Genomic DNA, 115343 nt, shown 5'->3' with positions numbered 1-115343 from the left:
TAATCTTAGAACTGACCATATGTTTTTGATGGATTACCGCGATGGGGAGTGGCGGGATCCGAGAATCGTTCCTTACGGACCATTCGAGATGGCACCGGGTGCCATGGCACTCCACTATGGTCAATCCATCTTCGAGGGGGCTAAGGCCTTCATGCATGACGATGGCGAGATCTATACCTTCCGTTTAAATAAGAATGCCGAGCGTCTCAACCTGAGCGGCGAGGTGATCTGTATTCCGCCTATACCCGAGGCGATGCAGCTGGCGGGTATCAATGCCTTGATCGATGTCGATAGGCTATGGTTTCCGATGCAGGAAGGGGCCTGCCTCTATATTCGTCCCTTCGTATTTGCGACCGAAGATAGACTGTCGGTGAGTCCGAGCCAGCAGTACACCTTTTGTGTCATGCTGAGCCCAAGCGGCGCCTACTATGCCGATGGTTTCGATAAGGCGATTCGTCTGTTGATCACCGAACGTTTCCACCGCGCGGTATCGGGCGGCACAGGTGCCTCTAAGGCGGCGGGCAACTATGCGGCCTCGTTGAGAGCGGGCAAGGCGGCGGCAGAATATGGCGCGGCCCAGGTGTTGTATCTCGACGCCAACAACAAGCAGATCGAAGAGGTGGGCGCGATGAACCACTTCCATGTGCTAAAAGATGGCACCATCATCATACCTAAATTTACCGATACCATTTTGAAGTCTATTACCTCGCAATCTATCATGGAGCTGGGGGAAGCCCTCGGCTGCGAGGTGCGTCAAGAGACGGTGATGCTGGATAAGTTTATCGCCGATATCGAGTCCGGTGAGATCGTCGAGGCCGGTGGTTTTGGTACTGCTGCCGTGGTGTCGCCTGTAGGCTCCTATATCTTCGAAGACCATAGGGTTGTGACGGTCGGTACTGGTGAGGTGGGCGAGCATACCCGCCGCATCTATCAGGTGTTGACGGATATTCAGAAGGGCAAGCGTCAGGGCCCCGAAGGTTGGATGCAGAAGGTTGAGCGCGTCGCGCCTTAACCCCTAGCTATACCCGTGATGGCTACACCAATGATAGCTATACCCATGATAGCTATACCCATGAAAAGAAAAGGCGCCCAGGAGGCGCCTTTTTAATTAAACATTACGGTTGCTGAGACCCGAACCGGCTGGGCCGTCTTGTTGTAGACCGTGGCGTTAAATCTCTGCTGGCTAAATCTGGTGAGCAGTGCTTGTTTCTGTTCGGGGGAGAGGGTCAAGTCGTCGAGTTCAAGATCCACCAACTGCCCCGACCCATTGATGCCAAAGCTGATGTTGAGCCTCTGTTTTTGTTCTACCAAACCTTTCCAATTCAGGGTGCTGTCCTGTATGACCCAATACTTGCTTAGCTGAGTCGGGGTGACTTCCAGATAGTCTCTTGGTGTCTGTGTAACGGCATTGCTCTGACAGGCGGAGACAAGTAGCGGCAATGCGAGCAAAGCTGCCAAGCGAAATAATGATGTTGGTTTTTGTCTAGCGATAACATGAAGTGGATTCACAGCGACTACTCTCTGCCAGTGCATATCTATGCATTTAGTTTGGCCATTCAGTCAGGCAAGTATATTAACATTTAATTAAAATTTGTAGTCAATTTTATGACATTTACAATAATTTGGCGTTAAAGATGAGTGACACTTGCTTAATATAAAGAAAAGGCCTTGCCGGAAGGGAGGGGCAAGGCCTTTTCGAGTCGATGCCAACGAGTGTTCGCAGGCATGAACCTGGTTGCTGCTACTCTGCCTGTAGCGCCTTAAGTCGTTTCTCTGTGTTGATTCGGCCCTGCTCTATGTGACGGCGCATCAGCAGGCTAGCCAGTTCGCCATCACCAGCGGCAATGGCTTCGACAATGCGTCTGTGTTCGGCAATCGCCTTGATCGGTCGCGTCTCGCTGGTGCATTGATAGCGATACATGCGCAGCAGATGATAGAGGTTGCCGATGAGGGTTTCCTGCAGATGTTTGCTACCGCTCGCGCGTATGATGCGGTAGTGAAAATCCACATCGCCATCTTGCTGAAAATAGGTATCGCCCTTGGCTAGTGATTCTTCCTGACTATCCATCAGACGCTGCAACTGTATCAGCGCTGTGGGAGTTATATGCTTCGCGGCCAGTTCGCAGGCCATGCCTTCTAACACGCTGCGCAGACGATAGAGATCGCCCAGCTCATCTATCGACAGCTGAGCGACGCGGGCGCCGACGTGGGGAATTCTGACGATGAGGCGGCGACGCTCCAGGGTCAACAGGGCTTCCCGTGTGGGGCCGCGACTGATGCCGTATCGCTGGGCGAGCATCTGCTCGTTGATCTTACTGCCGGGGGCGAGCTTTCCCTTAATGATACTGGTTTGGATTGCCTGCAATGCCTTATCCGCCAGGGTGAGTGCGGGCGTCTCAGTGTCTATGGTGTTTAATGCGTCTAACGCCATCGGCTTGCTCATTAAGGGATAAGAGGAGTAATGAAGTTAGTGCGGACGGCATGGATTGTCAACAATCTGTCAGTAAAACTTAAGTCTAACCCAGGGTTTTAGCCTTTAATTAGTCATTTTATGGATGGCTCAGGGCTTTGTTGGATTGGCATTGTAGACAACCTTGGGTTCGCCGCCCGAAAAGGCGACGAACCCAATAAGATTAGCGACTCTCAATCAGAGATGGGGTCTCTTCGATGATCAGCTGATCTGAGTTATAGCGGGTCAAGATCTGATGAATCTGCTCATCTTTCTGTTGCCAGACGCCATTGAGCCAACGCTGGAACTGAGCGCGACACTCGGCGTCGTTGAAGTATCTCTGGTCGTCGACCTCGGGTACCGGCATAGATTCGATGCGCACCACGATACGCTTCACCTTGCCGTGCATCACTTGTGATAGTGTGTTGTCGGCCGAATCTGGGTAGACCAGGGTGACGTTGAGTAGGCTGGTAAATTGCTCGCCTATGGCCGAGATGGTAAAGGCGATGCCGCCTGCCTTGGGACGCAGCAGGTAGCGGTAAGGAGAGCGTTGACGCGCCTTCTTCTCCGGGGTGAAACGACTGCCTTCCACATAGTTGATGATAGAGGTGGGAATGCTCTTAAACTTCTCGCAGGAGCGGCGAGTGGTTTCCAGGTCTTTGCCCTTGAGCTTAGGGTTCTTACGCAGCTGCTTGGCACTGGTACGGTTCATGAAGGGCATGTCCAATGCCCAGCAGCCCAGGCCGAGAAATGGCACATAGAGCAGCTCTTTCTTGAGGAAGAACTTGAGCATAGGGATGTTGTTACGCAGCACATAGGTGAGGGCGGCAATGTCGAACCCGCTGAGATGATTGCTGATCAGCAGGTACCAGCCATCTTTCTTCAGTCCTTCAAGCCCTTCGATATCCCACTCTATCTTGGCGATCAAAAACAGAATGCCGCCATTGAGGCTGGCCCAGCCCCACATGCAGCGATTCATCAAGTAAGTGATCCCGGTGCGCAGCAGTGCGATCGGTAGCAGGAGTTTAATTATGCCGCCAACGCAGATCAAAGTACTCCACAACACAGTGTTGATGATCAACAAGGTCAGGCTAAGCGCAAACAGTAGGGGTCCGGGTAAAAAATTTAGCATCTTTCTAAAGCACCTTATCTGCGGTTATTGCTGCGCCATTTTCGTTAACATGGCGTCCTTTTCTTGCCAGATACGATTGAGTTGTTCCTGAAAACTGATCTTGTAGGCGCGATCGTTGAGGTAGTCGCCGCGCATCTCGGGGGCGATTTCACTGACCTTGATGTGTACCCGGATCTGTTTGACCTGTCCCGAGATTAAGTCCCAGTAGCTGGGGGTTTTATCTGGGTAGTAGATGGTGACATCGACCAATTTATGGATCTGCTCACCCATAGCCGACAGGGCGAAGGCCATGCCGCCCGCCTTAGGCTTGAGCAGGTGGTTAAATTCCGAGTTTTGCTTCTGATGCTTCTCGGGTCTAAAGCGCGTGCCCTCGACAAAATTCATCACGCTGACCGGCTTAGTCTTAAACTTGGCACAGGCCTTACGGGTGATCTCAATATCTTTGCCCCTGAGCTTGGGGTTCTTGCGTAGCTGAGCGCTGCTGTAGCGGCGCATGAAGGGGAAATCCAGCGCCCACCAGGCGAGGCCAAGCACAGGCACGTAGAGCAGTTCCTGCTTCAGGAAGAACTTCAAGAAGGGGATCTTATGGTTGAAGATGCGCTGTAAGACTAAGATGTCGACCCAGGATTGGTGGTTGGCGATCACCATGTACCACTCTTTGAGGGAGAGATCCTTGTCGCCTTCAACCTGAATATCCACCCGGTGAAACAGGCGCTCGATAAAGGTGTTGACGCTGATCCAGGCGGTCGCGCAGTGATCCAACAGGTAGCTACACAGGGTACGTAGCGGCGTGATGGGGATAAGTTTTAATATACTTACCAATAAGATAGGTAATACCCAAAAAAGGGTGTTGATGACATAACAGCTAAATGCCAAGCTGCCTCTTATTAGTGATAACACCGCGCCCATTAAAGCCCCCATAAAAAATTCGGAGACCTATGTTACTCGCCTGAGCCCATTTGCTCAATCTTATCCTGTTCATCTTGCCCAGATAACCCTGATTTACCTATGGATATATCCAGGGGCTATTGGTCTTTCCAGTCAGTTTTACAGCCGGTTGCAGGCGTTTTATATAAGGCAGAACTTATTGTGGTGGTCGTTGTTGTACAACAACTGGCGATAGCCTCAGTAAGGCGCCTTTAGGCTATTGAGCAGTCGATCCATGGCGCGATAACCAAGAGCCTGAGCGATGTGGCGGCGGTCGACGGCTGTACTCTGTTCAAGATCCGCTATGGTGCGTGCGACGCGCTGGAGCCTGTGATAGCTGCGTACCGACAGGCCTAGCTGGTTAACGCTCTGCTCGAGAAACTCGAGATCTTGCAGGTTAAATCCTGCCGTTTGTGTGAGTTGTTTGCCGGTCAGCTCGGCGTTGAGTACCCCAGCGCGGCTCAGTTGGCGTTCCCTTGCCTGGTGTACCCGCTGGGCAACGTCGCGGCTGGATTCGCCGCGTTCACCTGTGGTCAGGGTGCCCTGGGGCAGACGCGGTACCTCTATGGTGAGATCGAAGCGATCGATGAAGGGGCCCGACAGTCTGGCGAGATAGCGCTGGATCTGATCCTGTGTGGCCCTGGCGTTAGCGCTGTCGCCGCAAGGGCTGGGATTCATGGCGGCGATGAGCTGAAAACGGCTGGCAAAGGTGAGTTTGGCGGCGGCGCGGGAGATCACCACCTCGCCGGTCTCCATCGGCTCGCGCAGGCAGTCGAGCACCTTGCGGGGAAACTCGGCAACCTCGTCGAGGAAGAGCACGCCGCGATGGGCCAGGGAGATCTCCCCTGGCTTGGGATGGCTGCCGCCGCCCACCAGTGAGATGGCAGAGCTGGTGTGGTGAGGGCTGCGAAAGGGGCGTTGATAGAAGGCCTGCATGGGAATGCCTATCCCCGCCACCGAGTGAATGGCGGCGACCTCTAACGCCTCATCATAGTCCAGTGGTGGCAGCAGCTGCATCATGCGGCTGGCTAACATGGTCTTGCCCGTGCCCGGAGGGCCGAGAAACAGCAGGTTGTGATTGCCGGCGGCGGCGATCTCCAGCGCGCGCTTCGCCTGATACTGGCCGATCACATCGCTGAGACACTTGTGGTCCGTGTCTGTCTGGGTATCGAGCCACTCTAGATCTTGTGTTAGCCCTGGTAGGGAGGCTTGTCCGTGCAGGTATTGGGCTAAAGCTTGTAGGTGGGCGGCGAAGAAACATTTACGGTAGCCCACCAGTTCGGCGTCGGCGCGATTGTCCAGGGGTAGGACTAAGGCCTTATCCTGTTTACGGGCATCTATGATCACCGGCAATATGCCGGTGCAGGGCCTTATCTGTCCGGAGAGAGCCAGCTCGCCGATGAACTCATGATCCCTTAAGTGGGTATCGGGTATCTGTTTGGAGGCCGCCAGTATGCCGATGGCGATGGGGAGGTCGTAGCGGCCACCCTGCTTGGGCAGATCGGCTGGCGCGAGATTGACCGTTATCCTGCGTTGTGGGAACTCGAATCCCGCGTTGATCAGGGAGCTGCGCACACGCTCTTTGGCTTCCTTGACCGAGGTTTCAGGTAGCCCCACCAGGTTGAAGGCGGGTAAGCCATTGCTGAGATGTACTTCGACTGTGACTTCGGGGGCTGCCACGCCTAGGCTGGCGCGCGTGGTGACGCAGGCAATGGCCATAAACAAATCCTTTTGTTATTAAACCTTTTTTAAATAAGTGTAGCAGCAATGAATTATTTGGACTGTCTGTACAAAATTTAGTTGCCTATTGGCCAATTTCTGATAAAAGGTGCTCCATGTTTTCAGCCGCATTCTGTCGCGGCGAATTTACCGCAAACTTGCATCCTGAGGTGGAATCTCAATCACGTCTTCTGAAGGCGTAGATCACTATAATTGTCGGCGTTTCACACGGCTTACATCATTTAGGGGTAATGTCACTTTATCCCCTGATACGGGGAGTTCCTGGCCGTCGCTGGTCTGTATGAGGTTTAGGTTAGGTTTAAAATGAGTCTACTAGATAACATCTTGATTATTTTGTTGTTAATCGGCACGAGTTGTTTCTTTTCCATGTCGGAGATCGCCTTGGCTGCGGCGCGTAAGATCCGCCTGCGTCAGCTGGCCGATGAGGGAGACCTGCGTGCGGAAAGGGTGTTGCATCTGCAGGCTCACCCCGGCAGCTTCTTTACCGTGGTACAGATAGGGCTGAACGCGGTCGCTATCATGGGCGGTATCGTCGGTGAGTCGGCCTTCACCCCCTACATTAAGGCGGGTCTGCACTCCTGGTTGGCCGATCCCTGGCTCAGCCAGCTGAGCTTCATCTTGTCTTTCATCATAGTCACCAGTCTGTTTATCCTGATCGCCGACTTGATGCCCAAGCGAGTGGCCATGGCGATGCCTGAGCGGGTGGCTCTGGTGCTGGTGGAGCCGATGATATTCTGTATCCGCCTGCTGACGCCGCTGGTATGGATTTTCAACGGCCTGGCTAATGCCATCTTTCGCCTGCTGCAGATCCCAACGGCGCGCAACGACCAGGTAACCTCGGACGATATCTATGCGGTGATGGATGCCGGCGCCGAAGCTGGTGTGCTGGACAAGGATGAGCAGCAGATGATCGAGAATGTGTTCGAGATGCAGACCGTGCCGGTAACGGCGGCCATGACGGCGCGCGAGAGCCTGGTCTATTTCCTGCTGCAGGATGATGAAGAGGTGATCAAACGTAAGATCGCCGAAGATCCCCATACCAAGTTTTTGGTGTGTGACGGACAACTAGACATCATTAAGGGGGTCGTGGATGCCAAAGAACTGCTGATTAGGGTGATAAATGGTCAGAGCATCACCCTCAAGGACAGTTCGTTGGTGCATAACTGCCTGATCATTCCTGACAGCCTTAGCCTGTCAGAATCGATGGAATATTTTAAGAATCACAGGGCCGATTTTGCCGTGGTGATGAACGAGTATGCCCTGGTGGTCGGTATCGTGACGACCAACGACTTGCAGAGCGCCGTGATGGGGGCCTGGTCACTCCATGAGAGCGAGGAGCAGATCATCGCCCGGGATAAAGATTCCTGGTTGGTGGATGGCGTGACACCCATTACCGATGTGATGCGCGCCTTCGGTATCGAGGCCTTTCCCCAGAGTCAGAATTACGAAACCATCGCCGGCTTCATGATGTTTATGCTGCGCAAGATCCCCAAGCGCACCGACTTTGTCAATTTTGGTGGGTATAAGTTTGAGGTGGTCGATATCGATGCCTATAAGGTGGATCAGCTGTTGGTGACGCGCATACCCGTCGAGGCTACGCTGCCATTGACCACGGGCGTAGAGCTTTAAATGCTCTTGCTTAAGGGCGAATTACTCTAGTTTAGGAGCGAATTACTCGAGCTTAAGGGCTGAATTGCCCCAGAGGCGGAGGCAGGCGTGTCGATCACCTGTGAGAAGGTCTCATAGTCGCTGTTATTTTGTTTGCTGCGATACATGGCGATATCGGCATGCTTCATCAGGGTTTTCCTGTCGTCACCATCTTGGGGATAGAGTGCCATGCCTATGCTGATGCCGACGGCCAGCAGGTGGCCCTCGCAGTGAATATCTTCAATCACCGCCTTCTGGATCTGTGCTGCCAGACGCTGCGCCTGGCCGAGTTCGCTCTTGGGGAGGAGTACGGCAAATTCATCTCCCCCTAATCGCGCGGGTAAGGCCTGAGGGGGCATGATACGCTCGATGCGATAGGCGATGACCTCTAGCACCTTGTCACCGGCATCATGACCCAGATTGTCGTTGATCATCTTGAAATCATTGAGATCCATCATGATAAAGGTAAAGGATGAGCCATTTTCTCTGATCAGGCGCTCCATGGTTTCATACAGCATGTGGCGATTGGGGAGATCGGTCAAAGAGTCGTGATAGGCCTGGTAATGTTTATCCTCCAGTGTGTCTTGCAGTTTGACTATGGTCTTCTTGCTCATCTTCACGACCAGCCAGACGAAGGCGCCGCCGGCGGAAAACACCAGGGAGACGACGGTTTCTAGGGTGCTGGTTTCGCGGTTGAGCAGCATCCACAGAAACCCCAGATAGCCAAAAATGAACAGGCCAATCATACATAGCAAAAGATGCCAACCCTGAGTCAGTGGTGGTCTAAGCTGACAGATCTGATAAGTAGGAATGAGTGATGCGAGCAGTCCCATCAAACCGATCAGTACGATGAAAATGGCAAAGGCGGTCATGTCTTCCCCTTGTACTGCACATTGGCGTTGAGTTTGTCATTCCATGGCATGGACGTGCCACCTTTTGGGGCTAAGGCTACGTCGGACTCGCCAACTGCTTGAGAGTCATATGGCTGATATGTCGGTATTAAGTATAAGTATAGGCTAAGTTGGCCGCAAGTAAACTGTGGGTTGTAGTTATCTCATCGAATGTCGATCAATGGACTTGTCTCAGTAGCTGTAGATGGTGTTCCAGCAGGGGGCGCAACTTGCCTTCCTTGTTTAGGCTATCAACCTTGGTATCGAACAACTGCTTGATGGTCTCTTTGTGAGGCGAGTTTTTAGAGATCAGCATGTAGAAGGGTTCTGGTTGGATGTCGGGGACAGATATGCCGGCGAGTCGAGCGTAAAAGTCATCCATCTTATTGATGGCTAAGGTGCCGCTGAGAGTTTCTTTACGGGCGAGGAAGAACTGACAGCGCTTCTTGATGAGCATCTCGGGAAGGTGAGCCAGGTTACGTATTTGAAACATGTGAAAGTCTGGTTTGAGACCAAAGTTTTCGTAGTTGAAGTTTCTAATGCCGCACACGCTGCCATAGTCTTTGAGCTGCTCAAGACGCTGTACTTGTACTCCGTTGGGGAAGTCCGTCTTTAGGTAGTAGTAGCTGGGTGTGAGGAAATAGTAAGGGCTGGAGATCAGATAGTCCCGGCGTCGCTCACCGTTGAGTGAGGCGCTCATCGCCGCATCTACCGTACCCAGTTTAACCTCCTTCAGGCAGCGATTCCAGGGGAGGGCGACCACCTTGTGGCTTAGCTCGCTCTGGTCGAAGGCCAGTTTGAGTAGGTCAATATCATAGCCTATGGTGCGGGGCTCTACGCTCTGGTTACGATCGAAATAGTTGAAGGGCGGGAATTCGGTATTTTCGACACATATGGTGACAGAGGCCGTGGCCATCGCGGGAAGTGCCAAGAATAACAAGAAGAAGCCACAGCAGAAGCGAGTGACCCTTGGGCACCATGACATCATAGCTAACCTCTTGATAATGAGTAGATGAAATCAGTATAGCAGAGGTCTGGACAGTGCAACCTTTTTGCTAAGTGACCTCGTTGAGCTCTTTTACGAAGGCGGCAATGACAGGCTCATCTTCGCGGCTCTTCTTACTGCAACAGCCGAGCTCGAAGGGGGGGATCGCCACAGGTGAGGCCAGCTGCTGGATTCTGTCCTTTACTGGACTGTTTTGAATCACCACCTCCGGGGTTATGCTTACCCCGCAGCCCAGCGCCACCATGGAGGCGATCGCCTCCTGCCCCGAGACCTGGGCATAGACATTGGCACTGAGCCCTAACTGCTTGAACCAATTCTCGACTCTTAGACGTCCCGGGCCATGCTCCGGCAGGATGAAGGGCAGGCGATCCCAGGGAATATAGGGCTCGGTCAGCAGCTCCTGCACCGCGCATTTGAAGGTGGGGGCGATGATCACCAGCGGCACATTATCTATCTTGATGAAGTGCAAGGATTCTGGCAGGGACTCGGGCTTGGCGGCGATACTGATGTCGGCGCGGTTCTGCCGCACCATCTCCACCGCGTTGGCGGCGTCCCCCGTGGTCAGCGCGATCTCCACCATGGGATGTTCGTTGCGAAAGCGATCCAGCAGTGCAGGTAGGTGACTGTAGGCGGCGGTGACCGAGCAGTAGATGTTGAGGCGGCCGCGCAGCAGATCTTGTTTGGGATCCAGCCTGTGTTTCAGCTTGCTCCAGTTATCTAGGGTCTGCTCGGCAAAGTGGCGATACTCGGTGCCGGCATTGGTGAGGGTGACGCTGCGATTATCGCGCTCGAACAACTTGGCGCCCACCTCTTCTTCCAGGCGCTGCATGGCGCGGCTTAGGGTGGAGGGGCTGACATGCATCTGCTGAGCGGTACGGGCGAAATGCAGGCTGTTGCTCAGGTGCAGATAGAGTTTGATGGTACGAATATCCAAGATCCCGCCTCGTCTTATTGTCTAGTTGTTGAGCTGAATATTGCATTTTATGCAACGTGATATTTCGAATATATCATTTTAAGCAATGAAATGCATGGGCTATAGTTGATTGCAATCACAGCTTGGCCAAGGCGGTTGAGCCCATATTCAACGGTTTCGTTTTAAAGGTAGGGAATCTGATGGCTAATTACTTTAACTCTCTGAATTTACGCCAACAATTAGAGCAACTTGGCCAGTGTCGTTTTATGGACCGCAGCGAATTTAGTCAAGGCTGTGACTATATCAAGGGCTGGAATATCGTCATCCTGGGCTGTGGCGCCCAAGGCCTTAACCAGGGCCTCAACATGCGCGATTCGGGCCTGAATATCTCCTTCGCTTTGCGTGAGCAGGCGATTGCCGAGAAACGTGCTTCCTACCAGAAAGCGACCGGCAACGGTTTCCGCGTGGGTACCTTCGAAGAGCTGATCCCGGAGGCGGATCTGGTGCTTAACCTGACCCCAGACAAGCAGCACACGGACGCCGTGAATGCGGTGATGCCGTTGATGAAGCAGGGCGCGGTACTCTCATATTCTCACGGCTTCAACATTGTGGAAGAGGGAATGCAGGTGCGTCCTGACATCACTGTCATCATGGTGGCGCCTAAGTGTCCGGGTACCGAGGTGCGCGAAGAATACAAGCGTGGTTTCGGTGTGCCCACCCTGATTGCCGTTCACCCTGAAAACGATCCTAAGGGCGATGGCCTAGAAGTGGCTAAGGCTTATGCCAGCGCTACCGGTGGCGATCGCGCCGGCGTACTGCACTCTTCTTTCATTGCCGAGGTGAAGTCAGACTTAATGGGTGAGCAGACCATCTTGTGTGGCATGCTGCAGACCGGTGCCATCCTGGGTTATGAGAAGATGGTGGCCGATGGTGTCGAGCCTGGCTATGCCGCCAAGCTTATCCAGCAAGGTTGGGAGACCACTACAGAGGCGCTCAAGCATGGTGGTATTACCCACATGATGGATCGCCTCTCTAATCCCGCCAAGATCGCCGCATTCGAGATGGCCGAAGAGCTCAAAGTGATTCTGCAACCACTGTTTGAGAAGCACATGGACGACATCATCAGCGGTGAGTTTTCCAAGACTATGATGGAAGATTGGGCCAACGACGATGCCAACTTGCTAAAATGGCGCGCCGAGACCAACGACACTGGTTTTGAGAATGCCCCTAGCTGTGATGAGGCGATCGACGAGCAGACCTACTTCGATAAGGGTATCTTCCTGGTCGCCATGATCAAGGCGGGTGTGGAACTGGCCTTCGATACCATGGTTTCAGCCGGTATCGTCGAAGAGTCGGCCTACTATGAGTCGCTGCACGAGACACCGCTGATCGCCAACACCATCGCTCGTAAGCGTCTGTACGAGATGAACGTGGTGATCTCAGATACCGCCGAATATGGCTGTTACCTATTTAACCACGCGGCTGTGCCATTGCTGCGTGACTATGTGAATCAGATGTCTTCCGAGTACCTGGGTGGCGGCCTGAAAGACGCTGGCAACGGTGTCGATAACCTACGTCTGATCGAGGTGAACGATGCTATCCGTCACACCGCGGTAGAGTACATAGGTGCCGAGCTTCGTGGTTACATGACAGAGATGAAGCGCATCGTAGAAGAATCTTAATTATCAATATATTAACCCACGATTTTTTTAGTGGTTGGGCCGAGTTTACTCAGTTTCGAAACAGAAGAGTTGATTCGGCCCAAGAGTCAAACCCAAGAGTCACATGAGTAGGGAAAAATCTGGTCTTGATTGGCTTGCTAGCGCGGCCCAAGACGCCTGTGAAAGGGCTTTTAACAGATAGTTGCAGGTTTTGGTTGTGTTATTCGTTGGCTTTGTGGTATTGATTAAAAGGTCGACTAAATTGAGTCGGCCGAGATACAGAATTTAAGCAAACAGAGATTAGGAAATACAGATACACCATGTTTAACCAAGCTGCCCTCCTCATTATTGAGATTATTACCGTAGTGATTATTCAATCACAGCGGGGGCATCGCATGGCGCGTCGACACACCTAATCAGGTCAAGATTGCAACAAGAACCCCCGCTCCGAAAGGACCGGGGGTTTTTTGTTTTTAGCACTCATGACTTGCTTAACCCAGAAAAACACTTAAATACGCAGGATAGGGCAGATGGAACAAGGGCAGAAGATCAGAGGCGCAGACGCCGTCATCAAGGCATTGGCCGCGCACGGCGTGACCACGGTATTTGGCTATCCGGGTGGGGCCATTATGCCCATCTACGATGCCCTGGTTGGCGCCCCGGTTGAACATCTGCTCAGCCGTCATGAACAAGGCGCCGCCTTCGCCGCAGTGGGCTATGCCAGAGCCAGCGGCAAGACGGGGGTCTGTTTCGCCACTTCGGGCCCAGGTGCCACAAACCTGGTGACCGCCCTGGCCGATGCCCTGCTCGATTCCGTGCCTTTGGTGGCCATCACGGGTCAGGTCTCTACCGCAGTTATCGGCACAGATGCGTTTCAGGAGATCGACGTGCTCGGCATGTCGCTTTCCTGTACCAAGCACAGCTTCATGGTGACAGATGTCGATGAGTTAGTGCCGACCCTGTACCGTGCCTTCGAAATTGCCGCCTCTGGCCGCCCCGGCCCTGTGTTGGTGGACATTCCCAAAGATATCCAGATCGCCCTGCTGGACTACAAGGCGCCGTTGCAAGCGATACAGCCAGAACCCGAAGTTGAATCCAGCCAACTTGATGCCGCCAGGGCGCTGATTGATCAGGCCCAGCGCCCCATGCTCTACGTGGGCGGCGGTGTCGGCATGGCGGGTGCGGTCGAGCAGCTGAGAGGCTTTATCGACAAGACAGGCATGCCTTCGGTGGCGACCCTCAAGGGGCTGGGCAGCATAGCCCACGACCATCCTGGCTATCTGGGCATGCTGGGCATGCACGGCGGTAAGGCGGCCAACCTGGCGGTGCAGGAGTGCGATCTACTGCTGGTGGTCGGCGCCCGTTTCGACGACAGAGTCACAGGCCGTTTAGCCAGTTTCGCCGAACATGCCAAGGTGGTGCACTTGGATATCGATATCGCCGAGCTGGGTAAGCTAAGGCGCCCGGATGTGGCCATGGCCGGAGACCTGCGTCAGATCCTTCCCGCACTGGCGCAGCCGCTCAATATCGCTCCCTGGCTGGCCGAGGTTGCCGCGCTGAAGGCGCAACATGCCTGGTGCTACGACAGGCCTGGCGAGCTTATCTTCGCGCCCAAGTTGCTTAATCGTCTGGCGGCCAAGCTGCCCGAGGATAGCGTAGTGGCCTGTGATGTCGGCCAGCATCAGATGTGGGTCGCCCAGCACATGTGGTTTAGACGCCCGGAAGATCATCTATCCAGTGCAGGCCTGGGCACCATGGGGTTTGGACTGCCGGCGGCCATAGGTGCCAAGGTCGCCAGACCCGACGCCTGTGTGGTGGCCGTCTCCGGCGACGGTTCCTTCATGATGAATGTGCAGGAGCTGACCACCATCAAGCGACGTCAGATCCCGCTCAAGATACTGCTGATCGACAACCAGAAGCTGGGGATGGTCAAGCAGTGGCAACAACTGTTTTTCGAAGAGCGTTTCAGCGAGACAGATCTTTCCGACAACCCGGACTTTGTCACCATGGCCTCGGCCTTCGACATCCCCGGACGCACCATCACCCAGGCGGGTGAGGTGGAGTCGGCGCTCGACGAGCTGTTAAATGCAAAGGGCCCCTTCTTACTGCACGTAAGAATCGATGAGGCCCACAACGTATGGCCTTTGGTGCCGCCCGGCGCCAGTAACCGTGACATGATGGATGAGATGGAGAAGCAGACATGATCTATAACCTAGCCTTAACCTTAGCCCAGCAACCCGAGGTGGTAGAACGTGTCCTGCGAGTCACACGTCACCGTGGATTTAGAGTCACCGAGATGGATATGCATCTGGGTGACAACGGTACTACCCGACTCGGTTTGGTGGTCGAGAGCGATCGCGCGCTCGAACTCCTGAGTCATCAGCTAAGCAAATTGATCGATGTCACCGCATGCGAGGTCTTACCGCCTCAACAAACGGCGACAAGATACCCCCAACACGCAAGCGCCTAAACGCGAAACAGACAGGTGAGATGAAGATGGCCGCAAAAACAGCAGAATGGATTTGGTTTAATGGAGAGATCATGTCTTGGGGAGATGCCAAGGTACACGTGATGTCGCATGCCTTGCATTACGGCACCTCGGTGTTCGAGGGGATCCGCGTCTACGACACGCCACAGGGACCGGCGGGATTTCGCCTAACCGATCATGTGCAGCGCCTGTATGACTCGGCTAAGATCTATCGCATGCCTGTGCCCTATAGTTTTGAGCAGACCATGCAGGCCTGCCGCGACATAGTAAAGCGCAACAAGCTAGATGCCGCCTACATTCGTCCCCTGGTGTTTTTTGGCGATGTGGGCATGGGGATCACCCCGCCTAAGGATGCCAAGTGCGATCTCATGGTGGCCGCCTTCCCTTGGGGCGCCTATCTGGGTGAGGGCAGCATGGAGCGTGGCGTCGATGTGGCCGTGACCTCCTGGAATCGTCTGGCGCCGAACACTATACCTACCGGTGCCAAGGCTGGAGGTAACTATCTATCCTCCTTACAAATCTCTACCGAGGCCAAGCGTAACGGCTTCGACGAGGGGATAGCCCTCGACGTCAACGGTCTGGTGAGCGAAGGCGCCGGTGCCAACCTGTTTGTGGTGAAGAAGAACAAGCTTTACACCCCGCCTGCCACGGCCGCCATCTTGCTGGGGATCACCCGAGATACCATCATCACCCTGGCGAGAGATAAAGGTTATGAGGTGGTCGAAGAGCCTATGTCGCGGGAATTTCTCTATCTGGCGGATGAGATCTTCATGACAGGTACCGCCGCCGAGATAGTGCCGGTGCGCAGCGTCGATCGTATCGAGGTGGGTGCAGGTGGTCGCGGCCCGGTGACGGCGGCGCTGCAGGCAAGCTTCTTCGGCCTGTTTAATGGTGAGACCCAGGATAAGTGGGGCTGGTTAGAGCCGCTTTAAGGCGCAAACCACAGCATATAAGATAAGATTAAAGCCCCGGCCGCCAATTGGCCGCTGGGGCAATATTACAGCTCAGGTGGCCAGGCCACCTAATGCAACAGAAGGAAAGTGACATGGCAAAACTACGTTCAGCTACCAGTACTCAAGGGCGCAACATGGCGGGAGCGCGTGCCCTCTGGCGTGCGACCGGCGTAAAAGATAGCGACTTTGGCAAGCCGATTGTCGCCATTGCCAACTCCTTTACCCAGTTTGTGCCAGGGCATGTTCATCTCAAGGATATGGGCTCACTGGTGGCCGGCGCCATCGAAGCGGCGGGCGGTATTGCCAAAGAGTTCAACACTATCGCCGTAGATGATGGTATCGCCATGGGTCATGGCGGCATGCTTTATTCTTTACCATCGCGTGAGCTGATCGCCGACAGCGTCGAGTATATGGTCAATGCCCACTGCGCCGATGCCCTGGTCTGTATCTCTAACTGTGACAAGATCACCCCCGGCATGTTGATGGCGGCGCTCAGGCTCAACATCCCAGTGGTGTTTGTTTCGGGTGGCCCCATGGAGGCCGGTAAGACCAAACTGTCGGATCAATTGATCAAGCTGGATCTGGTGGATGCCATGGTAGCGGCGGCCGACGATCGTATCTCAGATGAAGACAGCGAGAAGATAGAGCGCAGTGCCTGCCCCACCTGTGGCTCCTGCTCGGGGATGTTTACCGCCAACTCGATGAACTGTCTGACCGAGGCCCTTGGTCTGTCGTTACCGGGTAATGGTTCGATGTTAGCGACCCACGCCGATCGCCGTGAACTCTTCCTAGAGGCGGGGCGCCGGGTGATAGCGCTGGCCAACCGCTATTATCGCGATGACGATGAGTCGGCATTGCCGCGCAATATCGCCAGTTTTAAGGCCTTTGAGAATGCCATGGCGCTGGATATCGCCATGGGCGGTTCTTCCAATACCGTGTTGCACCTGCTGGCGGCGGCGCAGGAGGCCAAGGTGGATTTCACCATGGCCGATATAGACCGCCTGTCGCGTCAGGTGCCGCACCTGTGTAAGGTGGCGCCGTCGACCCCTAAGTATCATATGGAAGATGTGCATCGCGCCGGTGGCGTGATGGGCATCTTGGGTGAGCTGGACAGAGCTGGGCTGTTACACACAGATGTCAGCCATGTGGCCGGTGAGAACCTCAAGGCGGTGCTGGCTAAATATGATATCGCCCAGAGCCAGGATGAGGCGGTGCAGCAGTTTTTTGCCGCGGGTCCTGCGGGTATTCCGACCACAAAAGCCTTTAGCCAAAGTTGCCGCTGGCCGAGCCTGGATGTCGACCGTCAAGCGGGTTGTATCCGCACCCGAGAGTTTGCCTTCAGCCAGGAGGGCGGCCTGGCCGTGCTCTCTGGCAATATTGCCGTCGATGGTTGTATCGTCAAGACGGCGGGGGTCGATGAGGCCAACCACACCTTCGTCGGTCATGCCAGGGTGTATGAGAGTCAGGACGATGCCGTGGCCGGTATCTTAGGCGGTGAGGTGGTTGCCGGGGATGTGGTGGTGATTCGCTATGAAGGCCCTAAGGGCGGCCCAGGCATGCAGGAGATGCTTTACCCCACCAGTTACCTCAAATCTAAGGGGCTGGGCACCTCATGTGCTTTGATCACCGACGGCCGTTTCTCTGGTGGCACCTCTGGGCTCTCTATCGGTCATGTATCGCCCGAGGCGGCGGCTGGTGGCACCATAGCCCTGGTGGAGACTGGCGATCGCATCGAGATCGATATCCCTGCACGCTCTATCACCCTAGCGGTGAGCGACGAGGTGCTCGAGACGCGTCGCCAGGCCATGCTGGCCCGTGGCAAGCAGGCCTGGAAGCCGGTCAACCGTGAGCGCGCCGTCTCCATGGCCCTCAAGGCCTATGCGATGCTCGCCACCAGTGCCGACAAGGGCGCGGTGCGCGATACCAGTAAGCTGGAGGATTAATATGTTGGCCCTTGCCTCTCAGTCACAGCTGGATCTCGCGCACTATTATCTGCAGAAGATCTTGCTGTCATCCGTCTATGATGTCGCCAAGGTGACGCCGCTCTCCAGTCTCAATAAGCTGTCGGCGCGCCTCGGGTGTCAGGTATTTCTCAAGCGTGAAGATATGCAGCCGGTGCACTCCTTCAAACTGCGCGGCGCCTATAACCGTATCGCCGAGCTGAATCAGGAAGAGTGTCAGCGCGGTGTGGTGTGCGCCTCGGCGGGCAACCATGCCCAGGGGGTCGCCATGTCGGCCTCGGCGCGAGGGGTCAGCGCGGTGATCGTCATGCCTCAGACCACGCCGGATATCAAGGTAGATGCCGTGCGTCGTCTCGGCGGTACGGTAGTGCTGCATGGTCAGTCCTTCGACATGGCCAACGAGCATGCTCAGCAACTCGCCCGCGATGAGGGGCGCATCTATGTGGCACCGTTCGATGACGAGGCGGTGATCGCCGGGCAAGGCACGGTCGCCCAGGAGATGCTGCAACAGCAGCGGGATCTCGAGGTGGTGTTTGTGCCCGTGGGCGGTGGCGGCCTAATTGCCGGGATCGCGGCCTACTATAAGGCGGTGATGCCCCAGGTAAAGATTATCGGGGTAGAGCCGGAAGACTCGGCCTGCCTCAAGGCGGCGCTGGAGGCAGACGAGCGGGTTGTGCTGCCACAGGTGGGCCTGTTTGCCGATGGCGTGGCGGTGAAGCAGATTGGCGCCGAGCCCTTCAGGCTGGCTCGCGAGTATGTGGATCAGGTGGTGACAGTCTCTTCGGATGAGATCTGCGCCGCGGTGAAGGATATCTTCGAAGACACCCGTGCCATCGCCGAGCCTGCGGGGGCGCTTTCCCTGGCAGGACTAAAGAAATATATTGGCGATGAGGGCAAGGGGCAGAAGGTGGCGGCCATATTGAGTGGTGCCAACGTCAACTTCCACAGCCTGCGTTATGTGTCCGAGCGCTGTGAATTGGGCGAGCAGAAAGAGGCGATTCTGGCGGTGAAGGTGCCGGAGCGTCCGGGGATCTTCCTGCGCTTCTGTGAGCTGCTGGAAAAGCGCGCCATGACAGAGTTTAACTACCGCTTCTCCAGTCGTGAGAAGGCGGTGGTGTTTGCCGGCATTCGCCTGTCTTATGGCCAGGCTGAGCTCGACGAGATAGTGGCGCGGCTCGAGGGCGATGGCTTCGAGGTGCAGGACCTGTCTCACGACGAGACGGCCAAGCTGCACGTGCGCTACATGGTCGGCGGCCTGCCGCCAGAGCCGCTGCAGGAGCGTCTGTTTAGCTTCGAGTTTCCCGAGCATCCTGGCGCCCTGTTTAAGTTTCTCACCACCTTACGCAGCAAGTGGAACATCAGCCTGTTTCATTACCGTAACCACGGCGCCGCCTATGGCCGGGTGCTGGCCGGTTTCGAGGTGCCTGAGAGCGATAGCGTTGCCTTTCAGCAGTTTCTTACCGAGCTGGGTTTCGTCTATCAGGAAGAGACTCAGAGCCCGGCCTATAAGCTGTTTCTGGATAATCGCGAATAATCGTTTTTGCTTTCGCGAGCAGAGACAAACTTTAACGGTTAAAGGGCGCGATAGCGCCTTTTTTTATGTTATCTTGCAACAGATTCAGAGCAATAAGATGCCAGCCATGGCACGAAAATAACTGTTCATCCGTAGGGTGATGATGGGGCGTTTATCATCTCGTCATCAAAACAAAACGACAGTTAGCCTTAACCCTAACTTCTCAAGCTAAGGCTTGATAGAGGATATGAGATGTTAGCAGCACCCAAAGTTACCCCCTTTAATCCCCCGCGCCGAGTCTTGATGGGCCCTGGCCCGTCCGATGTTTATCCCGAGGTATTGGCGGCGCAGGCAAGACCGACCATAGGCCACCTTGACCCTTTGTTTGTCGGCATGATGGATGAGCTTAAATCACTGATCCAATATGCGTTTCAAACTGAAAATGCCATGACGCTGGCGGTCTCGGCTCCTGGCAGTGCCGGCATGGAAACCTGTTTCGTTAATCTGGTCGAGCCGGGCGAGAAGGTGATCGTCTGCCGTAACGGTGTATTTGGCGAGCGTATGCGCCAGAATGTCGAGCGCGTCGGTGCCACCGCCGTGGTGGTCGATAACGAGTGGGGCACGCCTGTGTCACTGAGCGATGTCGAGGCGGCGCTTAAGGCTCATCCCGATGCCAAGTTCTTAGCTTTTGTGCATGCCGAGACCTCGACCGGGGCGCTGTCGGATGCCAAGGGTTTGTGCCAGCTGGCTAAGGCTCACGGCTGTTTGTCTATCGTCGATGCGGTAACCTCCCTCGGCGGCGTGGAGCTAAGGGTAGACGAGTGGGGCATAGATGCCATCTATTCCGGTAGTCAGAAGTGTCTCTCCTGTGTGCCTGGCCTCTCGCCAGTTTCATTCTCCCCCGCGGCAGTAGAGAAGCTTAAGGCGCGTAAGACGCCGGTGCAGAGCTGGTTTTTAGATCAGAGCCTGGTCATGGGCTACTGGAGTGGCGATCAGGGCGCGGGCGGTAAGCGCAGCTATCACCATACGGCGCCGGTCAATGCCCTGTATGCGCTGCATGAGTCGCTACGCCTGCTCGCCGAAGAGGGGCTGGAAAATGCCTGGGCGCGTCATCAGTCTATGCATGGCTTGCTGCGTGATGGACTGGAAAATCTGGGGCTTAAGTTTGTGGTCGAGGAATCTTCGCGCCTGCCGCAGCTCAACGCCGTCTATATCCCAGAGGGCGTCGACGATGGCGAAGTGCGTAAGCAGCTGCTTGAAAACTATAATCTTGAGATAGGTGCCGGACTGGGTGCCCTCGCCGGTAAGGCCTGGCGTATCGGCCTGATGGGCTTCGGGGCGCGACGCGAAAATGTGGCCCTCTGCCTAAGAGCGTTAGAGGAAGTGCTGCGTTAAACCAACTGCAAATCTAAAAAAGGGGCTTAGGCCCCTTTTTTGTTGTTAGCGCCTCCCTGTTTAGAGGGAAATCCTTTGATTTAGTCTATCGTGGTGCCATAAGTGATGAGTGCCAGGGTCGCCATTATGGTCACCGAGGAGAATATGGTGCCCAGTATGGCAAAGATCTTCTTGCGTTGTTTCTGATTCAGGCCGCCAATCCCCAGTCCCAAGCCTACCAAGGCCAGGCCGATAAAGGCAAAGATCAGCATACCGACGATGATCGCCTCGGGAGAGGTTTCATCTATGCCACCGGGCGTGGTCGCCTCCAGGACGCCGGCAATGGTGACCAGCGCGAAGATGAGCAGAGTCGAGAGAATACTCAGAATGAAGGCGGCGATACCAAGGCCCGAGTGTTTTAACGCTGGTGCGGTTTGGTGTGCTCGGCGCCTGCATAGCGGGCTGAATGTTTGCTTGGCTATGTAGCTGAGAGTCTGGCTGAGATTTTGACTGAGAGCCTGATTGAGTGAGTGCTGAGGCGGTTGCTGGTGACGGCTCAGACGCCGCGCCCTTGTCGATGGATGCTGTGTCCATGAACGATTCTTTTCGTTGAAGAGTGTCACTCAAAGCATACCTAAGTCTCTCCCGGTTGTCTTTAAAAATTTTGTTGAGAAAGGTGAGGTAAAAACTTGTCTAACTTCATAATAATATTGCCTTTGTTTTGTCTGATTCAGGGGTTGTTTTCCCTTGGTGATGAGGGCATATTTTGTGCCCGAATATTGCCTTGAAATAGGCTTTTTCACCTTGTTTTGATCTGGATTAATTCGGCTGTAGATAGTGCCTTGCCAGCAGTCAAAATTGGGACTAAGGGGCTAAAATTAGATCAGGGAGCCCAGAGGGCTTGCGCTTTGGGCTGTTCGTAAATCCTCTGAATCTTGCCTTAGGGAGATTCAGCCAACAAAGGAGCTTGTTATGCGATCTTTCTTCCCCTCCATCTTTCATAAAGATGATCCGCGAACCGCTCTGCATTCGCGGTTAGACAATGTATTCGATGATTTTGCTAAAGACTGGTTAACCACATGGCCCAACGCCCGCGCCGAGATGGGGGTCATGCCTGCCATAGATGTCAAAGAATGTGCCGAATATGTCGAGATCAAGGCCGAATTACCCGATATGGAAGAGAAGGATATCGACGTCGACATCCGCGGTAATTACCTGATCATCAGCGGTGAGAAGCGTCATGAGCAGGAGAAAGATGAAAAGGGCTATCACCTCAGAGAGCGTTCATTTGGTTCATTCCAACGGCAGATCCCATTAGGTTTCAATATCGACGCTGACCAGATCACCGCTCAATACAAGAAGGGTGTGCTCGCCATTCATGTGCCAAAACCTGCCGAGTTGCAGCAAGATGCTAAGAAGGTGAAAGTCGACTTTCATGAGTAGCAAGTGAGGTGTGTTAACAGCTATAGCAAGTCAATCGAATGTGAATCGAAGGCGCCCAGTTGGGCGCCTTTTCACGGTTTTACGCAGGGTTAATAATATAAGCAGATTGCCGGTGGAAGTTGTGCGTCTTCCGGTGCGATTAATTGGGGGTATAGCTCGGTCATGTCAGCATATAATTTTGTGTATTTTAACCGTAAAAGTGCCATTAGCCTGATATGCGCTGGCTGAATTGGCGGCTCGAGTGACATGATAAGCGGTAAATAGGTCATGAGTTGATCCGGATTGAACCTATGATCACTCGTGTCTAACAAGAGATATAAAGGATCCCGTCCAACCATTCTTTCGGGGTAGAGAATGTGCTGCGAGATGAGATAATTAAGTAGTTGAAGATCTTCTTTTGTAATCGCTATGTCGAGCAGGCTCTTACCTGAATAATCGAGCTCGTCGATATCTATACCCTGCGCAATAACGTCGACCATTTTACTCTTGGTGGCGTCGTATAACAGCGAATAAGAGAGCCTTTCCTGATGCAGGCGACTGGTCTGTAAAGGAACAAAATAAGTGGGGTCGTAACCTAGCAGTTGATAGAAGAAATGGCGATATTCCGCTTCATTAAGCTGCGCCTCTTCTAACACGCTTATGGCCTCAGAGATCTTATTCTCGCGGGCGAACCCGTAGACCTTATCTTCCAGCTCTCTATCGTGAAGGTAACTTACCCCAAGTGCTTTAGGTGCAAACTTTGAAGAACAGTCTGCCAGGATAGGATCTATTTCATTGAGGGCTTCTCTGGTTACAGTTTTCCCCTCTTCAGTGAGCTTAGTGGTGAAAAAGTTGAGATCCCGAGGTTGCCACTCTTGATCGACTCGGGCCACAATTTTCTTACATTGGTTACGCTCGGACTCTGGTGCAATAGTTGTTAACTGCTCTGCGAGTTCTTTCTCGAGATCTTGCATTAAGGCGCTCTGTTTATCGAACTTCAGGCCCTGCTTGGGGAGGATTTGAGCCAAGGCTAAATCGTGAGTTTGCTGTAAGAAAGCGATTTGCTGGGCGTCGAAACTGTAAAAGTGCCTTGGGAAGAATCCTTTAACACTCTGTTCAGTGTTCGAAATGAAGTTTGCCGGGTTCCCCTGTGATTGCAGGAGTCTGATTATCTCTATCTGGCGTACAAAGGCTTCATCATCGCTGAGTTTGTTCATACGGAATCGATAATCGAGGCCTGCAAGGGCATATTCCATGGTCGTGCCCAGATAGGGATCATTCGTCAGTTGGCTACTTTTGTTTAGTATTGCCGAGACCACTTGATTGCGACCATGAAAGGCTGCGGTATCGATAAGATGTAAGGTTTCATTCTGTGTAATACCGTAGCCAAGTAAAGCGTTGATATCTTCGATTTGATTGAGTGCTTGTAGCAATAGGGTTTGAGGTAAGTCCTCTTGTTTCAGTAGCCAATTTAGATCATCGATTGAAATCTCTGTGGACCCAAGCAGGGCTAGTGCCTCTTCTTGGGTTAACTCAGCTATGTTTGCGAGTTGTGGCTGCGGAACAGCTTTTTCTACGCGAACGAAACTCGGCAAGTCGGGTATCAGCGCCTTTACCTGCTCGCCTAGGCTGCGATTAACCTGGCTTAGCTGAGAATTATGTTTGAGCTGTTTGGCTCGCCAGCTGCTTGCAAAGTTTGCATTGAGATAGTGAGCCATAGCCAGGGTAATGTCGTCTATGGAGTAGCCTTGCTCGAGTCGTTGATCCCAATCTTGCTCTCCGGCCCATTTTTGCTTGAGATCCTTGGCAGATTGAAGCGTATTACGGCAATCGGCGTAATTTAGCCCATCGAGTGCTTTCGAATGGCTCGCAGTGTTAGGCGTCACATTAGCAGGTGTATCGATAGGGGCATTGGGTGTATCGGCTGCTTGATTAGGGACGATGAGCGAACTGTCACGCGTCTGCCAATAGAGGATAAAGGCCACAAATAGAATGATGGAGACAAAAATTTCTTTCACTATGTTTCAATCCCTAAAACAATTTTGATGGTTAAATTTTTATTGTCGCCATTCTAGCATCTCGAATCGCAGAGGAAAAATCAGCCCTTGATGCCAAGCGAGTGACGAGCCTCAAAGGCAGAAGATTATTCGTTTCGTGCTAAGTTGAGCTGTTCATCCCGCCACCAGGCGACGCTTTCTGGCGTGTTGTGAATGTCGAGTATCTGTCCCGCGACTGGCGTGACGAGCGGCGTACCGGCATCGGCGGCCAGGGTGGCGATTCGCTCAAGGGGCTCATACCAGCTGTGAAAGGCCTGGTCGAAGGTGCCATTGTGGATCGGCATCATCTGACGCCCACCCAGATCCAGGTGCGCCTGCAGGCTCTGCTCTGGGGTCATATGAATGCTGGGCCAGTCTTTATCATAGGCTCCTGTCTCTATCATGGTGAGATCGAAGGGGCCGAACCGCTCGCCTATGGTCTTAAAGCCGTCGAAATAGCCCGAGTCGCCGCTGAAAAACAGCTTACTCCTGTCTGACTGAATGACATAGCTGGCCCAGAGTGCCTGGTTCTTGTCGAGCAGCCCCCGGCCGGAAAAGTGTTGGGTAGGGGTCGCCGTGATATTGATAGCATCGAGGGTTACGCTCTGCCACCAGTCTAGCGATTGCACCTTATCTCTGGTCACGCCCCAACGAAAGAGGTGTTGCTCGACGCCCAGGGGCACGATGAAACGCCTTACCTTGTGGTGGAGCTGCTTGATGCTGGCCTCGTCCAGATGATCGTAATGATTGTGGCTGATCAGCACGCCGTCGATCTCGGGCAAGTCAGTTAGGCTGATGGGCGGTTGATGAAAGCGTTTGGGGCCAATAAAGCTGAAGGGGGAGGCCCGGTTGCTAAAAACGGGATCGATCAGCCAGGTTTGACCCGATATCTTGAGTAAGATGCTCGAATGGCCCAGGCGGATCACGCTGTCCTGGGTGTCAGGGAGTGTGCTCAGACGCTCGCGGGTCAGTGGCATTAAGGGGATCGCCTTCGATGGACTGGCATCGCGGCGCTCTTCTATCAGGTAGCGCATCAGGATAGATGCCATGCCGCTGTTCTCGGTGAAGTTGGCGGCGGTATTTTGGTAGCCTCCATCTGGCTTATGGTGTGCGGCGGAGTCTCTGCTACTTTGCGCAGTCTTGGTGTCAGTGGCCAAACTTGCTGGCGCCGCAGAGGAGTTGATTAGGTTAGATGTCAGCATGCCTCCTCCGAGTATGATGCCAAGTAAAATGAGATATTTGCGTTTCATTGCAATCGCCATATGTAAACTAGCTAGTGTAGTTTACATAATATTAGTTTAAAAAGTAAACTAATAAGTGTAAAATAATTTAAGTTCGCCAAGGTAAACCTAATAAGTTATTTAAAATGAAAGAGAAAAAATTAACTCGCTCGGAGCTGAAACGTGCGGCCATCGTAGAGGCAGCCAGTGTAGAGTTTCAAAACAAGGGATTTAGCCTGGCGAGTATGGATGACATTGCCAAACGTGCCGATGTGTCCAAGCGTACCGTGTATAACCACTTCCCCAGTAAAGAGGCGTTGTTTAGTGCCATCATGCTAGAGATGATGGAGATGCTGTGCGCCTTCGAATCTTTGCCCTTCGACGAAAATAAGAGCCTGAGCTCGCAATTGACCCAGTTGGTACAACATGAGATTAAGCTTTTAAGCAATAAAGGTTTTATCGATACGGCCAGGGTGATCATTGCCGAGGCGATCCACAAGCCTGAGCTGATCCAAGATGCCATGTCTGAGTTCAGCAAGCAGGAGTCTCCCCTGGCAAACTGGTTTAATCAGGCGATCGATGCCGGCGTGTTAAAGGCCAAGGATAGCGAGACTCTAGTGGTTCAGTTTACGGCCGTGATCAAGGCTTACTGCTTCTGGCCTCAGCTGATCCAGGGGGAGCCACTGCCGAGCCAGGCCAAGCTCGATGAGATCACCCAAACCGTGGTCGAGATGATCATCAAGCAATATACCTAAAGCCACTTGGCTAGCCTCTATCCTAGGCGGTTAACAGCTGCAATATGATGGCAAGGATTAGCACTGGGCAGACATACTTAACGTACACAGGCCAGATGCGCCAGAAGAGGCCGTCGAGGTTGGCGCCCTCCTGGGCGGCGATTGAGTTTAGCAAACTATTTCTGTGCCATACCCAGCCGGTATACAGGGCGATACCCAGGGCGATAAAGGGCTGAGCACGCTCTGTAGTCAGGGTGATCACTAAGCCAAACAAGGCGTCGAAGTTAAATACCATAATGGTCGCCAGCAGGGCGATTGCACCGCCCACCAGATAGGTGGCGCTGTGGCGCGGAATCTTGGTCTTTTCCACCATATAGCTGGTGGGCACTTCGACGATGGAGATCGCCGATGTCAGCCCGGCTATGGTCATCAGGATAAAGAAGACGATGGCGATCGACTGCCCCGCGAGGCCGCCCAAACTATCAAACAGCGCCGGTAACACGGTGAAGACCAAGGTATCGGCGTTGAGCAGGCTGCCATCTTCGGCAAATATCGCGACGCCGTTATGCTGCGCCACATACATGGCGGGAATGATCATCAAGGCGGCCAGGAAGGCGACACTGGTGTCGGTGAGTGTCACGTAGGCGGTCAGCTTGGCGACATTTTCCTTCTGATTCAAATAGGCGCCATAGACCATCATGGCGCCGGTTCCCACGGTGAGCGAGAAGAAGGTCTGCCCCAAGGCACCTATGAGCACCTGAGGTTCCCAGATCCGGTCGAAATCCGGTATCAGCAGCGCGCTTAACCCCTGGTCAGCCCCGGGCTGAGTCAGAATATAGCCTACCCCCAATACCAAGATCCCCAGCAGTAGCGGCATGAGTCGTTTGGACCAGGCCTCGATCCCCTGCTGCACGCCTTGGCGGATCACTAAGATCACCATGAGGATAAAGATTAAGGTGAAGAGTAAATTGCGCTCCAGCGAGAAGCTCGTTAGCCAGTGGGCAATATCTTCTGCTCCCAACATCTCGGCCAATGGGGCCAGGGTGAAGCTGACAAACCAGCCCGATAATATGCTGTAGAAGGTGCAGATGAGGGTAGCGGTAAGGATAGAGGCGAAGCCAATCGTCTTACCCAGGTTGCGAGTCAGGGCGTTGCTGCCAAGTTTGGCCATGGCGTCTGCTGGGTTGGTTTGGCCATGGCGGCCAATCATGAGTTCGGCCACCAACATGGGGTAGCCCAGTAAGAAAATCAGCACCAGATACACTAAGAGGAAGGCGCCGCCACCATGGGTTGCCGCCTGGGTGGGGAACCCCCAGATATTACCGACGCCAACGGCCGATCCTGCTGCCGCCATGATAAAGCCTATACGTGAGCTGAAATGCCCTACATCTTTTGTGCTCATTTATTTCTTACCCAGGTGCTAAAGAGGGCGCATCATAGTGCTTTATTTTAGTCGGTCAAGGGTGAGAAATAGCGCCTTTACAGGTTGTTACTTTATTATTTTGTCTCGAAATTGCCTTTTTATGATGAAAAATTTCATCAAAAGGCTTTTTGGTGGGAAATTATTGCTTCACCTTTGCTGAGGAAGGCCTTGACGCAATCGAATTGCGTGGTCAAAAAAATGGAAATTTGTGCAATTTATCAAGCTTTATCGTCCTGAGCCTCGAGTTCGGGTAGCGGAATAGCGGTGCGGTTCTTGACCTGCTTGAGCACGAAGCTTGAGCGAATGCCGGCGATATGCGGATTACTGGTGAGCTTCTCCAGCAGGAAATGTTTGAAGGCATCCATGTCTCTGACCAAGACCTTGAGCTGGTAGTCGGCGTCGCTACCCGTGAGCAGGGCGCATTCGAGCACTTCATCATAGGCATCTATGGCCTGTTCGAATGCATCGAGTATGGCTTGGGTATGCTTCTCCAGGCGCACCTGCACATAGGCGGTCAGGGTCAGCTGAAAGTAGGGCGCATCGACCATGGCGGCATAGCCGGCGATAATACCGGCCTCCTCCATCGCCTTGACCCGGCGCGAGCAGGGGGAGGGCGACAGGCCGACACTGGCCGCCAGATCTTGGTTGGCCATGCGCCCCTGGGCCTGTAATAACTTGAGGATCTGAATGTCGGTCTTATCGAGTTGTAGTCTTGTCATCTTTGTCGGCAGATAAAAGTGAAATGTTAGGGTCTGTTGACCTTTTGAGAACAAATTTTGGCTCAAGATGAACCCTGCAAAAATGAACGCGAAAGATAAACAGGCCCTAGTCTTGCCTGATGGCGCGCCATCTCTCAATGCTCAGCAGGGAGAACAGGGCGATAGCGCCGCCAAGCAGGGTGGCGGCCAAGACATCCTGGGGCCAATGCATGCCGAGTAACATGCGGCTAAATCCCATGGCCAGCGCCCATAAGCATAACAGAGACGTGAATAAAAACTGCTGCGCGGACAACAAAAAATAGCTGACGACTAAGGCAAGCGTCACGGCAAACAGGGTGTGGCCGGAGGGAAACGAGAAGCCTACTTCATGTTGCCAGTGCTGGGCTATTTGGGGGGAGAGGGATAGCTCCGTCTGCTCCGTCAGTTTAGTCATCTCTTGCGCCATCAAGGTGCGCCGCGCCGATGCACTGGCCTGATAAAAATCACTTAGGGACAGCCCCTGAGTGTCTGCCAACAGCTGGACATTGGGTCTGGGATGGCCGAAGTAGGGCTTGAGAAAATGATTGAGCACCAGGCCGATCCCCATGGCCAGGCTAACGCTGAGCAGCAGTGGCACTAGCTGTTTTCGCGGCAGTAACAGATAACAGATGAGCAGCAGGGCAAGTACAGTGAGTATGCCATAGGGCGCAGTTCCCAGGCTGGTTAAGCCATAGAGTAGCTGCGCCTTGATGGAGTCTAGCTCGATCCAGGGAAATAGGCTGAGGCCACCCAGATAGAGCGCGGCGGGAATAAGTGCTAGGCCGCCCCAGAGGAGTAACAGATAAGCGTAGGGATTTAGCCGATCGTTTCGTGTCATAAATGCTCCCTAAAAAGCGCTAGACTAACCTGCCTCGGTGATGCTGGCTAGCCCGGCGTTGTATTTAGTCGTTCGCGGCCCGCGGCGGCTCGACCTGGTGGCGGGTCAGGTACATCAGAACCAGCAAGACTAGCATCAGCAGCCCTGAACCCATCAGCAGCGCATAGTCTTCCAGCTTCAATATGGAGTAGAGCACGCTGTAGAGCGCCAGCAACATGATGGCCATGAAGACGCCCCGCTGACGACAGGCGGTGACGCTGGCGATATAGGCCGAGACTGATAGCAGTGGGACGGAGGCGGCCATCAGGTAGGCGTAACCGAAGCTGATATGTTCCGACAGGGAGAGGAGCAGCAGATAGAAGAGGGCCATGGCGCTGGCGACCAGCAGATACTGAATCGAGCTTAGGGTCTGTTGTTGCCCCAGTTCGAAGATCAGCAGCATGATGCTGGTGAGCATGATAAACAGCAGACCATATTTGACCGCGCGTTCGATCTTACCGTAGTGGGTAACCGGTTCAAATAGGGTCGCCTGAGCCGCTATCTCCTGCAGGTTAACCTCCTGTATCTTGGCGAATACCTGCGGATAGTTACGGGTTAGGTGGCTCACGTCCCACTGGGCGCTAAAGCCCTCAGCGCTGATCTGCCGCTCGGTCGGCAGCAGGCCGTGGAAGCTCGGATGAGGCCAGTCTGCAGACAGTGTGACCTGGGTCTGTTGTCCTATGGGCAGCACAGAGATCCCTTGGGAGCCACGCAGGCTGATATCGAAGTTTACCCAGAGTTGCTGGTTGTCAGATTGCAAGGTGATTGGCTGATGAAACCCTCTGTCTAGGCCGCCGAGCTGCTCCAGCCCTGTGCCTGGCATGAGGCGTTGGGGAGCGGCCTCCTGTTGATCAATCTTAGCCGTGAAGCGGTTGATCTTGTCGATGGCCTGGTTGGCAGAGATGCCAAACACCAGCCTGGCTCGCTCGGGGTGCAGGCTGACTAAGTTGGCCGGAGTGTAAGGTTCGAGGCGAAAGTGTGCCGAGCCGGTGACCTGAGATTGATAGACGAGCGAGCGAAAGATACCGCGCGACAGAAAGCTATGGTCGAGCGAGACGGCGAGATTGAGCTGCTCGGGTAGCACGACCAGCTCGCTGTCGTAGGTGTGCCTTGCCTTGGTCATCTTGCCAGTGTCGCTGATACTCTCCTGCACCACCTCATAGGTGTAGGGGATCACCAGCGCCGGCCCCGCAATGGTCTGCCGCTCGCCCCAGGAGCGACCTATCTCATGGACCACGTCGTGGTACAGATGCTGCCTGTCTGAGGTGAGGCTCTCGATGAGTCCCAGGGGGATCATCGCCACCAGGGTGAGAATGGCGATGAAGATCAGTTTCTTGCTTAGGGGGCTGTTGGCTAGGGGCAACCGACTTAACATAAAATTCCCTCTCAATGACGGTCCGAGTGTATTGCGCCATTACACCATAACTCTTGCCAGACAGGCGGGCATTAGGATGGCAAATTGTGGCAAAACCGAGGCAATTGAAAATGAGCAATCGAAAGCCGGCCCAGCAGAGGAAACGGTACTGAGAGGTAATAAAAAAGAGCGTCGGGCGCTCTTTTTTTGTGGATGGGCGCTATAGGCTCCGCCTTACGCAGACAGGCTTATGCGTCGTCTTGCTGTCTGAGTCTGGCTTCCAGGGCATCGACCTGGGCCTGGAGCGACTCCAGCTTCTCGCGGGTCTTCAGGAGCACGTGCTGCTGCACATCAAACTCTTCGCGTGATACCAGATCGAGTTTCATCAGCTGGTTTTGCAGTATCTGCTTACTCTTCTCTTCAAACTCACCGGCAAACTGCTTAAGCCCGCTGGGGAGGTTATCGCTTAGCTGCTTAGCTACTTCTTCGATCTTTTTGGGGTTAATCATCTTTTCTGTCCGCCATTGGCCGTTTAATGCTATGCCCGAATTGTACCTAAGCCTACTGGGATGACAACTAAAAACCGGTGGCTTGGCCCCGTGTTGGGGGCGGGCTCACGTCTGAGGCAGGCCGGTTACCTGCGGTTAAGCTCGGGGAAAAGCCTGGATATTTTTGTCTGAGCTACGGCAAAGATTCTGGTATGATCCCTGGCCGATCTTAAGATTTCTCTAGTTGGTAGCCGTTAGTTAATGAAGCTCAATCCCGGTCAAAATGATGCTGTTCACTATGTCTCTGGTCCCTGTCTGGTGCTTGCCGGCGCGGGCAGTGGTAAGACACGTGTGATCATCAATAAAATTGCCTATCTGGTACAGAAGTGTGGTTATCAGGCGCGCAACATCGCCGCGGTGACCTTTACCAACAAGGCGGCGCGGGAGATGAAGGAGCGTGTGGCCCAGTCGATGGGGCGCAAAGAGGCCAGAGGGCTGTGGATCTCGACCTTTCACACCCTGGGGCTTGAGATCATCAAGCGGGAGTATAAGGTGGTGGGCCTCAAGCCCGGCTTCTCCCTGTTTGACGATCAGGACACCCTGGCGCTGCTGAAAGAGCTCACCGAGAAGGAGTTCGATGGCGATAAAGATCTGCTGCGTATGCTGATGACGGCGATCTCCAACTGGAAGGGCGATCTGATGACGCCGGATCGCGCCATCAAGAGTGCCCGAGATGAACAGTCACAGCTGTTCGCCTTGCTCTATCAGCGCTATGCCCAGCATATGAAGGCCTACAACGCGCTGGATTTCGACGATCTTATCCTGCTGCCTACCTTGCTGCTGAGACACAAGCAGGAGGTGCGCGAACGCTGGCAGAAACGCATTCAATACCTGCTGGTGGATGAATACCAGGATACCAACACCAGTCAGTATGAGCTGGTGAAATTGCTGGTGGGTGAGCGCGCCCGCTTTACCGTGGTAGGGGATGACGACCAGTCCATCTACTCCTGGCGTGGGGCCAAGCCGCAGAATCTGGTGTTGCTGGGACAAGACTTTCCCGCCCTTAAGCTGATTAAGCTGGAGCAGAACTATCGCTCGAGTCAGCGAATCTTGCGAGCGGCCAACATATTGATCGCCAATAACCCTCACGTCTACGACAAGTCGCTGTTCAGCGAGCTGGCCTATGGCGAACCACTGCGGGTGTTGATCGCCGCCAACGAGGAGCAGGAAGCCGAGCGTGTGGTGGCCGAGATGATTCGCCATAAGTTTGTGGGCAAGACTCAGTTTGGCGACTATGCCATCCTTTATCGGGGCAACCACCAGTCGCGCCTGCTGGAGCGGGCGCTGATGACCAACCGTATTCCCTATAAGCTCAGCGGCGGCACCTCCTTCTTCGGCCGCGCCGAGATCAAAGATATCATGGCCTACCTGCGTCTGGTGGTGAATCCCGACGACGACAACGCCTTCCTGCGAGTGGTGAACCTGCCTAAACGCGGCATTGGGCCTGCGACCCTGGAGCGGCTCGGTAACTTTGCCAACGAGCTGCACATCTCCATGTTCGAGGCGATATTTAAGCCCGAGCTAAATGATCATCTGCCGCCGGCGGCCATGTCGGCCCTGTACCAGTTTGGCAAGTTTATCGTCGACACGGGGGAGGCGGCGACCCGCGGCGAGCCGGTCGAGGCGGTGAAGCAGCTCATTCGCCATATCAACTACGAAGATTACCTATACGAGACCAGTACCAGCGCCAAGGCCGCCGAGATGCGGATGAAGAACATCTCCGAGCTATACCGCTGGGTGACCGAGATGCTCGAGGGCGATGAGCTGGACGAAGGCATGACGTTGCCGGAAGTGGTAACCCGTCTGACTTTGAGAGACATGATGGAGCGCAACAGCGAGGATGAGGCAGGAGATCAGGTACAGCTGATGACGCTGCACGCCTCTAAGGGACTGGAGTTTCCCTATGTCTTCATGGTGGGGGTGGAGGAGCGTATCTTGCCCCACCAGACCAGCATAGATGAAGACAATGTCGAGGAGGAAAGGCGCCTGGCCTATGTGGGGATCACGCGGGCCCAGCGGGAGCTGTGGTTCATGATCTGCCGCGAGCGACGACAGTTTGGTGAGGTGATGCGCTGTGAGCCTAGTCGCTTCTTGATGGAGCTGCCTCAGGACGACCTCATCTGGGAGAACCGCAAGCCCCCTCAGTCCGAGCAGCAAAGAGTGCAATCGGGCCGGGCCAATATAGCCAACATACGGGATATGCTGAAGAAGTAATACCAATCACAGTAAACATGTGATCAGAAATAGCGCAGGAAAAACGCTTGAGAACAAAGCAGGATTTTTAGATAAGTAGTTATTCTACAATTAAAAATTGCTAAGGAAGGTGCGAATAAGTCCCGTGCTTGCTCTGCGTGTGCTTAAAGTGGATAGATGCAAGGCACAGTTTGCAGCGAATGGCCCTAGTCCTTCGCAAGAACTGTAACGCAGCAAATACCGCTGTAAGCCTCGCCCTGCGGGGCTTTGATAGCAACACCATTTCGGCGTTATTCAACTTCAGCAGGCCTCGGCATGCTTGCTCTGCGTGTGCTTAAAGTGGATAGATGCAAGGCACAGTTTGCAGCGAATGGCCCTAGTCCTTCGCAAGAACTGTAACGCAGCAAATACCGCTGTAAGCCTCGCCCTGCGGGGCTTTGATAGCAACACCATTTCGGCGTTATTCAACTTCAGCAGGCCTCGGCATGCCCTCAGTTGAATGCCTTGAACTGTCGCTGCTATCAAAGCCAGAGCTGTGCGACGACTTGTTCGCACCTTCCCTAATACAGTTATCGAGCGTTTTAACAAGCTAGAATGATCAATTATTTATTACGATTGGTATAATTGGGCTAGCTTAAGTGGATGGATATCTCTGCCTAGGCAGAGATGCTGCCGCTGCGAGACCGGCTTGGCTCAGGCAGTTGACTGGGGTCGATAGACTCGCCCAGCGCCTGACCCTGACCTTGGTCGAAGCCCAGGCTGACCAGCTGCTGCCTGTGCAGATCCGTCTTAACCCCTTCCACAAACAGGGTCAGTTCGAGCGCCGATGTCGTTAGCTGATGCGCCTTGAGCAGCCTCTTCTGCTGCGGATTATTCAGATGACTGATATAGCTAGGGTCGAGCTTCAGGCCGCTCAAGGGCAGGAAGCTTAGGCTGCTCAGTGCGGTGTGGGCACTGCCGTAGGCGCAGAGGCCTATGTTTATTGACTGCTTGGCCAGGATGTCGAAGGCCTGAATGTGGCTGTCGCTGTCGGCGACAAAGGCCTTTTCGTTGAAGAAGACCCAGATATTGGCAGGCTTATAGTAGCTCTGCTTGATGCGATTCTTGAGCTTGCGCACCGCGTGCTTATGCTTGAGGTGCTGACTGGCGACTTTGATATGTAGCTGTACCTTGCCATCGACCTGCTGCATGACCTTGTCATAGTCGCTATTGAGCTGATCGAAGAGGTAGAGAGCCAGCTCCTTGGTCAGGTTGCAGTGTTCGGCAATGTTGCTTAGCTGGTCTTGCTTTATCTTCCCCAGTTGCTCGTGTTGCCAGTAGAGTCTGGGTTCCAGCGCGATAACCTCCTGAGTCGCCAATGCCATGACGGGGAAATATTGTAGTGCCAACGCCTTCTTGGCTATCGCCTCCCTCAGCTCTATCTCTAGGGTAATGTCGTGGCTCTGCTGGTGACTGGTATTGTGATCAAATATGACGAAGCAGCCCTTGCCGTTGGACTTGGCTTGATACATGGCGGCATCGGCGTCTTTTAAGAGCGATTCGCTGGTATCGCCACTGCTTTGGCCGCTGAAGGCGATGCCAATACTGGCGCCCGAGGTAAAGCTCTGATTCGATAGCTGGTAGGGCTCGCTCAGCTCGCCTAAGATGCGTTCGGCCACCTCGATGGCGTCGCTATTGGTATTGATGCTGTCCAGCAGTATGACAAACTCATCACCGCCGATCCGCCCTAAGGTGTCGTTGCTCCTGATGCAGAGGTTGAGGCGACGAGCGGTTTCGATTAGAAAGCGATCGCCCTGCAGGTGACCTAAGGTGTCGTTGATCAGCTTAAAGCGGTCGAGGTCGATAAACAGCAGGGCAAATCTGTCTCTGGCATGGCGCCTGACATGTTTGACCGCCTGTGCCAGGCGCTCCATAAACATGGCGCGATTGGGCAGGCCGGTTAAGGTGTCGTGGCTGGCATCATGTACCAGTTGTTGTTCGACCTTACGGCGCTGGGCGATCTCCTTCTCCAGGTCTTGGTTGAGCATCGCCAGGGCACGGGTACGCTGGGCGACTTTCTCTTCCAGCTGTTCGTAGCTCTGTTTCAGTGATTCCGCCGATAGCTTGCGCTCGATCGCCGCCGCGATATGTTGCGAGACGAAGGTGAGCAGATCCAGATCTTTCTCCTGATAGGTCTGCGAGGGCGTAAAGCTGTAGATGGTTAGCGCACCCTTGACTATGCCCTGAATAAATAACGGCACGCCGATCCACTGGTGTATGGTTTCGGCGTAGTTGAGCTGTGGTGCCTTGGCGTACAGTTGCTTGTTCTTGATCAGCGTCTTGATATCGCTGCCATCGAGCAGTAGGGGACGCTTATGCTTGAGGATAAATTCCGTCAGGCCATCGGCCAATGGGCGCCTCTGTGGCGCACCCACGTTGAGCTGAGAGACATAAAAGGGAAAATGTAGCTCGCGGCCATTGTCCTCGAGCAAGGCGATATAACAGTTGTTGGCCGGGAGCAGATGGCTGAGCACCCTGTGCAGCTCTCTGTAGAAGCTGTGGTGGTCTATGGTCGAGTTGGAGAGCTCGGCAATCTCAAACAGTGACTTTTGTAGGTTTTCCGCCCGTCGCCGCTCGGTCACCTCCTGCTTGAGCTTATCGTAGGCGACGCTCAGCTCCTTGGTCCTGTGCTCGATAGCGGCTTCCAGGTTGTGCTGGTACTGAACCCGCTCGATAACACCCGAGATATGCTGGCTGATGAAGGTCATCAGCTCAACTTCTATGTCGCCATAGGTGATGTTGGCATCATAGCTTTGTACCGCGATCACCCCTATGGTCTGATCGCTGCTGAAGATAGGTACGCCCAGCCACTGGTGGCAACTCGAGCCGCGACTGACGATTTCACCGCTGGCGAGCAGCTGTTCAAACTTATCATCATCACATAGCAGGGGCTTTTGGCTGCGCAGCACATAGCCAGTGAGTCCGCTGTTGAGGGTGGTAGAGAGTTCTTCGCTTGGGTAAAGCTGGCTTGGATGCTGATCTTTCTCATCGACAAAGAAAGGTACACCTAATTTGTTGGTTTCTCTGTCTGTGATGGCGATGAAGAAGTTGTCTGCGGGGAGGAGGCGATTGAGATTGGTCTGGATACCTGCGTAGAAGTCTTCGGCGCGCTCGACCCGAGCGGCAAGATTGGAGATATCCAATAGTGTATGTTGGACGATCTCAGAACGCTTGTACTTCCGAGCCAGGCTCTTTAAGCGAGATATCCTTTTGTATAAACGGCCAACTTCACGGGGTGAATGTTGGTCTGTTTTATCCCTAAACATGGTTCCGCCAATCACAAGTAATTATATTTTTTCGCTAGGATTTGGGGTAATGATTATAAATAGCATAAAAAAACACCAGCACCAAGTCATTATTTTGACGTCGTCAGCTTAATATCTCCTTAAATCTGCTAAAACTTGAGCAAACGCGTAAAAAAATATGTGTTTGCTATAGACGCGCAGTAAAATAATCCATACTATATGCGGCGCTAACAAGGCAGGCACCCATAGCTCAGCTGGATAGAGCGCACCCCTCCGGAGGGTGAGGCCGAGGGTTCGAATCCTTCTGGGTGCACCAGTTGGATGAGGGTCAAGTTAGCGTAAAGAAGTCAACATCAGTGGTGATTGTAGCTCAGTTGGTAGAGCCCCGGATTGTGATTCCGGTTGTCGTGGGTTCAAGTCCCATCAGTCACCCCACTTCTTCTTGCAACAGACTTCACGAGTCATTCCAATCGTTGATAAAGTGAAGTGAGGCGGCACCTCGTAAAATATCCATTGTTTCGGTGATTAGCGCAGTCCGGTAGCGCATCTGGTTTGGGACCAGAGGGTCAGAGGTTCGAATCCTCTATCACCGACCAGTTTCCAAGTGAGTGATGTTTTAAGATGTCATTTACTGATACAAAAAGATTTTCGGTGATTAGCGCAGTCCGGTAGCGCATCTGGTTTGGGACCAGAGGGTCAGAGGTTCGAATCCTCTATCACCGACCAATCATAGATAAGCCCCTCGAGCGATCGAGGGGCTTTTTCTTTGCCTGTCTTTTGTAAATAATACCAATCGTAATAAATAATTGATCATTCTAGCTTGTTAAAACGCTCGATAACTGTATTAGGGAAGGTGCGAACAAGTCGTCGCACAGCTCTGGCTTTGATAGCAGCGACAGTTCAAGGCATTCAAYTGAGGGCATGCCGAGGCCTGCTGAAGTTGAATAACGCCGAAATGGTGTTGCTATCAAAGCCCCGCAGGGCGAGGCTTACAGCGGTATTTGCTGCGTTACAGTTCTTGCGAAGGACTAGGGCCATTCGCTGCAAACTGTGCCTTGCATCTATCCACTTTAAGCACACGCAGAGCAAGCACGGGACTTATTCGCACCTTCCTTAGCAATTTTTAATTGTAGAATAACTACTTATCTAAAAATCCTGCTTTGTTCTCAACTCGCCGAGGCCTGCTGAAGTTGAATAACGCCGAAATGGTGTTGCTATCAAAGCCCCGCAGGGCGAGGCTTACAGCGGTATTTGCTGCGTTACAGTTCTTGCGAAGGACTAGGGCCATTCGCTGCAAACTGTGCCTTGCATCTATCCACTTTAAGCACACGCAGAGCAAGCACGGGACTTATTCGCACCTTCCTTAGCAATTTTTAATTGTAGAATAACTACTTATCTAAAAATCCTGCTTTGTTCTCAAACGTTTTTCCTGCGCTATTTCTGATCACATACTTACTGTGATTGGTATAAGGCCCTCTTTCTATTTATTAAGCCGATTATCGGGATAAAAAAAGCTGCCTTTTGGGCAGCTTTTTTCGTTACATCTCAACCCGAGTGGGCGGGTAGATATAGCCCATATAGGCGTTAGCCTTGAGCGGCTCGAAACGCGCCAATTGTGGCTGCTCCTGAATGCCTGTGACGATGATCTGGATATCCAGGCCTCTGGCGACGTTTACCAGGGCGCGGCACAGCTCGCTGTTGTGCTCGTTCTCGTCATAGTAGGCGAAGGACTGATCTAACTTGACGTAGCTAGGTCTGAGGTTCTGCAGGTAAGACATAGAGCCAAACTGACGACCGAAGTGATCGATGCCGAAGTGGGCGCCATTATCACGAATGATGTTACATAGGGCCTGACAGGCGTCGGGATCGCTATAGACGCCGGCCTCTGGAATATCAAACACGATACGCTGGGCCTGCTGCGTACTGCTCAGGAACTTGTTGAGCCATTTATGGAAACTGGTATCGCTCAGACTGTTGAAGGTCAGGTTGATGGCGATAGGCTCATCATTACGCTCCAGCAGACCATTTTCCACTATGGTTTCGATCAGGCATCTGTCCAGCATAGACCCCAGTGAGAGCAGCTCGACATAAGGCATAAACTGGCCCGCGTGGATCTCTTTATCGCCTATGGTGAGCTGACAATAGAGCTCACGCTGCACCACCTCATCCTTGTGGGTATGGTAGACCGGCTGCCATTTGAACTGGAACTGCTTGCTGCTGATGGCTGCGCTCAAATGCTCTCGCCACTGCTCACGGGTGTAAAGCTGTTTCTCGTTACTCTCGAACCAATGGAATACCTTGTTGTCGGCGATCGCCTTCTGCAATGCGTTATCTGTCTGCGCCAGAATGTCCGATACCGTCATGTTGTCGGTGCGCTGGGCGATACCTATGGCAAACTGCTCGTTAGGCTTACAGCCCGCCTTGGAGATCTCCTGATTCACGGTTCTGATCAGGGTATGCAGGTACTTACTGCTCTGCTCCTGTTCGGCACTGGTGATCAGGAAGGCAAACTCATAGGCGGCGATACGGGCGATGACGGAGGGGGCGATCTCGTCGAGTTGCTCCTGCATCTTCCCGGCCAGCAGGCGTATGGTTTCATCGCGAACCTGATAGCCATACTTGCTGTGCACCTCTTCGAGCCAGTCAAACTTGGCCATCATCAGCGAGCCATTATTAGGTTCATTCAACCAGCTGTTGAGGCGGCCCATCATATATTGTCGGTTTGGCAGCTTAGAGACTTGATCCACCAGGTTCTTCTTGCGCAGTTCTGTCACCTCTTCGTCCAGAGAGCTGAAGATCTGCTTGAGCTGGTGAGACATGCTGTTAAAGGCTTCGACCACGGATTTAAGCTCGGAGGTCTTGGGAATTGCCATGTCGGGGCCAAACTTGCGCTGGGCTATTTCGGTCGCATGCTCGGCAATCTCATGCAGTGGTCGCAGGATCCAGGTTAGTCCGAAGCGCGCCAGCATGATGGCGAGTAAAAACAGGATAGAGATGACTATGATGGCGTTGGTCAGGGTGCGCCATAGCTCGTTGTAACCAAAGCCAGGGTGGGCGGTGATCTCTAGCTTGGCCAGTTGGATCCAACCCGAGGTAATGGTGCTTTCGCGTTTAATGGTTTCGAAGAACCCCAGGTCGATAAACCATTGGGGGACACCCTCAATCTTAACGTCGTTTTCCCACACCTGTTGTTTGCCATCGACCAGCCAGGTGAGTTTCACCTGTTGGTAATAGCCGCCTTCGAAGATGACGTTGATCAGCGTCTCCGCGCCGACAATGTCACCCGCTTCCAGATCGGGAACCAGCATGATCCCCAGACTGTGGCTGGTGTTATTGAGATCGGACTCCATCTGCTTGGTCAGAAAGCTTTGTGTCTCTGTAAATTGTACATAAGCTAGGCTGATGACAACGACCAAGAACAGGCCAAAAAGCAGTGAGTATATCTGTCGAAACAGTGTCATTGTTTTCGCTACTCCAATCTTAACTTAGGCATTTTGAGTCGCTCAACACCTAATCTATTTTTGAGATCATTCCATTTTTCAAGGCGTCCCGATGAGCCTGCCAGCACACCGCGACCTTTTTCTTTGTTTAGCCACAACTGACGACCGTTAAAGCTGTATACGGGGATCAGATCTTGTCTCTGGGTGGCCGGTTTAATCTGTCTGTCCAGGTTATCCAACACCAAGGGGATGGAGCCGGGCGTTTCATAGTAGGCTAACACCATGTGGTACTGGTTGACCGAGGTGGCCTTGACCATGGTGATCCGCAGCTTGTCATCGGGAATGCCCAGCTGCAGTAGGGTGAAATATTTGGCGATGGAGAAATCTTCACAATCGCCACCATTCACCCCGATAAACTCCATCGGTGTGGCCCAGTAGTTACTGACGCCCCACAACTTGATGTCGTCCACAAACCTAAATAGATTGAAAAAGTTATTTACCTTGGTGATCTTCTCTTGTTCACTCAGCCCCTGCGATTCGTCCAGCACCTTAAACCAGGCGGCGACGCGCATGCCTGCGCGCTCACCGTATCGGGCTTCTAGGGTGGACTTAATGTAGTTGGCGTCGAGTGTTTGTGTCGGAGAAGCGTATAGGCAAGAAAACCCCAGGGCCGTTGCCACAACGCAAAGTTGGCAGACCCTTTGAAAGCGTTTTTGCCTGCCAATTTTGGCCTTCATCTTCTCCGACTATTTTTTATTTTACTTGTTCATCAACTGTGTAGATGTGCCACTTCATATCGGCTCTGGTGTCTTCACCCGTTACCTCTGCGATCACGCGGCGGTTACGTGTGTGTGCCATCTTGGTATGAGTAGGGTCTACCGGTCTGTCGTAGCTGTAGCCTATGGCGGTCAGACGGTCGTTGGCGATACCGAATCGCTCAGACAACAGCGAGGTTACGGCATCGGCGCGGTTTTGCGACAGCGTCAGGTTGTGCTCATAGCTACCCGTCTTACTGCAGTGGCCTTCGATGGTCACCTTAGTATTGGGGTACTGTCTCATGAAAGTCGCAACCATTTCTACCTGATCATAGTACTGGGGATCAATGTAGTAAGAGTCGTTGGCGAACAATATCTTAAGTTCTTGACGCTCATTGATCGGCTTAATCTTACCACAGCCGTAGTTATCAATGTTGGCACCGAGCACAGTATCGTTACAGCGTTCGCGAGCGACAATAACACCATCTTTATCTTTGTCGTTAAGATCGAATACCTGATTGGTTGGGGTATCCATGGTCACTATGTCGCGCGAGGCGCAGCCGCCCAGTAAGGCGACGCTAAGAATAATCAGTAAGGCTTTCATTATTTTACTCCCCCTTCGTATTCGCGCTCACCCTTCCAGACATCGGGGCGAGTCACACGAAGCGATTCCAGTAGTCTTCCTGTAGCGTTAAGGATGCGATATTCAGAGAGGATCTCGTCATATTCGGCATCGAGGTAATCCTTACGCGCTTCAAACAGTTCGTTTTCTGTATCCAGCAAATCCAATAAGGTGCGCTGTCCCAGGTTGAACTGTTGGCTATAGGCGACTTGAGTGTCTTTGGCTGCGATGACGTGATCGCGGATATAGAGCTTCTGTGGCTCTAGCATTTCATAGGCGTTCCAGGCCAGGTTGACCCCTTCGACCACCTGACGATAGGCACGCTGGCGAATCTCTTTCGCCTCACCTATCTTGTAGGCGGCTTCTTTCTCGCGGGCCAGATCTTTACCGCCGGCAAACAGGTTGTATTTTACCCTTACCATGGCGACAAGATCATTGTTGTGACCGCCGACATTCTGCTTAGCAACAATTGAGTAGCCGTCTTCACCGTCCAGGTTGTCATTCCAGTTGCCACCTAATTCCAGCGAGAGCTTAGGGTAGTAGTTGGACTGGGCCGATGAACGCTCGTTCTCTGCCGCCGAGATATCACTGGCGGCGGATTTCAGAATAGGATGGTTTTCCTGAGCAACCTTGAGGCCATCGGTGAGATTAGCAGGTAGCATGTCGTCATCGGGCACAGGCACAATCAGGTTTTCCGGCTCTTTCTCGACGATTCGAACAAACTGCGCCTTGGCATCAAAAAAGTTATTCTTTGCCGCGATCACGTTAGCGTTGGCGCGTGCGAGACGACCAGTGATTTGAGACAGGTCGGCAACTGAGCCCAAACCCGAATCGGTACGCTGCTTAATCTGATCATAAATGTCTTTGTGACTCTGCAAGTTTTTCTCTGCCAAAGTCAGTACTTGCTCACTGCGGATATAATTGACGTAGACTTTCGCCACATCCAGTGCGATATCTTCCGCCGCGGCAAACAGCGCCCATTGGTCGGCACTGGCTTCGAAGCTGAAACGATCTACTTCGCTTGAGGTGTAGAAACCATCGAATAGCATCTGCTTGATGCTAAAGCCGACTTCACCACGCATCAATTCGATGACGCCATCACTGTCGACATCCCCCTGGTTTTTACGGCGGCGCGTTGAAGGGCTGTTCGTCTGCTCCCAACCATAGCCACCACTGATATCTACGCTTGGCATGTAACCTGCGATTGCTTGATTGACTTGCTCTTCACGAGCCTTAAAGCGATTAAATGCGATGCGAATATCTGGATTGGTATCCAGCGTATGGGCTACAGCCTGTTCTAGCGTTTGGCTAGAGGCTGCCCCGGGTATCAACATCGCACTAATGGCGAGTGCCATGGCACTGCGCTTTAGTTGATGCGTGGTTTGCTTACTCATTTGGTAACCCCCCTGGTTATTGCTGTGAACTTAACGTTCACGTAGAGCAGTGTCTCTTGCTCTCAAAATTGGATTAAGTATGTACTCTAGAACGGATCTTTGCCCAGTGATGACATCTACCGTGGTTAGCATGCCAGGTATGATGGGCATCTGGGTGCCGTCGTCTTTCGTCAAACTTGATAGTTCAGTTCTAACCCTTACAAGATAGAAACTGTTTCCTTCTTCGTCCTGTGTTGTATCGGCACTGATGTGCTCCACAACGCCATTGAGGCCACCGTAACGCGTGAAATCGTAGGCGGTAACTTTAACAACGGCGGGTAAGCCAGGATGTAAAAATGCGATATCTTTCGGAATGATCTTGGTTTCGATAAGTAGCTGATCTTCCGATGGCACTATCTCTATGATGTCGATGCCAGGCTGTACAACACCACCTAAGGTGTTGATATGGACTGTTTTGATCGTGCCGTTTACCGGCGAGACGATCTCGGCCTTGCTCACCTTATCGCGCGCGCCCACCTGGGCTTCGTTGACGCGCGACAAACGTGTCTGCATCTCGTTGAGCTGGGTACGGGCCTCTGCGGCGTAGACGAACACGGCTTCGCGGCGTTTCAGTATCGCCTCATCCTGTGACGCCTTGACTTTGGGCCTGAGTAGCCTGAGGGAGCTGAGTTCGCCGCGAATGTCATTAACGTTGCGTTCCAGCTTGAGCAGCTCGACTTCTGGCACAATTCCCTTGTCGGCTAGCGGACGGGTAAGCTCAAGTTCCCTGGTCACCAGCTGGAAGCTGGTTGTCAGGGTATTGATCTTAGAGGCCAGCTCTTCGGTTTCCTGCTGCTTCTGTTGGATCTGGCGCGCCAGGATCTCCAGCTGGTTGCTCAGGTTGTCCAGCCTGCCCGAGTATTCGTCGCGCTGACGCTGTATCAGGTCGTGTTCGCTTTCGATTAACTCAGCTGGGAACTGTAGTGGCTGCTTGGCTATTTTCACCTGCTCGCGCCAGTCGGCGGCCACATCTGAAATGGTGATGCTGTTGAGCTCGGCGCGCAGACGAATAACGTTGGCCTGCAGGCTGTAGACCTCCTGCTCCTGCTGGGCGAAGTCTGAGCGAAAACGGGTATCGTCTATGTGCACCAGGGGCTGGCCCTTGGTGACCGTCATGCCCTCACGGACATACAGCTCTTTCATGATGCCGCCGTCAAGGCTCTGAATCACCTGTACCTGAGACGAGGGGATCACCTTGCCTGTGCCTGTCGTGACCCGATCCAGCTCGGCAAAATAGGCCCACACCAGGAAGCTAAAGGCGAGGGCGGTCAGGGCCCAGATGATCAGCCTGTGACTGGTGGGTGCATCTGTCATCATGGCGCCGTAGACGTCATCGACCATCTCGAGATCTTGGGTAGTTAAGTGCTTACTCACTCTTCGGCCCTCCCGATAGCAGTCCCTTGGCGAGCTGATTGAGTACCTGCTCTTTCGGGCCATCGGCCACCAGGTGGCCGCGATCTAAGACTATGATACGGTCAACCAGATTCAGCAGGTGCATCTTGTGGGTGATCAGCAGCAGGGTGCGCTCCTTGGAGACATTCTTCATGGCGCGAATAAATTGCTTTTCGGCGCGCGCATCTAGGCTAGCGGTCGGTTCATCCATTAAGAGTACTGGCGGATCGTTTAGGGTCGCTCGAGCTAACGCTATGGTTTGGCGTTGACCGCGAGAAAGAGACTGACCGCCTTCGCCGACCTGTTGATCTAAGCCTTCGGTCTCGATATCGGTAAACTGGTTGACGCCCGACAACTGCACCGCACGGATCAGCTGATGTTCGGTGACCTGTCGGGTACCGAAGAGTATGTTGTCGCGAATAGTGCCGTGGAATAGGGTGATGTCCTGAGGCAGGTAACCGAAGTTTCTACGTAGGTCGGTTGGGTGGATCTGCGCCGAATCCAGGCCGTCGTAGCGCAAACTGCCCTTGGTGGGTTGGTAGAGGCCGACTAATAACTTGGCCAGGGTACTCTTGCCCGAACCGTTGCGACCTATGATGGCGATGCGTTCACCCGGTGCAATCGACAGGGACATCGGGTGCAGTACGGGGCGCTCCGAGCCAGGGTAATTAAAGCTGACGTGGTCGGCGTTTATCTGGCCCTTGAGACGCTGTTTGCTGACCAGATGGCCCTTATTCTCAAATTCATCTTCCTGGGTCATGATCTGATCCAGCTGCCTAAGCGCGCTGGCGGTATGGTTGCCTCGGGTCATCAGGCCGGCCAGCTGCGCCATGGGTGAGATGGCCCGGCTCGACAGGATCACCGCGGCGATAATGCCGCCCATTGAGATATCGTTATCGGCGACGCGATATACCCCTAAAATCACCACGCAGACCACGGAGAGTTGTACGGTGAAGTTGGCAACGTTAGTGACCGAGGTGGAGATCTTCTTCACCTTCAGCTGCCAGTTAGCGGTGTGGCCAATCATCTGCTGCCAGCTTTTCTGCACTAGGCCTTCGGCGCCGCTGGATTTTATCGACTCGATAGAGGCCAGAGACTCGATCAGGTGGCCATGTTTCAGGCCAGAGAACTTGTTGCTCTCTTCGATAGCCGCCTTGAGGCGCGGCTGCATGATCAGGGTATAGGCAATGATAATGATGCCGCCTATCACAGGGATGATGGCCAGATCGCCGGCAACAATATAGATGATCAGCATGAAGAACAGTGCAAACGGCAGATCGACCAGGGTGGTGATGGTCGCCGAGGTTAAGATCTCGCGTATGCTGTCAAATTCGCCCAACTGGCGTGCCATGCCGCCGATACTGGGGGAGCGTTTCTCTAAGGGGATGCCGATGGCCTTAGCGAAAAGCCTCGATGACACTATGATGTCGACCTTCTTGCCCGCCACATCGATCAGGTAGGCCCTGAGCTGGCGCATGACCAGATCGAAGATGTAGGCGATGCCAGCACCTATGGCGAGTACCCATAGGGACTCGAAGGCGAGGTTAGGCACCACCTTGTCATAGACATTCATGATAAACAGTGGCGATACCAAGGCGAACAGGTTTACCAGCACAGAGGCGATTAAGGCGTCTCGGTAGATGGGCGCCGAATCTTTCAGGGTCTGGATAAGCCAGTGGGTACGACTGTCGTGCAGATGCACATCCAGTCCCATGTCGCCACGGTACTGTTGTTTAACGAGAAACAGATACCCGACGTACATGGCTTCGAGCGCTTCTATGCTGAGCACTTCTTCGCCGCCGGTTTCCGGCAACTGAATCACAGCCCTGTCTTTGTCTATGTCGATTTCTCGTAGCAGACAGGCATTCTTATCTTTTAGCAGCAAGATACAAGGCAGGAGGATCGGGGAGATCTGATCCAGCCCTTTACGAGTCAGCTTGGCCGCCAACCCGGCTCGGCTTGCTGCCTGAGGGACAAGTTCGGGTGTCAAAATACTCCCGGACAGCGGTAGTCCAGCGGCTAATGACTCGCTGGAACAGGGGCTGCCAAAGTATTCTGTCAATAACACTAAACTGTCTAACAAGGGATCGACAGTCACTCTTTGGGAGGCTGAAACTGTCCATTGTTCAGTTTTTGGAGACGCTGAAGCTTGCACCTTAAAAGCTTATCCTTAAGATTTTATTATAAAATTATCGTAGAACAATTATAGAAGTAATACTAAAACATCACCAAAGTAAAAATGACACCAATTAGCCGAAACTAGTTGGTGCCATTCATTACTGACCTTGATTAAGGTACTAGATGCTGGATCTGTCCATCATCGTCTTGGGTCGTCGGTACGGCAAAGCTCGAAGCAGCCTGGTTCACGTCGGCGTTGTCTACGATCAACGCCCCATTACCGTCTGATCCGAGTAGACCGTTGATGATTTGACCATCGGTTGTCCCCAGGTGGCTCAGGTCGACACCATCGAGCACTATGGTCTGATCCACATGACCATCGTTATTGGCATCAATTTCGATGGTAGTTGAACCGTTATCAACGGTGAAGTGCAGGTAGTCTTCCAAGTTACCGCCGTTTTCGCCCTGGAGCAGATCGCTTAGATCCAGCTTGTCCTGGTTGATATCGAAATCGGTAATGTGGTCGGTACCCGTATCACCTTGCTGCCACACGAAAGTATCGGCTTCGTTATCGGCCTTACCTGTGCCACCGGTTAGGGTGTCATCGCCCAGGCCACCGATGAGAATATCTTCGCCGGCACCGCCGATCAGCATGTCGCTGCCCTGGCCGCCTAGCAGCATATCATCGCCACTGCCGCCGTGAAGCTCGTCATCACCGCCTTGACCGAAGAGGATATCATCCCCTTGGTTGCCGGCAAGAATGTCGTCGCCGTCGTGGTTGCGTGAGGTGTCGAATAGGGCTGGATTGGCCTCTACGAACTCGTGAACATCTTGGATAGTAACAGTTGAAGCGTCTTCACCTAGCTGCAATGCCACATATTTTTGCAGTGCTGCATAGCCCTGACCCTCGATTCCATCAAACTGCACGAGATCGCCAAAGACGATGTCATTACCTTCACCAGCATTAACTGTGTCATCACCTTGAAGCAACATCTCCTTAGAACCTAAGATAATGCTCGCCAGGTCACTCACATTGATATTGGTGGCTACGTTACCATCAGAGTCATAAGGGGTAAGTTTATTCAGGCTAATACCGCTGCCTATGCCGATGGCTTCGACATTAGAGAGTGTGTTAAGCACTTGGAAGGCCGCCAATGCTTCAGACTCTGCATCGGGATAAACATACTTACCATTGACATAATCGTAATAGTAGTTTCCAGAAGTGATATTCGCGACATAGTAGTCGCCATTTTCATCGACTCTCATGCTACCGGTCTGATAATGCTTCCATGAACCATCGTCTCTGTACCAGTAGTTAATGTTACCGTATTCATCGACAATAACCTTGCCATTGTGTTTAAGCTCTTCGCCAGGAACATACTGATCCAATAGTTCTCCCAGTGTTCTGTCCCTGTCATTGCCGAAAGTATTATAAACCCACACATCTTCAGGATCGGCATCAACGTTGTAGTTGTTGGTTTCACCGTCTGTGATGAAGTAGGTGAGGTTTGTGCCTGTGTTCGATACGGCTGAGCCATTAGTAAACCAATCTATAACCGTCTCAAATGCCGCCTCGTAGTTGGTTCGGCCATCATCGTCGATGGTATTTAGTGCAGCAGTCAGTTTAGTAATGGCATCGGCGTCAGCAAGATCGACAGCAATATTGGCTTTGGTGCCGCTATCAAAATCTACTAATAAGATGTTGACGGTTCCCGATGTTGCGTTTCCAACACTTGCTTTAAGTGTATTAAACACTTCTAGTAACTGCTCTTTTGCTGTGTCAACTCTTGTCGAGCCCATGCTAGCTGACGAATCTAGGATGAAGGCGATATTGTAGTTTTCGCCCTGTACTACCTGTATGCCAGTTGTGTCACTGATAATGACATCATTATCTTCGCCACCATTGATCACGTTGTCGCCATCTGTACCGTTGTCATAGTGGTAGTTTCTCAGCGAAACATCCAGCATAGTCTGGCTAGAGGCGCTATCAAAGTTGCTTTGCTCAACTGAGCTTGCCTTAATGGTCAAGGTGAATTCCAGATCGCCATTGTAGCTATTGTCCGCCTTGATGCTGAGGTTGCCCAATTGGTTAACGCTGACGGTCCAGCTGCCATCGGCGTTGAGAGTACCGGCGGATAACGAGACGCCACTTGGGACACCTTGAATGGTAACGTCTGTCAGTGACTCACTACCATCTCTGTCGACGAGTGCCACGTTTATATCCAGGGCTACTTCGCCTTGGACTACGTCACCTGTACTTGCGCTCAGTATCGGAGCATCGGCGACAGCTACGACATTCAGATCGAGAATAGCCGTGTCACCTGTATTGGTGAGATACTCAATCTGTGGCAGCGTACCGCTCCAATGCTGATTTGGGTCGAACGTAAAGCGACCATCTGCGTGGATACTCAGTTTGCCTTCGGTAAGGTTAATGATGCTGCCATCTGCCTGATATGTCTTTCCTGATAGCTTAAAGCTAACGATAGATAGCTCGTCGTCAGGATCGATGTCATTCGTGAGTAGATTGCCTGAAAGGTCATGGTCTTCTGTTCCGCGAACACTATCATTTACCGCTTCTGCATAGTCACTGACAGAGACAGTGATAGTGGAAACAGCCTTCTGCCCCAGAGCATCGACGCCAACAATGTTGATACCGGTAATTACTAGATTCTCGCTAGAAACATTATGTGGGAAAGAGGCCAGCAGTTCGGCAGTAACGCTAACGCTTCCCTCTTCGCCACTTTCGATACGATTACCATTCAGGGTCAGGCGGATAGCCTCTTTACCCATGAAGGTACCTATGAGTTGTCCGTTCTCGTTAAATGACCAGCTTATCTTGGCATTGACACCAGAGACTTGGATATCATCTGTATCGCCAAACTGGAATGCCGTAATCGACTCGCTACCAGACTTGAAGCGCAGCGTCTGTAAGTCGGACTCGGTGCCATCTTTGTATAGGTCGCCCTCGCTTAAGGTGGAGATTGCATTGGCAGTCAGCGCTGTTGGTGCCGTAGTTGTGCTGCCAGGTGCATCAAGGTCAATATGGATAGAATCTGTAGAGGTATCGCCATCGCTGTCGGTAACATTGACTGTGAAGTCGAGATCCACATCGACAGTTGAGCTGACGATATTTTCTGCCGACGTACCAGTAAACTGGAAGTTGACATGCCCCCCTTGCGCACTGGTGGACACTTCGATATAGCTAATTTCGCCAAGGTTCCCAATGGTTTGTCCGCTAGTGACATCACCTTCACCAAGCAGATTACCATTGGCATCGTAGGCCTTGTAATGGATATAGGTAGCGTCGTTGCTAAAGTTGATCGAAGCGGAGGAGACATCATTGGCGTAATCGATGATCAATGCTTCACCTGGATTGACCCAGGCATTTGCAACACCAAAACCATTGGTGTTGCCGTTTACGGTACTCGCAATGCTGCCCGATGTAGACGTTAGGGTGAATGCAATATCACTCGGATTCGTTACATCATTAATATCATTATAAATTGTACCATCGGCCATCACATAGGCTGCAGGCGTGTTACCGCCTTTACCACCACTCATATTGGCTACAGTCACTGTGCTGAGTTCATCGATGGCATGCTTCAGATCTAGCTGGTAGCTATCGCTATTCGGATCGATAGATAGGGTAAATATCACCGATTGCGCACCGTTGCCTGAATCGTAAGCCGAAGGTGTGCCACTGGTATCCGAATAGGCAATGAGTATGTCTGGATTAGCTGGATCGACATAGTAGAACACGGTCAAACCACCGGCGGTAATGCCTGAGTCGGAGAAGGTTCCCCCGCCCGAAATATTGCCTGAGAGGTCTGCACTAAAGTCTTGATCTGCGCCATCGACATTGATAACGCCATCATAGATACCTGCGGCATTGTCACCGGCAAGGTCTTGCGCATCAAGTGTCACGCCATCATCGATAACCTTCACAGATACTGTGCCTGTAGCAGTATCATTTGCGGCATCAGTCGCCACGACTGTAATGCCGTTGATGATTAGTTCATCGACACTGGTGCCATGGGGTAAGTTGTCTAGCAGAGTCACTGAGACGGTAACAGTTCCTGTCTCACCTGAGCTGATGTTGCTACCCGACAGGCTAAGTTGAAGTACAGCATTGCCATCGATTTTGCCTATCAGGTTACCCGAGCTATCTAGGCTCCAGCTAATGTTTGCATCAAGGCCGCTGACATTGATATCGCCAATATTGCCGAAGGCAAAACCTGTTACATCGTAAGCACCTGCAGTGAAGCTCAAGCCAGCGCTATCGCTGTCGGTCGCAGTACCTTTAGTGTTGGCGTCATCGACTGTAAGGTCAACATTGTTTCCGCCGTCGACACCTGGGGTGACTGTGATAGTCAGGGTCGCCGTCTCACCCGTGTTGGTAGTGTAAGTGACAACCGGTACGCTGCCGTTCCAATCCTGGTTTGGCGTGAAGCTGTAGCTACCATTGCTGTTGACCACCAGTACGCCGCCCGCCAGGGTGACGCTGTCACCGGCATTGAAGCTCTCTTGTGAGCCGTTGCCGTCGGTGTCGAGGGTGAAGCTGACCACGCTGGTGTTGCCGGCCTCATCGTTGCTCAGCACGTTGCCGCTGGCAACCGTGTCTTCGGCCACAGTGATCGTATCGTTGGCTACATCGGTGTTGTCTGGCGTGACCGTAATGGTCAGGTCAGGNGTTTGAAGCTGTAGCTACCATTGCTGTTGACCACCAGTACGCCGCCCGCCAGGGTGACGCTGTCACCGGCATTGAAGCTCTCTTGTGAGCCGTTGCCGTCGGTGTCGAGGGTGAAGCTGACCACGCTGGTGTTGCCGGCCTCATCGTTGCTCAGCACGTTGCCGCTGGCAACCGTGTCTTCGGCCACAGTGATCGTATCGTTGGCTACATCGGTGTTGTCTGGCGTGACCGTAATGGTCAGGGTCGCCGTCTCACCCGTGTTGGTAGTGTAAGTGACAACCGGTACGCTGCCGTTCCAATCTTGGTTTGGCGTGAAGCTGTAGCTACCATTGCTGTTGACCACCAGTACGCCGCCCGCCAGGGTGACGCTGTCACCGGCATTGAAGCTCTCTTGTGAGCCGTTGCCGTCGGTGTCGAGGGTGAAGCTGACCACGCTGGTGTTGCCGGCCTCATCGTTGCTCAGCACGTTGCCGCTGGCAACCGTGTCTTCGGCCACAGTGATCGTATCGTTGGCTACATCGGTGTTGTCTGGCGTGACCGTAATGGTCAGGTGTTTGGCGTGAAGCTGTAGCTACCATTGCTGTTGACCACCAGTACGCCGCCCGCCAGGGTGACGCTGTCACCGGCATTGAAGCTCTCTTGTGAGCCGTTGCCGTCGGTGTCGAGGGTGAAGCTGACCACGCTGGTGTTGCCGGCCTCATCGTTGCTCAGCACGTTGCCGCTGGCAACCGTGTCTTCGGCCACAGTGATCGTATCGTTGGCTACATCGGTGTTGTCTGGCGTGACCGTAATGGTCAGGGTTGAGGTGTCGGTGCTTGAGCCATCGGTCAGCACATAAGTGATCACCGGTACCGGCCCGTTGTAGTTCGCGGCCGGGGTAAAGCTGTAGCTGCCGTTCGCATTGAGGGTAAAGCTGCCCACACCATTGATGGTGACCGCCTGGCCCAGGGTGAAYGGGCCATCAACGCCGTCGATGCTGAAGCTCTGCACGCTCAGCTCGCCATCGACGCTGCTGCCATCAATCACATTACCTGTGGTGGCGCCGCTGTCTTCATCGACATTGATCGCTTCGTTTTCATCGGTGAAGTTGTCGTTCACCGGATCAACCGTGATGGTCAGGGTCGAGGTGTCGGTGCTTGAGCCATCGGTCAGCACATAAGTGATCACCGGTACCGGCCCGTTGTAGTTCGCGGCCGGGGTAAAGCTGTAGCTGCCGTTCGCATTGAGGGTAAAGCTGCCCACACCATTGATGGTGACCGCCTGCCCCAGGGTGAATGGGCCATCAACGCCATCGATGCTGAAGCTCTGCACGCTCAGCTCGCCATCGACGCTGCTGCCATCAATCACATTACCTGTGGTGGCGCCGCTGTCTTCATCGACATTGATCGCTTCGTTTTCATCGGTGAAGTTGTCGTTCACCGGATCAACCGTGATGGTCAGGGTCGAGGTGTCGGTGCTTGAGCCATCGGTCAGCACATAAGTGATCACCGGTACCGGCCCGTTGTAGTTMGCGGCCGGGGTAAAGCATGCTGAAGCTCTGCACGCTCAGCTCGCCATCGACGCTGCTGCCATCAATCACATTACCTGTGGTGGCGCCGCTGTCTTCATCGACATTGATCGCTTCGTTTTCATCGGTGAAGTTGTCGTTCACCGGATCAACCGTGATGGTCAGGGTCGAGGTGTCGGTGCTTGAGCCATCGGTCAGCACATAGGTGATCACCGGTACCGGCCCGTTGTAGTTMGCGGCCGGGGTAAAGCTGTAGCTGCCGTTCGCATTGAGGGTAAAGCTGCCCACACCATTGATGGTGACCGCCTGMCCCAGGGTGAATGGGCCATCAACGCCGTCGATGCTGAAGCTCTGCACGCTCAGCTCGCCATCGACGCTGCTGCCATCAATCACATTACCTGTGGTGGCGCCGCTGTCTTCGTCGACGTTAATGACTTCGTTGTTGTCGGTGAAGTTGTCGTTCACCGGATCAACCGTGATGGTCAGGGTCGAGGTGTCGGTGCTTGAGCCATCGGTCAGCACATAAGTGATCACCGGTACCGGCCCGTTGTAGTTCTGGGCCATCAACGCCGTCGATGCTGAAGCTCTGCACGCTCAGCTCGCCATCGACGCTGCTGCCATCAATCACATTACCTGTGGTGGCGCCGCTGTCTTCGTCGACGTTAATGACTTCGTTGTTGTCGGTGAAGTTGTCGTTCACCGGATCAACCGTGATGGTCAGGGTCGAGGTGTCGGTGCTTGAGCCATCGGTCAGCACATAAGTGATCACCGGTACCGGCCCGTTGTAGTTMGCGGCCGGGGTAAAGCTGTAGCTGCCGTTCGCATTGAGGGTAAAGCTGCCCACACCATTGATGGTGACCGCCTGCCCCAGGGTGAATGGGTCATCAACGCCGTCGATGCTGAAGCTCTGCACGCTCAGCTCGCCATCGACGCTGCTGCCATCAATCACATTACCTGTGGTGGCGCCGCTGTCTTCGTCGACGTTAATGACTTCGTTGTTGTCGGTGAAGTTGTCGTTCACCGGGGTGACATTAATGGTCAGGGTCGCGCTTTCACCGGTATTGGTGGTGTAGGTGATGACCGGCACACTGCCGTTCCAGTTGTCGTTTGGCGTAAAGGTGTAAGAGCCATCGGCGTTGATCACCAGGCTGCCACCTTCTAGCTCGACGGTGGTGCCAGCATTGACGGTTTGACCGTCGACGCTGAAGCTGACCACAGACAGTTCGCTGTCGATATCGCTGTCGTTATCGAGCACGTTGCCGCTTGCGACGGTGTCTTCTGCCACGGTGTTGCTGTCGTTAGCCAGTACAGAAGGGTCATCTACTGGGGTGACATTAATGGTCAGGGTCGCACTTTCACCGGTATTGGTGGTGTAGGTGATGACCGGCACACTGCCGTTCCAGTTGTCGTTTGGCGTGAAGGTGTAAGAGCCATCGGCGTTGATGACCAGGCTGCCACCTTCTAGCTCGACGGTGGTGCCGGCATTGACGGTTTGACCGTCGACGCTGAAGCTGACCACAGATAATTCGGTATCGAAATCAAGATCATTATCTAAAACGTTGCCAGTTGCGACTTCATCTTCTGCGATAGTATTAGTGTCATTAGCGGTAATGGTAGGGGCGTCATCACTACTAACGGTAAACGCTTGAACTGTAGGCTGTTCTACAGAGAATCCAGATGTAGTATATCCGGCGCCAGCGATTGTTTGGGCGCCAGTTCTGCTAACGGAGATAAAGCCTGAGTCACCTTCACTGGTGGCAGTATTACCCGCGGCGGTTTCTGGTAATTCGGCTGTTGGATCTTCTCCTGATGCGATCAGTGCTTGAAGTTGTTCAATTTCATTTAATGCATCAGCTTCAACAGCCGAAGTATCATTGAGACTTTGACTTGTAAAAGAAGTGCCGTCTGCAAACTCAAGCTCTAAATCAGCCTGCTCAGCAATGAGAATCGTGCTTCCTTCGGGAATCACTTCACCGATAGTTACTGCTTTTTGCTCGGTTTCTGTGACCAAAGAAACCTTCCCTTTTACATCTATAACTTGTCCATTTTTGGTGGTAACTATCGATTTCATACCTGCCCCCGCAGAATTAAATGACACAACTTGATTTTAAATGTTGTAACTGTTAGCGCGTTTTTTCGCCAAGTGTTGAATGTTATCAATAGTCTGTACGGTGGTCAATTTTTTGACATACAAATAATGCTAAAGGTAAGGTATTCTCGCAGTTTGTAATGCTTGTGATTGACAAATAAAAAGGTCAAACCACTAATTATTAGGGTTTGACCTTGTAGGGTGTCGCGACAATGTCGGCTGTTATGGAATTGTATCAATAATCAGGTTTTCGTTGCCGAGTAGATTATTGATGATCTGTGTATCGCTTAAGGTGTTGTTATTGGTTAAGTCAACATTGTTCAACACGATCGTGAGATCAACGATTCCATCATGGTTGGCATCGACAGAGATCTCAGTATTCCCCCCGCTGAAATTGAATGCTAAGTATTGATCTAGAGAGTACATACCATTCTCTTCGTCGACTAAGATTGCTGACAAATCTAACTGATCCATACTGATGTCGAAATTGAGCACAGTATCTAAGCTGTTATCGTCGGAACCAAGATCCCAAACCAAGGTATCTATATCGCTATCGATACCTGCATCTATGGTATCGCTACCTGCACCACCAATGAGGATATCGGCACCTGTGCCACCATCGATAGTATCGTTTCCTAAGCCTCCTAGAATGATGTCATTACCACTTCCACCTTGGATCAGATCGTCACCGGAACCACCGATGAGTTGATCGTCGCCTTCCAAGCCGAATATAGAGTCGTTGCCTTCTCGACCATATATTTCGTCATCGAGGTTTGCCCCAGTTAGAGAGTCACCCTCTGTGGTACCGAAGATGAGGTTATCAACATTATCCGTACCAGTTACGGTTACGGCGGTATCGGGGAGTAGCTCATGGGTAAAGGTGGCTTGAACAAAACGTGCCTGATATGAGCCACCATCGTTATCCAAGTAGGTAATGGTCCAAATATCACCGGGATCGACAGGATTGGCATTCAGGTAATCGGCAAGCGTAATACTATTGTCTGATTCCATAAGGATGTTTGTATAAGAGATATGGGCACTCATCAGACCCGAATCAGCATCATAAAACCAATCCGTTACGCCATTAGCTGCCGCTATCACAATGAAGGTGATACCGTTGATGGTCAGCCTTACTGATACTTCCTCCTCCCTTTCTATACCTGTCTGTCCGCCAATTTCGCTGTTTGGAATTGGGATATCGAAAGGCGATTTTTGGAAATCAGTAAACAGATCTAATGCACCACTGCTTGGATCTAAGTTGATGGCGCTGGCAAATGCGCTACTAACGGTCAGGAAGGCATCTTGATCATTACCTGAAGTCAGTGGTGATGAACCATCACCGATAAGCACAGTATTTCCACCTAGACTGTTGGCGGGAACCGTGTGAATGACAAAGTTACCGTCGACACTGTCGGACCCCGAGTTAACTGTAAAGGTTAGATTGATATCTAGCTGATCGTCTAGCTCGGCGTTGTTTCCAGGCAAATACACTAAGCTACCGAGCTCAGAAGCTGAAAGCACGACTGGATTATCGAAGTCATATAGGGTCAATACCCCTGTATCATCATCCAGATACCAGATCTGGCCTATTTCTGCTGTCTCGTCAGGATCGACGAAGGATAGATTCAATCCTGTGATAGTGATGACATCTGTGTAGTCTTGGTCCGTTGGTATATCAATATTGAGTGGATAGCCATCAAGGTAAGGTATGGCTATTTCAGCAAGCGATGCCGGTACCCAGATCTCTTTAGCAAATTCGCCTTCAATTGGATCGTTAGTTCCATTGATGGTGATTGTGACTGTTTGAGTATCTGTGCCACCGTCATTATCAGTGACTGTGACATTGAAACTCAGGGTGATGGTTTCATCTTCAGCAAGGAACTGCACCAGAGAGTTGAGGATGCTGTAGTCCCAGCTGTCACTGTCGACGCTGAAGCCATCAATCAGGCTCTGAATTTGGCCGGCGCTGAGTACGCTGGTGAGATCGCCACCGCTCCAGCTGATGTCATTGTTGTAGAGCTCGGTGACGCTGTGGGTGTTGTTGACATCCACATCGGTGAAGCTCAGCGCGCCGCTGTCGGTCAGGTTAGGGTTGCTGGCATCTTCGGTCACGCCACCTGTGGCATCCACGGTGAGCACCGGCAGGTCATTGGTGCCGGTAATGGTGAGGCTGACCGTCTTGGTGTCAGACCCGCCATCGTTGTCGGTGACCGTGACCTCGAAGCTTAAGGTGATGGTCTCATCTTCAGCAAGGAACTGCACCAGAGAATTAAGAATACTGTAGTCCCAGCTGTCGCTGTCGACGCTGAAGCCATCAATCAGGCTCTGGATTTGGCCGGCGCTGAGTACGCTGGTCAGGTCGCCGCCGCTCCAGCTGATGTCATTGTTGTAGAGCTCGGTGACGCTGTGGGTGTTGTTGACATCCACGTCGGTGAAGCTGAGCGCGCCGCTGTCGGTCAGGTTAGGGTTGCTGGCATCTTCGGTCACACCACCTGTGGCATCCACGGTGAGCACCGGCAGGTCGTTAGTACCGGTAATGGTGAGGCTGACGGTCTTGGTGTCAGTGCCGCCATCGTTGTCGGTGACCGTGACCTCGAAGCTTAAGGTGATGGTCTCGCCCAGGGCGAGGAACTGCACGTCGCTGTTAAGGATACTGTAATCCCAGCCGTCGCTGTCGACGCTGAAGCCATCGATGAGGCTCTGGATTTGGCCGGCGCTGAGCACGCTGGTCAGGTTACCGCCGCTCCAGCTGATGTCATTGTTGTAGAGCTCGGTGACGCTGTGGGTGTTGTTGACATCCACGTCGGTGAAGCTGAGGGCGCCGCTGTCGGTCAGGTTAGGGTTGCTGGCATCTTCGGTCACACCACCTGTGGCATCCACGGTGAGCACCGGCAGGTCGTTAGTACCGGTAATGGTGAGGCTGACCGTCTTGGTGTCAGACCCGCCATCGTTATCGGTGACCGTGACCTCGAAGCTTAAGGTGATGGTCTCACCTAGGGCGAGGAACTGCACATCACTGTTGAGGATGCTGTAGTCCCAGCTGTCACTGTCGACGCTGAAGCCATCAATCAGGCTCTGAATTTGGCCGGCGCTGAGTACGCTGGTCAGGTCGCCGCCGCTCCAGCTGATGTCATTGTTGTAGAGCTCGGTGACGCTGTGGGTGTTGTTGACATCCACGTCGGTGAAGCTGAGGGCGCCGCTGTCGGTCAGGTTAGGATTGCTGGCATCTTCGGTCACACCACCTGTGGCATCTACGGTGAGCACCGGCAGGTCATTGGTGCCGGTAATGGTGAGGCTGACCGTCTTGGTGTCAGACCCGCCATCGTTGTCGGTGACCGTGACCTCGAAGCTTAAGGTGATGGTCTCATCTTCAGCAAGGAACTGCACCAGAGAATTAAGAATACTGTAGTCCCAGCTGTCGCTGTCGACGCTGAAGCCATCAATCAGGCTCTGGATTTGGCCGGCGCTGAGTACGCTGGTCAGGTCAGACATCCACGTCGGTGAAGCTGAGCGCGCCGCTGTCGGTCAGGTTAGGGTTGCTGGCATCTTCGGTCACACCACCTGTGGCATCCACGGTGAGCACCGGCAGGTCGTTAGTACCGGTAATGGTGAGGCTGACGGTCTTGGTGTCAGTGCCGCCATCGTTGTCGGTGACCGTGACCTCGAAGCTTAAGGTGATGGTCTCGCCCAGGGCGAGGAACTGCACGTCGCTGTTAAGGATGCTGTAATCCCAGCCGTCGCTGTCGACGCTGAAGCCATCAATCAGGCTCTGGATTTGGCCGGCGCTGAGCACGCTGGTCAGGTTACCGCCGCTCCAGCTGATGTCATTGTTGTAGAGCTCGGTGACGCTGTGGGTGTTGTTGACATCCACGTCGGTGAAGCTGAGGGCGCCGCTGTCGGTCAGGTTAGGATTGCTGGCATCTTCGGTCACACCACCTGTGGCATCCACGGTGAGCACCGGCAGGTCATTGGTGCCGGTAATGGTGAGGCTGACCGTCTTGGTGTCAGACCCGCCATCGTTGTCGGTGACCGTGACCTCAATTGTTGTAGAGCTCGGTGACGCTGTGGGTGTTGTTGACATCCACGTCGGTGAAGCTGAGGGCGCCGCTGTCGGTCAGGTTAGGATTGCTGGCATCTTCGGTCACACCACCTGTGGCATCCACGGTGAGCACCGGCAGGTCATTGGTGCCGGTAATGGTGAGGCTGACCGTCTTGGTGTCAGACCCGCCATCGTTGTCGGTGACCGTGACCTCGAAGCTTAAGGTGATGGTCTCGCCCAGGGCGAGGAACTGCACGTCGCTGTTAAGGATGCTGTAATCCCAGCCGTCGCTGTCGACGCTGAAGCCATCAATCAGGCTCTGGATTTGGCCGGCGCTGAGTACGCTGGCCAGGTCACCGCCGCTCCAGCTGATGTCATTGTTGTAGAGCTCGGTGACGCTGTGGGTGTTGTTGACATCCACGTCGGTGAAGCTGAGGGCGCCGCTGTCGGTCAGGTTAGGATTGCTGGCATCTTCGGTCACACCACCTGTGGCATCCACGGTGAGCACCGGCAGGGCAGGTGTCAGGTTAGGATTGCTGGCATCTTCGGTCACACCACCTGTGGCATCCACGGTGAGCACCGGCAGGTCATTGGTGCCGGTAATGGTGAGGCTGACCGTCTTGGTGTCAGACCCGCCATCGTTGTCGGTGACCGTGACCTCGAAGCTTAAGGTGATGGTCTCACCTAGGGCGAGGAACTGCACCAGAGAGTTGAGGATGCTGTAGTCCCAGCTGTCGCTGTCGACGCTGAAGCCATCAATCAGGCTCTGGATTTGGCCGGCGCTGAGTACGCTGGCCAGGTCACCGCCGCTCCAGCTGATGTCATTGTTGTAGAGCTCGGTGACGCTGTGGGTGTTGTTGACATCCACGTCGGTGAAGCTGAGGGCGCCGCTGTCGGTCAGGTTAGGATTGCTGGCATCTTCGGTCACACCACCTGTGGCATCCACGGTGAGCACCGGCAGGTCATTGGTGCCGGTAATGGTGAGGCTGACCGTCTTGGTGTCAGACCCGCCATCGTTGTCGGTGACCGTGACCTCGAAGCTTAAGGTGATGGTCTCACCTAGGGCGAGGAACTGCACCAGAGAGTTGAGGATGCTGTAGTCCCAGCTGTCGCTGTCGACGCTGAAGCCATCAATCAGGCTCTGGATTTGGCCGGCGCTGAGTACGCTGGCCAGGTCACCGCCGCTCCAGCTGATGTCATTGTTGTAGAGCTCGGTGACGCTGTGGGTGTTGTTGACATCCACATCGGTGAAGCTCAGCGCGCCGCTGTCGGTCAGGTTAGGGTTGCTGGCATCTTCGGTCACGCCACCTGTGGCATCCACGGTGAGCACCGGCAGGTCGTTAGTACCGGTAATGGTGAGGCTGACCGTCTTGGTGTCAGTGCCGCCATCGTTGTCGGTGACCGTGACCTCGAAGCTTAAGGTGATGGTCTCGCCTAGGGCGAGGAACTGCACATCACTGTTGAGGATGCTGTAATCCCAGCTGTCGCTGTCGACGCTGAAGCCATCAATCAGGCTCTGGATTTGGCCGGCGCTGAGTACGCTGGCCAGGTCACCGCCGCTCCAGCTGATGTCATTGTTGTAGAGCTCGGTGACGCTGTGGGTGTTGTTGACATCCACATCGGTGAAGCTCAGCGCGCCGCTGTCGGTCAGGTTAGGGTTGCTGGCATCTTCGGTCACGCCACCTGTGGCATCCACGGTGAGCACCGGCAGGTCGTTAGTACCGGTAATGGTGAGGCTGACCGTCTTGGTGTCAGGCCAGNCAGCTCTGGATTTGGCCGGCGCTGAGTACGCTGGCCAGGTCACCGCCGCTCCAGCTGATGTCATTGTTGTAGAGCTCGGTGACGCTGTGGGTGTTGTTGACATCCACATCGGTGAAGCTCAGCGCGCCGCTGTCGGTCAGGTTAGGGTTGCTGGCATCTTCGGTCACGCCACCTGTGGCATCCACGGTGAGCACCGGCAGGTCGTTAGTACCGGTAATGGTGAGGCTGACCGTCTTGGTGTCAGACCCGCCATCGTTGTCGGTGACCGTGACCTCGAAGCTTAAGGTGATGGTCTCATCTTCAGCAAGGAACTGCACCAGAGAATTAAGAATACTGTAGTCCCAGCTGTCGCTGTCGACGCTGAAGCCATCAATCAGGCTCTGGACTTGGCCGGCGCTGAGTACGCTGGCCAGGTCACCGCCGCTCCAGCTGATGTCATTGTTGTAGAGCTCGGTGACGCTGTGGGTGTTGTTGACATCCACATCGGTGAAGCTGAGCGCGCCGCTGTCGGTCAGGTTAGGGTTGCTGGCATCTTCTGTTACGTCACCTAGGCCGTCAATTGTCAGTATCGGGAGATCGTTAGTACCCGTGATGGTAATGGTCAGTGGGACGAGTACCGCGTCGCCGTCGCTGTCGGTTAGCAGGTAATTAAAGGTTTCTGTTATCTGCTCACCGAGCGCAAGTGATTGTACTGAGTCGGAGCCATTGCTGAGTTGATAGCTATAGCTGCCATCGGCAAACAGGGTGAGTACCCCGAACTGGCCTTGGATGCTATTGGTCTCACCAAGGTTGATGGAGGTGCCTTGGTTATTGGTGACGGCTGTAACCTGAGCTGAGTCTGCACCCAGGGTGTCGTTGACGAGCAAGTTGCCTGTTGCCACGGTGGCCGAATCTTCTGTGACGGCATTGCTGTCGGCGAACCCTGTAGGTTGATCATCGATAATATTGACTGTAATGGTACCTGTGGCGACAGCGCCCTGATTATCGATCAGTTCAATGTTGAACAGGAATTGCAGTTGATCGCCTGCGCTGTGATCGGCTGCGCTATTGAAAGCATAGTCGTAGGTAAATTGTCCCGATGCGCTGTCAAAGCCTGTAATAGTGAGGACACCGTTTGGAGTATTGATCACTATAGGACCGGCAAATTGGCCGCCACTAATGATGTTGATGCTATTAATGGTGAGGCTACTAATGCCTGCATCTGCTGCGGTTTGAATACTGTTGGCAAAATTGGTTAATAGGGCAGACGGTGAGCTGCCCTGCGCTAGGTTGGCCTCAAATAGCGAGAAGGTCGCAGAGGATACTGTTGGCGTGGGTTGAAGCTCGGGAATGATCACTTCTTCAACCGTGGTATCCGATGTCAGTGGGAAACCTGTTGTGTCCCAGCCCGCATCGGCAAGTGTCTCATCGCCGGCTCTGCCAACGGATACGAAGTCGGATCCGCCTTCATTACCGCCAGTACCGGCTCCGGCCGCTGTTTCTGGCAGTCCTTGGGTCGGATCATCACCGGCTAGTATCTGGGCTTGCAGTGCTGCGATTTCGGGATCCAGAGCTACTGGCGTATCGGTTTCGGGCGCGGCGCCATTCTGTTGTCCCTGGCTGGTAGCATTGCTGAGCGTTGTGTCTTGATTAAGTGTATCTTGCATCAAGTTGGCTTGGGTCGTTGATGAGCCATCTTCATATTCAAGATTAAACTTAACATTGGGTGAAAATATAAGTTGCTCCCCGGCATGGATCAGGTCGCCTATTTTTACCTCTCTGATATTTCCTTGTTCATCTTTAACCTTGAGTTCGCCTACAAGGTTAACAACTACTGCATCCTGTGTTGTGATTGAAGCACCCATAATCATTTCTCGCTCTACTAAGTGTAAAATCAAGAGCAAAAGAGTTCTGTTTTGCGCTTGCTATTGGTATATCCACCTGGTTTATCTCTTTAAGTGTGGTTGGCATTGAATAGCTGTCAAATAGCGGCAATTAAGCGAAAAATAGGGGCAAATACAGTGTTTTGATAAAAGTACAACTAATTGATTGTTTTAGAGAGGGTTATATGGAAGGAAGCAAGTTAGGGACTCCTTTAAAAACAAAAAACCACCAGTGATGGTGGTTTCTTATCTAAAAACAGTATAAGAAAGCGTCAAAAAATTGCCGCTTTACGGTAATTTTGTAGCGCTTGGTTCTGTTCTCCCAGGTGTTCGCAGGCCTCGGCAAGCGCCAGCCAACGCTGTTTAGTGGGGGATTGTTGACAGACTCTTAACCACCATTTCTGTGATTCTCTGAACTCCTTGCTCTGATCATACAGGGCGGCGATACAGGCTTGGTATTCGGTCTGTTCGCCGAGTTTCTTTTCAAGTTCAAAAAGTTGCTTTCTTGCGTCGAGATCGGCGGGGGTCAGCACTTGGGGAAGAGCGTCGAATATCGCCTGCGTCGGCTGCTGTTTTGCCTGCTTCATCAAGAGCTTGATCGCCTCGTCTCTACGCTCGAATTTAGCTAGGCCCAGGGCATATTGTGCAATAAACTCGGTTTGTTTGCGTTCTGCACGGCTAAGCCAGTGCCAGGCTTTTTCTAATGCCTGTTCGTTCTGGCCGGCAGCTTGCCTGAGCAGGGCCAGATTCACTTCGGCGTTGAGCTGCTGATGCTCAGTCTCGTCGATAATCCCGCGCTTCTTAACTATGGGAAGCAACAGCTTGAGGGCTGACCAATCTTGCTGGGCACGGTAGAGATCGAGCGCCAACCCTAACACAGGTGGTTTACTCTTGCTGGTCGGATTGAGCTCGTCCAGTAGTGCGCGTGCCCGGCTGAGTTCACCCTGTTGTAGCATGTATCTAACCCTAGTGGTGAGTACAGCCTTGTATGCGGCGGGGTCTTTTGCCGCCTCGTTGAGGTAATGGTCGCGGGCGTCATGATCATTTCTATGCTGGGCGGCGCGGGCTGCAGCTAACAGGTTCAACGCCGGGATTTCGCCCTTGTCAGCTCCGCGGGCCATGGCTTTTTCGGCTGTAGACCAGTCCTCTTCTGCCAATGCCAGGGCGCCGGTCAGGGTATGTTTTCTGGCCGCCTTACGGCGCCACTTTTCCGGTAACAGACGGCTGTTTAGGACCAGGTTCACGCTCCAGACGACCAGCATTTCCAGCAAGACCAGGCCCACGTAAAACATGACGGCGGCAAACATGGCAAATACTAGGCTGGTTTCCAGTTCATAGTCGCCGATGGCGATATAGATATAGCCTTTTAGCCAGGACAGATAGGGGCTGGCGATTAGTCCTATGATGACGATTACCAGGTAGATCAAGGCTCTTATCATAGCGATGTCTCCCGATCTTTAATCAGGCTGCCGTTTGAGACCAGTTGCTGTAGCAGCGGCGTGGCGGCAAATTGTTCTATGGTGGGCGACTGGATTTCCAGCGTGGCCAAGGCATCCAGGGCGGCCAGTGTCTGCTCGGTTTTGTTATCGTCGAGAGCGAAGTACTGGAATATCCACTTTCTGGCGAGCGTTACCGACTGACGATAGTTCACCTGATCCTGACGGAACAGAGCCAACTGGGCCTGTAGGAGTTTGTTGCGAATATTTTCAACAAGATACCACTGTTGATCGGGTGCCAATAGGGGGGCTGGATCAGTAGTGCGCTTGCGTATAATGACAAACTCTTCGATGAGAGCCTGCCAGGACTTGGCCAAATTGGTCTGCCAGTCGTCGATAGACTCGGTGACTTGCAGGGAATCGTCTCTGGCGTTGATCTTGGATTCGCTACGGTTAACCTTTAGTTTCGGCAGGCGCTCTATGATGGTGTCTAGGCTAAGCACTGTGCCGGCGACATCGGTACTCTTGATGGCGGCGACATCGCTCATGTCCCGTGCCAGGGCTTTGCGGATCGGCGTCAGCGAAGGATCTTTCATGGTTTCGATGCGATCATCGGCGGCCTCTAAGAGACTCAGCGCCGTCTGGGAATCTTTCTCTAACCAAAGCTTATTGCCGGCCATTCTGACCAGATACTTGGCCTCTTCTGCCATCCAATGATTAGGATTACGCTGAGCCAGTTTGTTGACTTGGTCCTGCACCTCATTCTGTTTAGCCTGTAGCTGGGCAAGCTTTTGATCGAATTGATTTTCTGAGGTGCGTTGCTGCTGTTGCAGATGGGTGATGCGGGTGCGCGGGTCGTCGAGACCTTGTTGCAACTGCTTAGCCAGCGCGGCCGTCTTTTCCTGTTGCTGGGTCAACTCCTGATACAGGTAGAAACCACCTGTTGCCGTGGCAAATAGGAGCAACAAGATAAATACCAGATTAAAGAGAAACCCCCAGGAAACCCCGCCGCTAGACTGAGGAGGCTTGGCCTCCTGAGGTACCGTCGATTTGGCCTGTGGCGTCTCGGTAAAGGTCGCATCGATAGACTCATCGTGCTCTGTGGTGGCGACCACTTTACTCTCTTGGGTATTTTTGTCCATTGGGCAGATCCTTGAAGACGAGGGCGACATCGGCGAGCAGCTGAGTAAGAAGGTTTAATCCTGTAAACCTAAGGCTGTGAGTACTGCGTCGCGGTTTGCTGCTTTTGCATTGGTGACCCGTGTAAAACCTGCCGCGATGGCTTGGTCATAGACACGTTCGCTGGGCACTATAATATGACATGCGTGCAGCCAAGCAAATAATTCTTTAGGTACAAGTGTAATTAGGTTGTCCAGAATTTCACCACTGGTGATGACTATGGTGTTAATCGCTTGCGCTTGCCATTCAAAGGCGGTGCTGGGATCGAATTCAGGGCAGGCGCGGCGATAGACCTCCCAGTAGTCCACCTGTGCCCCTCGCTTTGCTAGTGCACTAGCCAGGGCTTCTCTGCCACCAACGCCTCTGACTATGGTGATCCGCTTAGCCGTTAAGGCCTGGAGTGAAGGTAAGGTGAGTAGGCCTTCGGTTTGCTGACAAGACTCGGGAGCCTCGGTGGCGGTAATGCCTTTGGCTTGCAGGGCGGCGTAGGTTGCCTGACCGACCGCAAAATATTGCTTATCCTTCGGCCAATCCGACGCTAGGGCAATATCGGCATACTCTACCGCGTTGGTGCTGATAAAGATGATGATATCAGACTGATGAAATAGCTTTTTCTTGTGCTCATGGTCGGCGGCGTCGTTAGCGACGACCTGAAGTAACGGCGCTATGGTAAAAGGCACGCCACGCTGTGACAATGCCTCGGCCATAGACTGATTGCGCCCTTCTGGGCGCGTCAGTAGTAGCTTCATTTTTACTTGGCGTATACCGCATCTAAGATGGCTTTGGCGCCTTTAGACAGCAGCTCATCGGCCAGTGCAATACCCAGCTGCTCCGCATCTTGCTTAGAACCGCTGGTCGCGCCGCGGATCACCTGGCTACCATCTGGGTTACCCACCAGGCCGCGTAGCGACAGGGTGTCGCCGTCGATTTCGGCGTAGGCGCCGATAGGTACCTGGCAGCCACCCTCAAGGCGAGTGTTCATGGCGCGCTCGGCGATGACACGATAGCGGGTTTCTGTATGTTCGAGTGGTGCCAACAGTGCCTTGACGCGCTCATCGTCGGTGCGGCATTCGATACCCACGGCGCCCTGGCCGTTAGCAGGTAGCGAGTCTTCCGCCGAGATAAAGCTGGCGATACGCTCCTCGAGTTTCAGGCGTTTTAGACCGGCTGCTGCCAAGATGATGGCGTCGTAGTTACCGGCATCGAGTTTCGCCAGACGAGTGCCGACGTTACCGCGCAGGTCGCGAATTTCTAGGTCAGGACGCGCCGCACGGATCTGGCATTGGCGTCTCAGGCTCGAGGTGCCGACGATGGCGCCCTGTGGCAACTCTTCGATGTTTTTATAGGTATTAGAGACGAAGGCATCACGTGGATCTTCGCGCTCGCAGATCACCTGCAGTCCCAGGCCTTCGGGGAAGTCGACCGGCACATCTTTCATCGAGTGTACGGCGATATCGGCCTTGCCTTCTAGCATGGCAACTTCCAACTCTTTAACGAACAAGCCTTTACCACCTACTTTTGCCAATGGCGTGTCCAGAATGACATCCCCTTTGGTGCTCATAGGTAGAAGTTCGACGACCAATCCCTCATGGGCTTTTTCTAGTTCGGCTTTAACAAATTCAGCTTGCCACATTGCCAGTGGACTTTTACGTGTAGCGATACGAATGACGTTTTGAGACATGCTCGATATTCCATCAGAGGCCATAGTTGCGCTAATGCTAACATTGCTTATTGCTATATGTAAGAAATGCCTGTCGATTCTTTGAAGTTCACCCGTTTACCGTTTTAGCGCCATGAGGAAAAAGTGTGATCCAGCTCTCATATACTTGCTGTTTTTGTCTAAGCTGTTAGCATGCTATAGGTGAGCTAAATTGACTAGGTTGCTTGAAATTGAAAGAGCAAGAGCATTTTATCGCAACGGCGGAGCGCTTAAACAAGGTACGTTTAGCACGTGCGCTTGCCATATTGACACCCCTACAGCGTCATTTGATGCAACTGATCCCTGTGCTGTTTCATTATCATCGTAGCGACTATCCCGGCTACAACGGCCCCATGACGCCTAGCGGCATATTCGAATACTTTCCCAGTGATGATGCCCTCGAGGCCTGCGACACCCTTGGGCTCAGCGAGCCGCAGGTGATTCACCAGCAGCAGAGTGCCATCTATGGCGTCTACACCATGGGTAGCACCGCCAGCTTCGGCCAGAACCCCAAGAGTGATATCGACGTTTGGTTGGTGTATGACCCGACCCTGGCCGAAGATGAAATTGCCTCCCTGCAGGAAAAGTCCCAGCGATTGACGGCCTGGTTTGGCCAACATGACCTCGAAGTGAATATCTATCTGGTTCATCCGAAACAGTTTCTTGCCAGTAGTGGCGAAGGCGTATATCAGGCTGCCAGCCTCGGCTGTGAAAACAGTGGCAGTGTGCAGCACTGGTTGCTGCTCGAAGAGTTTTACCGCAGCCACATCTGCCTCGGTGGTAAGCGGGTCGCCTGGTGGCCGGGGGCGGAGGCGATAGAGAGTCATCTGTTCCTGGGGGACGTGAGTAACTTGCCTGCCAGTGAGTACTTTGGCGCCTCCCTGTGGCAGCTCTATAAAGGACTGGACAAACCCCATAAGGCGCTGCTTAAGGTAATGCTGCTGGAGGCCTATGCCAGCGATTATCTCAATAGTAATCTGGTGACCACCCAGGTGTGGCAGCGCACCCTGGCAGGGGATTTTTCGGCCTTCAACGACGCCTATTTTCTGCTGTATCAGTCGATCGAACATTATCTGGAATACAAGGGAGATAAGAGGCGCCTCGAGATTGTACGCCGTTGTTTCTATTTGAAATGTGGTATCAGGCTGACGGTCGCCGAACACCCCAAAGACTGGCGCTACTACAAGTTGCAGTCGCTGGTGACGCGTTGGGGTTGGTCTGACAATTTGCTGCGCACCTTAGATCAGTGCGCCAGCTGGCACTGTGGCCAATTACAGTGGTTCAACGAACAACTCAATGAGTTGATGCTTGGCTGCTATCAGACCCTGCTGCAATTTGCCTCGGCCAACAAGTTGAGCGACAGCCTGAAGATCTCCGAGCTGGGCCTGTTGACCCGTAAGCTACACACCTATTTTAGTGAGGATGATAAGCAGATCATCAGCCTCAATCGGCTCTGGACGCGATCTGTGGCCGAGGGGCACCTGACGGTGATCTATAGCCACAACTCCAAGGAATATTACCTTTATCGCTGCACGCCAGAGTCGAAAAACTTCATGGGGAATCGCGCGGTATTCCACTCTCATAGTAAGGCTAAGCTATTGATTTGGGCCAGCCTGAATGGTGTATCGACCGCTCAAACACAGTGGTATGCCTTCGGCGAGGGTAAGGGGCATGACAGGGCGCTCACCAAGGCAGCCAAGCGTCTGCCAACTATCATGTCGGAGCGTCGCTGGCGGGCATCCAAGCTGGATCTGTGTCAGCCATGGCATTTTCGCCAGCTGCTGTTTCTGATTAATTTTAATCGCGACGAGACTGAGTTGTGGCGGGGGCAGGAGATCATTTTCGACTACATGAATGCCAATATTTTCTCCATGGGGCGCCATCACAAGAATATGGTGCAGTCGCTGGATGTGATCTGCCAAAACAGCTGGGGAGAATGGCATTGCCATCACTTTGAAGGCAATGAGGCCATCTTAGATGCCCTGGTTCATATTACGCCCGGAATGCAGAGGGCGCCTCAGCCGGTGAAGGTGGATGTGGTGAGCTGTTCCAGCCGGTTAAGTTCGCAGATCGAGCGCAGCATCAGCCAGCTGGTTCACAGAGCAAATCGTATGTGTAGCAAGGCGAAAACCTCTTCGACCATGGTGCACCCGCTTCAGGTGGGTGGCATTAAATATGGCCTGTTTTTCAACTCTAAGGGCATGGTGTATCAGGATCTTAGTGAGTCAACGGCCTTCTATCAACGGCTCTCCAAGCAACGTATGCTGGAGCTGCCAAGGCCAGATCTGGGCAACGAGCCTTTTAGTAAGATCCCTGAGGTGATCCAAGATTTTGCCGCCATAGGCGCGATTCAATATTTCCTGCGGCCGGGTAAGGAAGGGATAGACGTGTTTGTGCTCGATGAAAAAAATGAGCTGAATCATTATGTTCAGCCGGGGAATAACCTGGAGGAGCTGGTGAGTCAGGTGAGCCATCATCACGCCTTTGCCGACTCTTATCTGGATAACGAACGCTTTAATCTACCGCAGTTTTTCCGTCTGGTAAGAGTCGATGGCCGACTAGAGGCGCAGCCCTTTGGGGTCAACGCCGACGAGGCCGCCATCGAATTTTAACGCCGTCTTATAGGCTCAGCGCTATACCACCCTGACGCAGGATAGAGGCGAGCACGAAGGGCATAAATTCGCCAGCATCGCTGCGCTCATCTAACCATTTGCCATCGACGTAAGAGAAATGGTATCCGCCAAACTGTGTCGCCACCCAGATCTGATGCAGGGGCTCTTGCTTATTGATGACGATCTTGGACTTGTCCTGAAACTCGAGTTGCAAAACATTGCCTGAGGCATCGATGTCGATATCGGCATCTTGCTCATCGATTGCGTTCTCTATGGCATCTTCAAGGGCGTTAAACATTTCGTCGGCGAGCTTATGGTACTCGGAATCTGTCATTGCCATCTGGGCATCCTTCAGTGGAGTGGGTTGTTGCAGAGCCCACATAGTAATACCAATTTTACTAAATATCTAACTTTGGCCAGGTCTGGGTGCAGTTAAGGTTTTATGTAGAGCAGGAGTTTCATTTACCACTCTGGGATAAGGACTGGCTGCCCTTGGCACGAGAATGAATAAAAATATTCATATTCGGGGTTTTTAGTCTGGGTTAAGCTTGACGTTTTAACCCTATCTCTGCAAACATCAGACAGACTCTATATTGATTGTTCAAGGGCAAGTCCCAAGCCGGATGAGCACACTGTTTGATGGTGGTAATGCCTGCCTGTGCCGCTTAGGGAATTCGTTTTTTCCTGATGATGGCAGACATATGAAATATAGATTTTTATAGGCTTTGGCGAGGATTTATCCTGTTTGGGGTAAAAATCATCGTTTCTCCCCTCTAGCCTAGATAGCGCATACAATCATGAGAAACATGATTAAAAAAGGTGCGGAGCCCTTGGCTACCGTGTGTGATCCCCTCGATACTGGAATGTCTGATGTTGAATAAGATGAAACCGATTTTGTTTATGTTGTTGGCGAGTGTTGTGCTGAGTGCCTGCGGACAGAAGGGGCCTCTGTACAAATCGCCAGAACAGGAAGACAACCAGAAGGCGCAGGTGGAACAGCCCACATCAGCAACCCAGCAGAAGAACAATAAGGACTAAGCCAAGTGGATCACTTTCTTTATCAACAAGACGAGCTCTATGCCGAGCAATGTGCCGTTGCCGAACTGGCCAACACCTATGGCACCCCCCTCTATATCTATTCGCGCGCCACGTTAGAGCGTCACTGGCATGCCTTCGATAAGGCGGTCGCCGACCATCCGCACATGATCTGCTATGCGGTGAAGGCCAACTCGAATCTGGCGGTGTTGAATGTGTTAGCCCGGCTGGGGAGTGGTTTCGATATAGTCTCCGGCGGCGAACTTGCTCGGGTATTAGAAGCCGGCGGAGAGGCGAGTAAGGTGGTCTTCTCCGGCGTCGGCAAGACGGTGGCCGAGATGGAGATGGCGCTGGAGGCGGGGATCTACTGTTTTAACGTCGAGTCGGCCGCCGAGCTTGAGCAGCTAAACGAGGTCGCCTTGAGGCTGGGTAAGGTCGCACCGGTGTCGTTACGGGTGAACCCAGATGTGGACGCCGGAACCCATCCCTATATTTCGACCGGTCTTAAAGAGAATAAGTTTGGCATCGCCATGGAAGAAGCCGAGGCGATCTTCCTGCGGGCCAATACATTAGCTGGCTTGGCAGTGAAGGGCGCCGATTGTCATATCGGTTCACAGCTGACCGAATTGCAACCCTTCCTCGATGCTATGGATCGTATGTTAGCCCTTATCGATCGCTTGGCAGAACAGGGCGTTAAGATTGCCCATCTGGATGTGGGCGGCGGCTTGGGCGTGACCTATGATGGTGAACAGCCGCCTGAGCCAAGTGCCTATGCCAGTGCCTTGCTGGCCAAGCTCGCGGGACGTGACCTGAAACTCATCTTCGAGCCGGGTCGCGCCATCGCTGCCAATGCCGGTATCTTTGTGACTCAGGTGCTCTATCTGAAAGAGAACGCCGATAAGAATTTCGCTCTGGTCGACGGTGCGATGAACGACCTGATCCGTCCTTCTTTGTATAGCGCCTGGCAGAAGATCATTCCCGTGGTGCCTCGCCCGGGTGAGACCCGTCATTATGACGTGGTGGGCCCAGTGTGTGAGACTGGCGACTTCTTAGGTAAAGACAGGGCGCTCAATATCGCCGCAAACGATCTTCTAGCGGTGCGCTCGTCGGGCGCCTATGGCTTTACCATGGCATCAAATTATAACTCCCGTCCTCGCGCCGCCGAGGTGATGGTGGATGGTGATCGTCATTATTTGGTGAGAGAGCGAGAAAAAATCGCACAATTGTGGCAAGGTGAACAACTCCTCCCTTAAGCAAGGGAGACCGGTTATTTATTGAAGGAAAACACTTTTGATCCATTTCACCAAGATGCATGGTTTAGGCAATGACTTTATGGTGGTCGATGGCGTGACGCAGAATGTCTATTTCTCGCCCGAGCAGATAAAGCGCTTAGCGGATCGCAATTTCGGCATAGGTTTCGATCAGCTTCTGTTAGTGGAGCCGCCTTATGATCCTGACCTGGACTTTCACTATCGCATCTTCAATGCCGATGGCAGCGAAGTCGAACAGTGTGGCAACGGCGCCCGCTGTTTTGCACGCTTCGTCAAGAGCAAGGGGCTGATCCATAAGCAGAAGATTAAGGTCAGCACCTCATCGGGCAAGATGACCCTGAGGCTGGAGCGCGACGGTAGCGTCACGGTCAACATGGGGAGCCCTGTGCTAGAACCCAGCAAGATTCCTTTCAACGCCAAGAAGGCGGAAAAGACCTACCTGTTGCAGGCCGAGCAGCCAGAGGGGATGCAAACCTTCTTGTGTGGCGCCGTGTCTATGGGTAATCCCCACTGCGTGCTCGAGGTCGATGACGTGGCGAATGCCGACGTCGAGCGGGTCGGTGCCTTGCTGACCAAGCATGAGCGTTTCCCCAAGGGGGTGAACGTGGGTTTCATGCAGGTGGTCGATGCAAACCATATTAAACTTAGGGTATATGAGCGCGGCGCGGCCGAAACCTTGGCCTGTGGCAGCGGTGCCTGTGCGGCCGTGGTCGTGGGTCAGTTGCAAGGCAAGCTGGCCAGACGCGTGCGGGTCGACCTGCCCGGTGGTAGCTTAACCATTGATTGGGAAGGCGAGGGTAAGCCCCTATGGATGACGGGGCCTGCTGAACATGTATACGATGGACAGATACAGCAATGAATGATGCGATGAACAAAAAAGCCGAGTTGCCCTTCGATGAAGTCTTGATCCGCGAGTATCTGCTCGACAATCCCGATTTCTTCGCCCGCTACCCAGAGTTGCTACTCGCGATGCGAATCCCCCATGAGCAGCGCGGCGCCGTCTCACTGGTGGAGCGTCGTCAGGAGATGCTGAGAGCCAGGGTGACACAACTCGAAGAGGAGATCACCTCGCTACTGGCCATGGCCTCGCGTAACGAACAGATCTATATGTTCAATACCGCCTTGTCGCTCAAGCTGTTGCAGGCCGAAGACCTGGGGGACTTGAGACAGATATTGTCGAGTGAGTTACAGCAGCAGTTTCAGTTTACCCATGTGCGGCTGATCACCGTTCATGATATCGATAGCGAGTTGTCGAATATTTGGAGTGAGCGCCTGAAACAGGGTTACTATTTTGGCCGACTCACCCAAACCGAATCCAAGCGCTTGTTTGGCTGCGAGGTGGGCTCGGTGGCGCTGTCTCGCCTGTCACAGCAGTGTGGTCAGGTGATCTTTGCCATCGCCAGCCAGGACCCTATGCATTTTCATCCCGAAATGGATAACCTCTTGCTGGATCAGTTAAAACAGTTGCTCGATCACCTGCTACCTAAGTTGTGATATCGCTATGTCTGTCGACTGGGTGAAGGAATTTGTCTGTTATCTGGCGAACGAGCGGCAGCTCTCTCCCCACACGGTCAGAAATTATCGCTTCGAGCTCGACCGGGTCGGCGAGCTCTTACCTCAAGATCTTGCCTGGGGCGAGGTGAGTGACGAGCAGCTGCAAGCCGTGCTCAATAAGCTGCACCGTAAGGGGCTCGGACCTCGCTCTATCGCCCTGACGCTTTCGGCCCTTAAGCAGTTTTGTCACTATCTGCTGCAAGAGGGCTATATCAGTAAAGATCCCAGCCTTAACCTCAGCGCCCCCAAACAGCAAAAGCCCCTGCCTAAGAACATGGATCTCGACTCTGTGACCCATCTTCTGGCTATCGAGGGGGACGATCCTTTAGCGCTGCGAGACAAGGCGATCATGGAGCTGTTCTACTCTTCCGGCTTGCGCCTGGCGGAATTGGCGGCCCTGGATACCCGGGATATTGCCAGCGGTGAGCATCAGGTGAAAGTCATGGGTAAGGGCAGCAAGGAGCGTATCGTGCCCATAGGTAGCATGGCGCTGACTGCCATCGACGACTGGCTCAAGGTGCGAGCAAGCCTGCCCTGTGAAGACGATGCCCTGTTTGTGACCGCCAAGGGTAAACGCCTCGCCCACCGAAGCATTCAGGCCAGGCTAAACAAGTGGGGTCAGCAGCAGGGGTTAAACGCCCGAGTGCATCCCCACAAACTGCGTCACTCCTTCGCGACTCACATGCTGGAATCCAGCGCTGATCTCAGGGCGGTGCAGGAACTGCTTGGCCACGCCAACCTGTCGACGACTCAGGTCTACACCAGCCTGGATTTTCAACATCTTGCCAAGGTCTATGACGGCGCCCATCCCAGGGCCAAGAAGCGAGGTGGCAATGGTTAGTGTGGCCATAGGTCTGCGCCCCTTCAAGGCGATCAGCTTCGACCTGGACGATACCCTGTATGACAATCGGCCCATCATCATGACGGCCGAGAGGCGCCTGCTGAGCTACCTGGCCGAGAAACATCCGGTAACCCAAGATTGGAGCCTGGATGACTGGCAGGCCTTGAAGCGTCAGCTTATCCAGCAAGCGCCCATGTTGGCCCATGACACCTCGGCCGCGCGTCTGGCGACGCTGGAGCAGGGATTGATGACCTTAGGTTATGCCAGGAAAACCGCAGCAGAGGCGGCGCAGCAGGCCTTAGCCTATTTTGTGGAGCAGCGCTCAGACTTTAGGGTCCCAGCTGAGGTGTTGGCACTGCTCAGCAGGTTGGCCGAATCTTATCGATTGGTGGGGATCACTAACGGCAATGTCGATGCTCATCGCATTGGTTTAGGCGAGCTATTTGAGTTTGTTCTGCACCCAGGCAACGGCACCCGCATGAAACCCTATCCCGATATGTTCTATCAAGCTTGTCATCGGCTCGATATCGATTGTGAGCAGCTCTTGCACCTGGGTGACAGCTTTAAGGCCGATGTTCAGGGGGCGCGCCGAGCGGGGTGTCAATCTGCCTGGCTCAACCCTGCGGTCGGACGGGAGCCACAGAAAAACGCCCTGGGGCAACTTCCTCATATTACCTGTAGCAGTTTGGACGTCCTCCTAGCGCTTATTGACTAGGGCACTTATTTATACTTTTTAGCTAAGCGTCACAGTCCATTAATCTTATTTCCTCTATTGTCATCGCTATCATTTCAAGGATAGAGAGGACTCATGCGTACAAGGTTACTTCCCCTATTGCTGCTGGCGTGGACAACGCCGGTATTTGCCCATGGCATCACTCACGGTGCCGGCTTCATGACAGGCTTTAATCATCCCGTATTGGGCTTTGATCACCTCCTGGCCATGCTTAGCGTGGGCCTGTTGAGTACTCAGCTGGGTGGGCGAGCGATCTGGACCGTACCGCTGGCCTTCATGGCCTTCATGTTATTTGGCGGAATACTGGGGCTCTATGGGGTAGAGCTGCCACTGGTAGAGTTGGGAATTGCCTTGTCTGTATTGCTGCTTGGCCTGGCGATCGCCTTGGGTCGACAGATTCCGCTGCTGCTCGCCATGGGATTTGTCGGGCTGTTTGCCATCTTTCATGGCCACGCGCACGGCGCCGAGATGCCGGCGTTAGCCAGCCCAGTGCTCTATGCGTTAGGTTTCCTCACTGGTACTGCGGTGATCCATTTGTTAGGCGTGGCGCTCGGCATCATAATGCAACACCTTAGCCGTAAGCTGCCGCTTCTGCGCCTCAGTGGTGGTGTGATTGCCTTGGTGGGTGGTTACCTGATCGCCGGATTTTAAAGGCTTGATATAGTGGGGGCTCCGATGGCAGAGCCCCGAGAGAAGCCCTTTTAGATAGCCAGGGTCTTAGGGAAGAGGATGTTGTTCTCGATATGGATATGCTGGTGCAGATCGGCGACAAACTCTTTTAGGCTGGCATAGCAGATACGCCAGGTGGTACAGGCGTGTGCTGGCGGGGTAAAGTCGTTAGTGAGGGCTCTCAGGCGCTCGACGATCTCGCTGGCCTCATCATGCTCATGTTCCATCGCGTTGATGGGGTTGCCTATGTGACCAAAGCAGCCGCTGACCTGTTCGCCATTGGCCATGGCGCGGATAGCCGGGAAGAGGATCTGTTCCTCCTTCATAAGGTGGGGCATGAGATCTTCTATCAGGGCACGCACCCAACCCGCAAAGGGTTTGATCTCGTCATAATGTTCGCCATGAGCGCGCACCATCTTCTGGCTATATTCGATCAGCAGGGGGGATTTCTCACGAATATAGTCATGGTGGGTCGTCTCGATATAGTCGATCAACTCGGCGAGGGGGAGTTGATTCAGGCTATCTTCCTGCATCCCTTCAGCCTTCACGGCCTGGAGCGCCGCCTCCACCTCTACCAGTGCTATGCCTGCTCGATCACAGGCCTTTGCCAGGGTGCGCTTGCCGCCACAGCAGAAATCGATGCCAAATTGGCCAAATACATGGGCACGGCGAAAGTCGCCAGCCACTAAGCTGCCAACCGTCTCGTCGGCAAATTCTGAGGCCAGTGGGGACTGTGTAGATAAAGACATGGTGACTCCAACATTAAAGGTGTATTTGACAAGCGTGTTTTGATGGTAGAGAGGTTGCCGATTAAATTCAACGTAAACTTGAGTAATTTAGTCGGGTTTATTGAGGTAGATCATGATTTGGTGAAGATGCTGGCTTCAGAGGATAAATTTGGATGGGAGTTGAGATACGGTTATATATTGAAACTTCATCTTTGAATATTGTGGATTAGACAGCAATTGGCTAAGAACCTGAGTTGTAAAGAATTGTTTTGCAATAATTAATGCATTGATTTAACAGTGTTTTGTTTGTTTGAGGGGTAGTCGTATTTAGCTATTTTTGCTTAGCAAGTTTTGATTCTAGCTTGGTTATGCGTTTTTTATAGTCGTCATTCCATCCCTGTTTTAAGGCTTTTCGTGACAGTTCAAGAGCGCCTTTAAGATCACCTTCCTTTTCAAGAATAATAGCCAGTTGTTTGTAACCGATATGAGATGGCATTATTTGCGGAACATCATAACCTACAGGTTTATGACCTAAAATTTCCTCGAGCTTTTTTAGACTGATTCCCTTTGGTTTTAGTGGTTTGCTGAAAACTTTGGCCGCTTGTATTGCGATGGAGATTTGTAACTGACAAAGCTCCTTAGCTTTGTTGTAATGCGAAGGGTTATCCCGGAGGCTGTAGTGATGTTTAATTAATCCAGTGAGTGCTAAATGTATGTCTTTGTAGTTCTTCCTTGGTCGATTAAGAGCTTCTTTTACAGCTTGCTCGGTTTTGTCCCATATGATGTCTTTGGCGTCATCTTTTGCCACACAGGCCAACACATTCAATAAACAGCATTTATCCGTTTCACCATACGTTTTACCTACCAGGTTTGCATAGAGATAACACTCGCTAGTTGGGTAGCCCATTGGTTGATAATCGCGTGATATTTGGTCACGGTGTGCAGCCGTTAAGGAAGTTAACCACCATTCTTTCAGTTCGTATTTATCAAGGATATCCATATCTAATTTAATCGTAGGCAACGAATAGGTAACTTTAAGGTATTTTATTGATGGTGTGTGATTTTTCTTTCGTGGGCGGACTATTTATTAGGTTGTAGTGTGGACGTGGGTTCAGAAAGCAAAACGGGCTCGCCATTGCTGGCGAGCCCGTTTAATACAGCTAACTAAGAAGGTCTTAGTTCATGCCGTATTTCTTTAATTTCTTACGCAGAGTACCACGGTTGATACCTAGCATGTTGGCAGCACGAGTCTGGTTGCCACGGGTGTGTTGCATGATGATATCTAGTAGAGGTGCTTCAACTTCACATAACACCATTTCATAAACTTCTTCGGCTTCCTGGCCGTCCATTTGAGCGAAAAAGTTAGTTACCGCACGCTTCACTGCGTCACGAAGTAACTGAGGCTTGATAGTGCCGTTAGCGGTTTCGATTTTGCCTACGGTAAGCTGATGAGCTTCTGGTTGAGTTGTCTGATCAAACATTCGTATTCTGCTCTTTATTAATTCTTTACTAATTCATCAAAATAACGCTCCAACATGGAACGTTGTTCTTCAACAGTTTCCAGCCGATTGAAGTCGGCTCTGAAAGATCTCTGCGCTTCTTGGTCCAGATACCATCCAACATGCTTTCTGGCGATACGTAACCCTTTGTATTCACCATATAATGCATATAAATTCTTGAGGTGTTCCAGCATCACTTGACGCTTTTCGTCCACTTCAATGGGCGCTAGCTTATTACCTGTTTCCAAGTAATGTTGGATCTCTCTGAATAGCCAAGGTCGTCCTTGAGCGCCTCTTCCTATCATCACGGCGTCTGCCCCCGTATAGTCTAGCACGTGACGTGCCTTCTCTGGAGTGCAGATATCGCCATTTGCGACAACTGGAATAGAGACATTCTGCTTAATCGCACGAATCGTGTCGTACTCGGCGTCGCCTTTGTACATGCATTGTCGCGTACGGCCATGGACCGCGAGCGAGGCAATGCCACAATCTTGCGCAATTTGGGCTATCTGAACGCCATTTCGGTGTTCTGGTGCCCAACCTGTGCGAATCTTCAGGGTGACGGGTACATCCACAGCGGCAACGACAGCCTGTAAAATTGCTTTTACCTGCTCTGGTTGCTGCAGTAGTGCCGAACCAGCCAACTTCTTATTCACTTTCTTTGCAGGACACCCCATGTTGATATCGATGATCTGTGCGCCCTGTTGTACGTTGACAACGGCGGCATGGGCCATCATATCGGGGTCGGCACCTGCAATTTGTACTGAGCGAATCCCGTCTTCACCAGCGTGTGCCATGCGCTGTCGGCTCTTGTCCGTGTCCCACACCTCGGGATTAGACGAAAGCATCTCCGATACGGCCAGGGCGGCACCGTAGCGTAAACAGAGATTTCGGAAGGGTTGGTCGGTGACTCCTGCCATAGGAGCCACGATCAGCTGATTCTTCAGTTGATAGGGTCCAATCTGCATTAATCATTACACCTTGCGCTTCAAAGGGGCGCTATAGTACGCCTTTTTCAAGCCTGTGAAAAGGTCAATAAATGACCTGAGAGCAACTTTTTTGCTTGACTTTTGCGAGCTGAGAAGTCTGTGGCGGCCTTGCGGCCGCTGGCTTTTACCCCTATTTGCGTCTGCCTGTCAAGCGGCTCCAATCTTCTTTGTGAGCTGGTGCGTCCATGTCAAACCACTGGGCATAATGCTGGCTGATCTCGTCGGCTTGTTCCTTTAACAGACCAGAGAGTGCGAGCAAGCCGCCCGGTTGTACTTTTTCGGCGATCAGCGGCGCCAGTTCGCGTAGTGGGCCGGCAAGGATGTTGGCAACCAGGACTTCCGCCTTAAGATCGGCCGGTTGGTCTTCTGGCAGGTACAAGGCTAGCTTGTCGGCCACATGGTTACGTTCGGCGTTAGCCTTAGAGGCCTCGATCGCCTGGTAGTCGATGTCGATACCGGTAACCTTGGCGGCGCCCAGCTTGAGCGCTGCGACGGCGAGAATGCCTGAACCACAGCCAAAATCGATCGCCTCTTTATCTTTTAGGTCTAGGCTGTCCAACCATTCGAGGCACAGGGCCGTGGTTGGGTGGGTGCCGGTACCGAAGGCCAAGCCGGGATCCAGCATGACGTTGACTGCATCCGGATCGGGGACTTCGCGCCAGCTTGGGCAGATCCATAGGCGACGACCAAATTGAATGGGGTGGAAGTTGTCCATCCACTCTCTTTCCCAGTCTTTGTCTTCGACCTGTTCTATCTTGTGGCTAAAGTCTGCGCCTAAATAAGGCTGTAGCTTAAGCATCTCCACCACAGGCGCCAGATCATAGTTTGCCTCGAACAGGGCGGTGATCACCGTATGGCTCCATAGGGGAGTCTCGCCCAGGTTAGGCTCGTAGATCGGGGTGTCTTTACCATCTTCGTAGGTGATCGACAGCGAACCCAGCTCCATCAGCATGTCGCTGAGTTGCTCGGCGTGTTGGTTATCTGTGTCTATCTTTAACTGGATCCAGGCCATGGGATCTTCTCTCTAAGGTCAATATAAGTTCAATAATGGCCCTATTGTAAACCAAGCCTAAGGCAAAGGCCGAGGAATCTGTGCTGAAACTGAGATTTGAGGGAATTAGCATCTAAATTCAATTGGTTATTTTTACCGATTTGCCATTGATTGTATTGTTTGAAATGGTTGTTTAAATTGCTGATTAATAGTGGGTAATTGGTTTTACCTTTGTTTTGTTGTTGGCATATTGTTTGTGATCGGCGTCAAATGTTCCACCTTGGCATGGTGAGGTGTCTCACGCTTTTTGGGCATCCGTATAGGCAGCTCAAAACTTGTTGGTATGGTGTAGATCCCGACACTAGGCGCAGAAAGATCATGAAGGTTAACAGCTTGCAGTACCAACACACACATTACGCTGCTTTGGGCAGTCCCTGGTCGGCCAAGGCTGACAGAATACAGAGTGCCACCGGCATCTTATTGGGATGTTTCTTGTTGGCGCATCTGCACTTCGAGTCGAGCATCCTCTTCGGTAAAGAGACCTTCTATCAGGTGGTGCAGTTTCTCGAAGGCGGCATGTTTAGCAGTGATGGCCATGGCATGCCGATAGTGACCAAGGTATTTTCTATTTTTATCATGGTGGTGGTGATGCTGCATGCGGCGGTGGCTCTGCGTCGCTTCCCGGCGCAGCTGGGTCAATGGCGCGCGTTGCGTAATCACATGCAGGGGATTAAACATAAGGATAGCCATGCTTGGTTCTGGCAGTTGGTCACGGGCTTCATCCTGTTCTTCCTGGCGCCTGTGCATATCTTTACCATGATCACCAACCCAGAAATTGGTCCGCACCTGTCGGCCGAACGCGTCTATCACGCCAATGCCTGGCTGCTGTATGCCCTGTTGCTGCCCGCCGTGGTGGTGCACGCCATGATCGGCCTGTACCGGGTGGCGGTGAAGTGGGGACTGATCCGTCACCGTAAGGGACTGAGAAAGGCGATCAAGGTCTTGATCATCTATCTGATGACGCTTGGGATCCTCAGCCTTATCTCTTACATCATGATAGGCAGATCACTGGTGTTGCCAATTACGCCGTTTGTGCCTTAACTGTGTAGGCGCGAGATAGATTAGCAAATTGTAAAGTATAGGGTTTTGTTTTGATCTATCTCACGGTTTTTGTTGGGTTTGTGAGCGACATTAAGGCTAACTATTTTTAGCTTTTGCACTGTCTTGCCCCTTATCCCACTATTCACAGGAGTGCCTATGTCGCTGGCGAAGAAAAATAATAATGTAAGCGGTTGGCTCGATATGAGTCAGAGTGTCTCAGGCGTCATCTTGGCGCTGTTCCTCTGGACACATCTGGTATTGGTTTCCTCGATCCTCCTGGGAGCCGATGCCATGACCTTTGTGGCGCGCACCATGGAGCTGAGTTTTCTCAGCGCCGATGGTCATGGCTATCCCTGGGTGGTTTCGGGCATCGCCATCATAGTGGCGTTATTGGCCTTGATACATGTCCTGGTCGCGGTTCACAAGATGCCGCTGAACCTGAAGCAGCAGCGGGCGCTACGTCAGCAGATGAGCGTGATCCACCACGACGATACCAAGTTGTGGGTGTGGCAGGCGATCACCGGAGTGGGCATCTTCCTGCTGTTGCCTGTGCATCTGTGGTTGATCGGTAGTGCGCCAGAAACCATAGGCCCGGCCGGCAGTGCCGATCGTATCTGGAACCAAGGGGTTTGGATGGTCTATCTGCCACTGCTCTTGTGCGTCGAGTTACATGCCGCCATCGGCATCTATCGTGTGGCCATCAAGTGGGGGGCAAAACGCGCCATCGATGCCCGCGCCCGAATTAGAAAAATAAAAACCATAGTGAGTGTGGTGTTTGTGGTCATAGGTCTGGCGTCTCTGCTCGCCTTCCTGCCCTACGCCAGCTAATCACTTAGAAGCTAAATTTGATCTCTTATCCCTCGTAAGGAGCAAGTGTGAAACTGATATATACCGATTCTTTAGTCGTGGGCGCAGGACTGGCCGGACTAAGGGTCGCCATAGCCTCGAAGGAACGCGGCCTGGATACCCTGGTGCTGTCATTGATCCCCGCTAAGCGTTCTCATTCGGCCGCGGCCCAGGGGGGCATGCAGGCCAGCCTGGGGAATACCGTCAAAGGCATGGGAGATGATGAAGACGTCCATTTCCAGGATACGGTAAAGGGATCGGACTGGGGCTGTGATCAGGAAGTGGCGCGAATGTTTGCGCACTGTGCGCCCAAGGCGGTGCGTGAGCTGGCAAACTGGGGCGTGCCCTGGACGCGAGTCACCAAGGGGCCACGACAGGTGGTGGTGAATGCCGAGAAGGTCACCATCGAAGAGGCCGAAGAGGCCCATGGCCTGATCAACGCTCGTGACTTTGGCGGCACCAAGAAGTGGCGTACCTGTTATACCGCAGACGGTACCGGCCATTCGCTGCTTTATGCCGTCGACAATAAGGCGATTTCACTCGACATTCCTGTGCACGAGCGAGTAGAGGCGCTGGCGCTGATCCACGATGGCAAGCGTTGCCATGGGGTGGTGGCCAGATGCCTGATCACGGGGGAACTGCGTGCCTATGTGGCCAAGTCCACCACCATAGCCACCGGCGGTTATGGCCGTATCTACGAGGTGTCTACCAATGCGATCATCTGCGAGGGGATAGGCCAGGCGTTGGCGCTGGAAACCGGCGTGGCAACACTGGGTAATATGGAGGCGGTGCAGTTTCATCCGACGGCTATCGTGCCCGTGGGGATCCTGACCACAGAAGGTTGCCGCGGTGACGGCGGCCTGCTCAGAGACAAAGATGGCCATCGTTTCATGCCCGACTATGAGCCGGAGAAGAAAGAGCTGGCCTCGCGGGACGTGGTGTCTCGCCGCATGACAGAACATATGCGCAAGGGCAAGGGGGTCGATAGCCCTTACGGGCCACACCTCTGGCTCGATATCACCCTGCTGGGGCGCAAGCATGTGGAGACCAACCTGCGTGAGGTGAAGGAGATCTGTGAGAACTTCCTCGGCATAGATCCCGCCGAAGATTGGATCCCTGTGCGTCCAACTCAGCACTATTCTATGGGCGGTATACGTACCGATGCCAAGGGACAGAGTCCTCAGCTAAAAGGCCTGTTCAGTGTGGGTGAAGCCGCCTGCTGGGATATGCATGGCTTCAACCGTCTAGGGGGCAACTCGTTGGCGGAAACCGTGGTGGGCGGCATGATTATCGGCAAGTATGTCGCCGATTTCTGCGAGGAAAACACACTCGAGATAGACACCGCACTGGCCGAGCGTTTCGTGGCTCAGGTGCGCGATGAGATAGACAGCTTAGTCGAAGGCCTGGGCAGTGAGTCGGCCTATGAGCTTAAGCGCGAGATGCAGCGCATCATGATGGATTACGTGGGGATCTTCCGTAATGGTCCTGAGCTGACCAAGGCGGTCGAGGAGTTGGAGGCCTTGCTGATCCGTTCGCGTAACCTCGGTCTTAAGTGCAAGAAGCGTCATGCCAACCCTGAGCTGGTGGAGGCGCTGAGAGTCAAGCGTATGATCAAGGTGGCGTTGACGGTGGCTTGCGGCGCCGAGGCACGCACCGAGAGTCGCGGCGCCCATGCCCGCGAAGACTATCCGCAGCGTAACGATAAAGAGTGGCTCAACCGCACGCTTTCTTCCTGGCCAAGCGCTGATGCGACGCGGCCGCAGCTGGATTATGAAGCACTCGACGTGATGAAGATGGAGCTGCCGCCTGGCTATCGTGGCTATGGTATCAACAATGCCATCGCCCATCCGGATACCGAGAAGCGCGAGAAACAGATCGTCGAGATCTTGAGTAACCTGGGAGAAGAGGCCGATCGTCACGAGCGCCAGCACGCCTTGATGCCGTTCGAGGTACCAGAATCCCTTAGAGAGAAGAATGAGCGTTTGCATGATAAGCCGCTCGGAAACAGTCAGCAGCTTGGAGAAGAGAGCAAATGAGTCAGGGTCGCACACTAACCTTTAACATCTTCCGTTATGATCCTCAGGTGCCGGACGATAAGCCTAAGATGGTGAAGTATCAGCTGGAAGAGGCGCCGGGCATGACGGTGTTTATCGCGCTCAACATGCTGCGGGAACAGCAGGATCCCTCGCTGCAGTTCGACTTCGTCTGCCGCGCCGGGATCTGCGGCAGCTGTGCCATGGTGATCAACGGCTATCCCACCTTGGCCTGCCGTACCCTGACCAGCAAGTATCCCAAGGGGGAGATCACCCTGATGCCGCTGCCGGGCTTCGAGCTGATCGGCGATCTCTCGGTCAACACGGGCAAGTTTATGCGCGAACTGGCGGAGCGCCTCAAGTTGTGGCTGCATCCGAGAAACGACGAGGTCGACATTCATCGCATCGAGGCGCCCATGGAACCCGAGGAGGCGGCCAAGCTCTATGAGCTGGAGCGCTGTGTCGAATGCGGCGTGTGTGTCTCGGCCTGTGCCACCAAGCAGATGCGCGACACCTTCGTCGGCGCCGTGGGCATGATGAAGATCGCCCGCTTCGAACTCGACAGTCGCGATGCCCGCAGCGTGGAAGATTTCTACCATGTGATCGGTAATCAGGATGGGGTGTTTGGTTGTATGACCCTGCTGGGTTGTCAGGACAACTGCCCTAAGGATCTGCCCCACATGCAGCAGATCGCCTACCTCAGGCGTAAGATGGCGACTGCCTTGGTCTAAAAGAGCTAAGCCGATAGCGCTAAAGCGTCTGCGTAATACCTTAAAAAGCCTGCCCATGCAGGCTTTTTTATTGTCTCTCTGTCTGCCTTTTATAAAAAATATTTTGATAAAGGTAAGGTTTTTAGCCAGTCTATGCTTAACTGAAGCGAATAAAAAAAGGGCTCTCAAAAAGGGTTTTTAAAAGGGGCTCATTTAGAGAGGCGCACAAAAGAGAAGCTCCGCGAGAGAGGCGAGAGGGCGAGGAAGTAAATCATGCAGGTCAATGATCTATTGTTATTTGTGCGGGTCGCCGACTGTGGCAGCCTGAGCGGCGCGGCGGTGGAGCTGGAGCTCTCCGCGGCGGTGGCCAGCGCCAGCCTGAAGCGGCTGGAGAAGGAGCTGGATACCGTGCTCTTTATCCGCAGCACCCGAAGCCTGCGCCTGACCGATGCCGGCGAGCGCTACCTGAGCTATTGTCGCCGGGCACTGGAGGACTTGCGCCTGGGCGAGCAGGCGCTGGCCTGCGCCAAGTCGCAAATAGCCGGTAAGCTGAGCGTCGCCCTGCCGTCTGATGCTGGGCGCAACTATATTCTGCCCTGGCTGGATCACCTGATGGATGAATATCCCAGATTGCAGCTGAGGCTGCATCTCGCCGACAGCCTGACCAACTTCTATCACGACAAGATAGATGTGGCCCTGCGTAGCGGCACCCCGAAAGATTCGAGCCTGGTGGCCTTTAAGATCTGCTCGGCCCAGCGCATCTTGTGCGCCTCACCGGAGTATATTGCCCGTCATGGCCGCCCCGAGACCCTTAGCGATCTGGAGAAGCATAACTGCTTGTTTTTCATGTTAGATGAGAAGACTCATGACCAATGGTGCTTCTATTGCGACGGTCAGACACATAGGGTGAGGGTGTCGGGCAATCGTACCTGTAACGACGCCGAAGTCGCCCGCAAGTGGGCGCTGGCAGGCAAGGGGATAGTCTATAAGTCATCGTTGGACCTGGCTGACGATTTGGCCAGCGGCGCCCTAGTGCCACTATTGACTCAGTACAGCGGCGAGAGCGCCGATCTCTATCTCGTCTGCCCAGGTCGGCAACATGTGACGCCTCTGGTGCTGACCCTGAGGGATCAGCTGCGCCAGCGCTGTGCTCAGCGCGCCCAGGGCTTAACCGAGCAAGCATAAAAAAAGCCGCATGTTTGCGGCTTTTTCTTTATCGCTAAAGTCTTAAGACTGACTTTATGACTTAGCGCGTTTCATCGCGGTGAAGAATTCTTCGTTGGTCTTGGTCATGGCAAGCTTGTCGATGAGGAACTCCATGCCGCTGACTTCGTCCATCGGATTGAGGATCTTACGCAGGATCCACATCTTCTGTAGTTCGTCCGGTGTGGTCAGCTTCTCTTCGCGACGGGTACCCGAGCGGTTGAAGTCGATGGCAGGGAAGACGCGCTTCTCGGCGGCCTTACGAGACAGGTGGAGTTCCTGGTTACCCGTACCCTTAAATTCTTCGTAGATCACTTCATCCATCTTAGAACCCGTATCGACCAGCGCGGTGGCGATAATAGTCAGGCTGCCGCCGTGTTCGATGTTACGTGCCGCGCCGAAGAAGCGCTTAGGACGATGCAGTGCGTTGGCGTCAACACCACCAGTCAGTACCTTACCAGATGATGGGATCACTGTGTTGTAGGCACGTGCCAGACGGGTAATAGAGTCGAGCAGGATCACTACGTCTTTCTTGTGTTCAACCAGACGCTTAGCCTTCTCGATAACCATTTCGGCTACCTGTACGTGACGGCTGGCTGGCTCGTCGAAGGTAGAGGCAACCACTTCGCCTTTCACCAGGCGTTGCATCTCGGTCACTTCTTCCGGACGCTCGTCAATCAGCAGTACCATGAGCACAACTTCAGGGTTGTTGTAGGTGATGCTCTGGGCGATGTTTTGCAGCAGCAATGTCTTACCGGCTTTCGGCGGTGCCACGATAAGACCACGCTGGCCCTTACCGATAGGCGAGCAGAGGTCGAGAATACGGGCGGTAATATCTTCGGTCGAACCGTTACCACGCTCCATTCGGATGCGTTCTTCTGCGTGAAGTGGGGTTAAGTTTTCGAAGAGGATCTTGCTGCGGGAGTTTTCGGGTTTGTCGAAGTTTACTTCACTGACTTTCAGTAGTGCGAAATAACGTTCACCTTCTTTCGGGGGACGGATTTTACCAAAAATGGTATCACCGGTGCGCATGTTAAAGCGGCGAATCTGACTCGGTGAAACATAGATATCGTCTGGACCTGCAAGGTAAGAACCGTCTGCGCTACGAAGGAAACCAAAACCATCTTGCAGGATTTCGAGTACCCCGCCACCGAAAATATCTTCACCGCTTTTGGCGTGGGCTTTAAGGATTGCGAAAATAATGTCCTGTTTGCGGGCTCGGGCCATGTTCTCGATTTTCATATCCTGGGCCAGAATGACCAGGTCTGAAATCGACTTCTCTTTTAATTCTGATAAATTCATTGTGGTGGGTCTTGTATATTGCGAGACAAAGCTATTCTAGGACTAATAGCATAAAGTTGTTTGGATATTAATCGAAATAGCGAGGTGTGGTTAATGAGAAAGTTTCTGGTTATTAAAGTAGCACTATAGGAGCAGGGCGTCTAGAAATTTAGCGACCCTCGACACAATTACTTGACTAAGCTGTGTCGAGAATCACTTTCTATGACAAAAATGTCATAGGGATCGATGCATTTATAGTTGTGCGTCGATGAACTCTTTCAGTTGAGTCTTAGAAAGGGCGCCTACTTTAGTGTCGGCAAGCTCACCATTCTTGAACATAAGCAGTGTTGGAATGCCACGTACGCCGTACTTAGCCGGAGAGGCGTTGTTTTGGTCTACGTTTAGCTTAGCGATAGTTACCTTACCGGCATATTCGTCTGCAACGTCATCCAGGATAGGGGCGATCATTTTACAAGGGCCGCACCATTCTGCCCAGAAATCAACGAGGACTGGCAGATCTGATTTTAAAACGTCGTTTTCAAAGCTGTCGTCGCTTAGGGTAATAATTTTATCGCTCATGATGTTCTCCAGTTAGGGTGCCATTGCTGGTTTGTTAATGGCTTAAGCTGTATATTGGGTCTGAAATTCGCTTTTCAAGAGTTATTAGCGGCTTTCAACGGTCTTTTTTTATTAGCCGTTATTTCAAACGATCGAGTTCCTTATTGCAACCCTAACTGGTATGCTTGCGCTATGAGCGAAACACATTTAACTAATCAAAAGTTTGCCGACTTTTCTCTGCATCCAGAGATACAACAGGCATTAGTCGAAAGCGGCTTTGAATATTGCACACCTATCCAGGCATTATCATTACCGATTTTACTCCAGCATAAAGATATCGCAGGCCAAGCACAGACGGGTACAGGTAAAACCCTGGCTTTTCTGGTCGCCACCTTCAATCATCTGCTAACCACCCCCATTCCCGACGGACGTCAACTCAACCAGCCTAGAGCCATAGTCATGGCACCGACCCGCGAACTGGCTATTCAGATCGCCAAGGACGCAGAGCTGCTGGCGAAACATACCGGCCTTAAGGTGGGTATTGTTTACGGCGGCGAGAGCTACGAAGTACAACGTAAGGTGTTGGACAAGGGGGTCGATATCCTGATCGGTACCACTGGGCGCATCATAGATTATGTACGCCAAGGGGTGATTAACCTCAGCGCTATTCAGGCGGTGGTGCTAGATGAAGCCGACCGGATGTTCGATCTTGGTTTTATCAAAGATATTCGCTTCCTATTCAGACGCATGCCAGATGCTAACGAGCGTTTGAACATGCTTTTCTCGGCAACTCTGTCGATGAAGGTGCAGGAGTTGGCCTACGATCACATGAACGATCCTGAGAAGGTTGAGATCGCACCGAGTGAAAAGACCTCGAAGAACATCACCGAAGAGATCTTCTATCCGTCGATGAAAGATAAGATGCGTTTGCTGCTGAGTCTGATCGAAGAAGATTGGCCAGAGAAGGCAATAGTCTTCTCTAACACTAAACATAGCTGTGAAAATCTCTGGGCCCACCTTGAAGGTGACGGTCACAGGGTTGGCCTGCTCACTGGCGATGTGCCGCAGAAGAAACGTATCCGTATTCTCGAGCAGTTCACCAAGGGCGAGTTGGATATCCTGGTTGCAACAGACGTCGCGGCGCGCGGCCTGCATATCTCGGACGTGTCTCATGTTTATAACTATGACCTGCCCGACGATTGTGAAGACTATGTGCACCGTATCGGTCGTACCGGACGTGCGGGTCAGAAAGGGGTCTCAGTCAGTTTCGCTTGTGAAGAGTACGCCCTGAACCTGCCAGCTATCGAGAGCTATATTCAGCACAGCATCCCTGTGACTAACTACGACAGCGAAGCGCTGCTCGATGATATTCCGCCACCGGTGCGAATTCATCGTAAGCACTCGCCACGTCCTACTGGCCGTTCGAGTGGTGGCAAGCCACAGAGTGGTCGTCCTGGCGCACGTCCAAGACGTCACGACAGGACCCGTAGACACAGTTAATGAAGCACTCTGGCGTCAGTCCCTTGTATGCGGCCATTACCTTAGGCTCAAATAGCTTCAATATGCTGGTTGCGCAAACCCGCGCCGGCAAGCCGACCGTAGTGGCCAAGTATAAGCGCAAGGTACGCCTTGCTGAGGGGATAGGCGCAGATGGCGTGCTCAGCCCCGAGGTGTTCGACCGTGGCCTGGATTGTCTGCAGATGTTTTCGCAGATGTTGGACCAGGACGGGGTCAGTCGCGAGCATATTGCCGTTATCGCCACCGCGACCCTGCGCAGTATCAGCAATGCCGAGGCCTTTTGCGAGGCCGCCCTGCCTATCCTGGGACAACCCATAGAGATCATCTCTGGCCTGCGTGAGGCGGAGCTCATCTATCAGGGGATGGTTGCTACCACCCAAGGCGAGGGGCGACGCCTGGTGATCGACATCGGCGGTGCCAGTACCGAGTTCATCATTGGGGATGGTAATAAGGTGTTGCTTAAGACCAGCCTGCCCATGGGCTGCGTCACCTTCAACGATAAATTCTTCAACAGCTTCCCATTTCAGCAACTGGATTTCGATGCGGCTCAGCATCAGGTCGAAACCGCCCTGGGGGATTATCGCAGACAGCTGACCGATTATGGCTGGCACTTTGTGGTCGGCGCCTCGGGTACGGTGCAGTCTGTGGTGGAGCTACTCAATGATCGCGGCGCCAGTGAAACCATCACCCCGGCGGTACTCAGTGAGCTCAGGGGTGAGGTGCTGGCGCAGACAGATGTGAGCCTGAGAGATATTCGCGGCCTGCATAGCGAGCGCGCACCTACCTTCGCCGCAGGCTTAGCCATCTTATCGGCCCTGTTTAATTTACTCGACATACAGTCTCTCAACCTCTCCGGCGGCGCCCTGAGAGAAGGCGTGCTGCATCAACTTGCCCAGCGGGTTTTACCCGCCTAATGCCCTCTTGGCTTGGCGATGGCCAACATTGAATTAACGCCCTTAGCCTTCGGTATCTCTCCTCTTTTTGTTAACGAAATCAAAATAATCTAATTACTTTCATAGGCTTGCAATACGCCATTGCCTGTCGCCCTCTCGACTGCTCTGCATGAAGATCTTTGTATACTGAAGATTGTATAAAATATGTCTTTTGTATTATGTTTTTGTTGCGTTCGGGGGCTGTACCCATAAAACCTTAAATTCATTGCCTCGGACGTCAGCAAAATAATAAAGAGAAGGGAGATAAAACTTATGTCAGGAAGTAACGCTACTAAGCGTTTTGTCCCGAGAAAGACCCTGGCGGCAATCGCTGTCGGTTCGGTACTTATGATGTCCGCGCCAGCCGCGATAGCGGCCGATGGTCTGGGCACGATTAAAGGGCATATCACAAGTGCTGTCGGCGCCGATGTGAATAATGCCAAGGTGATCATTCGTCACGAAAGCAAAGGCATAGTCAAGGAGACAACTACGGGCGCCAACGGTAGCTTCTCATTGAAGGGTCTGCCGATCGGTAATTACACCATCACTATCGTTAAGGATGGTTTCTATCAGGTACAAGAGCAGCACGTTGCCGTGACCGTGGGTAATGCCTTGACCTTCGATGTGGCACTGGATGCACAGAATAATGAAGTGGAGCGCATCGCGGTTACCGGCGCCCGCATCAGCCGCGTAGATACCTCGAGCACCACTAACTCTCAGGTGATCTCTATCGAAGAGCTCAACCAGCTACCGGTAGAGTTAGACTCCACCTCCATTGCACTGCTGAGCCCTGGCGCAGTAGCGGGCGATAACGGTTTCGGTGGCGTGGCCATCGCCGGTTCTTCGGTGGCTGAGAACGGTTACTACCTTAACGGCCTGAATATTACAGACCTACGTAAAGGCATGGGCGATATCGATCTGCCCTGGGAAGCCATCTCGCAAACCGAGGTGCAGACAGGTGGCGTGTCGGCCGAATATGGTCGCTTCATCGGTGGCGTCGTAAACCTGGTGTCCAAGTCGGGTGACAACGAGTGGCAATTTGGTGCCAAGGCTGAAGTCGCGCCCGATGCCCTAGCCGAACCTATGCCGCGCATGAAAGACGATGGCAGCATAGAAACCGTTTCAGATGCCTATTGGCAGGAAACCGAATATAACCTCTGGGCCTCGGGTGCACTGATCGAAGACAAGCTCTTCTTCTATGGTTTGTGGAACCCTTATGGCGAAGAGTCGACCGCCTATGGCGAGACCACGCTGCGTGACAAAGAGTGGGATACCAACCGCTGGTTTACCAAGGTGGATTGGTTCATTCACGAGGATCACTCAGTATCGCCGCGCTGAGGATGGTAGCCGTGGTGATGCCATCGGCCTAACCGAGAGCACCTATGGCGGCATCGGCTGGAACGCCCAGTATACGGGTTATTTGACCGACGACATCACCTTGTCGGCCATGTACGGTGAGATCACGCAATCCACCAAGGACAATTCGGGCACCCTAGATCAGTCCACCTATGAAGATTATCGTTCCGGTAGCTATCAGCGTCTGGGCGATTGGGTTGGCTATGGTTCTTCCGAGACAGAAGATAAGCGTATTACCTATCGTATCGACCTGGACTGGGTCATTGGCGATCACACGCTGCGCGCCGGTTATGACTATGAGCGCCTCGAAATCGCCGACTTCTACACACCGCACGGTGACGGCTGGTATGAGTATTACACCGCAGGTGCCGATAACGCCTATGGTCTGGCAGAAGGCACGGAATACGCGGATCTGCGTATCTGGGGTAAGGCGAGTGAGACAGAAAACGTGCACACCGCCCTGTATGTGTCTGACACCTGGATGGTCACAGATACTGTGACAGTCAATGCCGGCGTGCGTTATAGCGAGTTCAGCAACACCACAGGCTCTGGCGACAAGTATGTCGATCTCGATGGCCAGTTTGCCCCACGCTTAGGCGTCACCTGGGATGTGATCGGTGACGGTTCAAGTAAGGTTTACGCCTCCTATGGCCGTTACTTCCAGCCGGTATCGCCAAACACCAACCTGCGTATGGCCTCTGCCGCCTACGATTCGCACATCGTCAGCCATCTTAATGGTGTGAATGCAGATGGCTCGCCAATCCTGGGGGATGAGATCTCTCGCCGCGTGGTGGCCGACGGCACTGTGCCAGATGCCGACCAGCTGTTTAACAACAAGGCTGGGTCTATGTACTCGGATGAGTTTGCCCTGGGCTTCCAGCAGCAGCTCAACGACGACTGGGCCGTGGGTATTCGCGGTGTCTATCGCGACCTTAAGCAGTCGATTGAAGACGTGTCCTTTAACTATGGTATGAACCAGTGGATCAAGGAAAACTACGATTCTTCCTGGTATGCCGGTAATGGCGAGACCAGCGCCGAAGATTACTTCGTCGGTGGTTGGTTCCCAACCCTAACCAACCTAGGCATAGGTACCGAGATCCACTATGATGTCGACGGCGATGGTGTGAAGGAAACGGTAAACGTGACCGCAGATCAGATGGGCTTCCCTAAGGCGACTCGTACCTATAAGGCGGTCGAGCTGAGCTTTAGCGGTAACGTGACCGAAGACTTTACCCTCAACGGTTCATATACCTGGTCTAAGAGTGAAGGTAACACAGAGGGTCTGGTACGCTCGGACAACGAGCAGGCCGATCCGGGTTGGACCACGTCATTCGACTACCCAGAGCTGATGGATAATGGCGATGGTTATCTGCCTAACGACAGACGCCATAACTTCAAGTTCTATGGTGTGTACCACATCACTGATGACTTGAGTGTCGGTTTTAACTCTTACCTGCAATCGGGTCGTCCGATCAACGCCTTCGGCCTGCATCCGGCAGATCAGGGTTACTGTGTGAAGGCGATCGCCATCGACGGCACCTGTTACGGTCGTGACTGGTACGGCGCTTCCTCTTTCTACGCCAATGGCGAGGCGGCACCGCGTGGTAGCATGGGTCGCACAGATTGGGTCTACAACATAGATCTGAACCTGTTTTACACCATGGACTTCGATACCGCGGGACGCCTGAACTTCAAGTTGAACGTGTACAACCTGTTTAACTTCGACGGCATCACAGGTGTGGATGAGCAGTATGAGCTAGACAGTGGCGATAAGAACATTCGCTACGGCTATGCCGACAGCTTCCAGACGCCAAGATATGTACGTGCATCAATACGCTACGATTTTTAATCGGGATTAAGATCAAAAAAGGCCGCATCTGCGGCCTTTTTTATTGAAGCGGGTTTAGTTGAGGATCTTTGCCAGGTCCACCTCGAGTGAGGTTTCTGGGCGCTCAACGATACGGCCAATCTCTTCGCCATTTTGCTTCACGATGAAGGTTGGGATGCGGGTAAAGTCATACTTGGCCGCCAAGCCTTCGGGGTCTTGTTTCTTACGATCCACGCCTATGTAAGTCACCTTGATGTTGGCGTTGTTGGCCGCCTCCATGATACGGATAAAACGCGGGGTCTCACGGTGGCAGTCTGGGCACCAGGTGCCGATGATGACGACGATCTCGGTTGGTGTCTGCAGGTTCTTGATTGGCTCTATGGCAGCCTCGTCGACCTGATAGCTCTTATAACCCTGGGTGAAATCGTCAAGCTCTGTGACTAAGGTCTGGGCTTGTACTTCGCCTGTCAGTATCACTTCCTGTTTCTCCTCACTGCAGGTGGCGATAAAGCCTTCCTGCTTCTCATCAAATGCACAGCCATTATTTGCCAGTGCCTGAGTGCTAAAGAACAGCGCTGTGGTGGCAAGTAATGCTTTAATATTATTGGTCATAAATAGTACCTCAGGCTCGTAGACATAAACCAGAATTGAGCATTCATTTCATTCTGATGCTATTCAATCATCTAAGTTGCACCGAGAGTAGCGCCAATGCGGCGAGCTGTTAACTGGATCACGCCATGATGGCCTGCTTGGCGCAGGGCTTCACACATTTGTCGCTAAATTGCAGAATTTTTCTGCTATCGGCAACAAGGTGTTAACCCTGCGGGGCGCGAGGTGGCTAGGCGGCGACTAGCTTGGCGAGATCCGCTGGGCGATAGTAGACTGACTTGAGCACCTTGCCCTGACGCACCACCTTACCGGCCATCTCCACATCTTTGGCACACTTGGCGATGATGAAGTCGCCCTTGCGGCTGCCGACGATCTCTACACCCTGCTTGGCGTAGTGGGCGATGGTTTCTTGCAGTTCCTGCTCGTTACGGCACACCTTACTCATATTGCTCGAATGTACCTCGTCCCAGCAGCGGATGAAGTCGATGTCGCGGTTCTTGGCGACATGCAGCAGCAGATCGATCACATAGCTGATCTCCAGGCGATCATTTACTTGCTTAGCCCCCAGGTGTACCAGGCGGCCCATGAGTACATAAACCGAATCGACGATGGCATCGGCCTGCTCGACGCGGCTGTCAGCCTCGGCCAGCTCGGTTAACTCCTCGATCGCCAAAGAGGTGTGCAGGGTATCGGCCTGCTCATCCAGGCTGGTCTCATCTTCGATAGGCAGATCGAAGGTAGAGCGGAACTGGTGGATGTCGCGGTAGAGGTGGTCGTAAAGGGGCTGATCGAGTGCGGTCAGTTTCATCTGTGTGCCTTACTGGGTCTTGAATGTCTAAATGCGTGGCGGCAATTTTAATTTAACGGCGCAGTAATTGAAAGCTGACTTCCAGGCGCAAAGTCAGCGAGTATTAGGGACTTTTTTCATCCTTTTAAAAGCCAAAATATATGTGCGATAGATGCATAACCACGCTCAAAACCGCCTTAGTGATGAATTTATACGCTCAACGGTATGGCTTTACCGCGCCTTGGGCGTATCGGCATCCCAGGCCGGTCTGGACTGGATTGTTAAAAATGTGTAACTATGTTCGGCCCGCCTGAGGATTAAACCTTTGCTGCCCGAATTAATAGGGCCGGTGTGATGGCGGGGAGAAAAATAGGAAACCCCATAATTATAATAAGGATTATCCATGACCTCTCATCCGCAGTCGCCAGAACAGCCTGGCAGAGATTCGAGTCCCGCGTCTGACACCACACACAAGCAGCCGACGCTATTAGATGCCCTGATCCCCATTTTTGCCTTGGTCTGCATGTTAACGGCCTCAGTGTATCTGTTCTCTTCAGACAGCTCCTATGGCGCCAATCAGATTGCCCTTATCATGGCGGCCTGTATCACCCTGGTTATCGGGGTGAAGAACGGCTATAGCTGGAAGGAGATGGAGGCGGGGATCGTCAAGAGCGTTTCCCTGGCCACAGGCGCCTTGTTGATCCTGTTTTCCGTCGGTTCCCTGATCGGTACCTGGATCTTGGCCGGCACAGTGCCCACCATGATCTTTTACGGTATGAAGATCTTAAACCCAGATTATTTCTACGCCGCCTCCTGTCTGCTGTGCGCGGTTGTGGCCTTGAGTATCGGCAGTTCCTGGACGGTCGCCGGTACCTTAGGTATTGCGCTGATTGGCGTCGCCGGTGCCATGGGGCTCAGCGTCGAGATCACCGCAGGTGCCATCATCAGTGGTGCCTATTTCGGTGACAAGATGTCGCCCATGTCCGACACCACCAACCTGGCGCCAGCCGTCGCCGGTAGCGAGCTGTTTGGTCATATTCGTCACATGGTGTGGACCACCACGCCTAGCATATTGCTGGCCCTGACAGGCTTTCTGTTTATCGGTCTGAGCAGCGACAGCAGCGGCGCGGTGACGGATCTTGCCGCGACCATGTCACGCATCGAGGCTCAGTATCATCCGGGTCTGCATCTGCTGCTGCCCTTGCTGGTGGTCTTAGTGTTGGCCTACAAGAAGCTGCCCGCCTTCCCGACCGTGATTCTTGGCACCTTGGCAGGTGCTATCTGTGCGGCGCTGTTCCAGTTCGACGGGGTGATCAAGTTCGTCAACGACGACAGCCTGCCCACCATGGTCGCCCTGGTGAAGGGGATCTGGGTGGCGATGTTCGATGGTTATACCGCCAATACCGGAGATAAGACGCTCGACAGTCTGCTGAGCCGCGGCGGCATGAGCAGCATGGTCAATACCGTCTGGTTGATCCTCTGCGCCATGGCCTTCGGTGGTGTGATGGAAAAAACCGGTCTGCTACAAAGGTTGTTGCAAGGGGTGCTACGTCTGGTGAAATCCAGTGGCAGCCTGATCATCACCACCCTGGCCAGCTGCATCGGCGCTAACCTGATCACAGGCGATCAGTTTATTGCCATCTTGCTGCCGGGTCGTATGCTCAAGGTCGAGTATGAAAAACATGGCCTGGCACCGGTTAACCTGAGCCGTGCCCTGGAAGATTCGGCCACCATCACTAGTCCCTTGGTGCCCTGGAATACCTGCGGCGCCTACATGGCCAGCACCTTAGGGGTCGCCACTATCGCCTATCTGCCTTTCGCCTTCTTCAATCTCATCTGTCCCTTCATCAGCGCGGCATATGCCTACTATGACATCAAGATTGAGCGACTGGCAGAGAGTGAAGCCATGGAGGCCGTGGCTTAAGTTGGCCGAATGACCCGGCCCCAACGTCGTGGGGCTGGGTTAAACCGATAAGCTTTGTTGATAGCATTACTTGATGAAGGCGAAGGCGTCGCCGTAGAGGTGCTGCTCTTCGACGCCTATCTCACGGAACACTTCGCGCGCCGCGCCGACCATGTCGAAACGACCGGCAATATAGATGTCATAGCCGTTGAGGCTGACATAATCCTGCTTAATCTGCGCCAACAGGTTGGCCGTCTTGCCTTGCCACTCGGGCGTTGACTCTTCTACCACAGGCACGAAATGTAGCCAGGGGTGATCCTGATGCCACTGGCGTGCCAGCGACTCATAGTACATAGCATCTTGGTTACGACAGCCCCAGTAGAGGGTGGTCTCAACATTCTGCCCAAGGGCGATCGTCTGTTCGACTATGCTCTTGATGTAGGAGAAACCTGTGCCGCCGGCGATCAGCAGGCGGGGTCTGTGGCTGTCGGCGCGTAGGAAGGCTTCGCCGCCCGGCGCTTCGATGTCGATATATTCGCTCTGCAGCAGGCGCTCGACTACCTGCATGGGGTAGCTCTCGCTGACGGCGGCACCTATGTGCAGCTCGATCTGCTCCTGGCCTGGCGCAGAGGCGATAGAGAAGGGACGTTTATCTTTTTCACCCATTACGACGCAAAGGTACTGACCAGCCTTAAATTCGAAGCTGGTTTCTGGGGTTAATGCTACCTGATAGACGGCATCATTAAAGGCGGTAACATGTTCAACTTTACAGCGTATGGTGTTCATTCGTTTTCCTTTCAGACCCTCTCTGTGGAGGTTTAGCCCTTCGAATACCTGATTAAATTGTTCAAGTATTCAAAGGGTTAACTTCTTTGATTTATTTTTAAAATTCAGACGATTAGTTTATGTCTGATATTGATTATAGCGTTGGCGCTTCGTCTATGCCCAGGTCATCCCAGATCGCATCGATCCTCTGTTTGACCGCTTCGTCCATGACGATAGGGGTGCCCCATTCGCGATTGGTTTCCCCTTCCCACTTGTTGGTGGCATCCATCCCCATCTTAGAGCCGAGTCCGGCAACCGGGGAGGCGAAATCCAGGTAGTCGATAGGCGTGTTGTCTATCATCACGGTATCGCGCTTGGGATCCATCCGGGTGGTGATAGCCCAGATCACATCGTTCCAGTCGCGGCAGTTGACATCTTCATCCACTATGATGATGAACTTGGTGTACATGAACTGGCGCAGGAAGGACCAGGCGCCCATCATTACCCGCTTGGCATGTCCCGGATACTGCTTGCGGATGGAGATCACCGCCATGCGATAGGAGCAGCCTTCGGGCGGCAGATAGAAGTCGACGATCTCCGGATATTGCTTGCGCAAGATAGGCACGAACACCTCGTTCAGTGCCACACCCAACATGGCGGGCTCATCGGGTGGCCTACCGGTGTAGGTGCTGTGATAGATGGCGTCGCGTCTGTGGCTCACATGGGTCACGGTGAAGACAGGGAACTCGTCGGTCTCGTTGTAGTAACCCGTGTGATCCCCGTAAGGCCCTTCTTCGGCCATCTCGCCGGGCTCAATATAACCTTCGAGGATGATCTCGCTGGTGGCGGGCACCTCGAGATCGCAGCTCAGCGCCTTACACACCTCGGTGCGTTCGCCGCGCAGTAGACCGGCAAAGGCGTACTCGCTCATGGCATCGGGGACTGGCGTCACGGCGCCAAGTATGGTCACAGGATCGGCGCCCAGCGCCACCACCACGGGATAACGTTCGCCGGGATGCTGTGCCTTAAAGTCTTTGAAATCCAGTGCGCCGCCGCGATGATCCAGCCAGCGCATGATCAGCTTGTTCTTGCCCAGCAATTGCTGGCGGTAGATCCCCAGATTCTGGCGTTTCTGTCTCGGTCCCTTGGTGATGGTGAGTCCCCAGGTGACCAAGGGGGCGACATCGCCGGGCCAGCAGTGCTGAATGGGCAGCTTGGTAAGATCCACCTCATCGCCACTGACCACAACCTCCTGACACGGAGCATTGCGTACCGTCTTAGGTGGCATGTTTAGCGCTTGCTTGAACATGGGGATCTTGGCGATGGCGTCTTTAAAGCCGCGTGGCGGCTCGGGTTCCTTGAGGAAGGCCAGCAGCTCACCCACATCGCGCAGGGCGAGCGGGTCTTCTTTACCCAGGGCCATGGCGACGCGTTTGGGAGTGCCAAATAAGTTAGCCAATACCGGCATGGTCTTGCCGACAGGATTTTCAAACAGCAGCGCCGGGCCCTTGGCTCTTAGCACACGATCGGCGATCTCTGTCATCTCCAGATGGGGATCGACGGGGTGGCTAATGCGTTTTAGCTCGCCATTGGCTTCGAGGTGATCGATAAAACTGCGTAAATCCTTAAAACTCATTTGGAAATACTCGCGTTGAGAAAAATGTGATATGGCGCGCACTATACCATTTATGGGCGTTATTCCCAAATGCCTTACACCGGCTTTGCGACCCCGGCATAGCAAGATTTTCAGGGCGTATAATTAAGGGTAAGATGCGGTGAATCTCTCGGGCATGAGGTGGCAAGATGAGGCTTAATGTGAACCCTTTATTACTCCTGGCTGGGCTGTTGTGGCTTGGTGCCTTGCCGCCGATTGCTACCGACGCTTGGGCGCTGAAGACAGACAAATATGAGCTGGCTCCATACGTAGGTCTAGGGTGGGGCTATCGCCCTGGCTGGCATCGGGACTTCTATGACCCTTGGCGCTGGCAAGTCGGTATAGGCACAGGTTTTCCCTACTGGCGCCATGGCTACTGGCGCAATGACTGGGGTTATTGGCGAGACGACTGGCGTTACCCCTATCGCTATCAGCCGCGCAAGCGCCGGGAGCCTAAACCTATTGCACCACCTCAGCGGGTGACCACTAGCCTTGCTCAGAGCGATGCGATTCATAGCCTGCCAGCCAATGCCAGAGTGAAGGTGAAGGACGGCAGGACGGTATACGAATGGCAAGGCGTTGAGTATGTCTACGACTGGAATAGCGACAGCTACCGGATTGTAAAGTAGCCGTCGCGACTTACTCTTTACGCTTTTGGGTTTAGAGTGGCTGCAACCAACGCTCTGGCCGGAATAGGTAATAGTGTTCCGGGTCGTTGGAGAAGGCGACTCTATGGGCCTTGCCGGTGATCTCTTCGCGGGGGACGAAGCCGATGACGCGCGAGTCGGCACTGGCGTCGCGATTGTCACCAAGGGCCAGGTACTGCCCCTCGGGCACGGTAACAGGACCAAAATTGGCAAGTCTAGACGGTTGGGCATTGAGCCTGATGGCGTGAGGCTTGCCGGGCAGGGCTTCCTGCCGTTCGCTATAGGCTTGTTTTCGTGTGCCAAAGACTTGCTGCTCGTCAGTGTTATTAGACGCCTCTTGGTAGCTTAAGGCCTCACCATTCAGGTAGAGGCGATTGTTGCGCATGGCCAGAGTGTCACCGGGCAGGCCTATGATGCGTTTGACCAGCTTCTTGTCGGCCACGGCGGAGTCGAAGGTGATGATGTCGCCACGCTCTGGATCCGCCAGTTTCATCAGGCTGATATGGGTAAAGGGCAGACGCAGATCGTAGGCCATCTTGTTCACCAGTATGCGATCTCCCTGCACTATGGTGGGCAGCATGGAGCCGCTGGGAACATGATTCCAGTCGGCGATCGCACTGCGAAACACCAGCATCAGGCCGATAAACAGGATGAACTGGCGATGTTGTTTTATAGAACGAATCACTTTTTTTAGCATACCAACTCCTTGGAAAGTAAAGTGTCTTGCAGAGTCAGACGCTTGTTTGCCCGAGTGGTTCCAACCGTATTCGCGTATAAGCGTAAGCAAATATTTTTGCTCTGCTCAGCGTGGCATTGATATAGTGCTGCCACTTGTCCTGAGGCCATCCCATGGAGAGAGAATGAAGTACCAGTGGATATTATTTGACGCCGATGAAACCCTGTTTCATTTCGACGCCTTTAAAGGATTACAGCTGATGTTTTCGCGTTTCGGTGTGGACTTCACCCTTAGCGATTTCGAAGAGTATCAAACGGTTAATTTGCCTTTGTGGGTGGATTATCAAGACGGCAAGATCAGCGCCCGCCACCTGCAGGTGACCCGCTTCGAGCGTTGGGCCGAGAAGCTCTCTGTGACTGCCGAGCACCTCAATTCGGCGTTTCTCACGGCCATGGCCGATATTTGTACCCTGCTGCCTGGGGCCGCCGAGCTTGTGGATGCCCTCTACGGTAAGGTGAAGATGGGGATCATCACCAATGGCTTTACCGACCTGCAGACGGTGCGTCTGCAGCGTACCGGCTTGCTGCATGCATTTTCGCCCGTGGTGATCTCGGAAGAGGTGGGGGTGGCCAAACCCGATGTGGCGATCTTTGAACACGCCCTGTCGCAGATGGCTCATCCGCCCAGAGAGCATGTGTTGATGGTGGGAGATAATCCTCATTCGGATATTCAAGGCGGGCTTAACGCCGGCTTCGATACCTGTTGGCTTAATCATGCCAGTCAACCTACGCCAGAGGGCATTACACCTCACTATCAGGTGACCTCACTCAGCGAGCTGCAATACCTGCTGCTTAAGGGATAATGCCTAACGGGTTAACAGCCCGAATCCACAATCTCGAAACTTGGGCCCTGGGTAGTACTCAGGGCCTGAGTGTATTTGAGGTAGCAGTTTTGGCCGCTGGATTTCCTGCTTGGGTGCATGAAGCGGATAAAGGGCTCGGCCTTGTTATTGTGAAAATACCAGTCAGCCGGGTCATCGGCATTGAATACCGCATCGGCAAAGGTGGCATCTAATAACAGTGCCCAGGCGTGGGCCGAGTCGGCGGCGGGGTAACCATAGGCAAGTTCCACCTGATCGCCGTTGAGGCTGATATTGGTGCTGGCCTGAGTCTGTAGGTTTTCCAGACTCGCCTTGGTAAACACCAGGGGCAGGGTGCCGCTCATCTCCCCTTTGAGTCCCTGAAGGGCTGCAACGCGGGCATCGGACTGGATATTGATGAAGCGTGGCAGGGCTATCGTTGCCAGAATCGCCAGTATGATGACAGTGATGACAAGTTCAATCAGGGTAAATCCGTTAGGTTTCATCTTGCTACCTGCAGTTTTCTTTGTGTTTATACTACACCCTGAGTGGGCATTTTATCCCCTAAACAAGCTTAAAAAGGTTGTTTTTAACGCATTTGTCATCGAAAAATGCATTAATGGATTATTTGTTGCTCAGTTAGTGAAATTTAGGCTTTACATTTAAAGTCCATTTCCTTACTATTCTCGGCGTTCGGAGAGATGGCAGAGTGGTCGAATGCACCGGTCTTGAAAACCGGCACGGGTTTATAGCCCGTCTAGGGTTCAAATCCCTATCTCTCCGCCACATTAAGAAAAAAGGCTTCCAGAAATGGAAGCCTTTTTTCGTTCTAGCGAGTAAATACTTAAAGACTGACTATCGGGATTATTTGAACCCAGGGTTCCTAATGTTTAGATCCGGCTATCCCTCTGCCACTTTAACAAAGCCCTCTATTTAGCGGGCTTTGTGCTATCTAGCATATAGCATTTGAGTCATAGCCGGGTTCCTAATATTTAAATCTGGCTATCTATCTATCACATTAAGAGAAAAGGCTTCCAGAAATGGAAGCCTTTTTTCGTTCTAGCGAGTAAATACTTAAAGACTGACTATCGGGATTATTTGAACCCAGGGTTCCTAATGTTTAGATCCGGCTATCCCTCTGCCACTTTAACCAAGCCCTCTATTTAGCGGGCTTCGTTCTAGCGAGTAAATACTTAAAGACTGACTATCGGGATCATTTGAACCCAGGGTTCCTAATGTTTAGATCCGGCTATCCCTCTGCCACATTAACCAAGCCCGCTTTATAGCGAGCTTTGTGCTATCTGGCATATAGCATTTGAGTCATAGCCGGGTTCCTAATGCTAATGCCTTTCAACAGAGTGCCCGACTATATCTTTGCCACTTTAAGAGGAAAGGCTTCCAGAAATGGAAGCCTTTTTTCGTTCTAGCGAGTAAATGCTTAAAGACTGATTATCGGGATCACTTGAATCCAGGGTTCCTAATGTTTAGATTCGGCTATCTCTCTGCCACATTAACAAAGCCCGCTTTATAGCGGGCTTTGTGCTATCTAGCTTATAGCATGTTGAGCAATAGCCGGGTTCCTAATGCTAATGCCTTTCAACAAAGTGCCCGACTATATCTTTGCCACTTCAAGAGGAAAGGCTTCCAGAAATGGAAGCCTTTTTTCGTTCTAGCTTTCGAGTGCTGGGCACTGCCTTGTCGGCGCTTTTCATACTGTCCTCTGGAGCCGGGTTAACAACCAACACGAGCGATGTTAGCACCATGAACTCATGGGCTTAGACGAGTGAAAAATAGATGTCGGTGATCAGCTCATGTTCCGCCACTTCGGGGAAGAAGTTGTGGTACTCGAAGTAGAGGGGAAAATCCCTCAGCTCCTCGCCGCTCTCGGGTAACCAGTCGCGGTAGAACTGATAGATCTTATCGTCCATCTGATCGTGTGATCCCTGGTGGCGGATCACGGCGCAGCGACCGCCGGGGATCGTCTTGGTGATCACCCCAAAGTCATTGGCCTTGACCTCAGAGGCTACCGAGCCACAGATGTCGAAGCGAAACGCCTCGGGCTCGACCGTGTTGGGGTCGTTAAAGGGCACCCCTAGTGTCAGGCTGCTGGCCACAGGGGATTCGCCGCTCTGCTTACGCCAGCTGATAAATTGTTGAATCGAGTCGTTCAGTGAGGCCGGGCTGCCCAGGTGCTCCAGCACCGCGACCTTGATATCGTCTCTTTGAGTGAGTTTAATTTGCACAGTTTCTCTCCTTGTATAGTTCACCTTGGCATATTCCTGACTCCATTGCTCCCACTGCGGGGTTAACCTGAACTGGGATGGGGTCTGGGCAAATATCTGTTTGAAGGCTCGCGAGAAGGATTCGCCGTTTTCAAATCCGGCATCGAGGGCGATGTCGGTGATCTTGAGCTCGGGGTGAAACACTAATCGGTACGAGGCCCGCTTCAGCCTGAGCAGGCTGATGTATCTACCTAAGGTTATGCCGGTATACACCTGAAACTGGCGATGAAAATGATACTTGGAGAAGTGCGCCTTCTGGCTGAGTTGTTCCAGCGTCAGGGGCTGGTCCAGATGTTTGGCAATATAGTCGCATACCGTCTGTATGCGTTGACTGTAGGCCTGGTGCGCTGCTCGGTTCATATACATCCCTTTTCAAGTGAGAGGCCATTGTGCGACGAGACGGTGGGCTTTACCTGACTCATATTGCTCAATTGACGATGGCTGAGCGGACCGTCTTAGAAGCCTCTGCGCTTCCAGAAGTTGGCCACCTGGCTCTCCTCGTCATTCAGGTGCACATGAAAGGTTTTCTCGGCAACCACCTTGTCGCCCAGGGAGAGGGTCATGCGCCACTTGCCCACCTTATCATGCTCGGGGGCCCAGATGGTGTCACCCAGATAGAACTTCCAGTCGTTGGACTCGACGAACAGCTCGCCCTCAAAGGGCGGTCGAATATTGCCCTGCTGATCGGGAATGTGGGGATGATAGATGCAGTAGCTTAGCCTGCGATTCTTGGCCTTGCGGATGCGGGCGATAAAGCCAAATTCTATGTCTATCTCAGCAGGCACATGGACTGTGGCCTTGAGAAATTTAGGCAGATCTGGGCTCTCTTCATCCCAACGGCTGAAGAGTCCCGCCTGCAGTATGGTGACGTCGGCTTTGAGCTTAGACAAAGTAGGCAGGCCTTATGGCCTAGGTGTGATACTTCACGGCCATGTCGATCAGCGGCTCGCGGCTGGCCTTGGCGGCGCGCAGCCTGGCCAGATAGTTCTCCCATAACTCCACCTGATTGGTGGCTAAGTCATAGAGCACCTTCCAGGAGTAGAGACCCGTGTCGTGACCGTCATCGAATACCAGCTTGACCGCATAGTTGCCCACGGGGGTGATGGCGTTGATATTGACGTTCTTCTTGTGAGTCACCAGCACAGGGTTGCCGTGACCATGCACCTCGGCCGAGGGGGAGTAGACCCTTAAGAGTTCACAGCTGAGGGTATATTGCTGGCCGTTATCGAAACTGACTTCCAGCTGACGCGACTTACGTTTGAGTTTGAGACCTGTGACCTTGGGGGTATCGCTTTGAGGAGTCATAGCTTTGCCTTTTGGGAACGCTTGGGGGTTAAAAAAGAGGGCCCGCAGGGGAACTGAAGGGCCCTTTAAGTTTACAGGATGAAGCGGCTGAGGTCTTCGTCTTGTACCAAGTTGTCCAGGTGAGCGTTGACATAGTCGGCATCGATCACTGTGGTGCAGCCCGATTTGTCCGAGGCCTCGAAGGAGAGGTCTTCCATCAGACGCTCCATCACGGTATGCAGACGGCGGGCACCAATGTTTTCGGTGCGCTCGTTCACCTGCCAGGCGGCCTGGGCGATGCGCTCGATACCCGACTCGCTAAACTCTACCTTAACGCCTTCGGTCGCCATCAGCGCCATATACTGCTCTGTGAGCGATGCATGGGGCTCGGTGAGGATGCGTTTAAAATCGTTGGCCGACAGGGCTTCCAGTTCGACACGGATCGGCAGACGACCCTGCAGCTCAGGAATCAGATCCGATGGCTTGGACATCTGGAAGGCACCCGAGGCGATAAACAGGATATGGTCTGTCTTGACCATGCCGTGTTTGGTGTTCACCGTGCAGCCTTCTACCAGTGGCAGCAGGTCGCGCTGAACCCCTTCGCGGGAGACGTCTGGGCCCGAGGTGTCGCCGCGCTTACAGATCTTATCGATCTCATCTAAGAAGACGATGCCGTGCTGCTCAACCAGTTCGATAGCCTGCTCCTTAAGATCGTCAGGGTTTACCAGCTTGGCGGCTTCCTCTTCGATCAACAGCTTGTAGGCTTCCTTGATGGTCATCTTGCGACGCTTGCTGGCGCCGGGGCCCATGTTTTGGAACATGCTCTGCAGTTGGTTGGTCATCTCCTCCATGCCGGGTGGCGACATGATCTCTATGCCTACCTGAGGCGCGGCGATATCGATTTCGATCTCTTTGTCATCGAGCTGGCCTTCGCGCAGTTTCTTACGAAATACCTGGCGAGTGCCTGAATCATCTTTTTGCTCGCTGTCCCAGTCTTCCTTCGGCTTAGGCAGCAGGGCGTCGAGAATGCGCTCTTCGGCGGCTTCCTCGGCTCTGAATTTACACTTGGCCATCTGCTCTTCACGGGTCAGCTTAACGGCGGCGTCGGTGAGGTCACGGATGATCTGCTCGACCTCCTTACCCACGTAACCGACTTCGGTAAACTTGGTGGCCTCGACCTTGATGAAGGGCGCCTTGGCCAGCTTGGCCAGACGGCGGGCGATCTCGGTTTTACCTACACCCGTTGGGCCTATCATCAGAATGTTTTTTGGGGTGACTTCTTGGCGCAGCGCGGCGTCAAGCTGCATACGGCGCCAGCGGTTGCGTAGGGCGATAGCGACCGAACGCTTGGCATTTTGCTGGCCTATGATGTGGCTGTCCAGCTCGTGAACAATCTCGCGTGGAGTCATCTCAGACATAAGTATCCCTTAATGCTTGGGTGCATATATTTGTTAACAATGAGCGGACTCAGTGTTAGTAATTCAGTTCTTCTATCGTCTTGAATTGGTTGGTGAATACGCAGATGTCACCGGCAATGGTCAAAGACTTTTCGGCGATCTCTTTGGCACTGAGATCGGTATTTTCCAGTAGCGCGGTTGCGGCTGCCTGGGCAAAGTTGCCGCCCGATCCTATGGCGATCAGGTCGTTTTCTGGCTGTACCACATCGCCGTTACCTGTGATGATCAGGCTGCACTCGGTATCGGCCACCGCCAACAGAGCCTCGAGCTTGCGCAATACCTTGTCGGAGCGCCAGTCTTTAGCCATCTCGACCGCGGCGCGCATCAGATGTCCTTGATGCATCTCTAACTTGGCCTCGAAGCGCTCGAACAGGGTAAAGGCATCTGCGGTACCGCCGGCAAAGCCCGCGAGGACCTTATTGTGATATAGGCGGCGAACCTTCTTAGCGTTTCCTTTCATCACTGTATTTCCCAGTGATACCTGGCCGTCTCCGGCAATAACAACCTGATTGTTGCGACGTACTGAAACGATTGTGGTCACGGTATTTCCTCTTCTCAAGCCGACGAGTAGGAAACTCATCGGTGGACAATAGCTTAGATATGGGGATGGCATTTCGTTTTTCAAGGGAGATCAGCCATAGGTTTACCCATGCAATCCGCGAAAAGCCGAGTTTTGTGCCTATTAGGTAGAAAAGCCTTTTATTTTTATCGCCTTATTCATTTGAGTATGACACCGAGGCTAATACTAAAGAGGGGGTATTCCTGGGCAAAACTAGCCGCTTGGTGGCGGGCTTTCATACCTTAGCCGGATGAAGGGGAAGGGGCTTGTCCGCATACTTTTGCCTGCCAGCAAAGGCTGGCGCTTGTTTCTAAGCCGCTTGTTTCAAACATGGGGATGAAAGGAAAACGGTTCGCGGTGTAGGGGTCGATTGGCCAGAGGTTGCACAGTGACGCTTGTCGGGATCTTCTCTGGATGCGCCAACATCTCAGTGATGGGCGATGAAGATTCGACATCTGGTAATCGCAGTTTCATGTTACTGCTGAGACTTGCATAGGATTGCACCACCAGACTTGGTGTGCTTGGGGGCCGCTTTAGCTGAGCGCCCGACAGATAAATTTAGTAAAGGATATTACTCATGACAAAGCTACTTCCACTGGCCGCCGCCATTGCGATGACAATTGGTACCGCCCACGCTGCAGACAGCACGGCGACAACCTCACAGAATGGTTCAGGCAACCTAGCCACCACTGTGCAGACAGGGACTAACCATACCGCGACGATTAACACAGCCCTGGGTTTCGACAGCTCGGCCAACATAGACCAAGCCGGTGATGCACAAACCGCCACCATCAACCAGGTTGGCGGCGTGGCTAACTCGAGCGCCATGGTGACTCAGTCAGTATCGTCAAACAATGCCACCATCAACCAGGAGCATATGGATAACACCCATGCGACTGTGACCCAGGCCGGTGAGAGTAACAACGCCGATGTGAACCAGCTGCATGTTAACGACTCTCAGGCGATCGTTCAGCAGCAGGGTAACACCAACAACGCCAACATCAGACAGTATGGTTTCGGCATCCACAATCCTGCCGGTTCGACCATACTGCAGACAGGTAACAACAATAGCGCGACTTCAGATCAAGATACCTCTACCGATGCCCTGTCGACCGTGGTGCAGACCGGCGCAGATAACATCGCCAACGTAAACCAGATGAACGGTGCCGAGCGCTCGGTGGTTGCCATCAATCAGATCACCAATAGCTCTCTGGCCACCGCTACTCAGGACGGCTCTGCCGATTCGAGCATCACCATTAACCAGATCAACGGTTCTATCGGCACAGCCGATGTCACTCAAAGCAACGGCAGCGGCAACCTGGCTACCGTGACTCAGGATGACAACAGCCTAAATGCGGTTGCAAGCGTGTCGCAAACCGGCAGCTCTAACCAGGTCAGCACGCTACAGCAGCACGCAATCAACACCAGCCTGAGCGTGATGCAAGAGGGTGCGTCTAACATCGCCTCTGTTAATCAAGAGCATGTGAATGACAGCGTCGCGAACGTGACCGTAACCGGTGACTCTAACACCAGCACTGTACGCCAGTATGGTTTTGGTTTCCATGAACCTGCATCGGCTACCGTGACCACAGTAGGTAACCTCAACAATGCCAACATCAACCAAGATACCTCTTACATGGCGCAGGCGACTGTGGACCAGTCTGGTAACGGTAACATCGCCTTGGTGAGCCAGCTTAATGAGTCAGACAACGCTAACGTCTTTGTCGCTCAGATCGATGGTAGCGAGTCGGGTAACGTTGTCGTGGCGCAGAACCAAGCTGCGGACTCTACCGCGACTGTGATGCAGTCTGCCGTTAACGGTTCGGCGGTATTTGTGGCCCAGGGCCCAGGTAGCCAACTGAATGCCGACGTGAATCAGACGGGCAGTATTGGCGGTATGGTAAACGTGAACCAAGATGGCGTTGACCAAGCCACCGTGGTGAGCCAGAGCGGTACGGATAACATGGCCGATGTTTACCAGACGGCTTCGCTTAACCGCGCGAACGTGACGCAGATGGGCGACTTTGGTGCGGCCGATATCGATCAGACCGGTGCCGACAACGAAGCTTGGGTAAACCAGAGTGGTGGTGAGTACAATGACGCGGTCTTGCTGCAACAAGGCGATGAAAACTACGCCATGATTGAGCAATCAGGCCTGGGCCAGGATGGCGCGCATAACCTGGCGACCATCAACCAGCTGGGCATGAACGATAGCGCTTCTATCATGCAGGCCGGTGGTTTCGGTAACACGGCAACCATCACCCAGAACTAAGCGATTAACGCAGACAACAAAAAGCCAGCATCACGCTGGCTTTTTTATGTTTGAGGCAATAAAAAAAACGGGCCAGGGCCCGTCTTTAGTCTGCTGAGGTTAACTACCTTCCCAGAACCAGATCTGACAGCCGTTGAGGCCGCCGCGTTGCAGGATATGGCGATGCTTCTCGGCGAGGCGTTTACGCTCGTAGGGGCCTAAGACCACCTTGTACCAGATACCGCTACTGCCGCTGACTTTACGCACCTGGGCCTCTAGGCCCTGAAAGGCGATAACCGCCTTCATCTCATTGGCCTGAGCCTCTTTCCTGAAGGAGCCACACTGCATCTGATAGGGACGGGTCGGCGCAGTATTTTCGGGAATATCCACCTCGACCTGCTTGTTCTCCAACTCCTCTTGATAGGTCCACTCTTCCTTCGGCTTTGGCGGCAGCGCATTAGGGTCCTTCTTGACCACCTTAGGCTTAACCGTTTGCACCTCGGGCTGAGTCTCTACCTTGTCGGCGCTGTCGTTGATGCTCCACAGGAAGTAGCCGAAACCGCCCACCAATCCTAAGGTCACCAGTGAGAGCACGAAGGGGAAGCGTCTCGGCGCCGGGGCAGACTTTCGTCGGCCACCGGTGCTCTTCTTGCGTCCTTTCGAGGCAGGTCTTCTGTTGGCGTAATCGCGATTGCTCATCCTAGCGCCCTATACTACATGCGTTCTAAGGTTTCGATACCCAGTAGATCCAGACCCTGCTTCAAGGTCTTAGCGGTCAGCTGTGCCAGCAGTAGACGGCTCTTCTTCTCATCTTCGCTATCGGCCGCCAGTACAGGACAGGCCTCGTAGAAGCTTGAGAAGGCGCCAGCCAGTTCAAACAGGTAACCACACAGGGCGTGAGGCTGCCCCTTGGCCACCATGCGACCTAGCACCTCAGCAAACTGGGCCAGCTTGTTGCCCAGCTCTTTCTCCTTGTTGTTTTCCAGCTTGATGCTGGCACCGGTCAGGTCGACGTCGGCTGCACGCTTGAAGATACCCGCCACACGCGTGTAGGCATAGAGCAGGTAAGGCGCCGTGTTGCCCTCGAAGCTCAGCATCTGCTCGAAGCTGAAGATGTAATCGCTGGCGCGGTTCTTCGACAGGTCGGCATATTTCACCGAGGCGATACCGACCACCTTGGCGATCTTGGCCAGCTCCTCTTCATCCATATCTGGGTTCTTGCTGCGTACCAGTTCCAGCGCACGGGTCTCGGCCTCGCTCAGCAGGTCAACCAGCTTCACTACACCGCCAGAGCGGGTCTTGAATGGGCGACCGTCTTCGCCGTTCATGGTGCCAAAGCCCATGTGTTCCAGACTCATCTCTGGACGGACGAAATTAGCGGTGCGAGCCAGGCTGAACACCTGTTGGAAGTGCAGGGCTTGGCGTAGGTCGACGAAGTAGAGTGCGCGGTCGGCCTTGAGCACGTTTGAGCGGTAGCGCATCGCCGCCAGATCGCTGGTGGCATACAGGAAGCCGCCGTCGGCCTTCTGGATGATCACCGGCAGAGGCTCACCCTCTTTGGTTTGGAACTCATCCTGGAACACCACCTTGGCACCGTTACTTTCAGACAGCAGACCCTGGGCATCCAGATCCTTGACTACCTGCTCGAGATCGTCGTTGTAGGCGCTCTCGCCACGCACATCGGCGCGGGTCAGGCTGACGCCCAGACGCTCATAAACCTCGTGGCAATGGCTCAGCGAGATATCGTTAAATTCACGCCACAGCTTGTTGCAGTATTCGTCGCCCGATTGCAACTCGACCACTAGCTGACGGGCGCGGGTGGCAAACTCTTCCGACTCGTCGAAACGAACCTTGGCGGCGCGATAGAAGCTTTCGAGATCCGCCAGCTCAACCTGGGCTTGTTCGCCTTGCTGAGCGCGTAGCTCTTCCATGTAGGCCAGCAGCATGCCGAACTGAGTACCCCAGTCGCCGACATGGTTCTGACGGATCACCTTGTGACCCTGGAATTCCAGGGCGCGTACCACGGCGTCGCCGATGATGGTCGAGCGCAGGTGGCCTACGTGCATCTCTTTGGCCAGGTTAGGCGACGAGTAGTCGACCACCACAGTCTGTGGCGCTGGCAAGCTGACACCCAGATGATCGTCGTTCAGGGCGGTCATCAGTTGGTTGGTCAGGGCGTTCTCATCGATAAAGAAGTTGATGAAACCTGGGCCGGCGATCTCCACCTTAGCCACCTGGCTATCTTGCGGCAGACTATCGATTATCAGCTGCGCGACCTCACGAGGATTCTTGCGCGCCACCTTGGTCAGCATCATGGCCAGGTTGGTGGCAAAATCACCGTGGGTTTTGTCTTTGGTTCGGTCTACCTGAATGCGAGCCTCAAAATCCGCAGGGATGATCGCCTGCTGTTTTAGGGTTTGAATGGCTTGTTCGAGCAAAGATTGAATATGTGATTTCATTGGCGTTTAATCGACAGTTGCTAAATATAAAAAGATTCAGGGATAACCGCGTATTTTAGCCGTTTGTGGTGGCCAATTGCTATCCTCTTGCCGGATTTTTATGAGCTATTTTTGCATTTTTTGATCACAAGAGATCCTGCGGGTCGCGATCTAGGCTCCAGCGGCATCGCTTGGCCAGGGGCAGGGCTTCGATCTGCGGCAGCGCCTGTTCGAAGGCCTGCTGCAACAGGGCGCGGGTCTTGGTCTGGAACATCAGCTGACGGCGGAACTTGCCTGCCTTTCTGTCCATAGGTGCGGGCATGGGGCCGATGATCTCGCACTGCTCGTTTTGTGGCAGCAACTGGGCGACCTGGGCCAAAAAGGCGTCGGCGTCCTCGGCCCTGTGGGCCTCGGCGCGCAGCAACAGCATGTGCCAGGCAGGCGGCAGCAGGGCCTGTTTGCGCTCTTCCAGCTGACCACGGGCGAACTCGCCGTACCCCTTGTGCATCAACTCCCGCAATATGGGGTTATCGCATTGGTGGGTCTGTAGCAGCACGGTTCCTGGCTTGCGTGCCCGCCCGGCGCGGCCCGATACCTGGGTATAGAGCTGGCCGAAGCGCTCGGGGGCGCGAAAGTCGGCGCTGAACAGGGCGCCATCGACATCTAACAGGCCCACCAGGGTAACATCGGGGAAATGGTGTCCCTTGGCGAGCATCTGAGTGCCTACCAGGATCTTATATTCGCCCTTGTGGATGGCATTGAGGTGGTTTTCCAGCGCGCCCTTGCGGCTGGTGGTGTCGCGATCGATTCGCACCACGGGGTAACGGGGAAACTCCTTGGTGAGGGCATCGGCCAACTGCTCGGTCCCCACCCCTTGGCCCATCAACATGGTGCTGCCACACTGGTGACACTGCTTGGGGATGGCGTATTGATTGCCACAGTGATGGCAGCGGATCTCCCCCAGAGACTGATGCACGGTAAAGAAGGCGTCACAGCGGTCGCACTCGTGTAGGTGGCCACATTCATGGCACAGCAGCGCCGGGGCGAAACCCCGACGATTGAGAAACAGCAGCACCTGGTTGCCCGCATCCAGATGGATTCGCATCTCGTTGAGCAGGCCATGGGAGAGGCCATTCTTCAGCGGCTGGTTACGGATGTCGATAATCCCCTGGCGCACCTTCTCGGCGGCGCCGGCGCGGCTGCCGAGGCTAAGGTGTTGGTAGCGTCCCGAGAGGGCATTCTGTAGCGTCTCTAAAGAGGGGGTGGCGCTGCCCAGCAGCACGGGGATCTTTTCCAGATGGCCGCGCATCACAGCCAGGTCTCGGGCGTGATAGCCTATCCCTTCCTGCTGCTTGAAGCTGGCGTCGTGCTCCTCATCCAGGATGATGATGCCCGGATAGCGCATGGGGGTGAACAGCGCCGAGCGGGTGCCGATTATGATGGCGGCCTCGCCGCTTCTGGCCTGGCGCCAGGCGCCGAGGCGTTGATTGTCGGTGAGCCCAGAGTGGATAACTACCACCTGCACCTTGAAGCGGCGTTTGAAGCGGCTGATGGTCTGAGGGGTCAGACCGATCTCGGGTACCAGAATCAGCGCCTGTTTGCCCTGTTTCAGCACTGTCTCCAGCAGGGCCAGATAGACCTCTGTCTTGCCCGAGCCTGTGATCCCCTCGAGCAGGGTGCAGTGGTAGCCCTGTTGCTGGTTGAGGGTGGCAACCGCAATGGCCTGCTCAGGGTTGAGCTGATGGGGTGTCTCAATGAGCTCAAGTCCATCGCGCCAACTGAGATCTGAGGCGACTTGTCGCTCAAATGATTCGATCCAACCCCGCTCCACCAGTGCCTTCAGCGCCGTCTTGCTTAGCTCCAGGGCATTGAGTTCATCCTGGCTGAGTTCAGTCTCTAACAGGGCGAGTAGCAACTTGCGCTGGGCCGGAGCGCGCTTGAGCAGATCGATATCCGCTTCCTGCCCGGCCGGGGTGACGCGCCAGATCTGCAGCTGCTGGGCCTCTATCTCGGCCCCCTTACGCAGGGCGACCGGCAGGGCCTGAGAGAGCATCTGTCCCAGGCTGCAAAAATAGTAGCGGGCGGCCCATTGGGTCAGCTTGTAGAGGGAGGGAGGCAATACGGCTTCTTGGTCGAGAAAGGCGATGACCGACTTGATCTGATTCGGCGCCAGGTCGCAGCTCTGGCTGAGGCCGGTTACCAGGCCGATCAACTGCTGCCTGCCAAAGGGGACTCTAACTCTGACGCCTACCTGGGCCTTGTCGAGATCGGCCTCTTTGACGCGATAGCTAAAGGCCTGGCGCATGGGGACGGGGAGGGCGACTTCGACAAACAGGGACATAGGTTTGGCTGGGACTCGGCTGGCTTCAATAATAGTAGAGCAAGTGTAACCAGACAGTCTGACGAGGGCTACCAGAATCTGTCACGAGTCGGTGGAAAGCTAAGGCTGTTCAGATCTAAGACTTGTGACAAAATTGTTGAAACATCAAGGAGCTTGTAGCTTAATAGCTAATAGACTTATGGGGCGTTAGACGAGGCGAGTGTTGCCGTGTTGAGCCCTATTAGGGTCGGCGTCAAAGATTCGAGTCTGTTCACCCAAACAGGGATAAGAAGGTTGCGATGAAGAGAGTGCAATATCTGGTCATGCTTTGCTTAGTACTGGTGAGTCAAGCCGGGCTGATGAGTCAGTCCGCCTGGGCCAAGCTTACCCACGTCAGTATCAATCAAAGGCTGTCAGATCTGGGGCAGCGCCCGACGCTCAGAGTCAATATCGTCGCCCAATCGGTTAACCTGGATAAGGTGCAGTTTATTGTCGAGCAGCGATCGGGCAGCGAGCGATTGATGGTCAAGCCGATGAACACCTATATGTTGCTGCTCAGTGGCGTAGAAGATGTGCAGGACAGTGAGGCCCAGCTGGTGGTCAAAGAGTATCAGGTCAACAACTGGCAAGAAGTGAAACGCATGCCATTGTTCGATGCCGGCATGCGAAGCGCTAGCGCCGATAAACCAAGTAAGGCCGAGAAACCAAGTAAGCCAGGTAAATCAGTCAAGGCGGCTAAGTCGAATAAGCCGGTGAAAGCCCCCGCGCAGCCTTCGCGAATTGCCGATGCCCGTCAACCTATGGCTGCCTTAGGGACTGTCGATGCCGGCGATAGAGTACAGCCGGGCTGTCAGCTGGATTATGCCCCGCCGCAGACTCTGTGGCGACTCGGCAGTGCCTATGCCAAGCAGTGGGAGCTGAGTACCTACGGTGCCATGCTGGCCATCTTCGAGGCCAATCCTAGGGCCTTTAACGGTGGTAAGATCAATGGCTTGCGGGCAGATGTGACCCTCAAGTGTCCGTCTGCTGCCCTTAAGCAGAAATATCATAGTGCAGAGGCGGCAAGAGTCACCTTCGAGGCACTGTCGGCAGAGTAAGCATGGCGCCCGGCCGATTCGGGCCGGATGCCGATATTCCCATCCGCAATATTTTTAGATGATGCAGCAGAATAGTTACAGGCTATGCTTGTATCTATTGGTGGTATCCTGTACTATCTCGCGCCTAAATATTTTATTAACTGCATGTGGTGTCCGACTTCGGGTTGGAAGTGCGACATGGCCTTAAACTTGAGGTAATCCCAATGAAACCAGGCATTCATCCTGAATATGCTGAAATCACTGCAACTTGTACTTGTGGTAACGTTATCAAAGTAAACTCAACTGCAGGTAAGCCACTGCACTTGGACGTATGTGGTGCATGTCACCCATTCTACACTGGTACTCAGAAAGTTATGGATACCGGTGGACGTATCGACAAGTTCAACAAGCGTTTCGGTATGCTTGGCAAGAAGTAATACTTCTGCAAAGAACTCTGAAAAAGGCGCCTCTAAGGCGCCTTTTTTGTTGCCTGTTCGGCATCCTATTCGGTGCAGGTTTGCCCCTCAAGCAGGCTCTTGGCAATACGGTTGGCACTCGGCCCAACAAGCTAGAATGATCAATATTGATTACGATTGGTATAATACCAATCACAGTAAACATGTGATCAGAAATAGCGCAGGAAAAACGATTGAGAACAAAGCAGGATTTTTAGGTAAGTAGTTATTCTACAATTAAAAATACTAATACAGTTATCGAGCGTTTTAACAAGCTAGGGAAGATGCGAATAAGTCCCTGATGTGAGATCATAGCTACATAGTAAATCACAGCCATTACCGCCCATGAGCCAACAGTTAACTTTTGCCGATAGTGAGTTTTCCAGCAAGCGCCGCCAGACCCGTAAAGAGATTTTCTTATCTCGGATGGACAACCTGTTACCATGGACTCAACTGCTGGAAGTGATTGAGCCCTTTTATCCAAAAGCGGGCAATGGTCGTCGTCCCTATCCACTGGAAACGATACGAT

General features: G+C 53.4%; 93 protein-coding genes, 5 tRNA genes and 1 pseudogene (1 of these 99 running past the window's edge). 40 read left to right on the top strand and 59 right to left on the bottom strand.

Annotated features, from left to right (window positions below; genetic code table 11):
* Positions 1-1012, top strand: the 3' portion of a protein-coding gene (locus tag L1D47_RS06100; protein WP_239883057.1) for a branched-chain amino acid aminotransferase. It extends 80 nt beyond the left edge of the window; 1012 of the gene's 1092 nt are visible here — the last part of the coding sequence; the start codon falls outside the window, past its left edge; the stop codon is at positions 1010-1012.
* Positions 1013-1104: 92 nt separating this feature from the next.
* Here the strand turns inward: L1D47_RS06100 and L1D47_RS06095 are convergent, their stop codons facing one another.
* From L1D47_RS06095 to L1D47_RS06075, 5 genes are all read right to left on the bottom strand, one after another.
* The gene (locus L1D47_RS06095; RefSeq protein WP_239883056.1) at positions 1105-1458 is read right to left on the bottom strand and encodes a hypothetical protein; all 354 of its coding nucleotides are present in this window, start codon (positions 1456-1458) and stop codon (positions 1105-1107) included.
* 283 nt (positions 1459-1741) lie between these two features.
* Positions 1742-2431 carry a GntR family transcriptional regulator gene (locus L1D47_RS06090; protein ID WP_239883054.1) on the bottom strand — a complete coding sequence of 230 codons (690 nt, stop codon included), beginning with the start codon at positions 2429-2431 and terminating at the stop codon, positions 1742-1744.
* 202 nt (positions 2432-2633) lie between these two features.
* Positions 2634-3581, bottom strand: coding sequence for an acyltransferase (locus L1D47_RS06085; RefSeq protein WP_239883052.1), 948 nt, complete (start codon positions 3579-3581; stop codon positions 2634-2636).
* 24 nt (positions 3582-3605) lie between these two features.
* On the bottom strand, positions 3606-4490 hold the full coding sequence (locus tag L1D47_RS06080) for an acyltransferase (protein ID WP_239883050.1): 885 nt from the start codon (positions 4488-4490) through the stop codon (positions 3606-3608).
* 216 nt (positions 4491-4706) lie between these two features.
* Positions 4707-6227 carry a YifB family Mg chelatase-like AAA ATPase gene (locus L1D47_RS06075; protein WP_239883048.1) on the bottom strand — a complete coding sequence of 507 codons (1521 nt, stop codon included), beginning with the start codon at positions 6225-6227 and terminating at the stop codon, positions 4707-4709.
* A gap of 324 nt (positions 6228-6551) precedes the next feature.
* Between L1D47_RS06075 and L1D47_RS06070 the strand changes: the two genes are divergently transcribed.
* Positions 6552-7877, top strand: coding sequence for a hemolysin family protein (locus L1D47_RS06070; protein WP_239883040.1), 1326 nt, complete (start codon positions 6552-6554; stop codon positions 7875-7877).
* Positions 7878-7903: 26 nt separating this feature from the next.
* Here the strand turns inward: L1D47_RS06070 and L1D47_RS06065 are convergent, their stop codons facing one another.
* The 3 genes from L1D47_RS06065 to ilvY form a co-directional block, all read right to left on the bottom strand.
* The gene (locus L1D47_RS06065) at positions 7904-8767 is read right to left on the bottom strand and encodes a GGDEF domain-containing protein (protein ID WP_239883039.1); all 864 of its coding nucleotides are present in this window, start codon (positions 8765-8767) and stop codon (positions 7904-7906) included.
* A 196-nt stretch (positions 8768-8963) separates the two neighbouring features.
* Positions 8964-9773: a transporter substrate-binding domain-containing protein gene (locus tag L1D47_RS06060; protein ID WP_239883037.1), complete on the bottom strand. Its 810-nt coding sequence runs from the start codon at positions 9771-9773 to the stop codon at positions 8964-8966.
* A gap of 67 nt (positions 9774-9840) precedes the next feature.
* Positions 9841-10725, bottom strand: a complete 885-nt coding sequence (gene ilvY, locus L1D47_RS06055; RefSeq protein ID WP_239883036.1) for an HTH-type transcriptional activator IlvY — start codon at positions 10723-10725, stop codon at positions 9841-9843.
* A gap of 179 nt (positions 10726-10904) precedes the next feature.
* Between ilvY and ilvC the strand changes: the two genes are divergently transcribed.
* The 7 genes from ilvC to L1D47_RS06020 all read left to right on the top strand — a co-directional run bounded on the left by ilvC (position 10905) and on the right by L1D47_RS06020 (position 20675).
* Complete coding sequence (ilvC, locus tag L1D47_RS06050; protein WP_239883034.1) at positions 10905-12386, top strand: ketol-acid reductoisomerase; 1482 nt, start codon at positions 10905-10907, stop codon at positions 12384-12386.
* Between the two features lie 509 nt (positions 12387-12895).
* Positions 12896-14569, top strand: a complete 1674-nt coding sequence (gene ilvG, locus L1D47_RS06045; protein WP_239883033.1) for an acetolactate synthase 2 catalytic subunit — start codon at positions 12896-12898, stop codon at positions 14567-14569.
* The gene (ilvM, locus tag L1D47_RS06040; protein ID WP_239883031.1) at positions 14566-14835 is read left to right on the top strand and encodes an acetolactate synthase 2 small subunit; all 270 of its coding nucleotides are present in this window, start codon (positions 14566-14568) and stop codon (positions 14833-14835) included. The genes ilvG and ilvM overlap by 4 nt, the downstream gene beginning before the upstream one ends.
* 26 nt (positions 14836-14861) lie before the next feature.
* The gene (locus tag L1D47_RS06035) at positions 14862-15785 is read left to right on the top strand and encodes a branched-chain amino acid transaminase (protein ID WP_239883030.1); all 924 of its coding nucleotides are present in this window, start codon (positions 14862-14864) and stop codon (positions 15783-15785) included.
* Positions 15786-15898: 113 nt separating this feature from the next.
* The gene (ilvD, locus tag L1D47_RS06030; RefSeq protein ID WP_239883029.1) at positions 15899-17749 is read left to right on the top strand and encodes a dihydroxy-acid dehydratase; all 1851 of its coding nucleotides are present in this window, start codon (positions 15899-15901) and stop codon (positions 17747-17749) included.
* A 1-nt stretch (position 17750) separates the two neighbouring features.
* Entirely contained in the window at positions 17751-19301 is a 1551-nt protein-coding gene (gene ilvA, locus L1D47_RS06025) for a threonine ammonia-lyase, biosynthetic (protein WP_239883027.1), read from the top strand.
* Positions 19302-19532: 231 nt separating this feature from the next.
* Positions 19533-20675 (top strand): alanine--glyoxylate aminotransferase family protein, encoded by a 1143-nt coding sequence (locus L1D47_RS06020; RefSeq protein ID WP_239883025.1) that lies wholly within the window; start codon positions 19533-19535, stop codon positions 20673-20675.
* Positions 20676-20755: 80 nt separating this feature from the next.
* Here the strand turns inward: L1D47_RS06020 and L1D47_RS06015 are convergent, their stop codons facing one another.
* Entirely contained in the window at positions 20756-21277 is a 522-nt protein-coding gene (locus tag L1D47_RS06015; RefSeq protein ID WP_239883023.1) for a hypothetical protein, read from the bottom strand.
* A gap of 349 nt (positions 21278-21626) precedes the next feature.
* Between L1D47_RS06015 and L1D47_RS06010 the strand changes: the two genes are divergently transcribed.
* A complete protein-coding gene (locus L1D47_RS06010) occupies positions 21627-22097 on the top strand; it encodes an Hsp20/alpha crystallin family protein (RefSeq protein ID WP_239883022.1) in 471 nt (156 codons plus the stop codon).
* Between the two features lie 89 nt (positions 22098-22186).
* Here L1D47_RS06010 and L1D47_RS06005 read toward each other — a convergent pair whose 3' ends face one another.
* Both L1D47_RS06005 and L1D47_RS06000 read right to left on the bottom strand, forming a co-directional pair.
* Positions 22187-24094, bottom strand: a complete 1908-nt coding sequence (locus tag L1D47_RS06005) for a hypothetical protein (protein ID WP_239883020.1) — start codon at positions 24092-24094, stop codon at positions 22187-22189.
* Positions 24095-24219: 125 nt separating this feature from the next.
* On the bottom strand, positions 24220-25314 hold the full coding sequence (locus L1D47_RS06000) for an MBL fold metallo-hydrolase (protein WP_239883019.1): 1095 nt from the start codon (positions 25312-25314) through the stop codon (positions 24220-24222).
* A 164-nt stretch (positions 25315-25478) separates the two neighbouring features.
* Between L1D47_RS06000 and L1D47_RS05995 the strand changes: the two genes are divergently transcribed.
* A complete protein-coding gene (locus tag L1D47_RS05995; RefSeq protein WP_041511847.1) occupies positions 25479-26087 on the top strand; it encodes a TetR/AcrR family transcriptional regulator in 609 nt (202 codons plus the stop codon).
* Between the two features lie 22 nt (positions 26088-26109).
* Here the strand turns inward: L1D47_RS05995 and L1D47_RS05990 are convergent, their stop codons facing one another.
* The 5 genes from L1D47_RS05990 to L1D47_RS05970 all read right to left on the bottom strand — a co-directional run bounded on the left by L1D47_RS05990 (position 26110) and on the right by L1D47_RS05970 (position 30966).
* The gene (locus L1D47_RS05990) at positions 26110-27468 is read right to left on the bottom strand and encodes a sodium-dependent transporter (protein ID WP_239883017.1); all 1359 of its coding nucleotides are present in this window, start codon (positions 27466-27468) and stop codon (positions 26110-26112) included.
* Between the two features lie 239 nt (positions 27469-27707).
* On the bottom strand, positions 27708-28208 hold the full coding sequence (locus L1D47_RS05985) for an Lrp/AsnC family transcriptional regulator (protein ID WP_239883015.1): 501 nt from the start codon (positions 28206-28208) through the stop codon (positions 27708-27710).
* Positions 28209-28314: 106 nt separating this feature from the next.
* A complete protein-coding gene (locus tag L1D47_RS05980; RefSeq protein ID WP_239883014.1) occupies positions 28315-29064 on the bottom strand; it encodes a phosphatase PAP2 family protein in 750 nt (249 codons plus the stop codon).
* Between the two features lie 64 nt (positions 29065-29128).
* On the bottom strand, positions 29129-30478 hold the full coding sequence (gene creD / locus L1D47_RS05975) for a cell envelope integrity protein CreD (RefSeq protein ID WP_239883007.1): 1350 nt from the start codon (positions 30476-30478) through the stop codon (positions 29129-29131).
* 227 nt (positions 30479-30705) lie between these two features.
* Positions 30706-30966 (bottom strand): accessory factor UbiK family protein, encoded by a 261-nt coding sequence (locus tag L1D47_RS05970; RefSeq protein WP_041511851.1) that lies wholly within the window; start codon positions 30964-30966, stop codon positions 30706-30708.
* A 240-nt stretch (positions 30967-31206) separates the two neighbouring features.
* Between L1D47_RS05970 and rep the strand changes: the two genes are divergently transcribed.
* The gene (gene rep, locus L1D47_RS05965; protein WP_041511852.1) at positions 31207-33219 is read left to right on the top strand and encodes a DNA helicase Rep; all 2013 of its coding nucleotides are present in this window, start codon (positions 31207-31209) and stop codon (positions 33217-33219) included.
* Between the two features lie 635 nt (positions 33220-33854).
* On the opposite strand, the gene L1D47_RS05960 is transcribed toward rep, so the two are convergent.
* Complete coding sequence (locus tag L1D47_RS05960) at positions 33855-36503, bottom strand: diguanylate cyclase (RefSeq protein ID WP_239883005.1); 2649 nt, start codon at positions 36501-36503, stop codon at positions 33855-33857.
* Positions 36504-36721: 218 nt separating this feature from the next.
* Between L1D47_RS05960 and L1D47_RS05955 the strand changes: the two genes are divergently transcribed.
* The 4 genes from L1D47_RS05955 (at position 36722) to L1D47_RS05940 (ending at position 37208) form a co-directional block, all read left to right on the top strand.
* A tRNA-Arg gene (locus tag L1D47_RS05955) sits at positions 36722-36798 on the top strand.
* Positions 36799-36841: 43 nt separating this feature from the next.
* A tRNA-His gene (locus tag L1D47_RS05950) sits at positions 36842-36917 on the top strand.
* Between the two features lie 84 nt (positions 36918-37001).
* A tRNA-Pro gene (locus L1D47_RS05945) sits at positions 37002-37078 on the top strand.
* Between the two features lie 53 nt (positions 37079-37131).
* Positions 37132-37208, top strand: a tRNA-Pro gene (locus L1D47_RS05940).
* Positions 37209-38020: 812 nt separating this feature from the next.
* Here the strand turns inward: L1D47_RS05940 and L1D47_RS05935 are convergent.
* From L1D47_RS05935 to hemC, 19 genes are all read right to left on the bottom strand, one after another.
* On the bottom strand, positions 38021-39943 hold the full coding sequence (locus L1D47_RS05935; protein ID WP_239883004.1) for an EAL domain-containing protein: 1923 nt from the start codon (positions 39941-39943) through the stop codon (positions 38021-38023).
* 8 nt (positions 39944-39951) lie between these two features.
* Entirely contained in the window at positions 39952-40659 is a 708-nt protein-coding gene (locus L1D47_RS05930; protein ID WP_041511855.1) for a transglutaminase-like cysteine peptidase, read from the bottom strand.
* 16 nt (positions 40660-40675) lie between these two features.
* On the bottom strand, positions 40676-41281 hold the full coding sequence (locus L1D47_RS05925) for an OmpA family protein (protein ID WP_239852996.1): 606 nt from the start codon (positions 41279-41281) through the stop codon (positions 40676-40678).
* Positions 41281-42693 carry a TolC family outer membrane protein gene (locus L1D47_RS05920; protein WP_239882993.1) on the bottom strand — a complete coding sequence of 471 codons (1413 nt, stop codon included), beginning with the start codon at positions 42691-42693 and terminating at the stop codon, positions 41281-41283. The genes L1D47_RS05925 and L1D47_RS05920 overlap by 1 nt, the downstream gene beginning before the upstream one ends.
* 30 nt (positions 42694-42723) lie before the next feature.
* Positions 42724-44106, bottom strand: a complete 1383-nt coding sequence (locus L1D47_RS05915) for an HlyD family type I secretion periplasmic adaptor subunit (RefSeq protein WP_239882982.1) — start codon at positions 44104-44106, stop codon at positions 42724-42726.
* Positions 44099-46279: a type I secretion system permease/ATPase gene (locus L1D47_RS05910; RefSeq protein WP_239852991.1), complete on the bottom strand. Its 2181-nt coding sequence runs from the start codon at positions 46277-46279 to the stop codon at positions 44099-44101. Before L1D47_RS05910 ends, L1D47_RS05915 begins: the two co-directional genes overlap by 8 nt.
* Before the next feature lie 134 nt (positions 46280-46413).
* Positions 46414-50871, bottom strand: coding sequence for a type I secretion C-terminal target domain-containing protein (locus tag L1D47_RS05905; RefSeq protein ID WP_239882980.1), 4458 nt, complete (start codon positions 50869-50871; stop codon positions 46414-46416).
* 50 nt (positions 50872-50921) lie between these two features.
* Positions 50922-51428 (bottom strand): Ig-like domain-containing protein, encoded by a 507-nt coding sequence (locus L1D47_RS05900; RefSeq protein ID WP_239882978.1) that lies wholly within the window; start codon positions 51426-51428, stop codon positions 50922-50924.
* Between the two features lie 50 nt (positions 51429-51478).
* Positions 51479-52420: an Ig-like domain-containing protein gene (locus L1D47_RS05895; RefSeq protein WP_239882974.1), complete on the bottom strand. Its 942-nt coding sequence runs from the start codon at positions 52418-52420 to the stop codon at positions 51479-51481.
* The gene (locus L1D47_RS05890) at positions 52356-53003 is read right to left on the bottom strand and encodes an Ig-like domain-containing protein (protein ID WP_239882969.1); all 648 of its coding nucleotides are present in this window, start codon (positions 53001-53003) and stop codon (positions 52356-52358) included. Before L1D47_RS05890 ends, L1D47_RS05895 begins: the two co-directional genes overlap by 65 nt.
* A complete protein-coding gene (locus L1D47_RS05885; RefSeq protein ID WP_275661390.1) occupies positions 52909-54510 on the bottom strand; it encodes a retention module-containing protein in 1602 nt (533 codons plus the stop codon). Before L1D47_RS05885 ends, L1D47_RS05890 begins: the two co-directional genes overlap by 95 nt.
* A gap of 240 nt (positions 54511-54750) precedes the next feature.
* Complete coding sequence (locus tag L1D47_RS05880; RefSeq protein ID WP_239882957.1) at positions 54751-58020, bottom strand: VCBS domain-containing protein; 3270 nt, start codon at positions 58018-58020, stop codon at positions 54751-54753.
* Complete coding sequence (locus tag L1D47_RS05875; protein WP_239882956.1) at positions 58013-58609, bottom strand: VCBS domain-containing protein; 597 nt, start codon at positions 58607-58609, stop codon at positions 58013-58015. The genes L1D47_RS05880 and L1D47_RS05875 overlap by 8 nt, the downstream gene beginning before the upstream one ends.
* Positions 58566-60371, bottom strand: a complete 1806-nt coding sequence (locus L1D47_RS05870) for a VCBS domain-containing protein (RefSeq protein WP_239882955.1) — start codon at positions 60369-60371, stop codon at positions 58566-58568. Before L1D47_RS05870 ends, L1D47_RS05875 begins: the two co-directional genes overlap by 44 nt.
* The gene (locus tag L1D47_RS05865) at positions 60319-62172 is read right to left on the bottom strand and encodes a retention module-containing protein (protein ID WP_239882954.1); all 1854 of its coding nucleotides are present in this window, start codon (positions 62170-62172) and stop codon (positions 60319-60321) included. The genes L1D47_RS05870 and L1D47_RS05865 overlap by 53 nt, the downstream gene beginning before the upstream one ends.
* A gap of 290 nt (positions 62173-62462) precedes the next feature.
* A complete protein-coding gene (locus tag L1D47_RS05860) occupies positions 62463-63629 on the bottom strand; it encodes a heme biosynthesis HemY N-terminal domain-containing protein (RefSeq protein ID WP_239882948.1) in 1167 nt (388 codons plus the stop codon).
* Complete coding sequence (locus tag L1D47_RS05855; protein ID WP_239882946.1) at positions 63626-64768, bottom strand: uroporphyrinogen-III C-methyltransferase; 1143 nt, start codon at positions 64766-64768, stop codon at positions 63626-63628. Before L1D47_RS05855 ends, L1D47_RS05860 begins: the two co-directional genes overlap by 4 nt.
* Before the next feature lie 54 nt (positions 64769-64822).
* Complete coding sequence (locus L1D47_RS05850) at positions 64823-65554, bottom strand: uroporphyrinogen-III synthase (RefSeq protein ID WP_239882943.1); 732 nt, start codon at positions 65552-65554, stop codon at positions 64823-64825.
* Positions 65555-65556: 2 nt separating this feature from the next.
* Entirely contained in the window at positions 65557-66486 is a 930-nt protein-coding gene (gene hemC, locus L1D47_RS05845; protein WP_041510748.1) for a hydroxymethylbilane synthase, read from the bottom strand.
* Between the two features lie 209 nt (positions 66487-66695).
* Between hemC and L1D47_RS05840 the strand changes: the two genes are divergently transcribed.
* Entirely contained in the window at positions 66696-69116 is a 2421-nt protein-coding gene (locus L1D47_RS05840; RefSeq protein ID WP_239882939.1) for a class I adenylate cyclase, read from the top strand.
* A 7-nt stretch (positions 69117-69123) separates the two neighbouring features.
* Here the strand turns inward: L1D47_RS05840 and cyaY are convergent, their stop codons facing one another.
* Positions 69124-69456: an iron donor protein CyaY gene (gene cyaY / locus L1D47_RS05835; RefSeq protein ID WP_041510749.1), complete on the bottom strand. Its 333-nt coding sequence runs from the start codon at positions 69454-69456 to the stop codon at positions 69124-69126.
* Positions 69457-69986: 530 nt separating this feature from the next.
* Here cyaY and L1D47_RS05830 point away from each other — a divergent pair.
* The 7 genes from L1D47_RS05830 to L1D47_RS05800 all read left to right on the top strand — a co-directional run bounded on the left by L1D47_RS05830 (position 69987) and on the right by L1D47_RS05800 (position 75201).
* Complete coding sequence (locus L1D47_RS05830) at positions 69987-70154, top strand: lipoprotein (protein ID WP_082035639.1); 168 nt, start codon at positions 69987-69989, stop codon at positions 70152-70154.
* A 5-nt stretch (positions 70155-70159) separates the two neighbouring features.
* Positions 70160-71404 (top strand): diaminopimelate decarboxylase, encoded by a 1245-nt coding sequence (gene lysA, locus L1D47_RS05825; RefSeq protein WP_239882937.1) that lies wholly within the window; start codon positions 70160-70162, stop codon positions 71402-71404.
* Positions 71405-71441: 37 nt separating this feature from the next.
* Positions 71442-72281: a diaminopimelate epimerase gene (dapF, locus tag L1D47_RS05820; RefSeq protein WP_239882936.1), complete on the top strand. Its 840-nt coding sequence runs from the start codon at positions 71442-71444 to the stop codon at positions 72279-72281.
* An 8-nt stretch (positions 72282-72289) separates the two neighbouring features.
* Positions 72290-72916: a DUF484 family protein gene (locus L1D47_RS05815; protein WP_152619161.1), complete on the top strand. Its 627-nt coding sequence runs from the start codon at positions 72290-72292 to the stop codon at positions 72914-72916.
* 7 nt (positions 72917-72923) lie between these two features.
* Positions 72924-73817: a tyrosine recombinase XerC gene (xerC, locus tag L1D47_RS05810; RefSeq protein ID WP_239882932.1), complete on the top strand. Its 894-nt coding sequence runs from the start codon at positions 72924-72926 to the stop codon at positions 73815-73817.
* A gap of 1 nt (position 73818) precedes the next feature.
* Complete coding sequence (locus L1D47_RS05805) at positions 73819-74532, top strand: HAD-IA family hydrolase (protein ID WP_239883067.1); 714 nt, start codon at positions 73819-73821, stop codon at positions 74530-74532.
* 93 nt (positions 74533-74625) lie between these two features.
* A complete protein-coding gene (locus L1D47_RS05800; RefSeq protein WP_041510755.1) occupies positions 74626-75201 on the top strand; it encodes a HupE/UreJ family protein in 576 nt (191 codons plus the stop codon).
* Positions 75202-75251: 50 nt separating this feature from the next.
* Here the strand turns inward: L1D47_RS05800 and ric are convergent, their stop codons facing one another.
* The 5 genes from ric to prmA form a co-directional block, all read right to left on the bottom strand.
* The gene (ric, locus tag L1D47_RS05795; RefSeq protein WP_239882921.1) at positions 75252-75968 is read right to left on the bottom strand and encodes an iron-sulfur cluster repair di-iron protein; all 717 of its coding nucleotides are present in this window, start codon (positions 75966-75968) and stop codon (positions 75252-75254) included.
* 310 nt (positions 75969-76278) lie between these two features.
* Entirely contained in the window at positions 76279-76947 is a 669-nt protein-coding gene (locus L1D47_RS05790; RefSeq protein ID WP_239882910.1) for a hypothetical protein, read from the bottom strand.
* A gap of 175 nt (positions 76948-77122) precedes the next feature.
* Positions 77123-77428 (bottom strand): DNA-binding transcriptional regulator Fis, encoded by a 306-nt coding sequence (gene fis / locus L1D47_RS05785; RefSeq protein WP_011864135.1) that lies wholly within the window; start codon positions 77426-77428, stop codon positions 77123-77125.
* Between the two features lie 17 nt (positions 77429-77445).
* A complete protein-coding gene (dusB, locus tag L1D47_RS05780) occupies positions 77446-78414 on the bottom strand; it encodes a tRNA dihydrouridine synthase DusB (RefSeq protein WP_041510757.1) in 969 nt (322 codons plus the stop codon).
* 151 nt (positions 78415-78565) lie between these two features.
* Positions 78566-79447, bottom strand: coding sequence for a 50S ribosomal protein L11 methyltransferase (prmA, locus tag L1D47_RS05775; RefSeq protein ID WP_239882909.1), 882 nt, complete (start codon positions 79445-79447; stop codon positions 78566-78568).
* Positions 79448-79804: 357 nt separating this feature from the next.
* Here prmA and L1D47_RS05770 point away from each other — a divergent pair, with 357 nt between their 5' ends.
* From L1D47_RS05770 to L1D47_RS05750, 5 genes are all read left to right on the top strand, one after another.
* Positions 79805-80527: a fumarate reductase cytochrome b subunit gene (locus L1D47_RS05770; protein ID WP_041510759.1), complete on the top strand. Its 723-nt coding sequence runs from the start codon at positions 79805-79807 to the stop codon at positions 80525-80527.
* Between the two features lie 156 nt (positions 80528-80683).
* Positions 80684-81355 carry a fumarate reductase cytochrome b subunit gene (locus L1D47_RS05765; RefSeq protein WP_239882908.1) on the top strand — a complete coding sequence of 224 codons (672 nt, stop codon included), beginning with the start codon at positions 80684-80686 and terminating at the stop codon, positions 81353-81355.
* 47 nt (positions 81356-81402) lie between these two features.
* The gene (locus tag L1D47_RS05760) at positions 81403-83409 is read left to right on the top strand and encodes a fumarate reductase flavoprotein subunit (RefSeq protein WP_239882907.1); all 2007 of its coding nucleotides are present in this window, start codon (positions 81403-81405) and stop codon (positions 83407-83409) included.
* Positions 83406-84137, top strand: a complete 732-nt coding sequence (locus L1D47_RS05755) for a fumarate reductase iron-sulfur subunit (protein WP_239882906.1) — start codon at positions 83406-83408, stop codon at positions 84135-84137. Before L1D47_RS05760 ends, L1D47_RS05755 begins: the two co-directional genes overlap by 4 nt.
* Before the next feature lie 252 nt (positions 84138-84389).
* Positions 84390-85301, top strand: coding sequence for a LysR family transcriptional regulator (locus L1D47_RS05750; RefSeq protein ID WP_239882905.1), 912 nt, complete (start codon positions 84390-84392; stop codon positions 85299-85301).
* 54 nt (positions 85302-85355) lie between these two features.
* Here the strand turns inward: L1D47_RS05750 and rho are convergent, their stop codons facing one another.
* Positions 85356-86621, bottom strand: a complete 1266-nt coding sequence (gene rho, locus L1D47_RS05745) for a transcription termination factor Rho (RefSeq protein ID WP_011864143.1) — start codon at positions 86619-86621, stop codon at positions 85356-85358.
* A gap of 231 nt (positions 86622-86852) precedes the next feature.
* Positions 86853-87179 carry a thioredoxin TrxA gene (trxA, locus tag L1D47_RS05740; RefSeq protein WP_041510764.1) on the bottom strand — a complete coding sequence of 109 codons (327 nt, stop codon included), beginning with the start codon at positions 87177-87179 and terminating at the stop codon, positions 86853-86855.
* Between the two features lie 171 nt (positions 87180-87350).
* Here trxA and rhlB point away from each other — a divergent pair, with 171 nt between their 5' ends.
* From rhlB to L1D47_RS05725, 3 genes are all read left to right on the top strand, one after another.
* Positions 87351-88658: an ATP-dependent RNA helicase RhlB gene (gene rhlB / locus L1D47_RS05735; protein WP_239882904.1), complete on the top strand. Its 1308-nt coding sequence runs from the start codon at positions 87351-87353 to the stop codon at positions 88656-88658.
* Positions 88658-89590, top strand: coding sequence for an exopolyphosphatase (locus L1D47_RS05730; protein WP_239882903.1), 933 nt, complete (start codon positions 88658-88660; stop codon positions 89588-89590). Before rhlB ends, L1D47_RS05730 begins: the two co-directional genes overlap by 1 nt.
* Before the next feature lie 291 nt (positions 89591-89881).
* Entirely contained in the window at positions 89882-90946 is a 1065-nt protein-coding gene (locus L1D47_RS05725; protein ID WP_239882902.1) for a TonB-dependent receptor, read from the top strand.
* Positions 90947-92867: 1921 nt separating this feature from the next.
* Here the strand turns inward: L1D47_RS05725 and L1D47_RS05720 are convergent.
* Both L1D47_RS05720 and L1D47_RS05715 read right to left on the bottom strand, forming a co-directional pair.
* Complete coding sequence (locus L1D47_RS05720; RefSeq protein ID WP_239882901.1) at positions 92868-93404, bottom strand: thioredoxin family protein; 537 nt, start codon at positions 93402-93404, stop codon at positions 92868-92870.
* 226 nt (positions 93405-93630) lie between these two features.
* Entirely contained in the window at positions 93631-94209 is a 579-nt protein-coding gene (locus L1D47_RS05715; RefSeq protein WP_239882900.1) for a nucleoside triphosphate pyrophosphohydrolase family protein, read from the bottom strand.
* 382 nt (positions 94210-94591) lie between these two features.
* Here L1D47_RS05715 and nhaC point away from each other — a divergent pair, with 382 nt between their 5' ends.
* Positions 94592-96112 (top strand): Na+/H+ antiporter NhaC, encoded by a 1521-nt coding sequence (gene nhaC, locus L1D47_RS05710; protein WP_239882899.1) that lies wholly within the window; start codon positions 94592-94594, stop codon positions 96110-96112.
* A 66-nt stretch (positions 96113-96178) separates the two neighbouring features.
* On the opposite strand, the gene fre is transcribed toward nhaC, so the two are convergent.
* Together fre and ubiD are read right to left on the bottom strand one after the other, a co-directional pair.
* Positions 96179-96877 (bottom strand): NAD(P)H-flavin reductase, encoded by a 699-nt coding sequence (fre, locus tag L1D47_RS05705; RefSeq protein ID WP_239882898.1) that lies wholly within the window; start codon positions 96875-96877, stop codon positions 96179-96181.
* Positions 96878-97010: 133 nt separating this feature from the next.
* Entirely contained in the window at positions 97011-98492 is a 1482-nt protein-coding gene (ubiD, locus tag L1D47_RS05700) for a 4-hydroxy-3-polyprenylbenzoate decarboxylase (RefSeq protein WP_041510782.1), read from the bottom strand.
* A 179-nt stretch (positions 98493-98671) separates the two neighbouring features.
* Here ubiD and L1D47_RS05695 point away from each other — a divergent pair, with 179 nt between their 5' ends.
* Positions 98672-99139, top strand: a complete 468-nt coding sequence (locus L1D47_RS05695) for a hypothetical protein (RefSeq protein ID WP_239882897.1) — start codon at positions 98672-98674, stop codon at positions 99137-99139.
* Positions 99140-99170: 31 nt separating this feature from the next.
* On the opposite strand, the gene lepB is transcribed toward L1D47_RS05695, so the two are convergent.
* Positions 99171-99854 carry a signal peptidase I gene (gene lepB / locus L1D47_RS05690; RefSeq protein WP_239882896.1) on the bottom strand — a complete coding sequence of 228 codons (684 nt, stop codon included), beginning with the start codon at positions 99852-99854 and terminating at the stop codon, positions 99171-99173.
* Between the two features lie 163 nt (positions 99855-100017).
* On the opposite strand from lepB, the gene yjjG reads away from it, so the two are divergent.
* On the top strand, positions 100018-100695 hold the full coding sequence (yjjG, locus tag L1D47_RS05685) for a pyrimidine 5'-nucleotidase (RefSeq protein ID WP_239882895.1): 678 nt from the start codon (positions 100018-100020) through the stop codon (positions 100693-100695).
* Positions 100696-100706: 11 nt separating this feature from the next.
* Here yjjG and L1D47_RS05680 read toward each other — a convergent pair whose 3' ends face one another.
* Positions 100707-101198 carry a prepilin-type N-terminal cleavage/methylation domain-containing protein gene (locus L1D47_RS05680; protein ID WP_239882894.1) on the bottom strand — a complete coding sequence of 164 codons (492 nt, stop codon included), beginning with the start codon at positions 101196-101198 and terminating at the stop codon, positions 100707-100709.
* 189 nt (positions 101199-101387) lie between these two features.
* On the opposite strand from L1D47_RS05680, the gene L1D47_RS05675 reads away from it, so the two are divergent.
* Positions 101388-101478: transfer RNA gene (locus L1D47_RS05675), tRNA-Ser, on the top strand.
* Between the two features lie 989 nt (positions 101479-102467).
* Here L1D47_RS05675 and L1D47_RS05670 read toward each other — a convergent pair.
* The 6 genes from L1D47_RS05670 to L1D47_RS05645 all read right to left on the bottom strand — a co-directional run bounded on the left by L1D47_RS05670 (position 102468) and on the right by L1D47_RS05645 (position 106748).
* Positions 102468-103334: an AraC family transcriptional regulator gene (locus tag L1D47_RS05670; RefSeq protein ID WP_239882893.1), complete on the bottom strand. Its 867-nt coding sequence runs from the start codon at positions 103332-103334 to the stop codon at positions 102468-102470.
* 95 nt (positions 103335-103429) lie between these two features.
* Positions 103430-103864 (bottom strand): DUF3859 domain-containing protein, encoded by a 435-nt coding sequence (locus tag L1D47_RS05665; RefSeq protein WP_041510793.1) that lies wholly within the window; start codon positions 103862-103864, stop codon positions 103430-103432.
* Positions 103865-103883: 19 nt separating this feature from the next.
* Positions 103884-104279: a DUF971 domain-containing protein gene (locus L1D47_RS05660; protein WP_041510794.1), complete on the bottom strand. Its 396-nt coding sequence runs from the start codon at positions 104277-104279 to the stop codon at positions 103884-103886.
* A gap of 71 nt (positions 104280-104350) precedes the next feature.
* Positions 104351-105676: an HslU--HslV peptidase ATPase subunit gene (hslU, locus tag L1D47_RS05655; protein ID WP_239882892.1), complete on the bottom strand. Its 1326-nt coding sequence runs from the start codon at positions 105674-105676 to the stop codon at positions 104351-104353.
* Positions 105677-105731: 55 nt separating this feature from the next.
* On the bottom strand, positions 105732-106256 hold the full coding sequence (gene hslV, locus L1D47_RS05650) for an ATP-dependent protease subunit HslV (protein ID WP_033539082.1): 525 nt from the start codon (positions 106254-106256) through the stop codon (positions 105732-105734).
* Positions 106257-106598: 342 nt separating this feature from the next.
* On the bottom strand, positions 106599-106748 hold the full coding sequence (locus L1D47_RS05645) for a hypothetical protein (RefSeq protein WP_160290151.1): 150 nt from the start codon (positions 106746-106748) through the stop codon (positions 106599-106601).
* A gap of 103 nt (positions 106749-106851) precedes the next feature.
* Between L1D47_RS05645 and L1D47_RS05640 the strand changes: the two genes are divergently transcribed.
* Entirely contained in the window at positions 106852-108546 is a 1695-nt protein-coding gene (locus tag L1D47_RS05640; protein ID WP_239882891.1) for a hypothetical protein, read from the top strand.
* A 99-nt stretch (positions 108547-108645) separates the two neighbouring features.
* On the opposite strand, the gene L1D47_RS05635 is transcribed toward L1D47_RS05640, so the two are convergent.
* From L1D47_RS05635 to priA, 3 genes are all read right to left on the bottom strand, one after another.
* Positions 108646-109224 carry an SPOR domain-containing protein gene (locus L1D47_RS05635; RefSeq protein WP_041510798.1) on the bottom strand — a complete coding sequence of 193 codons (579 nt, stop codon included), beginning with the start codon at positions 109222-109224 and terminating at the stop codon, positions 108646-108648.
* 14 nt (positions 109225-109238) lie between these two features.
* Positions 109239-110984, bottom strand: coding sequence for an arginine--tRNA ligase (gene argS, locus L1D47_RS05630; protein WP_239882890.1), 1746 nt, complete (start codon positions 110982-110984; stop codon positions 109239-109241).
* Between the two features lie 124 nt (positions 110985-111108).
* Positions 111109-113304 carry a primosomal protein N' gene (gene priA, locus L1D47_RS05625; RefSeq protein WP_239882889.1) on the bottom strand — a complete coding sequence of 732 codons (2196 nt, stop codon included), beginning with the start codon at positions 113302-113304 and terminating at the stop codon, positions 111109-111111.
* Positions 113305-113582: 278 nt separating this feature from the next.
* Between priA and L1D47_RS05620 the strand changes: the two genes are divergently transcribed.
* The 3 genes and pseudogenes from L1D47_RS05620 to L1D47_RS05610 all read left to right on the top strand — a co-directional run.
* Complete coding sequence (locus L1D47_RS05620; RefSeq protein WP_239882888.1) at positions 113583-114380, top strand: FimV/HubP family polar landmark protein; 798 nt, start codon at positions 113583-113585, stop codon at positions 114378-114380.
* Between the two features lie 203 nt (positions 114381-114583).
* Complete coding sequence (rpmE, locus tag L1D47_RS05615) at positions 114584-114796, top strand: 50S ribosomal protein L31 (RefSeq protein WP_011864187.1); 213 nt, start codon at positions 114584-114586, stop codon at positions 114794-114796.
* A 363-nt stretch (positions 114797-115159) separates the two neighbouring features.
* A pseudogene (locus tag L1D47_RS05610) lies at positions 115160-115343 on the top strand (IS5/IS1182 family transposase); the annotation flags it as partial.

The organism is Shewanella sp. Isolate7 (assembly GCF_022398425.1).
GTDB lineage: Bacteria > Pseudomonadota > Gammaproteobacteria > Enterobacterales > Shewanellaceae > Shewanella.
This window is presented reverse-complemented; position numbering and strand designations above follow the sequence as displayed.

What these genes read in the sequence shown, in the direction of transcription:
- L1D47_RS05850 (WP_239882943.1), bottom strand. Translation starts at nt 65,554, where the DNA reads ATGAAGCTACTACTGACGCGCCCAGAAGGGCGCAATCAGTCTATGGCC.
- L1D47_RS05790 (WP_239882910.1), bottom strand. Translation starts at nt 76,947, where the DNA reads ATGGATATCCTTGATAAATACGAACTGAAAGAATGGTGGTTAACTTCC.
- dusB (WP_041510757.1), bottom strand. Translation starts at nt 78,414, where the DNA reads ATGCAGATTGGACCCTATCAACTGAAGAATCAGCTGATCGTGGCTCCT.
- ilvC (WP_239883034.1), top strand. Translation starts at nt 10,905, where the DNA reads ATGGCTAATTACTTTAACTCTCTGAATTTACGCCAACAATTAGAGCAA.
- L1D47_RS05755 (WP_239882906.1), top strand. Translation starts at nt 83,406, where the DNA reads ATGAGTCAGGGTCGCACACTAACCTTTAACATCTTCCGTTATGATCCT.
- L1D47_RS05960 (WP_239883005.1), bottom strand. Translation starts at nt 36,503, where the DNA reads ATGTTTAGGGATAAAACAGACCAACATTCACCCCGTGAAGTTGGCCGT.
- L1D47_RS05670 (WP_239882893.1), bottom strand. Translation starts at nt 103,334, where the DNA reads ATGAACCGAGCAGCGCACCAGGCCTACAGTCAACGCATACAGACGGTA.
- L1D47_RS06080 (WP_239883050.1), bottom strand. Translation starts at nt 4,490, where the DNA reads ATGGGCGCGGTGTTATCACTAATAAGAGGCAGCTTGGCATTTAGCTGT.
- L1D47_RS05860 (WP_239882948.1), bottom strand. Translation starts at nt 63,629, where the DNA reads ATGATAAGAGCCTTGATCTACCTGGTAATCGTCATCATAGGACTAATC.
- rho (WP_011864143.1), bottom strand. Translation starts at nt 86,621, where the DNA reads ATGAATTTATCAGAATTAAAAGAGAAGTCGATTTCAGACCTGGTCATT.
- L1D47_RS05725 (WP_239882902.1), top strand. Translation starts at nt 89,882, where the DNA reads ATGTCAGGAAGTAACGCTACTAAGCGTTTTGTCCCGAGAAAGACCCTG.
- L1D47_RS06010 (WP_239883022.1), top strand. Translation starts at nt 21,627, where the DNA reads ATGCGATCTTTCTTCCCCTCCATCTTTCATAAAGATGATCCGCGAACC.
- ilvA (WP_239883027.1), top strand. Translation starts at nt 17,751, where the DNA reads ATGTTGGCCCTTGCCTCTCAGTCACAGCTGGATCTCGCGCACTATTAT.
- ric (WP_239882921.1), bottom strand. Translation starts at nt 75,968, where the DNA reads ATGTCTTTATCTACACAGTCCCCACTGGCCTCAGAATTTGCCGACGAG.
- priA (WP_239882889.1), bottom strand. Translation starts at nt 113,304, where the DNA reads ATGTCCCTGTTTGTCGAAGTCGCCCTCCCCGTCCCCATGCGCCAGGCC.
- L1D47_RS05800 (WP_041510755.1), top strand. Translation starts at nt 74,626, where the DNA reads ATGCGTACAAGGTTACTTCCCCTATTGCTGCTGGCGTGGACAACGCCG.
- L1D47_RS05765 (WP_239882908.1), top strand. Translation starts at nt 80,684, where the DNA reads ATGTCGCTGGCGAAGAAAAATAATAATGTAAGCGGTTGGCTCGATATG.
- L1D47_RS05985 (WP_239883015.1), bottom strand. Translation starts at nt 28,208, where the DNA reads ATGACAAGACTACAACTCGATAAGACCGACATTCAGATCCTCAAGTTA.
- ilvM (WP_239883031.1), top strand. Translation starts at nt 14,566, where the DNA reads ATGATCTATAACCTAGCCTTAACCTTAGCCCAGCAACCCGAGGTGGTA.
- trxA (WP_041510764.1), bottom strand. Translation starts at nt 87,179, where the DNA reads ATGAGCGATAAAATTATTACCCTAAGCGACGACAGCTTTGAAAACGAC.
- L1D47_RS05930 (WP_041511855.1), bottom strand. Translation starts at nt 40,659, where the DNA reads ATGAAGGCCAAAATTGGCAGGCAAAAACGCTTTCAAAGGGTCTGCCAA.
- L1D47_RS05680 (WP_239882894.1), bottom strand. Translation starts at nt 101,198, where the DNA reads ATGAAACCTAACGGATTTACCCTGATTGAACTTGTCATCACTGTCATC.
- L1D47_RS06060 (WP_239883037.1), bottom strand. Translation starts at nt 9,773, where the DNA reads ATGATGTCATGGTGCCCAAGGGTCACTCGCTTCTGCTGTGGCTTCTTC.
- L1D47_RS05875 (WP_239882956.1), bottom strand. Translation starts at nt 58,609, where the DNA reads ATGTCAACAACACCCACAGCGTCACCGAGCTCTACAACAATTGAGGTC.
- L1D47_RS06020 (WP_239883025.1), top strand. Translation starts at nt 19,533, where the DNA reads ATGTTAGCAGCACCCAAAGTTACCCCCTTTAATCCCCCGCGCCGAGTC.
- L1D47_RS05935 (WP_239883004.1), bottom strand. Translation starts at nt 39,943, where the DNA reads ATGACACTGTTTCGACAGATATACTCACTGCTTTTTGGCCTGTTCTTG.
- L1D47_RS06085 (WP_239883052.1), bottom strand. Translation starts at nt 3,581, where the DNA reads ATGCTAAATTTTTTACCCGGACCCCTACTGTTTGCGCTTAGCCTGACC.
- L1D47_RS05995 (WP_041511847.1), top strand. Translation starts at nt 25,479, where the DNA reads ATGAAAGAGAAAAAATTAACTCGCTCGGAGCTGAAACGTGCGGCCATC.
- L1D47_RS05830 (WP_082035639.1), top strand. Translation starts at nt 69,987, where the DNA reads ATGTTGAATAAGATGAAACCGATTTTGTTTATGTTGTTGGCGAGTGTT.
- L1D47_RS06065 (WP_239883039.1), bottom strand. Translation starts at nt 8,767, where the DNA reads ATGACCGCCTTTGCCATTTTCATCGTACTGATCGGTTTGATGGGACTG.
- L1D47_RS05640 (WP_239882891.1), top strand. Translation starts at nt 106,852, where the DNA reads ATGACAAAGCTACTTCCACTGGCCGCCGCCATTGCGATGACAATTGGT.
- yjjG (WP_239882895.1), top strand. Translation starts at nt 100,018, where the DNA reads ATGAAGTACCAGTGGATATTATTTGACGCCGATGAAACCCTGTTTCAT.
- L1D47_RS06070 (WP_239883040.1), top strand. Translation starts at nt 6,552, where the DNA reads ATGAGTCTACTAGATAACATCTTGATTATTTTGTTGTTAATCGGCACG.
- fre (WP_239882898.1), bottom strand. Translation starts at nt 96,877, where the DNA reads ATGAACACCATACGCTGTAAAGTTGAACATGTTACCGCCTTTAATGAT.
- hemC (WP_041510748.1), bottom strand. Translation starts at nt 66,486, where the DNA reads ATGTCTCAAAACGTCATTCGTATCGCTACACGTAAAAGTCCACTGGCA.
- L1D47_RS05715 (WP_239882900.1), bottom strand. Translation starts at nt 94,209, where the DNA reads ATGAAACTGACCGCACTCGATCAGCCCCTTTACGACCACCTCTACCGC.
- L1D47_RS05855 (WP_239882946.1), bottom strand. Translation starts at nt 64,768, where the DNA reads ATGGACAAAAATACCCAAGAGAGTAAAGTGGTCGCCACCACAGAGCAC.
- L1D47_RS06000 (WP_239883019.1), bottom strand. Translation starts at nt 25,314, where the DNA reads ATGCTGACATCTAACCTAATCAACTCCTCTGCGGCGCCAGCAAGTTTG.
- cyaY (WP_041510749.1), bottom strand. Translation starts at nt 69,456, where the DNA reads ATGGCAATGACAGATTCCGAGTACCATAAGCTCGCCGACGAAATGTTT.
- L1D47_RS06035 (WP_239883030.1), top strand. Translation starts at nt 14,862, where the DNA reads ATGGCCGCAAAAACAGCAGAATGGATTTGGTTTAATGGAGAGATCATG.
- argS (WP_239882890.1), bottom strand. Translation starts at nt 110,984, where the DNA reads ATGAAATCACATATTCAATCTTTGCTCGAACAAGCCATTCAAACCCTA.
- hslU (WP_239882892.1), bottom strand. Translation starts at nt 105,676, where the DNA reads ATGTCTGAGATGACTCCACGCGAGATTGTTCACGAGCTGGACAGCCAC.
- ilvG (WP_239883033.1), top strand. Translation starts at nt 12,896, where the DNA reads ATGGAACAAGGGCAGAAGATCAGAGGCGCAGACGCCGTCATCAAGGCA.
- L1D47_RS05970 (WP_041511851.1), bottom strand. Translation starts at nt 30,966, where the DNA reads ATGATTAACCCCAAAAAGATCGAAGAAGTAGCTAAGCAGCTAAGCGAT.
- rep (WP_041511852.1), top strand. Translation starts at nt 31,207, where the DNA reads ATGAAGCTCAATCCCGGTCAAAATGATGCTGTTCACTATGTCTCTGGT.
- L1D47_RS05880 (WP_239882957.1), bottom strand. Translation starts at nt 58,020, where the DNA reads ATGTCTGACCTGACCAGCGTACTCAGCGCCGGCCAAATCCAGAGCCTG.
- L1D47_RS05990 (WP_239883017.1), bottom strand. Translation starts at nt 27,468, where the DNA reads ATGAGCACAAAAGATGTAGGGCATTTCAGCTCACGTATAGGCTTTATC.
- L1D47_RS05660 (WP_041510794.1), bottom strand. Translation starts at nt 104,279, where the DNA reads ATGACTCCTCAAAGCGATACCCCCAAGGTCACAGGTCTCAAACTCAAA.
- L1D47_RS05635 (WP_041510798.1), bottom strand. Translation starts at nt 109,224, where the DNA reads ATGAGCAATCGCGATTACGCCAACAGAAGACCTGCCTCGAAAGGACGC.
- nhaC (WP_239882899.1), top strand. Translation starts at nt 94,592, where the DNA reads ATGACCTCTCATCCGCAGTCGCCAGAACAGCCTGGCAGAGATTCGAGT.
- lepB (WP_239882896.1), bottom strand. Translation starts at nt 99,854, where the DNA reads ATGCTAAAAAAAGTGATTCGTTCTATAAAACAACATCGCCAGTTCATC.
- rhlB (WP_239882904.1), top strand. Translation starts at nt 87,351, where the DNA reads ATGAGCGAAACACATTTAACTAATCAAAAGTTTGCCGACTTTTCTCTG.
- L1D47_RS05620 (WP_239882888.1), top strand. Translation starts at nt 113,583, where the DNA reads ATGAAGAGAGTGCAATATCTGGTCATGCTTTGCTTAGTACTGGTGAGT.
- L1D47_RS05815 (WP_152619161.1), top strand. Translation starts at nt 72,290, where the DNA reads ATGAACAAAAAAGCCGAGTTGCCCTTCGATGAAGTCTTGATCCGCGAG.
- L1D47_RS06075 (WP_239883048.1), bottom strand. Translation starts at nt 6,227, where the DNA reads ATGGCCATTGCCTGCGTCACCACGCGCGCCAGCCTAGGCGTGGCAGCC.
- prmA (WP_239882909.1), bottom strand. Translation starts at nt 79,447, where the DNA reads ATGGCCTGGATCCAGTTAAAGATAGACACAGATAACCAACACGCCGAG.
- L1D47_RS05750 (WP_239882905.1), top strand. Translation starts at nt 84,390, where the DNA reads ATGCAGGTCAATGATCTATTGTTATTTGTGCGGGTCGCCGACTGTGGC.
- creD (WP_239883007.1), bottom strand. Translation starts at nt 30,478, where the DNA reads ATGTTAAGTCGGTTGCCCCTAGCCAACAGCCCCCTAAGCAAGAAACTG.
- ubiD (WP_041510782.1), bottom strand. Translation starts at nt 98,492, where the DNA reads ATGAGTTTTAAGGATTTACGCAGTTTTATCGATCACCTCGAAGCCAAT.
- L1D47_RS05920 (WP_239882993.1), bottom strand. Translation starts at nt 42,693, where the DNA reads ATGAGTAAGCAAACCACGCATCAACTAAAGCGCAGTGCCATGGCACTC.
- rpmE (WP_011864187.1), top strand. Translation starts at nt 114,584, where the DNA reads ATGAAACCAGGCATTCATCCTGAATATGCTGAAATCACTGCAACTTGT.
- L1D47_RS06090 (WP_239883054.1), bottom strand. Translation starts at nt 2,431, where the DNA reads ATGGCGTTAGACGCATTAAACACCATAGACACTGAGACGCCCGCACTC.
- xerC (WP_239882932.1), top strand. Translation starts at nt 72,924, where the DNA reads ATGTCTGTCGACTGGGTGAAGGAATTTGTCTGTTATCTGGCGAACGAG.
- L1D47_RS05645 (WP_160290151.1), bottom strand. Translation starts at nt 106,748, where the DNA reads ATGAAACTGCGATTACCAGATGTCGAATCTTCATCGCCCATCACTGAG.
- fis (WP_011864135.1), bottom strand. Translation starts at nt 77,428, where the DNA reads ATGTTTGATCAGACAACTCAACCAGAAGCTCATCAGCTTACCGTAGGC.
- ilvD (WP_239883029.1), top strand. Translation starts at nt 15,899, where the DNA reads ATGGCAAAACTACGTTCAGCTACCAGTACTCAAGGGCGCAACATGGCG.
- L1D47_RS05980 (WP_239883014.1), bottom strand. Translation starts at nt 29,064, where the DNA reads ATGACACGAAACGATCGGCTAAATCCCTACGCTTATCTGTTACTCCTC.
- L1D47_RS05770 (WP_041510759.1), top strand. Translation starts at nt 79,805, where the DNA reads ATGAAGGTTAACAGCTTGCAGTACCAACACACACATTACGCTGCTTTG.
- L1D47_RS05720 (WP_239882901.1), bottom strand. Translation starts at nt 93,404, where the DNA reads ATGACCAATAATATTAAAGCATTACTTGCCACCACAGCGCTGTTCTTT.
- L1D47_RS05730 (WP_239882903.1), top strand. Translation starts at nt 88,658, where the DNA reads ATGAAGCACTCTGGCGTCAGTCCCTTGTATGCGGCCATTACCTTAGGC.
- L1D47_RS05925 (WP_239852996.1), bottom strand. Translation starts at nt 41,281, where the DNA reads ATGAAAGCCTTACTGATTATTCTTAGCGTCGCCTTACTGGGCGGCTGC.